Source organism: Aeromicrobium sp. (genome assembly GCF_037719875.1).
Lineage (GTDB): Bacteria > Actinomycetota > Actinomycetes > Propionibacteriales > Nocardioidaceae > Aeromicrobium.
This window is the reverse complement of record NZ_JBBJMJ010000005.1, coordinates 1-112,089: the sequence shown is the minus strand read 5'-3', so window position 1 is coordinate 112,089 and position 112,089 is coordinate 1. Positions and strand designations below refer to the sequence as shown.

Below are 112,089 nucleotides of genomic sequence, written 5' to 3'. Positions count from 1 at the left end.
AGGGGGACGGGGTCGCGGCGTACGCCTGTGGGCCCGGCTCGTCGCGAGGTCGTCACGTGGTGCGACGTAGGAGTCACGCCCGGCTTCGGCGGACGTGTCGTTGGGCTCGGGCATCTTGGATCAACGGCCCACCGCCCGCCCCCCCACGCCGCCGATCTTGGGACGCGTCCGCGAGCGGGCGCTGCTGCGCGAGCTGGCCGGCGTGACTGATCCGGGCGCGCGGGACGTCGTGCTCGTGGGCGGCGACGCAGGCATCGGCAAGACCCGCCTGCTGCGGGAGCTGGGTGCTCGTGCACGCGAGGCCGGCCACCGGGTGCTCGCCGGCCACTGTCTGGACCTCGGCGACAGCGCACCGCCCTATCAACCATTCTCCGAAGCGCTCGCCTCGATCGGCGATGAGGAGCGCGATGGGCTCGCAGCCCGTTTCCCGGCCCTCGGCCCCCTGCTCCCGTGGCCCTCGTCGGCCCCCGGCGACGGGGTCGAGCGTGCCGAGCTGTTCGCCTCGGTCGTTGCCGGACTCGACGCGCTGGCCGAGGACCAACCGCTGCTGCTGGTGATCGAGGACGCCCATTGGGCTGATGCGTCGACCAGGCACCTGATCCGCTACGTCCTGGCCCAGGGGTTCCACGGTCCCGTCCACATCGTCGTGAGCTACCGAGCCGACGACCTGCACCGCCGACATCCCCTCCGGCAGGCGCTGGCCGAGTGGGTCCGGCTTCCGGGCGTGCGACGCATCGAGCTCGACCCGCTCGGCGATGCCGATGTGGTCGACCTGATCCGCGCACATGGCGCAGATGCCCTCGACGGTGACAGCATGCTCGCCGTCGTACGCCGTGCGGCCGGCAACGCGTTCTTTGCCGAGGAGCTCCTCGACGCGGGCCTGGCCGACGTCGACGGCGCGCTTCCCGAGACCCTCGCCGACCTTCTGCTGATGCGCCTGGAGCGGCTCGACGACAACGCCCGCAGGCTCGTGCGGGCCGCGGCCTGCTCCGACGCCCGCCACGACTACAACGTGCTGTCACGGGTCGTCGGCCTGCCGGAGGAGCAGCTCGACGACGCGCTCCGCTCCGCGATCGACCACAAGGTCCTCGCCCGAGTCGGCGAGGACTCCTACTGGTTTCGTCACGCGCTGCTCGCCGAGGCCATCCGCGATGACCTCCTGCCGGGTGAGCGTCGCCGCATACACGCGGCCTATCTCGAGGCCCTGACGTCCGGAGCGCGCCGCGGTCCCGCAGCCGAGATCGCCCTGCACGCCCTCGGGGCCGGCGAGCGTGAGACGGCGTTCGTCTCGAACATCGAGGCTGCCGAGGAGGCGCAGCGCCTGTCCGGCTACGACGAGGCGGCCCAGCACTACGAGCAGGCGCTGACCCTCGCCGACGAGGCGCCGGCCGACCTCGACCTGGTCCGTCTCGTGATCGACGCGGCCACTGCCCTGGTCACCTCGGGCCGGCTGCTCAGGGCTATCGAGTTGCTCCGGGACCATCTCGAACAGCTGCCGGCCGCCGCACCCCCAGAGGATCGTGGCCGACTCCTGGTGGCGATCGGCAACACGGCCTACTACGCGAGCCTCGACATCGAGGCCGAGGAGGCCAGCCTCGAGGCCGCGCGGGTCGTGCCCGACGTGCCGACCGTGCTGCGGGCTGAGGTGTCCGCACTGCTCGCCCGAACTGCCTCAAACCGGCGGCGGCATGCCGAGGCGATCGAGTGGGGGGAGCGGGCGCTGGCGATCGCCGAGCAGATCGGGGCTCCCGACGTCGTGGCCGATGCCAAGGCAACGCTCACCAGGGTCATGGTGCGCACCGGCGATGATCCCGAGAAGGCCAAGCTGGAATTCCTCGACCTGGTGGAGGTCTCGCGCGCCGACGGTCACATCCTCGGCGAGCTTCGCGGGTTGCACCAGCTGGCCTTCCTGCAATACAACGAGGGCGCTCTCGATGCTGCCGAACAGTCCTTCAGGCAGGGGATGACCAGGGCAGCCAAGACCGGGTGGGCCTGGGGGCCCTACGGGTTCGACGGCCGGTTCTTCTCGGCCCTGATCTGCTACATGCGCGGGCGGTGGGATGAGGTTCTGGCACTCCGCGATGTGGGCCCGGACGCTCCGGCCATACCCGATGCGTCGCTTGCGGCGATAGCGCTGATGGTTGCTGCCGGCCGCGGCGAGGTGGACCAGATCGAGCGCACTCTCCCGATGCGATCGTTGTGGCGGCACGAGGTCGCTGCCTCGGTCCACAGCACGTCGGCCCTGATCGACCTGCACGCAAGCGCGGGTGACCTGGCGGCCGCCCGTCGTGCCTTCGACGATCTGCTCGACCTGCAGGTGCGGGCTTGGGACGAGCCGCTCTTTCCCGGAGGCATCCGCCTCGGGGCCCTGTTGATCGGCCAGTACGCCTCGGCGGCGCCATCCCTCGGCCGGGAGGAGCAGGCGCCGCTGCTCGAGCACGCCGCCGAGCTCGTCGACTTCGTCGACCAGGTGACCGGCGCCATCGTCCCGCTGGGTCCGGAGGGCCGGGCTTGGCAGGCGCGGGCGCATGCCGAGCTCTCCCGGCTTCGGTGGTTGTGCGGCGTCGATGCGCCGTCGTACGACGACATGACCGATCTGTGGCGGCGCGCCCATCACGGGTTCGCGGGCATGGACGACCCCTATGAAACGGCGCGTTCAGCGGCGCGCCTCGCGGCCGTGCTGCTGACCGGTGGCGGAGTGGTCGAGGGCAAACAGCTCCTGGCCGCTGCGCGCGCCACGGCTGAGTCCCTCGGAGCTCGTCCACTCCTCCTCGAGCTCGACGGCCTCACCCGTCGACCGGCCCGCTCGGAGGTCGAGCTGACGCCCCGCGAGCGCGAGGTCCTCGAGCAGGTCAGCCTGGGTCGCAGCAACGGCGAGATCGGGACCAGGCTCTTCATCAGCACCAAGACCGTGTCGGTCCACGTCTCCAACATCCTCGCCAAGCTGGGCGCCTCGGGCCGCACGGAGGCCGCCGCGATCGCCCGTCGCCGGGGCCTCCTCGACGCGTGACGCGGCATCACTCGATAGCCTGACGCCGTGCCATTCCATCGCTATGTCGCACTCGGCGACTCGTTCACCGAAGGCGTCGGCGACCCCGACCCTTCCCTCCCCAACGGCGTGCGCGGCTGGGCCGATCGCGTCGCCGCGGTGCTAGCCAACGACGACTTCACGTATGCCAACCTGGCGATCCGCGGTCGCCAGCTGCTCCCCATCCTCACGACGCAGGTCGAGCCCGCACTCGAGATGAAGCCCGACCTGGTGAGCATCTATGCCGGGGCCAACGACGTCCTGCGGCCACGGATCGACATCGACCGACTCGTCTCGGCATATGACGTGGCATTGGGCCGCCTCGCCGATGCCGGGGCCCACCTCCTGGTCTTCACGGCATACGACCCGGGTGGCTCGCCGGTGTTCGGCGCACTGCGGGGACGGTTCGCGATCTACAACGAGCTCGTCCGACAGGTGGCCGAGAGGCACGGTGCGACACTGGTCGACTTCTGGCGACTGCACGACTATCGCGATGATCGCCTGTGGGATGTCGATCGCATGCACATGTCCAGCGCGGGACACCAGCGGATGGCCATCGCGGTCCTCGATGCTCTGGGCGTCTCCCATGACCTGGCGCTCTCCGAGCTGGAGGACCGACCGGTCCTCAACGCCAAGGAGCGCCGCGCCGCCCACGTCGACTGGGCCAGGGCGCACGCGGCGCCGTGGGTCAAGCGCCGTCTGACCGGGGTCTCCTCCGGCGACGACCTCAGCCCGCGCTGGCCCACCCTGACCCCGGTCGAGTGGTGACCTCGATCAGACGCGTCGCAGCGCTGTGATCTGAAGGGCCGCGAACGTCGCCACGACCAACGCCTGCACGATCGTCCAGGCCTGACCCGTGGCGGTGAGGTCGAACCAGCCGAGGGCGACAGCGGCAACCGAGCCGATCGTCCAGGCGATGTTGACCTCGGCGGCGAACGCCGTCCACCCGCGACTGATCGGCCGCCGCGTGGCGATCGCCACCAGCACGGCTGAGCACGCCACAAGAATGGCGCCGATGACCAGCAGGTGGGTGGAGGACGGACCGAGCAGCGAGTCGAGGACCGCGGCACCGGCGAGATAGGCCAAACCGTTGGCGCCGGTCACGGCGGCATCGAGGAGGAGCACGGTCCTGAGGGTGACCGTACCCGTGGTGGCAGTGGTGTTGTCAGCAGTTGTCGTGTTCATGCCACCGAGTCTCTGGCGCCCGGGTAGTCGTTGCAATTACCTCTGAGGTCATGGTCCTGCGACGCCGGATCGGCCAGAGTGATCCCATGGATGCTGCAGTCTCTCCCGTCGGTCCCCTGCTCCGCGACTGGCGACGTCGACGTCACTTCAGTCAGCTCGACCTGTCGATCGAGGCGGGAGTCTCCTCGCGGCATCTCAGCTTCGTGGAGACGGGACGGTCCAGGCCCAGCCGCGCGATGGTCCTGCAGCTCGCCGCGACACTCGACGTGCCCAAGCGGGAGCAGAACCAGCTGCTCGTCGCTGCGGGATTCGCACCGGCGTTCGCCGAACGCCCCCTCGATGATCCTGACCTCGCCGCGTTCCGTATGGGCCTGGACCGGCTGCTCGCTGCATATGAGCCGTTCCCGTGCTTGGTCGTCGACCGCGGCTGGAATTTGGTCATGAGCAATGCCGGCCTTGCTCCCCTGCTGGAGGGTGTGGCGCCACACCTGCTCGAGGCGCCGAACGCCCTGCGCGTCAGCCTGCATCCCGACGGTCTGGCGCCCCGGATCCGCAACCTGCCGCAGTGGCGTTTCCACGTGCTCGGACGCCTCGCGCGCGGGGCGGCGACGAGCGGTTCGGAGGCGCTGCGCGCGCTCCATGAGGAGCTCGTGAGCTATCCGGGCGGTCTTGAGGCGGGCGACGATGCCGGTGGCGTCGCGGTGACGATGACTCTCGACTCGCAGGACGGCGCCATGTCGTTCCTCAGCACCGTCACGACATTCGGCACCGCCCTTGACCTCACCGCAGCCGAGCTCAGCATCGAGGCGTTCCTGCCGGCCGACGAGCACACCGCCCGGGCGATGCGGGCCAGTGCAGGTAAGGGGGGCAGCTAGTGGGGGGTCAGAGCGTCGCGGACCGGTATGAGCTTGGCGTTCGACTCGGCGAGCTCGTCGGCCGGAACCGAGTCGGCGACGATGCCGCACCCGGCGAACAGGCGCACGATCGACCCGTCGCCCTCGACCTGGGCGGCGCGCAACCCGATGCCCCACTCGCCGTCACCCGAGGCGCCGATCCAGCCGACGGGTCCGGCGTAGCGTCCGCGATCGAGCAGCTCGAGCTCGGCGATCAGCCCGACGGCCTCGATCGTCGGGGTGCCTCCCACGGCAGCCGAGGGGTGCAGCGACGCGGCCAGGCTGAGGGCACTGGCGTCGTCCCGGATGACACCGGTGACATCGCTCGCGAGGTGCATGACGTTGGGCAGATGCAGGACGAATGGCGTCTCCGGGACGTTCATGCTGGTGCAGTGGGGCGCGAGAGCGTCGGCCACCGATCGCACGGCGTACTCATGCTCCTCGAGGTCCTTGCTCGAGCGCGCCAGCGAGCCGGCGAGCGCAAGGTCGTGTGTGTCGTCGCCGGTGCGGCGGATCGTGCCGGCGAGCACGCGGGAGGTCACCAGACCCCGCTCGAGCCTGACGAGCATCTCGGGTGTCGACCCGAAGAATCCGTCGACGTGGAACGTCCAGCAGCTCGGATAGTCGGCCGCGAGCCGGGTCAGGGGAGCTCGTACGTCGAGTGGCTCGTCGAGGCTGGCGACCAGATCGCGGGCCAGCACGACCTTGTCGAGCCCCCCGGACTCGATGCGGCGTACGGCCTCGGCGACCAGACCCTGCCACGTGACACTGTCGACCGGGCCGTCGGCGAAGGTCGTGCCGACCGGGTCAGTGGGGGTGCTCGCGGTGAGATCGGGGGCCGAGCTGATGCCGTGCCCGATGACCGTGACCCACACGACGCCGTCCCTGCGGCCGATGACGACCTCGGGGACGACCAAGGTGCTGCCGGGTGCATCGTCGGTGAACGTGAAGGTGCCGAAGGCCAGGAGTCCCGACCCCGGCACATCGACATCGTCGCGGACGACGGCGTGGAAGCACAGCTCCCGCCACCAGGCGGAGGCCTCTTCGAAACGCTGCGGTCCGGCGGTCGTGAGCTCGGCGGCGCGGCCCCATCCGACCAGCCCGTCGGTTCCGTGGACCCACGCGAGAGCGTCGGAGGGGGGCAGGAGTGCGAGCAACGGCCCGGGGTCGTCGATCAGCGACGAGCGTGCCAAAAGCGGGCTGATCGCGGGGGCGACAGCAGGGTTGCTCACACCTACGAGCCTACTCGTGACAAGGTGGGAAGGTGAGCCGAGCCGGTCTGGACAAGCAACCCCGCGACGTCGCGAAGATGTTCGACGGAGTCGCCGAGAAGTACGACCTGACGAATGACGTGCTGTCCCTCGGGCAGGACCGGCGCTGGCGCAGGCGGGTCGTCGACCTGGTCGATCCCCTCCCGGGCGAGATGATCCTGGACCTCGCGGCCGGCACCGGAACCTCGAGCGAACCGTTCGCTGAGGCCGGCGCAACCGTCGTCCCCTGCGACTTCTCGATCGGCATGCTCGAGGTCGGCAAGCGGGCACGGCCGGTGCTGCCCTTCACCGCAGGCGACGGCACCCTGTTGCCGTTCGCAGACGCGACCTTCGACGCGGTCACGATCTCGTTCGGACTGCGCAACATCGTGGACCCGATCCTCGGGCTGAAGGAGATGTTGCGGGTCACCCGGCCCGGTGGGCGCATCGTGGTGTGCGAGTTCAGCACCCCGACGTGGGGCCCGTTCGATGCGATGTACACCAACTACCTCATGCGGGCGCTGCCGCCGATCGCCCGCAAGGTCTCCTCCAACCCCGAGTCGTACGTCTATCTGGCCGAGTCCATCCGCGAGTGGCCCGATCAGAAGGGGCTCGCGCTGCGCATGGTTGAGGCCGGTTGGGGCAAGGTCGACTGGCACAACCTCTCCGGCGGTGTCGTGGCACTGCACCACTCGTTCCGCCCGGCGCCGGTCTAGGACGCGAGTCGGGTCGGGGCCTTGAAGGCCTTGATCGTGCCTGCCACGACGCGGCCCTCGGCAGCGTTCCAGAACCTGTCGGCCCGCACCCAGATGATGCGGCTGAGGGGGGCGAGCCGGCCGGTGTGGGGCGAGTGCGGGTGCGGCCTGGTCGGGCCACAGGCCTCGGACACGATGAGCCTGCCCGAGAGCTGCATGCTGGCTTGTCGTCCGATGACCTCGGCGAGATCCGTGACGATGGCCTGCTCGAGGATCAGGAGCTGTGCAAACTCGCGGCCGAGACCCGACCAGACCTGCGACCAGGGCAGGTGGGCCATGTGGGACTCGCCATACAGGCGATGCTTGGTCTGGGCGACCGAGTGCTCGAGGCGCCGAACCTGCCGGACATACTCCCGAACTCGCCGCTCGCCGTCCGGCAACATCTTGCGGGCGGCGGGCAGGATCACATCGCACACGGCGTAGGCGTGGCGACATGCATGGATCAAGAAGGCGTCGGTCTTCTGCACGACCGCCTGGGAAGTGGCGTGATCATGCACGGCTTCGGCGGCCTCGTCGATCTGGTCTGACAGCTCGCGATGAGACTCATCGATGGTCGTGCGCAGGGGATCGTGCATGACGGACACCTCGTTTGTGAGCGTGTGAATCCTTGGTGTTGATTCGGTACGAAGCGGTGCAGGGATTGGCAAGGCACCAGGAGTTTGCCGAGTGGGGTGGCTTCGAAGTAAGTGTGACCTCAGTTACAGAGTCCGGGGGGCGGGCGTATCGTGAGACCGTGATCACGTTGTGAAGCAATTCACAAGCGCACGAACACACCGTCCTTGACTAGTTCGGAAGTTGCCTGGGAGGCGCCGTGACGGCTTACACGCCGATCCTCGTGCTGGGAGCGATCGCGGCCGCGTTCGCCATTGGCAGCGTCGCCATCGCCCCGCTCACCGGTCCCAAGCGCTACAACCGCGCCAAGCTCGACCGCTACGAGTCGGGCATCGAGCCGAGCCCGTTGCCCGAGGGTGGCGGCAAGGTCTCGATCCGCTACTTCATCATCGCGATGCTGTTCATCGTGTTCGACATCGAGATCATTTTTCTCTACCCGTTCGCCGTGGCGTTCGACGCGCTTGGCTGGTTCGGATTGATCGAGATGTTCTTGTTCATGGCGACGGTGTTCGTCGCCTATGCGTACGTCTGGCGCCGTGGAGGCCTCGAATGGGACTGAGCAGAGCGAAGGACCGACGTGGGAATTGAAGAGAAGCTGCCGAGCGGAGTGCTCCTGTCCACCGTGGAGGGGCTCGCCGGATACATGCGCAAGGCGTCGTTCTGGCCCGCGACCTTCGGGCTCGCGTGTTGCGCGATCGAGATGATGACGTTCGGCGCTCCGCGCTTCGACTCGGCTCGCTTCGGCATGGAGGTCTTCCGACCCTCGCCGCGACAGGCCGACCTGATGATCGTGGCCGGTCGGGTCAGCAACAAGATGGCCCCGGTCCTGCGCCAGATCTACGACCAGATGGCCGGACCCAAGTACGTCCTCGCGATGGGTGTCTGCGCCAGCTCGGGCGGCATGTTCAACAACTACGCGATCGTGCAAGGCGTCGATCACGTCGTGCCGGTCGACATGTATCTCCCGGGCTGCCCGCCTCGCCCCGAGATGCTGATCGACGCGATCCTCAAGCTGCACGACCAGATCCAGCACCAGAAGCTCGGCGCCAACCGGCTCAGCGAGATCAAGCAGGACGAGAAGGTCGCCCTCCTGGCGACGCCGACCTCGGCGATGAAGGGACTCATACGTTGAGCACCACCTCGTCGGGTTCCATCCGCACGGTCGCGCTGCGGGGACGGATCGAGTCAGCCACCACCCGGATGCCGAAGGACGCGCGATGACCGACGCCAAGGGCAACAAGGACGAGCGGGACGCCGGCACCAGGACGCAGGACGGGTCGCACGAGACACGGTCCGAGCTCGTCAAGAGCGATGCCGTCGAGCTGGAGATCGTCGAGGTCAGGGAAGGCGCGTTCGGTGCCCACGGCACGGGGGACACCAGCGGATTCGGCGGTCTGACCCGCCCGGTATTGATGCCCGGAGCGAGCCAGCGCCCATACGGCGGCTGGTACGACGAGGTCGCCGATCAGCTCGCTTCGCTGAGCACGACGGAAGGCTCTGAGCCGGGTGACGCGATCGAGAAGGTCGTCGTCGACCGCGGCGAGATCACGTTCTACATCCGCCGTCAGCGGCTCCTCGAGACCGTCACCCACCTGCGCAACGACCCGGTCCTGCGGTTCGAGTTCTGCTCCAGCGTGAGCGGCGTCCATTTCCCCCACGAGGAGGGAAGAGAGCTGCACGTCGCCTACCACCTGCTCTCGATGACCCACAACCGCCGGATCCGTCTCGAGGTCACCGCGCCCGACGCCGATCCGCACATCCCCAGCGTCGTCAGCATCTATCCGACCGCCGACTGGCAGGAGCGGGAGACCTGGGACTTCTTCGGGATCATCTTCGACGGGCACCCCGGCCTGACTCGCATCCTGATGCCGGACGACTGGCCCGGTCACCCGCAGCGCAAGGATTATCCGTTGGGTGGCATACCCGTCGAGTACAAGGGCGGAACGATTGCCCCTCCGGATCAGAGAAGGAGCTACTCGTGACCAGTGCTGGCACCGGAACGGGCATCAACGATCCCTACGCGGGGACGACCGACTCCAGCGAGGGCCCGGTCTTCACCGTGACGGGCCAGGACTGGGACACCATCGACACCTCTGCGGTCGAGGGTGACCACCTGGTCATCAACATGGGCCCCCAGCACCCGTCGACGCACGGCGTGCTGCGGCTCGTGCTCGAGATCGACGGCGAGACCGTGCGCGATGCCAGGGCCGGCATCGGCTACCTGCACACCGGCATCGAGAAGAACATGGAGTACCGCACCTGGACGCAGGGCGTGACGTTCTGCACCCGCATGGACTACGTGGCGCCGTTCTCCAACGAAGCGGCCTACGTCATGGCGGTCGAGAGGCTTCTCGACATCGAGGTGCCCGACAAGGCGCAGGTCATGCGCATCCTCCTGCTGGAGCTCAACCGCATCTCCTCGCACCTCGTCTGCCTGGCCACAGGCGGCATGGAGATCGGCGCGCTGACGGTCATGACCTGCGGTTTCCGGGACCGTGAGCTGATCCTCGACCTGTTCGAGATGATCACCGGGCTGCGGATGAACCACGCGTTCTTCCGACCTGGCGGCGTCGCGCAGGACCTCCCGAACGGCGCGATCGAAAAGCTTCGCTCGACGGTCAGCCTGCTCAAGAAGCGGCTGCCCGAGTATGCCGCGCTGTGCAACGCCAACCCGATCTTCAAGGGTCGCCTCAAGGGTGTCGGTCACCTCGACCTCGCCGGCTGCCTGGCCCTCGGGCTGACCGGACCGGTCCTGCGCGCCACCGGCTACGACTGGGATCTGCGCAAGAAGCAGCCCTACTGGGGTTACGACACGTACGACTTCGACGTCGTGACACGTGACGAGCCTGATGCCTATGGGCGATTCCGGGTGAGGCTCGATGAGATGTGGGAGTCGATCAAGATCGTCGAGCAGGCCATCGAGCGTCTTGCCGGCATGGGTGGTCAGCCGGTCATGGTCGCCGACAAGAAGATCGCGTGGCCCTCGCAGCTCAGCGTCGGCGCCGACGGCCAGGGCAACTCCGCCGAGCACATCAAGCACATCATGGGCGAGTCGATGGAAGCGCTGATCCACCACTTCAAGATCGTGACGGAGGGCTTCCGCGTACCGACCGGCCAGGCCTACGCCAGCATCGAGGCGCCGCGAGGCGAGATCGGCTGCCATGTCGTGTCGGACGGCGGCACTCGGCCCTACCGTGCGCACTTCCGTGATCCGTCGTTCGTCAACCTGCAGGCCACCTCGGTGATGAGTGAGGGTGGCATGCTGTCGGACGTCATCGTCGCGATCGCCAGCATCGACCCCGTCATGGGTGGGGTGGATCGCTAGTGAGTACGCAGTCGCGAGATCCAAGACCGACCGGGCGAGTGATGGGCCTATGACACTTTCCGATGTGACCGTGAGTGAGTTGCGTGAGCTGGCTGGTCGGTATCCGCAGGCGCGTTCGGGCCTGTTGCCGATGCTTCACCTGATCCAGTCGACCGAGGGTCACGTCACGAACGAGGGCGTGGAGGTCTGCGCCGAGATCCTCGGCATCAGCGCCGCCGAGGTCTCGGGCGTCGCGACGTTTTACACGATGTACAAGCGCCGGCCGATGGGCGAGCACCACGTCGGCGTCTGCACCAACACGCTGTGCGCCGTGATGGGCGGAGACCTGATCTTCGAGCGGCTCAAGGGTCATCTGGACGTCGGCAACGACGAGACGACCGAGGACGGGACGGTGACCCTGGAGCACATCGAGTGCAACGCGGCCTGCGACTTCGCGCCGGTCATGATGGTCAACTGGGAGTTCTTCGACAACCAGACTCCTGAGTCCGCAGTCGAGGTCGTCGACAAGTTGCGGGCTGGCGAGCCGGTCGCGTCCACACGAGGGGCGACCATCACCTCGTGGCGGGGCGCCGAGCGGGTGCTTGCCGGCTTCGAGGACGGGCTGGTCGACGAGGGGCCCGCCGCTGCGGGGCCATCGCTCGTGGGCCTCCAGATCGCCGCCGAGCAGGGTTGGTCCGCGCCGACGCCGGGGCAGGCCAAGAAGTCATCGACGGGCTCGAGCGATGAAGTCGCCGACACCAAGGCCGGCGCGGCCGCGCAGGCCGACACGTCCCGCGCGGAGTCCGAGACCGCGCTGGAGCAGTCGCCCGCACGAACGTCCGAGGAGGGCGACGATGACTGACACCCTCACCCCGGTGCTGAGCGCCGACTGGGGCACGGAGCGCGCCTGGACGCTCGAGGCGTACAAGGACGCAGGCGGCTACTCTGCCCTCGAGACCGCACTCAAGATGGCGCCCGATGACCTCATCGAGCTGGTCAAGGACTCGGGACTTCGCGGCCGCGGCGGGGCTGGATTCCCCACGGGCATGAAGTGGAGCTTCATCCCGCAGGACGTCACGACGCCGGCGGGCGCCAAGCCCAAGTACCTGGTGGTCAACGCCGACGAGTCCGAGCCGGGCACGTGCAAGGACATCCCGCTCATGATGGCGACTCCACACACCTTGATCGAGGGCGTCATCATCGCGGCCCACGCGATCCGGGCCAGGACCGCCTTCATCTACGTACGCGGCGAGGTGCTCCATGTGGTGCGCCGCCTGCGCGCGGCAGCCCGAGAGGCAGCCGAGGCCGGCTACCTCGGCACCGACATCCTGGGCTCGGGCATCGACGTCGAGCTGATCATCCACGCCGGTGCCGGGGCCTACATCTGTGGCGAGGAGACTGCGCTCCTGGACTCGCTGGAGGGTCGCCGGGGACAACCTCGTCTGCGCCCGCCGTTCCCCGCCGTCGAGGGCCTCTACGCCTCGCCGACCGTCGTCAACAACGTCGAGTCGATCGCCTCGGTCCCCTCGATCGTCAAGAACGGTATCGAGTGGTTCGGCTCGATGGGCACCGAGAAGTCCAAGGGCTACACGCTCTACTCCCTGTCGGGGCATGTGCGGCGCCCCGGACAGTACGAAGCCCCGCTCGGCATCACTTTGCGAGAGCTGATCGATCTCGGCGGCGGCCTCCGCGAGGGCAGCGAGCTGAAGTTCTGGACCCCGGGGGGCTCCTCGACCCCGATCCTGACGGCCGAGCACCTTGACGTCCCGCTCGACTACGAGGCCGTCAGCGCGGCCGGCTCGATGCTGGGCACCAAGGCGCTGCAGGTCTTCGACCAGACGACCTCGGTCGTACGCTGCGTGCTCCGCTGGACCGAGTTCTACAAGCACGAGTCGTGCGGCAAGTGCACGCCGTGCCGCGAAGGCACCTACTGGCTGGTCCAGGTGCTCGACCGTCTCGACCAGGGACTCGGACGCGAGGGGGACATCGAGCTGTTGCTCGACCTGTGCGAGAACATCCTCGGCCGTTCGTTCTGCGCCCTCGGCGACGGTGCGACAAGCCCCATCACCTCGGCGATCCAGTACTTCCGCGACGAGTTCGAGTCCGGCATGCACACCCCGTCCAGCGAGCTCTTCCCGCCGGCGGCATCCACGCTCTTCGAGAGCTCGTTGAGCCTGTCGGAAGGATCCTCATGACCGTCGACGAGGTCTCGACAGGCTCGGCCGGCGCAGCACCGGTCGAGCTGATCACGATGACGATCGACGACGTCGAGGTCAGCGTGCCCAAGGGCACTCTCGTGATCCGCGCCGCCGAGCTGATCGGCACCGAGATCCCGCGATTCTGCGACCACCCGCTGCTCGAGCCGGTCGGCGCGTGCCGTCAGTGCCTCGTCGAGATCACCGACGCCGGCAACGGCCGCGGATTCCCCAAGCCGCAGGCGTCCTGCACGATCGAGGTCGCGGCCGGCATGGTCGTCAGGACCCAGGTCGCCTCGCCGATCGCCGAGAAGGCGCAGCGCGGCAACATGGAGTTCCTGCTGATCAACCACCCCCTCGACTGCCCTGTGTGCGACAAGGGTGGCGAGTGCCCACTGCAGAACCAGGCCATGACACACGGCCAGGGTGAGACCCGGTTCGCCGAGACCAAGCGCACCTTCCCCAAGCCGATCAAGGTCTCCGAGCAGGTGCTCCTCGACCGCGAGCGCTGCGTGCTCTGCGCGAGGTGCACGCGTTTCTCCGAGCAGATTGCCGGCGACCCCTTCATCGCGTTGATCGAGCGCGGCTCGCAGCAACAGGTGGGCATCTACGAGGAGGAGCCGTTCAGCTCCTACTTCTCCGGCAACACGATCCAGATCTGCCCCGTCGGTGCACTGACGAGTGCGGACTACCGTTTCCGCTCGCGGCCCTTCGATCTGGTGTCCACCCCGTCGGTCGCCGAGCACGACTCGAGCGGCTCCGCGATCCGCGTCGACCATCGTCGGGGCAAGGTCATGCGCCGACTCGCCGGTGACGATCCCGAGGTCAACGAGGAGTGGATCACCGACAAGGACCGATTCGCGTTCACGTACGCCACAGTGGGCGACCGGATCGGCACTCCACTCGTACGCAACGCCGAGACTCACGAGCTCGAGCCCGTCTCATGGCCCGCCGCCATGGCCGCGGCCGCTGCGGGACTGGCCAGGGCCGAGGGCAAGGTCGGGGTGCTGCCCGGCGGCCGGCTGACTGCCGAGGATGCCTTCGCCTACAGCAAGTTCGCCCGCACCGTCCTGCGTACGAACGACATCGACTTCCGTGCGCGGGCCCACTCCCGGGAGGAGGCGCAGTTCCTCGCCTCGCGGGTCGTGACAACCTCGTTGGACGTCACATTTGCCGACCTGGAGCACGCGTCGACCGTCGTCCTGGTGGGCTTCGAACCAGAGGACGAGGCCGGCAGCGTCTTCCTGCGGCTTCGCAAGGCCTCGCGTCATGGGCTCAAGGTCGTCGCGATCGCGAGCCACGCGACTCGAGGACTCGTCAAGATGTCGGGCGAGCTCGTGCAGACCGTGCCCGGCAACGAGCCGGTCGCCCTGGCCGGCCTCGAGGTCGACGACCGTGCGATCTTCCTGGTGGGGGAGAGACTCGCCTCGGTGCCCGGCGGATTCACCGCCGTCACGGCGGCGGCGCGGCGCACCGGCGCACGCATCGCCTGGATACCACGCCGTGCCGGCGAACGCGGCGCGATCGAGGCCGGCTGCCTGCCGGACCTGCTGCCCGGCGGCCGCCCGCTCGACGACGTCGAGGCCCGCACCGATCTCGCGGCTGCCTGGGGCATCCGCACGATCCCGGCCAGGCGGGGACGCGACACCACAGCGATCTTCGAGGACGCCCGGCTGGGCACCGTCAAGGCGCTCCTCATCGGAGGCGTCGAGATCGACGACCTGCCTGACCCCGCCGCGGCCCGCAGGGCTCTGGCCAAGGTCGACTTCGTGGTCAGCCTCGAGGTCCGCGAGAGCGACGTGACGGCCGTTGCCGACGTCGTCCTGCCGATCGCCCCGGTGGTGGAGAAGCCCGGAACCTTCGTCAACTGGGAGGGTCGCGTCCGTACGTTCGACACCGTCCTCCGCGAGCCCAACTCCCTGACCGACATCCGCGTCCTCGCCGGCATTGCGGAGGAGATGGGCACGCCGCTCGGCTTCCGCACGGTCGGCCAGGCACGTGCCGCCATGACCGAGCTGGGACCGTGGGACGGTCAACGAGCCACGGACCCGGCCGTCGAGCCGGACGAGACCCCCGCTGCGCGACGGACCGTCGCGCTCGACACCTGGCGTCTGATGATCGATGACGGGCGCAGTCAGGACGGTCAGCCGGAGTTCAAGGCGACCGCCCGGCCGGCAGTGCTGCGCGCCAGCGCGGCGACACTCAAGGCGTTCGACGTCGATCCCGGCGGCATCGCGAGCCTGTCGACCGACGCCGGCACCGCAGCGTTCCCGACCGAGGTCGCCGACCTGCCCGACGGCGTCGTGTGGGCCCCGGCCAACTCCGGTGTCAGCCTGCGGGCCGCCCTGGGTGCAGGGTTCGCGGACCGCGTGACGTTGAGTGGCGGGAGCTCATCAGCTCACGTCGCCTCGCCTCGCTTCTCCTCGCTTCGGCCGCAGGCGGCCTCCGTGGCGAACGAGGTGCCCGCGGGCCCACGGTCGGCCTCCCCGGCGAACGACAAGGAGGCAAGCCATGAGTGAGCTGTTCGGCAATGAGCCGCTGTGGGTGGTGGTGCTCAAGGCGGTCCTGATCTTCGTCGTGCTCGTGGTCTACACGCTGTTCAACATCTGGTTCGAGCGCCGCGTCGTCGCCAAGATGCAGCACCGCATCGGTCCCAACGTCAATGGCCCGTTCGGTCTCCTGCAGAGCCTCGCCGACGGCGTCAAGCTCGCGCTCAAGGAAGACATCGTCGTCAAGTCGGCCGACCGAGTGGTCTATGTCCTGGCGCCGATCCTCGCAACCGTTCCTGCGTTCCTCGCCTGGGCCGTCATCCCGTTCGGTCCCGAGGTCAAGATCCCGTTCACCGACACGATCACGCCGCTGCAGCTGACCGACCTGCCGGTGGCGGTCCTCTACATCCTTGCGGTGACCTCGATCGGGGTCTATGGGATCGTCCTGGCCGGCTGGTCCTCGGGCTCGATCTACGCGCTGCTCGGCGGGGTGCGCTCCAGCGCGCAGATGATCTCCTACGAGGTCGCGATGGGCCTGTCGTTCGTGTCGGTGTTCATGTATGCCGGCACGATGTCGACCTCGGAGATCGTCGCCGCCCAGAGCGACATGTGGTTCTTCCTGCCGCTGTTCCCGTCGTTCATCATCTATTGCATCGCGATGGTCGGCGAGACCAACCGTGCGCCGTTCGACCTCCCCGAGGCCGAGGGCGAGCTGGTCGGCGGCTTCCACACCGAGTACTCCTCGCTCAAGTTCGCCCTGTTCTTCCTCGCGGAGTACGTCAACATGGTCACCGTCTCGGCCTTGGCGACCACGCTGTTCCTCGGTGGCTGGCGTGCACCGTTCGGCATCGCCCAGTTCTGGGAAGGTGCCAATGAGGGCTACTGGCCGCTGCTGTGGTTCTTCGGCAAGACCTTGTTCTTCATCTTCATCTTCGTCTGGCTGCGCGGCACCCTTCCGCGCATGCGCTATGACCAGTTCATGACCTTCGGCTGGAAGATCCTGATCCCGGTCTCGCTGGCCTGGATCGTGGCTGTGGCCTTCATCCGCAAGCTCAAGAGCGAGGACATGCTGGGCGGTCAGACCCTCCTCTGGATCGCGGTCGTCACGGGCGTGCTGATCGTGGCCTCGTTCTTCATCCCGGAGGACAAGGATGACGCCGATGACGACGCCGGGTCCGTCCCAGGGTCCGACGACGAGTTCGACGCCTTCGCCGGTGGCTATCCCGTTCCGCCCATGCCCACCAAGGAGTCGACATGAGCAACCCTGTGCGCGAGATGCTCTGGGACCCGATCGCCGGCTTCGGCGTGACGTTCCGGACGATGTTCCGCAAGACCGTCACCGAGCAGTATCCGTTCGAGAAGGTTCCGACGGCACCCCGGTTCCACGGTCGGCACCAGCTCAACCGCTGGCCGGACGGTCTCGAGAAGTGCATCGGCTGCGAGCTGTGTGCGTGGGCCTGTCCCGCCGATGCGATCTATGTGGAGGGCGCCTCCAATGTCGAGGGCGACCGCCACAGCCCCGGCGAGCGCTATGGCCGCGTCTACCAGATCAACTACCTGCGTTGCATCCTGTGCGGGCTCTGCATCGAGGCGTGCCCGACGCGTGCGTTGACGATGACCAACGAGTACGAGCTGGCCGACAACAACCGAGCCGACCTGATCTATGAGAAGAATGACCTGCTCGCCCCGCTGCTGCCCGGCATGGTCGAGCCGCCGCACGAGATGCTGATCAGCGACGATCAGAAGGACTACTACCGCGGCAAGTCCCTGCCGCTCGTGGCGATCGACTCCGCCGCGACCACCGATGCCCATCCGGCCGACGCGCCGGGGGACGACCAGTGACGGCATTTTGGGTCCTCGCCCCGATCATGGTGATCGCCGCGCTGGGACTCGTGTTCGCCCGCAAGGCCGTCCACGCAGCCCTGTGCCTGGCCGTCGTGATGATCAGTCTCGCGGTGCTCTATGCCGCGCAAGGCGCACCGTTCCTCTTCGCGGTGCAGATCATCGTCTACACCGGCGCGATCATGATGCTGTTCCTGTTCGTCCTGATGCTGGTCGGTGTTGAGTCCTCGGAGTCCGTCAAGGAGACCATCGCCGGACAGCGGGTCGCTGCTGCCGCGATCGGGCTGATCTTCGGCATCACGCTGGTCCTGGCGGTCGGCCAGACCGTCTCGGGCGCGGTCACCGGGCTCAAGGCCGCCAACGGTAACGGCAATGTCTACGGCCTCAGCGATCTGCTGTTCGGCAAGTACGTCCTGGCGTTCGAGTTCACGAGTGCCCTGCTGATCACCGCCGCGCTCGGCGCGATGGTGCTGGCCCACAAGGAACGCCTGACGCCACGGCACTCGCAGGCCGACATCGCCGCGCGACGCATGCAGGAGTATGCCGAGTCCGGTCGTCACCCGGGCCCGCTGCCGACACCGGGCGTCTTCGCCCGCCACAACGCGGTCGACACCCCGGCCCTGCTGCCCGACGGCTCCCCGCTCGACAGCTCGATCTCAGCCAGCCTCGTGGCGCGCGGACAGGTCCGCGACGGTTTCGACGACGACATCCACGAGATCGTCGAGCAGCTCGAGGGCGAGGGTGATGACAAGTGAACGAATACATCACCTTGTCGCTGATCCTGTTCACGATCGGCTCGGTGGGCGTCCTGGTCCGCCGCAACGCCATCGTGGTCTTCATGTGCATCGAGCTGATGCTCAACGCCACCAATCTCGCGTTCGTCAGCTTTTCCCGGCAGCACGGCAACCTCGACGGGCAGGTGGCGGCCTTCTTCGTGATGGTCGTCGCGGCCGCAGAGGTCGTCGTCGGACTGTCGATCATCGTGTCCATCTATCGCACGCGTCGTTCGGCCTCGGTCGACGAGGCGAGCCTGCTGAAGTCGTAGGGGTCCACGGTGTTTGATCTCCAATGGCTGCTCATCGCCATTCCACTGGCCAGCGGCGCCGGCCTGCTCGTCTGGGGCAAGGAGGGTGACCGCTTCGGCCACCTGATCGGAACGGCCGCCTCCGCGGCGTCATTCGTCTTCGGTGTCGTGCTGTTCGTCGCGCTGCTGGGCAAGGACGCCGAAGACCGCTCCCAGTCGACCAACCTGTTCACCTGGATCGACGCCGGCTCCTTCCACGTCGACATGGGATTCACCTTCGATCAGCTGTCGGGACTGTTCGTGCTGCTCATCACGGGTGTCGGCACGCTGATCCACATCTACTCGATCGGCTACATGGAGCTCGACGAGCGCCGTCGCCGGTTCTTCGCATTCCTCAACATCTTCATCGCCGCGATGCTGACGCTCGTGCTCGCCTCGGACTATCTCGTGCTGTTTCTCGGCTGGGAGGGTGTCGGCCTGGCGTCCTACCTGCTGATCGGGTTCTGGCAGCACAAGGACTCGGCTTCGGCGGCGGCCAAGAAGGCGTTCGTCGTCAACCGGGTCGGCGACCTCGGCATGGCGATCGGCATCATGTTGATGTTCGCCGAGTTCGGCACCTCGTCGATCTCGGCGGTCAACGGGGCGATCACGGGCGCATCAGGCTCGGTCGCAACGGCCCTCGGCCTGCTCCTGCTCCTGGGCGCGTGCGGCAAGTCCGCCCAGGTGCCGCTGCAGAGCTGGCTCCTGGATGCGATGGAGGGTCCGACCCCGGTCTCGGCCCTGATTCACGCCGCGACGATGGTCACAGCGGGCGTCTATCTCGTCGTCCGTTCCAACGGCATCTTCGATGCCTCCGAGGTCGCTCGTACCGCGGTCATCGTGGTCGGGCTGGTCACGCTGCTCGCCGGTGCCTGGATCGGTTGCGCCAAGGACGACATCAAGAAGGCGCTGGCCGGATCCACGATGAGCCAGATCGGTTACATGATGCTGGCCGCGGGCCTCGGCCCGGCCGGATATGCCTTCGCGATCTTCCACCTCATCACGCACGGATTCTTCAAGGCCAACATGTTCCTTGGCGCCGGCTCGGTCATGCACGGCATGAATGATGACGTCGACATGCGCCACTACGGTGCGTTGCGCAAGGCCATGCCGATCACCTTCGCCACGTTCGGCCTCGGCTATCTCGCGATCATCGGCTTCCCGCTCACTTCTGGCTTCTTCTCCAAGGACAAGATCATCGAGACCGCGTTCGGTGAGAACTTCTGGATCGGTATGGGCGCTCTCCTCGGCGCCGGCGTCACGGCGTTCTACATGACCCGGCTCATGATGATGACGTTCATCACCGGCAAGCGTTGGAAGGACGAGGTCCATCCGCACGAGTCACCGCGAGTCATGACCTATCCGCTCATCGCGCTCGCCGCGCTCTCGCTGCTCGGCGGCCTCCTGCTCCTGGGCGACTGGATCACCGAGTGGCTCGAGCCGGTGGTCGGCCACGCCGAGCACCACGAGCTCGCCATCCCGGCGATCGCACTGACCGGCATCATCACGCTGGTCGCTGCCACCGGAGTGGCCCTCGGCTTCCTGCTCTACGGGAGGCGGCCGGTCGCGGCCGAGAGCCCCTCCGACAACTCGGTCTCGTTCTTCACCCGCGCCGGGCGCCATGAGCTGTTCGGCAATGAGCTCAATGACGCCGTCGCCGTACGCCCGACGCGACACCTCACCCGCTTCCTGGTGTGGTTCGACGGCAAGGGCGTCGATGGGTTCGTGACCGGTCTGGCCGACCGGCTCGGTGAGACCTCGCAATTCCTGCGCAAGCCGCAGACCGGCTATGTCCGTTCCTATGCACTCACGATGTTCGGCGGCGTTGCCGTCCTCGTCCTCGTTCTCCTGGCGGTGACCCTCGCATGATCCTCTCGATCCTCGCCACGACTCCGATCGTGGGAGCGCTGATCCTCGCGCTCCTGCCGCGTGAGTCCGCACCGCATCACCGGGCGAAGTATGTCGCCCTCGGCGTCTCGCTGATCACCCTCGCCCTGTCGCTCGTCGTGATGGCGAAGTTCGACCAGGAGGCCGGCGGCTATCAGCTGACCGAGCAGCACGAGTGGATCAAGGTCTTCGGCGCCTACTACTCGCTCGGGGTCAACGGCATCGGCATCACCTTGATCCTGCTGACCACGATCCTCACCCCGATCGTGATCCTTGCGGCCTTCGGAGACCGGCTGCCCGATCCCAAGAGCACCAACGCCTACTTCGCCTGGATGCTGGCGGTCGAGGGCCTCGCGATCGGCGCCTTCGCCGCGACCGATGTGTTCTTGTTCTACGTCTTGTTCGAGGCGACGCTGATCCCGCTCTACTTCCTGATCGGGTCGTTCGGTGGACCCAACCGGTCCTACGCCGCGGTCAAGTTCCTGATCTACAACCTCGTCGGTGGACTGCTGATGCTGGCCTCGATCATCGGCCTGTATGTCGTCAGCTCCCGTCAGGGTGATGCGTCGTTCCTGCTGAGCGACCTGGAGAACCTCGACTTCAGCACCACCACCGAGCGCTTGCTGTTCCTCGGTTTCATGGCGGCATTCGCGATCAAGGCTCCGCTGTTCCCGCTGCACACGTGGCTGCCGGATGCCGCGGGTCAGGCGACCCCGGGCACCTCGGTCCTGATGGTCAGCGTGATCGACAAGATCGGCACGTTCGGCATGATCCGGTGGTGCCTCGGGGTCTTCCCGGGAGCCTCCGACTGGGCCACCCCTGTCGTGATCGTGCTCGCGGTCATCAGCATCCTGTATGGCGCGCTGCTCGCGATCGGCCAAGATGACATCCGCAGGCTCATCGCGTTCACCTCGGTGTCGCACTTCGGCTTCATCATCCTCGGCATCTTCGCGTTCACGACGACCTCACTGGCCGGTTCGACGCTCTACATGTTCAACCACGGGCTGTCGACCGCCGCGCTGTTCCTCGTCACGGGCATGATGATCGCCCGTCGCGGTTCGGCGCGGATCTCCGACTTCGGCGGGGTGCAGAAGATCGCCCCGATCATGTCCGGCGTCCTGCTGGTTGCCGGCCTGTCGAGCCTGTCACTGCCAGGACTTGCGCCCTTCATCTCGGAGTTCCTGGTGCTCGCCGGCACGTTCACCCGGTCGATACCTGCTGCGGCCGCAGCGACCCTTGGCATCGTCCTGGCTGCGCTCTACATCCTGATCATGTACCAACGCGTCATGACCGGTCCGCTCAAGGAGGGCAACGAAGGCGTGCACGATCTCGATCACCGAGAGATGGCGTCGCTGACGCCCGCGATCATCCTGATCGTCGGGCTGGGCTTCTTCCCGCAGCCGCTGCTCAACGTCATCAACCCGGCGATCGACGAGGTCGTCAGCAATGTCGGCCAAGGTGATCCTGCACCGAGGACACCTGTGCAGATCGATGACTCGGCCTCGTCGGAAGGAGGCCACGAATGATCGCCGGCTTCGCAACCGTGGACGACCTGCCACAGATCTCCGCGCCGGACATCGAGTACGCCCTGCTGGCGCCGCTGTTCATCATCGCCGGGGCTGCCGTGCTCGGAGTGATCGTCGAGGCATTCTGGCCGCGCGGCACCCGCTTCCTCGCCCAGGTGGTCCTCGCCGTCGTCAGCATCGTCGTGGCGCTCGGCGACACGATCTGGGTCTTCCAGGACCTCAAGGCCGTCGAAGGCTCGCGGCTTGCGCGTGGTCAGGTCGCGGCCGAGGGCGCGCTGGCGATCGACGGGCCCGGAGTCTTCACGTGGGGCATCTTGATGATCTTCGGGCTCATGAGCATGCTGATGTTCGCCGAGCGGCGGCTCGAGGGCGGGCTCAGCGCGTTCACGGGTCGGGCCGCAGATGCTCCGGGCTCGGCCGCCGAGACCGAGGCGATCAAGCTCCGGGTCGAGCACACCGAGGTCTTCCCGCTCGCGCTGTTCGCACTGGCGGGAATGATGCTGTTCGCGACCTCCAACGACCTGCTGACGATGTTCGTCGCCCTCGAGGTCCTGAGCCTGCCGCTCTACCTGCTGTGCGGACTCGCTCGCCGTCGCCGGCTCCTGAGCCAGGAGGCCGCGCTCAAGTACTTCCTGCTGGGCGCATTCTCGTCGGTGTTCTTCCTCTATGGGGTCGCGCTGACATACGGCTTCGCTGGCAGCTTCAAGCTGTCGGACATCGATGCGGCGGTCAGCAACCGCACGGACGGCGAGAACATGCTGCTGGCAGCGATCGCCTTGATGGCGGTCGGTCTGCTGTTCAAGGTCGGCGCCGTGCCCTTCCACACCTGGACGCCCGACGTCTATCAGGGCGCGCCGACACCGGTCACCGCATTCATGGCAGCCGGCACCAAGGCCGCGGCCTTCGTGGCCCTGCTGCGGGTGTTCTTCGTCGGATTCGGCGGTTCGTCGTGGGACTGGCGGCCGGCGATCGTCGCGATCGCGGTCATCACGATGTTCCTCGGCGCCGTCGTCTCGATCTCGCAGACCGACGTCAAGCGCATGCTCGCGTACTCGTCGATCGCGCACGCGGGATTCCTGCTGGTCGGCTTCGTCGGGGCATACATCGGCACGGGTGACTCCTCGCGGATCACCTCGGTCTCGAGCATCCTGTTCTACCTGACGGTCTACGGTGTCTCCTCGATCGGCGCGTTCGCGATCGTGACCCTCGTGCGCGACTCAGGCGGTGAGACGACGCACCTGTCCAAGTGGGCCGGGCTGGGCAAGAAGTCCCCGCTCCTCGCGGGCTCCTTCGCGCTGTTCATGCTGTCATTTGCCGGCATCCCGCTGACGGGTGGTTTCATCGGCAAGTGGACCGTCTTCAGCGCGGCATACTCGGGCGGTTTCTGGTGGCTCGTCGTGATCGGTGTCCTGGTGAGCGCCCTTGCGGCCTACTTCTACGTCCGCGTCATCGTGCTGATGTTCTTCACCAACCCGGTGGGTGACGGGCCGACCGTCGCGGTGCCGAGCGTCCTGACTACCGTGGTGATCGCTGTCGCTGTGGTGACCACGTTGGGACTCGGTATCATTCCGGGACCGGTGCTGGATCTTGCGCAGCATGCGGGCGCGTTCGTTCGCTGATCGGATTCCTGAGGAGTGCTGCGTGTCCAGTCTGGGCGTATCGTTCACCGACCCGGCCCTGGAGACGCGCGTCCGGGCGGGGGTCGAACAGGTCGAGGTGCAGCTCGCCGCGGCCGTCGACAGCCCGGAGAAGTTCGTCGCCGAGGCGGCTGCCCACCTGCTGAGTGCGGGAGGCAAGCGCTTCCGCCCGCTCCTGGTGATGCTCAGCGCGGAGTTCGGTGAGGCGGAACATCCCGACGTCGTCCGCTCGGCCGTCGTCGTCGAGCTGACCCACCTCGCAACGCTCTATCACGACGACGTCATGGATGAGGCGGACAAGCGACGGGGTGCGCCCAGTGCCAACGCGCGCTGGGACAACTCGATCGCGATCCTCGTCGGCGACTACCTCTTCGCGCAGGCCTCGGACCTGGTGTCCGACCTCGGCCCCGAAGCCGTGCGCATCCAGGCCCGTACGTTCTCCAGGCTGGTCCGGGGGCAGATCCGCGAGACCCTGGGGCCTGACGCCGGCGACGACGCCCTGGCGCACTATCTCTCGGTGGTCGCCGACAAGACCGGTTCCCTGATCGCCACGGCCGCCCGGTTCGGGGCCAAGATGGCCGGTGTGCCGCTCGACGTGCAGGAGACGCTGACCGAGTTCGGCGAGCGGATCGGCGCGGCCTTCCAGCTGAGCGACGACATCATCGACGTCGCGAGCGAGACCGGCGACTCGGGCAAGACGCCAGGCACGGACCTGCGCGAGGGCGTACCGACCCTGCCCACCCTGATCGCGCTGCGTTCGACCGATCCCGAGAGCGAGCGACTGCGGTCATTGCTGGGCAGGCCGCTCACCGACGACGCCGAGCTCGATGAAGCGCTCGGGCTGCTGCGGGTGCACCCAGCGATGACGGAGGCCCGCTCCTACGTGCAGGCCGAGGCCGACGCCGCCAACGCGCTGCTCGCCAAGCTGCCCGAGCAACCGGCGCGCGAGGCGCTGCAGGCGCTCTGCGACACCGTCGCCACCCGTCTGGGCTGAGGCGCGCGGCTCAGATCGGGACGGGCTCGGTCCGCACGCGCCGCCGGCTGGTGAGCGCGTCTGCCGTGAAGATCGCCAGCGCCAGCCATACGAGCACGAATCCGACCCACCGCGCGGTGCTCATCTGCTCGTCGAAGATCGTGAGCCCGAAGATGAACTGCAGGATCGGGCCGAGGTACTGCAGCAGGCCGATCGTCGTCAGCGACAACCGGGTCGCGGCCGCGCCGAACAGCAGGAGCGGGATCGCGGTCACGACGCCCGTGCCGATCAGCAGCAAGACGTTCGCGGAGCCCTCGTGGCCAAAGCTCAGATCGCCGCGCAGCTGGAGCGCCGCGAGGAAGACCAGCGCGACGGGGGCCAGGATCAGGGTCTCCATGCCGAGGCCCTCGAATGCGCCGAGGTTGGCCTTCTTCTTGAGGAATCCGTAGGTCGCGAACGAGAACGCGACGAGCAGCGCGACCCAGGGCAGGCGCCCGTAGTCGACCGTGAGGACGACCACTGCAAGGGCACCGATCCCGACGGCAATCCATTGCGCAGGCCGCAACGTCTCCTTGAGCACGAAGACGCCGAGCAGCACCGTCACGAGCGGGTTGATGAAGTAGCCGAGAGATGTCTCGATGACGTGACCATTGGTCACGCCGTAGATGAAGCCACCCCAGTTGAGTGCGATCACGATCGACGCCGCGGCCAGGATCAGCATCATTGACCGGTCGCGGGCGATGCTGCCGAACTTGCCCCATCGCCGGGTGATCGAGATCAGCACGAGGACGAACAGGAGCGACCAGATCACCCGGTGCGCGAGGATCTCCAACGAGCCGGCGGGCTCCAACAACGGCCAGTAGAGCGGGAAGAAGCCCCAGCAGACATAGGCACTGGCTCCGAGGGCTACACCGCTCCTGGAGTCGTTCACCAGATGAGACTACGCCGGGGGTTCCGCGTCGATCTGCCGAGCCTGTGGCCGGGACCGAAGATTGGCAGGATTTCGCCGGGACCTGGCCGTCCCGGCACCATGAGGGTATGAACGACAATCCACGCTGGTTCACCGAGACCAAGGACGGGCACTCGCAGTGGTATGTCCGCCGGTTCCGCGCGATGGCTGCTGAGGGGGCCGACCTCGGGGGAGAGGCGCGACTGGTTGACGCGCTGGTCGCCCCGGCGTCGCGCATCCTCGACGCGGGTTGTGGCCCGGGCCGGCTGGGTGCCGTGCTGCACGAGCGCGGACACGTCGTGGTCGGTGTGGATGCGGATCCTGTGCTGATCGCGGCAGCGGTCGAGGACCACCCCGGTCCGTCGTGGGTCGTGGCAGACCTGAGTGAGCTCGACCTCGGCGGTGAGCCGTTCGACCTCGCCGTCGTGGCCGGCAACGTCATGGTGTTCCTCGCAGCAGGGTCGGAGCGGCGAGTCCTCGAGCGGCTGCGTGCCCACGTGCGTACGGATGGGCGGATCGTGGTCGGCTTCGCCCTCGATCGTGACTACACGCTGGCGGCGTTCGATCGCGACGTCGCCGCGGCGGGCCTCGTGCTCGAGCAGCCGTTCGCGACCTGGGACCTCGTGCCCTTCGGTGCGGATGCCGACTTCGCGGTGACCTTCCTGCGGGTGGCATAGCGTTCGAGTTGCGCTGGAGTGCGCTCCAGGTCATACCGTCGAAGCATGACTGATTTCACCGGCAAGACCTGGTTCATCACCGGCACATCCCGCGGATTCGGCCGCGAATGGGCCGAAGCGGCTCTGAAGCGCGGCGACCACGTCGCCGCCACGGCGCGCAACACCGACTCGCTCGACGACCTCGTCGAGACATACGGCGACGCGATCTTTCCGATCGCGCTTGACGTCAACGACCGTGAAGCCGACTTCGCAGCCGTCGCTGCGGCGCACGAGCACTTCGGGCGGCTCGATGTAGTCGTCAACAACGCGGGCTATGGACACTTCGGCTTCATCGAGGAGGTCAGCGAGGACGAGGCGCGGGCGCAGATCGAGACGAACCTCTTCGGTGCGCTGTGGGTGACCCAGGCCGCGCTGCCGTTCCTGCGCGAGCAGGGGTCGGGCCACATCATCCAGGTGTCCTCAATCGGTGGGATCTCGGCGTTTCCGATTGTCGGGCTCTACCACGCATCGAAGTGGGCCCTCGAGGGCTTCTCACAGTCGCTCGCACAGGAAGTCGCGGACTTCGGCATCCACGTCACCCTGGTGGAGCCGGGTGGGTTCACCACCGACTGGAGTGGCGACTCGGCCTCGCACTCCGAGGAGCTCCCGGCCTATGCGGATCTGCGCGAGAAGACCCAGTCGTGGCGTGCCTCCCGCAACGCCACCCCGGGGGACCCGGCCGCCTCGGCCGCCGCGCTCCTCGAGGTCGTCGACGCGGACGAGCCGCCGCTGCGTGTCTTCTTCGGCGCCGCGCCGCTCGACATCGCCAAGGCTGACTACGCCAGTCGCCTCGAGACCTGGGAGAAGTGGAACCACGTGTCCCTCCTCGCCCAAGGCGGCAGCTGATCCGCCCACGGAGGGCCGAATTCGGCTAGCGTCGGCGCATGGTCGCCGCTGCGCGTTTCGAGTCGTACGGGCCGTCACACCTGACGGTCCTGCTGATCTTCGCGATCGGGGTTGCCGTGGTCGTCGTGGCGGGGCGACGGCTGCGGGGGACTCCCGCCGAGCGGCCGGTCAGGCGCACGTTCGCGGTCGCGATCCTCGCGATCACGGTGCCGTTGCAGATCCTGCAGCTCGTCCCCGGGGAGTGGAACCTGCAGACCTCGCTGCCGTTCCAGCTGTGCGACCTCGCGTGGATGTTCGCGGTGTTTGCCTTGTGGACCCGCAGCCGCCTCGCCTCGACGATCACCTACCTGTGGGGCATCACGCTGACGACCCAGGGGATGCTGACACCGGATCTCGCCTCCGACTTCCCCGAGCCGCGCTTCCTGATGTTCTGGGGGATGCACGTCCTGATCGTCTGGGCGTCGTTCTTCCTCGTGCTGGGCCTGCGGATCCTGCCGACCTGGCACACCTATCGCCAGACCGTCGCGATCACTCTCGGCTGGGCGATCAGTGCCTACGTGTTCAACGTCGTGGCCGGCACCAACTACGGATACCTCAACCGGCTCCCCAAGAGCTCCTCGCTGCTTGACTACCTCGGCCCCTGGCCTCTGTTCGTCGTCCTCGAGATTGCGATCGTGGTCACGGTGTGGGCGATGCTGACCTGGCCGTGGTGTCGCAACCGGTCGCGCGAGCCGGCTACCGTCTGACCCGCCGGCACCAGCTGCTGGCGCGGCATCGACGTGATGCGCGTGACTACCGGCACACGAAGTTCCCTAGAGTGTCTCCATGGGCGCCTATCTCGACGACTACACGGCGGTGGGCGTCATCATCGTGGTCGGCATCCTGCTGGCTGCGGCGATGCTCGGGGCCAACCGCCTCATGCGTCCGCAAGTTGCCTCGCGCGAGAAGCAGCTGACGTACGAGTCGGGTGTCGACCCCGTCGGCCAGGGCTGGACCCAGTCGACGGTCCGCTACTACGTCTACGCCTTCCTCTACGTGATCTTCGCGGTCGACGCGGTGTTCCTGTTTCCCTGGGCAGTCGTGCTGGAGGACATCGGCCGTGCCGCAGCCGTCGAGATGGCCATCTTCATCGGCATCCTGGTCGTCGGGCTGGTCTACGCCTGGCGCAAGGGGGTGCTGTCGTGGACGTCGTAGGTGCGGGCGGGGGCCGCGTCGACCTCCCGATGCCCACTGTGGCCGCGCCGACACTCGGGCCCGGCTCCGAGCACGCGCCCAAGGCGGCTCGCTACCTGCTCAACTGGGGTCGCAAGTACTCCCTCTGGGTCTTCAACTTCGGACTGGCCTGCTGCGCGATCGAGTTCATCGCGACGTCGATGTCTCGGCACGACTTCATCCGGCTCGGCGTCATCCCGTTCGCGCCGGGGCCGCGTCAGGCCGACCTGATGGTCGTGTCCGGGACGGTCACCGACAAGATGGCGCCGGCCATCAAGCGGCTCTACGACCAGATGCCCGAGCCCAAGTACGTCATCAGCTTCGGCTCCTGCGCCAACTCCGGTGGCCCCTACTGGGACTCCTACTCCGTCACGAAGGGCGTCGACCAGATCATCCCCGTCGACGTCTACGTGCCGGGGTGTCCACCACGCCCTGAGGCGTTGCTCAACGGCATCGTCACGCTGCAGGACAAGATCGCCGGAGAGAATCTCGCGGATCGCTACAAGCGCCCGGCGACCTCCCTGTTGAGTCCGCGCATCCCGCCACCTGAGGTCACCGCGTGACGCTCAACGACAACGGCTTCGGCCCGCCCCATCGCGTCGTCGAGGCTGCCGAGTGGCACGCCGCCGTCGCGGGGCTGAAGGCCGGCGGATACACCTACTTCGACTGGCTCTCAGCCGTCGACGAGCACCCGGAGGGCTTCCGGCTCGTGCTGCACGTCGCCCGGTTGGCTCCCACGCTCGACCACCTCCTGCTCGCGACATACATCGACCGCGACGTGGCGGCGGTGGCGTCGATCGCCGATGTCTACGCCGGGGCGGGCTGGCACGAGCGGGAGACCCACGAGATGTTCGGCATCGACTTTGGTCTCGCACTGGACCCGTTGCTGCTGCCCGATGGGTTCGAGGGGCATCCGCTCCGCAAGGAGTTCGTGCTCGCATCGCGCGTCGCCAAGCCCTGGCCCGGCGCCAAGGAGCCTGGCGAGGGTGACGCGGGCTCCTCCCACTCACCCGGGCGGCGACGCATCAAACCACCGGGTGTGCCCGACCCCGGAGACTGGGGTCCCCAGGCCGAGGCCCCCGATGAGTGAGCTCCTCGAGGCCGTCCTGCGATGCCTGGTCGTGCTCGGCGCATTCATGACGCTCCCGTTGCTGGTCGGCCAGATGGAGCACAAGGCCATGGCGCACATGCAGAGCCGAGTGGGGCCGATGTCGGCGGGCGGCTTCCACGGCTGGGCGCAGCTCGTTGCCGACGGCGTCAAGTTCGTCCAGAAGGAGAGCATCACCCCGGCCGCAGCCGACCGCAGGGTCTTCGAGCTCGCGCCCGCCGTCGCCCTGGTCCCCTACCTTGTCGCGATGCTCGCGATCCCACTCGGGCCGTTCTTCGGGCAGGCCAACCTGATCGGGCAGGATCTGGACCTCGGACTGTTCTTCGTCCTCGCCGCGATGAGTGTCGGGGTGCTCGGCACGCTGATGGGTGGCCTCGGCAGCGGCAACAAGTACTCATACATCGGCGGCATGCGGGTCGCAGCGCAGCTCATGTCCTACGAGCTGCCGATGGTGCTCGCGGCAGCCAGCGTCGCGATGGCGGCCGGCACGCTCTCGCTGATCCGCATCGCGGATGCGTGGGAGCCGTGGTGGCTGATCGCCCAGCTGCCGGGCCTGGTCGTGTTCTTCGTCGCGGGCCTCGCCGAGCTGCAGCGGCCGCCCTTCGACGCCCCACTGGCCGATGCCGAGCTCGTGATGGGTCCACTCACCGAATACGGCGGGATGCGCTTCGCGATGTTCCTGCTCGCCGAATATGCCGGCATCGTCGTGCTCGCCGCGCTGACGACGATCCTTTTCCTCGGCGGCTGGGCCGGACCGTGGTCCGACCAGATCGGCTGGATCTGGACACTGCTCAAGATCGTGCTGGTCTCGTTCCTCGTCATCTGGGCCCGCGTGGCATACCCCCGGCTCCGCGAAGATCAGGTCAACTCGCTCGCGTGGAAGGTCCTCGTCCCGATCGCGCTCGCCCAGATCACGCTGACGACAGTGCTGGTGGTCGCATGAGCTTCTACGGCAAGGGCCTGCTCCAGGGTCTGGCGGTGACGTGGCGCAACCTGACTCGACGATCCGTCACGGCCCGCTATCCCGACGTGCAGCCCGATCTGCCTCCACGCAGTCGCGGGGTCATCGCGCTGCAGGAGGAGAACTGCACGTCGTGCATGCTGTGCGCTCGGGAGTGCCCGTCGTGGTGCATCACGATCGACTCGCACAAGGAGACGATCCCGGCCACGACTGAGGGCGGCCGCGATCGCAGTCAGAACGTCCTCGACACCTTCGACATCGACTACTCGATCTGCATGTACTGCAGCATCTGCATCGAGGTCTGCCCCTTCGATGCCCTGCACTGGTCGCCGGAGTTCGCGTATGCCGAGGGCGACATCGTCGACCTGACCCACGACATGAACCGGTTGCGGGAATGGATGTGGACCGTCCCACCGCCGCAGGCACTCGACGATGGCGCCGAGCCGTCCAAGGAGCTCGCGGCCCACGAGGCCAAGGCAGCCACGGAGGAACCCGGATGAGCGCGACCGAGCTCGTCTTCTTGCTGTTCGCCGCGCTGGCAGTCGGGTCGGCACTGCTGTCCATGACGGCCAGGCAGCTCGTCCACTCGGCGCTGTGGCTCGTCGTGACGCTCGGCGCGGTCGCCGGTTGCTTCGTCCTGATGACCGCCGAGTTCGTCGCGTGGGTGCAGGTCCTCGTCTATGTCGGCTCGGTCGTCGTGCTCGTGATCTTCGCGCTGATGCTGACGCGGCAGCAGTCGTCCGTCTCGGCCGAGGTCACCGGCAACCGGTGGACCGCCGCGGTGATCGGTCTCGTCGCAGCTGTCGGGCTCGGTGCGACGGTCGTCTCCGGATTCGGTGGCGAGCGGATCGAGGGCCGCCGCATCGGCACGGTGAAGTCGATCGGTGAGGCCCTCTTCAACGACTGGGTGCTGCCCTTCGAGATCCTCAGCGGCGTGCTGCTCGCAGCCCTCGTCGGCGCCATCGTCATCTCGCGGTCAGGGACCGAACGCTGATGCCCCTGCTCTATCCGCTGGTGCTGTCTGCCGTGCTGTTCGGCATCGGGCTCTATGGCGTCCTGGCACGTCGCAATGCGGTCCTGATGCTGCTGGGCGTCGAGCTCATGCTCAACGCGGTCAACCTCAACCTGGTGGCCTTCGACGCGTGGTTCGCCGACCAGCTGCACACGGGTCAGGTGCTGACGCTGTTCACGATCACGCTCGCTGCCGCGGAGATCGGCCTCGGACTGGCGATCGTGCTCGCGCTGTTCCGTGCCCTCCGTACGGTCGACGTCGATCAGGTCGGGGTGGATCGATGAGCGCCCCCTCCGATCGCCTCGCTCCGCCACCCGGCTCCGTGGCCATGGCAACCCGCTGGTCGTACGTCCTGGTGACCGGCGCGCTCGCCGTGGTCGTCGCGGTCTGGGCAGTTCCCCACCTCGATGGTGGATCGTCGACCCACGTGTGGGTCCAGGGCGGCGATCTGCTCGGCGTCTCGCTCGCGACCCACCTCGACCCGCTTGCCGCGCAGGTCCTGCTGCTCGCGGTCGGTGTCGGCCTGCTGGTGCAGATCTATTCGACCGCCTATCTCGACAGGCATCCGCGCTACCGGTCCTACGCGTTGGTCATCATCTTGTTCCTCCTCGGCATGATCGCGGTCGTCGCGGCCGACGACCTGTTCGTCCTGCTGATCGGCTGGGAGGTCATGGGAGTCTGCTCCTATCTGCTGATCGGGCACGAGTGGGAGACGCCGCTCGCGCGATCCGGCGCAGCAAAGGCATTCCTGATGACCCGCGTCGCCGACCTCGGCCTGCTGGTGGGGATCCTGGTGATCGGTCAGACATACGGGACCTATCGCATCAGCGAGGTCCTGGCACAGGAGCCGGAGAATGCCACGGCGATCGGCCTCCTGCTGCTGGTCGCGGTGATCGGCAAGTCGGCCCAGTTCCCGCTGCACACCTGGCTGCCGGACGCGATGCCCGGCCCGACGCCGATCACCGCGCTGATCCATGCCGCGACGATGGTGGCTGCCGGCGTCTATCTCATTGCCCGGCTGCTGCCGATCCTGTCGCCGTCGACCCTGGTCATGACCGTGCTCGCGGTCATCGCAGCGATCACGATGCTGCTCGGGGCGGTCTTCGCGCTCGCCCAGAACGACCTCAAGCGAGCGCTGGCCTGGTCGACAGTCAGCCAGCTCGCGTTGATGTTCGCGGCTCTGGCCGCGGGCGACGGCGAGGCCGGCACGGATCACCTGCTGTCACACGGCGCGTTCAAGGCTCTGCTCTTCCTGGGTTGCGGGTGCCTGATGCACGCCGCCGGATCGAGCGCCCTCGCGGCGATGGGCGGGCTGCGCCTGCGGCTGCCGGTGACCTTCTGGACCATGACGGTCGGCTTCGCAGCGCTCGCCGGCGTGGTCCCCACCGCAGGATTCTTTACCAAGGACAGCGTCCTCGAGGCACTGCACCACGCAGGTGAGGGCGATGGCCCACTGTCGGCTGGCTGGGCATACGCGGTGCTCATCGTCGCACTCGTGACCTCGCTCCTCACCGCGATGTATGCCACGCGGCTCTGGCTCACGGTCTTCTTCGGTGAGCCGGTCAAGGGACACGAGGCGCCGCGAGCCATGATCCTGCCGATCGTGCTGCTCGCGCTGGCGACGCTCGCCCTCTCGATCGGACAACCGCTCCATCTCGGCATCGGGCTCCTGTCGACGGCAATCACCGCCGCCGGCATCGGGCTCGTGATCTGGTGGTGGCGGGCCCGCGGCAGCGCCGATGTGCTCGGACCGCTGCTCCCCCTCGAGCGCCGCCTCGACATCCCGTATGCCCGCTGGCTCCCCGCCGCGATGGGATCGACCTCCCGCGCCGTCGTCGATCTCGATCGCGATGGCGTCGACGTCTATTCTCGCGAGTCAGCCACCTTCGCGGGCCTCGCCTCGCGGGTGCTCGCACTCGTGCAGTCCGGCAACGTGCAGCGCTATGCGACCGTCATCGCCGCCGGCGTCATCGTCATCACCGCCGCGGCGGTGATCTGGTCGTGATCACCACCGCGCTCACCATCCCGTTCGTGCTCGGCCTCGCGCTGCTGCTGCTTCGCAAGCGGATCTCAGGCCCTGCGGCCGCCCGGCTCGGGGCCGTCGCGATGACCGCGACCCTGACGCTGCTCGCGCTGGTCTGGGAAGGGTCTGACCGGATCTCCGGTGAGGTCGACGTGGCCTGGATCGAGCCGCTCGGCGCTCGACTGCACCTCGGCGTCACCCACCTCTCGTGGCCGTTCGTGTTGATGACCGCGCTCATCGGACTGTTGTGCTGCGTGTGGCTCATCGCCGGCGACACGTCACCAGCACTCGTGGGGCTCGTCCTGGTCATCAGCGCCTCATCTCTTGGCGTGTTCGCCTCGCTCGACCTGTTGCTGTTCTTCGTCTTCTTCGAGCTCGCGCTGATCCCGATGTGGTTCGTCATCGCATGGTGGGGGAGTTCCAACGTCGGTTCGTCGGGTCATCTCGACGACGGGTCGGGTCACAAGAACGTTCCAGCGGATGAGACGGCCAGGGTCGCAGCGACCCGGTTCCTGCTGTTCACCGTGACCGGATCCGCGTTGCTCCTGGTCGGCATCGTGCTCGTCGCCCGCGACAACCAGTCGTTGCAGCTCACCGAGATCGACGGCGGACCGCTCGTCGCGGCTGTCCTGATCGTTCTCGGATTCGCGATCAAGACGCCCGTCGTTCCCCTGCACACGTGGCTCCCCGATGCGCACAGCAAGGCTCCGACCGTCGGCTCGGTCCTGCTCGCCGCAGTGTTCCTCAAGCTCGGCACCTATGGACTCGTGATCGGCGCGGTCGTGCTGCCGGAGTCGTTCGCCGAGGTCGCGCCCTATCTGGGCGGCGCCGGCGTCATCGGCATCGTCTGGTCGGCACTGGCCTGCTATGCCCAAGACGACCTCAAGCGGATGATCGCCTTCTCGAGCATCGGGCACATGGGGTTCGTCGTCCTGGCGATCTCGACGATGAGTGACGTCGGGATCGCGGCCGCGGTTTTCGGGTCGGTGGCGCACGGCCTGATCACGGGCCTGCTGTTCTTCTTGTCAGGGTCGCTCAAGGACCGTTTCGGCACGGCCTCGATGCGGGCGATCGGTCGCGGGCTCTATGCGCGTACGCCGTGGATCGCGGTCACCTTCGTGTTCGCGGCGATCGCCAGTCTCGGGTTGCCGGGCCTCGCCGGGTTCTGGGGAGAGCTGCTGTCGCTGCGGGCGGCATACGAGGTCGGTGACGTGCTGAGCAAGCCATTCGCGTGGACCGCGCTCGCCCTCGCGGTGCTCGGCGTCGCGCTGACCACCGCCTACTTCCTGCGCGCCATCCGGCTCGTCGCCCAGGGCGAACCGTCCGCACGCGAGGTCGCCCGGGACCTGGACGCACGCGAGGCAGCCGTGAGCGGAGTGCTCGTCGTGTTGATCGTCGTGCTGGGCCTGGCGCCCGGCCTGGTCGTCGGGCTGTATGACTCCGGCGTCGCCATCGGGCAGGCGGCGCCATGAACATACCCATCGACTGGACCGTGGTCGGTCCCGCCGTCATCGTGCTGGTCGGGGCGTTGTTGGCGCTGTTGGTTGATGCGTTCTACTCCCGCCGCACGTGGCTCGGCTCGGGGTTGCCGGCCGGTGTCGCCCTCGTGGTCGCGGCCCTCGAGCTGTTCCACGGCGACATGGCCAGCCATCCGTTTGCCCTCTCGCTGATTGTGCTGGGGGGCACGTTGTTCGTCGTGGTGGCGTCGAACGTCATGAACTTCGAGAACGCGATGCCGCCGGGGGAGTATCACTTCCTGATCCTGAGTGCCGCCGCGGGCGCTCTGATGATGGTCGCCGCGGTCGACCTGGTGACGCTGATCATCGCCCTTGAGCTGCTGTCGTTGCCGTCCATCGCACTGGTCGGGCTGCGGCAGGGCGACCGCCGCGCGGTGCGATCGGCGTGGACGTTCTTCCTTGCTTCGGTGGTGTCGACCGCGATCACCCTGATGGGCATCTCGCTGCTCTACGGCGTGGCCGGCACGCTCGACTATGCGGGCCTGCGGGCCGGTCTGAGCGAGACCGACCTGCCGGACGAGGTCGTCGCCGTGGCCGTCGTGCTGACGATCGTCGGTCTGCTGTTCAAGCTCGGAGCGGTGCCGTTCCACGTCTGGATCCCCGACACCTACGCGGGGGCCCCGGTCATGGTCGCCGGATTCCTGTCGTCGGTCTCCAAGGCGGCCTCGCTCGGTGCAGTCCTCGTGCTGCTGGCACAAGCGCTGCCGCCCGCATACGACACGTGGCAGCCGCTCATGGCCATCGTCGCGGCGGTGACGATGACGGTCGGCAACCTCGGGGCGCTGCGCCAGACCAATGCTGTCGGGATGCTTGCCTGGTCGTCGATCGCGCAGGCCGGGTTCCTGATCGCCCCGGCGGCGGCGCTGCTCACCCGCGATGGGTTGAGCGCCCCGGTGCAATATCTCGCGGTGTATGCCCTCGCCAATCTCGTCGCCTTCGCCGCGCTCGCGGTCGTGATGCGGTTGCGCGGCAGCACCGACTACGCAGACCTCAGGGGACTGGCTCGCACGGATCCGCCGACCGGCGTGCCGCTGGTCATGGCGGTGCTGACCCTGGCGGGATTCCCGCCTGCGGTCATCGGACTGGTGACCAAGTACGTCGTGATCCGGCCTGTCGTCGATGGCGACCACGTCTGGCTCGCGGTCGTCATGGCGATCAACGTGATGCTCGGCCTGGCCTACTACCTGCGGTTCGTCGCCGTGATCGTCGACCGGCCTGCTGTCGACGATCCCTATCGCAGCCCGTCGCCGCCGGTCTCGATCAGGATCGCCAAGACCGCCGTGCTCCTCGGCACTGCCGGACTCGTCGCTCTGAGCGTGTGGCCTGACCTGCTTCTGTCCAACCTGCCCTGAGGGTTCAGCGGTAGTTGACGAACTGCACCGCGAAGTCGAGATCGGCGCCCTTGATCAACGCGATGACTTCCTGCAGGTCGTCACGCTTCTTGCTGCTGACGCGGAGCTCGTCGCCCTGGATCTGGACCTTGACGCCCTTGGGGCCCTCATCGCGGATCAGCTTGGAGACCTTCTTGGCCTGCTCCTGGTTGATGCCCTCGCTGATCGTCGAGGTCAGGCGGACCTCTTTGCCGGACTGGCGTGGCTCGCCGTCCTCGAGGGTCTTGAGCGAGATGCCGCGCTTGATGAGCTTGTCCTTGAACACGTCGAGGATCGCGAGCGCCCGCTCGTCGGCATTGGCCTTGATCTCGATCCCGAACTCACCGCTCCAGTCGATCGCCGCGCCGGTGTTCTTGAAGTCATACCGGGTCGCGATCTCCTTTGCGGCCTGGTTGAGCGCGTTGTCGACCTCTTGACGGTCGATCTTGTTGACGATGTCGAAGGACGAGTCGGCCATGAGTGCTCCTGGAATTGCGGCGCGGTGGATCTGATTTCTCTCAGCCTAATCGGCTGCGATAGTCTTGCTTGTCGTTGCCCCGGCAACACCCCGGCAGGTTGCCCGAGTGGCCAAAGGGATCTGACTGTAAATCAGACGGCTCAGCCTACGCAGGTTCGAACCCTGCACCTGCCACGGGAATCACTAAGGGCCTCTGACCTGCGGAAACGTGGGTCAGGGGCCCCTCGTTATCCCTGCAAATGCTGTCGCCTCAATGGTGGATACATTGCTATCAGACGGCATTCGCTGCGCCAGCCAACCATCGCGGTCGTTGATCTCGCGAACGAACTGCAATTGCAAGGGCTCGGGAATTGATCGTTGTGACGCCTCACCGCTCGATGTCCGGTTGATCACGGCTGTCTGTGGGCTATCTGTGGGCAAATGGTCGACGCGGGTCGCGGTCAAGTAACCGCGAACGGACCGAGCCGTCATCTCTCAGTCGCGGAAGCCCGTCGTCGTCTTCGTCGTTTGCTTGGCGAACCTGCGCATGTACCAGCAGCATTCTACCCAGAATGACGCAGCCGGTCGCCCAGCGACGTGTTGGGTCACGTCGGGTTCGCTCATTCGAGAAGTGGTAGCTCGAGGTCGTAGGCCAAGACCACGGCCTGCGCGAGTTGCACCTCTTGTTCGGCGCTGAGGGACCCGATGGTGCGACCAAGCAGATTCACCGGAACGGTGATGACGTTGTCGAGGGCGACCACGCAGTCGTGATCCAACCCATTGCCTGTTCCGACCCGGACCTCGCTGGACAAGCCCTTGATGGTGGTGGTGATGGGAGCCACGGTCACTTTCGTCATCGAAGCCCGCGCAACTTCGCGGGTCAGGACGAGCGCTGGCCGGGTCTTGTCGAGACGAACCAGGCAGATCTCGCGCACCAATCAGTCCTCGAGCTCGAGGTGGGTGCTGCTCCACTGCACGAGGGCGTCCAAGTCGTCGGCGGCACCTTCCTGACGAAGTACCTGGGCGTCTTGTTCGGCGGCCTGTCGACGCATCTCCCGTTCCACCGCCGCCGCGACGAGCGCTGCGCGGCTGGGCGCCTTACCGATTGCCACGGTGCGGTCCAGGAAGGCGACCATCTCGTCGGGGAGGCGGACCGCAATTTGAGTGCTCATACGCCGATCATACACTGAGTGCATCCCGGATTGGGATGCACTCACACTCGGCGTTTTGAGCGGATTGGGTGTGGGTCTTTTCGCCGCGATCGATGGCGCCAGCCCTAGGCTGACTCCCCGCCGGCCGCTGTGTGGAAGGGTGTGGAGATGGGAGCGCCTGCGTACTCGGTAGTTGGGTCTCTCGAGCGCGTCGACGCACGGAGCTCAAGCCGCCTGCCGTTTGAGCCCAAAGGTTGGCTTCTCGACTACCGGACGGAACTTCGAACGTCGTTGCGAGCGATGAGGACGACCGATGCAGGCGTCCTCCTCGCCGAATACGCGACGCCGGATGAGGACTTCGCCGATCTGGAGAATGTGCTGCTGTACAACGTCGGGAGTGGCTCGTACTCACACCTCACCCGTCGCGGAATGATCTGCCGCCGAGTTAAGAGTGCGGACGAGTTCCATCGCGTCAGCTACACCGTCACGGACCGTACCGAGTGGCCGGAGTTCAGTGGCAGGCTGCTCGCAACGGCCAGCCTCGAGGAGCCTGCACGTGGGCAAACTCCACTGACCTGGTGGTTCGCCTTGCGCCAACGCTTCCAGGCCCAATCAGACTTGCTGCATCAAGGGCAGTTCGCAATCACCGTCGAGGTGGGCGTGGGCTGGCACGGGGGTCAACTGTCTTCGATGCTCAAGCCCTTCCTCGACGGGCTGATTTCCGCACTGCATGTTCACGATGGGTCGAGTCGTGAACGGATCACGACCGCACTTGGAGGAGCAGGAGCCGGCGGGCGACTTTGGAACCTTCTGAATGACCCAGCGATCGCGATCTTGAGTCCGCGTCGCTTGGTTCGCCCCCACGGGTCGGGAATCGCATGGAACCCCGCCGACGAACTCTGCGGGTCATTCAGGGTGATCCGCAGCCAGCGTGAAGAGGCCGTCGCCGTGGCAGTGCACGCGATCGAGGACGACATCGTCCCATCGACCCGAAGAGATGAGTCGCAAGTGGGATAGCGGAGGCATAGGACCGGCGGGCGGGTGAGTCATTCCGCCGCGACTGGGCCACGCGGGGGAGTGCGATCCCCACGAGGCGGATTGAGCGAGCAAGCTATCGCTTGCTGAGGGGACTCTGTCGACGGGACCGACTCGAGCCTCTCCGATCAGCTGGGTGCTCGTGCGGGTGGACGTTGGGGGCTGCCCCCCGGTTTGGTCGACACCAGTGGGTGACAGTTTTCAAGTCCCGTCAGCGCCCATGTAGATGGTCTTAAACTCGACTTCGCAGAATCGAACGCGGAACAGAGCCATAGCGTGATTTGCTATAGTTCCTGGTATGACGATTCGAGGAGAGATGCTGAGGCGCGTGATGTCGGAGAATGGCATCTCGCAGTCTGAGTTGTCCCGGATCAGTGGGGTGCGCCAGCCGAGCATCAGCCAGTTCGTGTCCGGCAAGGTCGATCTCAGTGATGAGCAGCTCGATCGGTTGTTGTCGTGCATGGGATTTCGGCTTGAGGTGGTTCGTCGGCCGGTAGAGCCGGTATTGAATCGCTCGGAGCGTCGGTCTTGGGAGCTGCATCGCCGGCTGTCATCTCATCTGACGCGGTCAACGTTCGAGCAGTGGCGGCCCACCATCAAGGGCAACATCCGTAGCCTCCGTAGCCGGGTCACGGGGCAACCACACACCCGGAACCTTGATCGCTGGAAGGAACTGGTCGATACCTACGACGTGTTAGGAATCCAGCGCGTGCTGACCGGCCTGGATCGGGAGTCGATCGAGATGCGAGAAGTGTCGCCGATGGGTGGGCTGCTCCCGCAGGACGAACGCGCGGCTGTGCTGGCCGGAGCTGTTTGATGCGTCGCGACCAGCTTGAGCACGCGATCCGTACTGCGTGTCAGATCATCGAGCGGCCGGAGGTGATCGTGGTCGGTTCGCAGTCGATCCTTGGCACGTTCTCTGAGGAGGAGCTGCCGGCGGACGCCACGATGTCGGTCGAGGTCGACATCCTTCCCATCGCCGACGACAACAAAGAGACCGCTCGGCTCGCCAACGTGATCGCAGGCGTGGCGGGCGAGTTCTCACCATTCGAGGAGCTCCACGGCTACAGCATCGACGGCGTCGACCTGGAAACCTCGGTGCTCCCACCCGGCTGGCGGGATCGTCTGGTTAAGGTGCAGAACGTCAACACGGCCGCGCTGTCGGGAGATCCGCAGTTCACCGGCTGGTGCCTGAACGTCGAAGACCTGTGTGTCGCCAAGCTCTGCGCGTTGCGCGAGAAGGACCAAAATTTCGTAGCGGCACTGCTCAACGCCGGGCTCGTCGACCCCAAGATCATTGCCTCGCGGCTTGCCGCTGTCTCACCTCCGCGACCTGGTGCGGTGGAGCGTGCTCTGGACTGGTTGGGCACCTGGGCCTGACCCACGTCAGACACAAAACTGCTTGAGCGATGTCCGACCAGCGTCGACGGGAGACGACTGGAACCGAGGATCTGTGGGTTATCCGTGGGCAAATGGCGATCACCAGCGAATCGCCGCAGATCAGAGGGCTAATGGTGCCAGACTGTAAATCAGACGGCTCAGCCTACGCAGGTTCGAACCCTGCACTTGCCACAACACGAAAAGTAGCCCCCACCAGCGCAGACGTTGGTGGGGGCTCTTCGAACCCGGCCGCTCGTCTCCGCAAACCCGCCTCGTTCGAACGCGAACCTAGAGCGGTGAGTAGAGCCCGATCGGGAAGTGCACGCCCTTGACCATCACTTCCCCGCGAGGCTCGCACGCAATGGTGTCTTGACCAGATGCCAGCTCGTGTTGGAGAGCAGGATCCCGCCGGGGGGTGCTTCGGCCTGCACCCGCGCCGCGATATTGGTCTGCAGCCCGATGCCGGTGTAGGTGGCGCGAATCTTGGAACCGAAGGTGCCCACTGAGACGGTGCCGCTGTTGATACCGACGCGAGCTCGTCGGGGGCGCCGAAAATTGCCATGACGCCGTCGCCGGCAAACTCGTTGAGGGTTCCGCCATGACGCTCGATCAGCTCGGACAGCTCGCCGAGATAGTCGTTGACGATGTCCGCCAGCGCTTCTGGGTCGACTCGATCGGCAAGTGCTGTGAAGCCGACAACGTCCGAGAAGAACACTGTGACCTTGCGGCGCTGCGGTTGGTCGACCGTGGTGTCGCCCAGCTCGATTCGAGACACGACCGAGCTCGGGGCGTAGCGGCGAATGAGCGTGCGCTGGCGGGCTATGGTCTTCTCGCCGAGGAACCGGGCGCGCAGGTCACGCTCGTTGGCGAACGACATCGCCGGCCCAATGAGGAGCGTTGAGATGAGGGTCAGGATCACGGCGAGGACGAGGGATTCTCGAGTGGTGTCGCTGCCCTCGGCTGCCAGAAGCGTTCCCAGTACTCCCGCGGAGGTGACAACCACCGCGATTGCTGCTGTGTGTCGGAACGGCAGCTGAACCACAGGGGCCAGGAGCCCGTAGAAGGTGGCCGCCAAGGCGTACATGGTCGGATCGAGACGTGAGAGCGTGGGCAGGATCAGTGCCATGGTGTCGAGAGCGGTCAGCAGCACCATTGCCGTGCCCACGGCGACCGCCCACCTCGGCTCGGGCCGTCGCAGATAGAACACGCCAACGACCAGTGCCGAGATGTTGATCCCCCAGCACACGATGTACGCGTTCGAGGACGAGCGGGTCTGAGACGAACCGCCTGCCGCGCGAGTGAGATGCTCTCTCGCCCGGCAGGCCGTTCCTCACCCGGGTCTCATCGGTCGGTGACCGTCTTGACGGGTACCTGCAGCTAAGACGCGTGCGTGCCGCCGGTGTGCACGAGGTGTCGCCCTTGGGCCGCGCAGACGGGATCGCACGGCACCTTCACGGCAAGGGCACTGGGAGGCAACGGCTATTTCTGCCAGTGATCCTTCAGCTTCCCCGCAGCCTCCTTGACCTTGTCTCCGTAGCCGCCGGAGAGCGCCTTGGCGCGGATGTCGTTGCGCATCGCCTTGCGGTCCTTCTTGTCGGCTGCCTTCAGCTCCTTGAGGTCTGCCTGCAGCTCATCAGGCAGCAGGGCGAGCACGGCCGCCCGGTGGTCCGCCCGACGATCGAGCTTCTTTTGCACCTTGTTCCCGTACTTGCCCGCCTTGGCATCCGCGCGGATCTCCTTGATGGCGTCCCTGCGGGCCCCTCGTTCCAGCTCGCGAGCCGCTTTGAGGTCCTGGCGCATCTCGGCGCGGTCCCCGGCGGCGAGGGAGGAGTCGAGGGTGGATGCGGTCTGTGCAACGGACGCATCGGCGGGAGCCCGCGCTGATGTCAGCCACAGGGCGCTGGCAAGTCCGACGGCGATCGCGAGCCCGAAGCCGGCGACGCCGAGGCGACGGCCGAGGTCGGTCTTCACGGAGAGGTGTGGCATGCGCTTTTCCTTCGAAGTCAGGGCCGGGGCGTTCCGGACGAGTTCCATGTTGGCCGCGGCAGGCAAGCAGCTGGTTTGGCGAACGTACGAGGAACGTAAGGATCAACAGCGAAGGGCGCTCGGTGGCCCGGCATCCTGTTTCATGGTCAGGTGAGCACTCCGGGCAAGGGGCTGGTCCTCGTCGTCGAGGATGATCGCTCGATCGCGGAGATCCTGCGGCTCTATCTCGCCCGCGCCGGCTACGGAGTGCATGTCGAGCACGACGGGCCGCGCGGGTTGGCGCAGGTGGGCGTGCTCCGGCCCGCACTGGTGCTCCTCGACGTGGGTCTGCCGGACCTCGACGGCGTCGAGGTGTGTCGCCAGATGCGCGCTCGGGATGACTGGACACCGGTGATCTTCGTGACGGCGCGCGACGACGAGGTCGATCGGGTGCTGGGGCTCGAGCTGGGGGCCGACGACTATGTCACCAAGCCGTTCTCGCCGCGGGAGCTGGTCTCCCGGGTCGGCGCGGTCCTACGCCGCAGCTCGGGCGGCACCGATGCGTCCTCCCTCGAGCTCGGACCCGTACGCCTCGAGCCGGGCACCCGACAGGTCACGGTCAAGGGGACTCCCGTCGACCTCACCGCGACGGAGTTCGACCTGCTCGCCGCCCTCATGCGTCGACCAGGCCTGGTGTTCACCCGCGAACAGCTGCTGTCGACGGTCTGGGGCAATGCCGCATACGGACAGAGCCGGACAGTCGACGTCCATGTCGCCCAGCTGCGCGCCAAGCTCGGCAAGGAGTCCCCGATCCGTACGCACCGGGGTGTCGGCTACTCCGTGGTGCGCCCGTGAGGACCTCGCCGCTGTCCCGACGTATCCTCATCGTGACATTGGCCGGCGGCGTGGTCGTGGCGCTGGTGGCGCTCGTGCTGACCGTCCCGGTGGTGCAGGGCGCGGCGAGGGACCAGGCCCGCCAGCAGCTCGTGCGCTCGGTCGACAGCCTCGCGGCCAGGCCGGCGGCCGCGGCCCGGTTGATCGCGCAGGAGCAGAAGGTGCTCGATCCCGATGACCGGCGCTATGCGATCGTGCGGCGCGGAGGGTCGGTGACTGGGGCAGCCGGCGAGCTGCTGACCGCCGACCAGGTGACCGAGCTGCTCTCCTCCGGGACGTTGTCGTCGACGTCCACCATCGACGGCGAGACCGTGCTGATTGAGGGTCGCGCGACCAAACGCGGCTTTTCCGCGGTGGCTGTGCAGCCGATCGCCGGCGTGGACGAGGCAACCGATGCGCTCCGCCGCCGGCTGCTGCTGGCGCTGCTCCTCGGCCTCGCGGCAGCGGGCACTCTCGGTGTGGTGCTGTCCCGGACCCTCACCCGCTCGGTCGCCGCGGCGGCGGGGGCCGCCCGCCGGCTCGCGGCCGGCGAGCGTGGCGTACCGATCGAGACCTCGTCCGTCCGCGAATTCGATGACATGGGTCGTGCAGTGGCTCTGCTCGACGAGGCGCTGACGACCAGTGAGAGTCGACAGCGCGAGTTCCTGCTCTCGGTCTCGCACGAGATCCGCACGCCCCTGACAGCCCTGCGCGGGTATGCCGAGGCGTTGGCCGATGGAGCGATCGAACCGGACGACCTCCGAGCGATCGGGGAGACACTCGTGGGCGAGACCGTGCGCCTCGACCGGTTCGTGGCCGACCTGCTCGCCCTCGCCCGGCTGGAGGCCGACGACTTCACGATCATGGCGCACGAGGTCTCGGTCGCGGCCCTGCTGTCCGACCTGGCCATCGCATGGCAGGCCACGTGCGCGCGCGAGGGGATCACCCTGCATGTGGCGTCGGGGGTCGGCACGGTTCGGGCTGATCCGATGCGGCTGCGCCAGCTGCTGGACGGGCTTGTCGAGAATGCCGTCCGCGCAACGCCGACTGGCGGAGTGGTCGTGGTCAGTGCGGCGGGGATGGGGTCGTCCGTCGTCGTGATCGAGGTCGAGGACTCGGGACCGGGGCTCGAACCTGCCGATCTGGCGTCGACATTCGAGCGCGGCGCCCTGCACGCGAAGTACCGCGAGCTACGTGCCGTCGGGACGGGGCTCGGACTGTCGATCGCGCACCGCCTGGCGATGCGGATGGACATGCGGCTCGAGGTCCGGTCGGGCCCAGATGGCGGGGCGGTGTTCGCGGTCGTGGTGCCGATACGCTGACGCCGTGGTCTATCGCGCCTTCTTCGACACCGTTTTCAGCTCGATGGATCCCGAGAAGGCCCACGAGCGTGGCTTCGCCGCGATTCGGGCCGGCCGGTTCGGCACCCGCCTCGTCTTCGCCCAGACGAATACGCCACGGACCGTGATGGGCATCGATTTCCCGCATGCGTTCGGGCTGGCCGCAGGCTTCGACAAGAACGCCAAGGCGGTCCTCGGGTTGCTGGCGCTGGGTTTCGGCCACATCGAGATCGGCACGGTCACGGCCCGGGCGCAGCCGGGCAACCCGCGGCCACGGTTGTTCCGCCTCGTCGACGATCAGGCGGTCATCAACCGCATGGGGTTCAACAACGACGGGGCCGCGGAGGTTGCGTCCCGGCTGCACCGCCTGCGCGGCACCAGAGCAGGCCGCGATGCCGTGATCGGGGTCAACATCGGCAAGACCAAGGCCGTCGATCCGGCGCACGCCGTCGAGGACTACGTCGAGAGCGCGCGGCTGCTGGCTCCCTACGCCAGCTATCTGGTCGTCAACGTGTCGTCGCCCAACACGCCCGGCCTGCGTGACCTGCAGGCCGTGGACGAGCTCCGTCCGCTGCTCAGGGCGGTCAAGGAGGTCGCTGACCGCGCTCCTGGTGGTTCGGTCCCGCTGCTGGTCAAGATCGCTCCTGACCTCGCTGACTCCGACGTCGATGCTGTGGCCGACCTTGCGCTCGAGGTGGGCCTGGCCGGCATCAGTGCGACCAACACGACGATCTCCAGGCCCGGCTCCCTCGCCTCGCCCCGCACGCTGATCGACGCCGCCGGACCCGGTGGTCTGTCCGGCCCGGTTCTGGCCGAGCGGGCGACTGAGGTGCTCGTACGTCTGAGGTCCCGGGTCGGGGATCGGCTCGCGATCATCTCGGTCGGCGGTGTGTCGACACCCGACGACGTACGGGTGCGGCTGGCCGCCGGAGCCGACCTCGTGCAGGGCTATACGGGATTCATCTATGGGGGTCCCGGGTGGCCTTCGAGACTTGCGGCCGCTGCAACCTGAGGCGCCGCCGGCCCCGATTTCGCCCCGGGACCGATCACCCTGTATCTTTGGCTGTCGGCTTGCCCCCTTAGCTCAGTCGGTAGAGCGCTTCCATGGTAAGGAAGAGGTCTTCGGTTCGATTCCGTAAGGGGGCTCTGGGCAGCGGGGCGACTCGTGGCTCGTGGCGGGGTAGCTCAGGTGGTTAGAGCACACGGCTCATAATCGTGGTGTCGCGGGTTCGAGTCCCGCCCCCGCTACCGAAAAACTGCACACGTACGACCTTCAGCATCATCGATCAAGAAGAGGCACCCTCGTGGCCAGCAAGAGCTCAGACGTTCGTCCCAAGATCACCTTGGCCTGCACCGAGTGCAAGGAACGCAACTACATCACCAAGAAGAACCGTCGCAACGACCCCGATCGTCTCGACCTCAAGAAGTTCTGCCCGCGCTGCAAGGCCCACCAGGTCCACCGCGAGACTCGCTGACCCCAGTGCTCTGCGCGACGGCTTCCACTGCTTCGGCAGGTGGGAGCCGTTCGTCATTCTCGGGGGTGGGGGCGGCTGCTAGCGTCGCGGCCATGGACCTCGCCGAGCTGACGACGCTGCGCCTGGGCGGTCCCGCACGATCGGTGATCGACGCGACGTCAGAGGAGCAGCTGCTCGCCGCCGTCCGGGTCGCAGACGAGGCCGGCGACCCGATGCTCCTGGTTGCCGGTGGGAGCAACTTGGTGGTCGCCGACGACGGCTTCGACGGCACCGTCATCCGGGTGCTGACCCGCGGCATGACGGTCAGCTCCGACGCCTGCAGCGGGGCCATGGTCACGGTCGCTGCGGGGGAGCCGTGGGACGGCGTCGTCGCTCGCGCGGTCGAGGAGGGCTGGGTCGGGGTGGAGGCGCTCTCCGGCATCCCCGGCTCGACCGGAGCCACCCCGATCCAGAACGTCGGCGCCTATGGCCAGGAGGTCGCGCAGACGATCGCAACCGTACGGGCCTATGACCGGTTCGAGGGCAAGGTGCGCACGATCCACGCCGTCGACTGCGGCTTCGGCTACCGCCACAGCCGGTTCAAGGCCGAGCCCCAGCGGTGGCTCGTGCTGTCGGTGGCGTATCAGTTCCGGCTCGGGGACCTGGGCGCCCCGGTCGCGTATGCCGAGCTGGCTCGTGCCCTGGGCATCGAGATCGGGCAGCGCGCTCCCTCAGCTGAGGTGCGCGAAGCCGTGCTGGCGCTGCGCCGTGGCAAGGGGATGGTGCTCGACCCCGCCGACCACGACACGTGGAGTGCGGGTTCGTTCTTCACCAATCCGCTGCTGACGGCCGACCAGGCCGACGTCCTCCCGGCAGGTGCGCCACGCTTCACGCAGCCGGACGGGACGGTCAAGACCAGCGCCGCCTGGCTGATCGACCATGCTGGCTTCGCCAAGGGCCACGGTTCCGATCATGCTTCCCTGTCGACCAAGCACGTCCTGGCGCTCACCAATCGAGGCGGCGCGTCGACCTCTGAGCTGCTCGGCCTCGCGCGGGAGATCCGCGACGGGGTCCGCACGACGTACGGCATCACCTTGGTCAACGAGCCCGTGCTGGTCGGCTGCGTCCTCTGACCCGGCCGGGTCCTCAGCGGGACAGAGACTGGAGCAGCCGGCCGATGGTGTCGTAGGTGTAGCCGTCTTCGGACGTGCCGTCCCAGAATCCGTCGATCGTGATCGACAGGACGATCAGCACGATGATGCCGGCGAGCGCGAGTCCCAGCAACACGGTGCCGATGATCCCGAGGACCATGCCGGTCTGGGCCTCGCCGCTCATCCGAAGAGACTGCCGATGAAGAACTCAGAACTGTCCTCATCGAACGCCTCGGGCACGCTGACCGCCACGATGATGAGCACGATGACGGCGAGGAGTGCGAGGGCGAGCAGGCAGGTGCCGATGATGCCCATGATCTTGCCCGCGTTGGCCTCGGTCCGGCCGCCGTATGCCGCTGGGTTGGCGTCGATCGCCTTGACCGCCTTGGCGCCGATGACCCACGCGAACGGGGCGAGCGCGCTGCACAGGACCAGCCCGACGATCCCCAGGATCATCGCCGTGGTGGCCTGCGGGTGCTTCGGCTGGATCGCACCGTACTGAGGCGGTCCCTGGCCCGGGGGAGGGGGCTGCTGGGGATAGGCGTTGCCCCAGTTGGGCTGGTGCTGGCCCGGGGGAGTCGGATCGGGGGGTGGGGGCTGATCATTGCTCATGGGGACAGCCTTCCACACACCGCGCGTCAGGTGCCGTAGCCGGAGTCGTAACGCAGGGCGAGCAGCGAGAGGGCCGCCGTCACGGACACCAACAGCAGGAACAGCCCCAGGAGGGCCGTGCCGATCATGCCGAGGATCATGCCGGCCCTGCCCTCGCCTCCGCCGCGCCAGCGATCCGGTTCGCGCTCTGCCTCGCGCTGGGCGACGGCACCGTAGTACCAGGCGAGCGGGCAGAGGACGAGGGGCACGAGCAGCACGAAGGACCCGACCACCCCGACGAGTCCCAGCACGAGTGACGGGGTGGCCCTCGGGTGCAGTGGGAGCTGGGGCCTCGGAGCGGGATGAGGGTACGAGTACGGATACGAGTAGGGGGAGGGCGCCGACATCGACACTCAGCTCCCTTCGTCAGGCGTGGCGGACAGCCACCGGTCGATGCGCGAGAGGCTCGCGCCCATCACGTCAGATGGAGCGTACGACCTGCGGACCGACATTCGGGCGAGTTCGGCCAGCTCGGCGTCGTCGAAGTCCTGCGCAGCCCGCAGCACGGCGTACTGTCCGGCCAGCCGTGAGCCGAACAGGAGCGGGTCATCCGAGCCGAGGGCGACGTCGATGCCGGCATGCATGAGCTGGCGGACCGGCACCTCTTCCAGCGTGCTGAAGACTCCGAGCGACACGTTCGAGGTCGGGCACACCTCGAGGGCCACGCCGTCGTCGGCGAGCCGGTCGAGCACGGCGGCGCTCTCGGCGGAGCGCACTCCGTGCCCCAGCCGGCTGGGGTGCAGGTGGTCGAGACACTGCGTGATGTGCTCGGGACCGCGCAGCTCACCCCCGTGCGGCAGGAGCGCCAGTCCGGCCCGATCGGCGATGGCGAAGGCCGGCCCGAAGGCCGAGGTGTCGCCGCGGCGCTCGTCGTTGGACAACCCGAAGCCGATCACCCCCCGTCCGGCGTACTGGGCCGCGAGCCGGGCGAGCGTACGCGCGTCCATCGGGTGGCGGGTGCGGTTGGCCGCCACGACGAGGCCCATGCCGATCCCCACGCGCTGGGAGGCATCACGCACCGCATCGATGACCAGGTCCGTGAAGGCTGTGATCCCGCCGAATCGCGCGGCGTAGCCCGAGGGGTCGACCTGGATCTCGGTCCAGACCGAGCCATCCGCGGCATCGTCCTGCGCGGCCTCGACCACGAGTCGGCGCACGTCGTCCTCGGTTCGAAGAACTGATCGTGCGACGTCGTAGAGGCGTTGGAACCGGAACCAGCCCTTTTCGTCGGCTGTGCTCAGCTCGGGCGGCCAGTCCTCGGTCAGCGATGCGGGCAGACTGATGTTGTCCCGCTCCGCGAGCTCCAGCAACGTCCCGTGCCGCATCGATCCGGTGAAGTGCAGGTGCAGGTGGGCCTTGGGCAAGGCCTCGAGCGATCTGCGCTCACCACGACCGATCGACACAGGCGTCATCCTGCCACCCGGGCCCAGCCCGCACGGGCCTTGGCCCGACCGCCCTGTCGACGTCATGGCCCGGCTGACTCGGTTCGACGGGGGCAGTCAGCAACCCGTACACTTGACGGACCGGTGAATTCTCACTCTAGATCGTCATGCCCGAAGCAGGGTGGGGCGGTGAGCGGGATTGACTGAGGGCAGTAGCTCAACTGGCAGAGCATCGGTCTCCAAAACCGAAGGTTGGGGGTTCAAGTCCCTCCTGCCCTGCGAGACATGACAACGAAGAACGAAGGAGTACCGTGAGCGACCGTCACGAGCTGGCCGGCACATCCGGCAAACGCACGTCGCCGATCACGTTCTACCGACAGGTGATCGCCGAGCTCCGCAAGGTGGTCTGGCCGACCCGCCCGCAGGTCGTCAACTACTTCTGGGTCGTTCTCGTGTTCGTGCTCGTCATGATGGCCATCGTCGCCGGACTCGATTACGGGTTCGGCAAGGCCGCTTTCTGGATCTTCGCGTAGCAACCAAAGGAACACTGTGACTCAAGGTATCGACCCCTCGACCAGCTCTGAGACCACCGAGGTCTCCGAGCTCGATTCGGCGACCGCTCCGGCCGACGAATCGGTCGCCCCGGCGGCGACCCCCGACGCACCCGTCGAGGATGCGGTCGGCGACGAGTCGGCCGATGGTGGCGTCCCCGAGGACGCGCCGGTCGACGAGGCTGAGGCCGAGCCGGTCGCGGATGCCCTCCAGGAGTTCAAGGCTCGCCTCTACAGCCAGTTCGGCGACTGGTATGTCGTCCACACCTACTCGGGCATGGAGAAGCGGGTGAAGTCCAACCTGGAGAACCGGGTGACCTCGCTCAACGCCGAGGACTACATCTTCGAGGTCGTCGTGCCCACCGAAGAGGTCGCCGAGATCAAGAACGGCCAGCGCAAGCTCGTCAAGCGCACCGTGCTCCCCGGCTACGTCCTGGTCCGCATGGACCTCACCGACGAGTCGTGGGGCGTCGTCCGCCACACGCCGTCCGTCACCGGGTTCGTGGGCAACTCCCACCAGCCCGTACCCCTCAGTCTTGCCGAGGTCGAGAGCATGCTCGCCCCGGCAGTGGAGGCAGAGGTCGCAACTGCGGCCGACGCCCCCGATCAGCAGCAGGCGAAGGCCTCCAAGGTCGAGTTCACCGACTTCGTCGTCAGCGACTCCGTCATGGTCGTCGACGGACCGTTCGCCACGCTGCACGCGACCATCACGGAGATCAACATCGACGCACAGAGGGTCAAGGCCCTTGTGGAGATCTTCGGCCGCGAAACCCCGGTCGAGCTCAGCTTCACCCAGATCCAGAAGGTCTGAGCCAACCGGTTCACGCACACCGCACCAACACCCCGCACAAACAATTCAGCAGTCAAGGACCCGAGAAATGCCTCCCAAGAAGAAAGTCGCAGCCATCGTCAAGGTGCAGCTGCAGGCCGGTATGGCCAACCCGGCGCCGCCCGTCGGCACCGCGCTCGGCCCCCACGGCGTCAACATCATGGAGTTCTGCAAGGCCTACAACGCGGCCACAGAAGCCATGCGTGGCAACGTCGTCCCGGTCGAGATCACGATCTATGAAGACCGCACCTTCACCTTCATCACCAAGACGCCTCCGGCGGCTGAGCTGATCAAGAAGGCTGCGGGCCTCAAGAAGGGCTCGCCCGTCCCGCACAAGGACAAGGTCGGCAAGATCTCCAAGGACCAGATCCGCGAGATCGCCACGACCAAGCTGCCCGATCTCAACGCGACCGATATCGATTCGGCCATGAAGATCGTCGAGGGCACTGCGCGCTCGATGGGCGTCACGACCGACTGACAACACCCCACCCCAGCAGACGTGGCAGGGCCCGCTGGGCCCGTTCAGACCACAACTGGTTCACACAGAAGGAAGACCAGACATGGCACAGCACAGCAAGGCGTACCGAGCGGTCGCCGACAAGATCGACAAAGACAGCCTCTACACACCTCTCCAGGCCACCACGCTGGCCAAGGAGTCGGGGAGCAAGAAGTACGACTCGACCGTGGACGTCTCCATGCGTCTTGGCGTCGACCCCCGCAAGGCCGACCAGATGGTGCGCGGCACCGTCAACCTCCCCCACGGCACGGGCAAGACCTCACGGGTCCTGGTCTTCGCCACCGGCGCCAACGCCGAGGCCGCACGTGAGGCCGGTGCTGACTTCGTCGGCGCCGACGAGCTGGTCGACAAGGTCAACGAAGGTTGGCTCGACTTCGACGCCGTCGTCGCCACGCCAGACATGATGGGCAAGGTCGGTCGCCTCGGCCGCGTGCTCGGACCGCGCAACCTGATGCCCAACCCCAAGACGGGCACCGTCACGACCAATGTGGCCAAGGCCGTCTCGGACATCCAGGGCGGCAAGATCGAGTTCCGTGTCGATCGCCATGCCAACCTGCACTTCGTGATCGGCAAGGCGTCGTTCACCGCCGAGCAGCTCGCCGACAACTACGGCGCTGCGCTCGACGAGGTCCTGCGCCTCAAGCCTTCCAGCTCCAAGGGCCGCTACGTCAAGAAGATCACGGTCTCCACGACCAATGGTCCGGGCGTCCCGGTCGACCCGAGCCGCACCAAGGCTTACACCGTCGACGAGGCCTGAGCCGCCGCACGACTCCTGCTGGCCCTACGCTGACGTGACTCACGTCAGCGTAGGGCCGGTGTCGTCTCCGGGAGGTTCGGCGTGTCCCTTCGTATGGTGGCCGGCGTCCTCGGCCTCCTGCTGCTCACCAGTGCGGTGGTGGCGACGACCACCTGCTCGCCGGATGGAATTTCGGGTCGACAGCGCAGTCGGTCGGGTCGACCTGACCGACTTCGGCAGGCAGTTCGAGATCCAGGAGCCACAGGACATCGATGTCGTGCGCGAGCCGGCGCTCACCGGTGGCACCTGATCCGCACCTGGCCTTTCGGACACGTTGTCGGTCTTCTATGCTGATCCCATGAAGCTCTCGCGCACGTCCTCCATGCTGACCGCCGCCCTCCTGGTGGCGGGCCTGGCCCTGTCGGCCTGTGGCGACAAGGAAGACAAGGCCTCTGGTGACTCCAAAGGGTCGTCGGCATCGAGTTCGGCCAGCAACGAGCTGACGAAGGCCAACTTCGCCGAGGTCGTGACCGCGGCTCAGGCCGAGGCCAAGACCAGCCACGTCGTGATGGACGTCGGCATCGGGGGCCAGAGCATCAAGGGCGAAGGCGACGTCGAGGTCGGCTCCGACGCCGCCAGCACCTCGATGGCGTTGGTGATGGACATGGGCGCGGCAGGCGCTGGCAAGTTCGACATGCGTCTGGTCGACGAGACCCTCTATCTCAGCCTCGGCGAGGCGACGAAGGGCAAGTTCGCCAAGATCGACCTGACCGACGAGAGCAACCCGATCGCCAAGCAGTACGGAAAGCTCGCCGAGCAGATGGACCCGTCCAAGCAGCTGGGGCAGTTCGCCGAGGCCGTCAAGTCCTTCGACAAGAAGGGCAGTCCGCAAAAGCTGGACGGGGTCGACGCCCAGCCGTACGAGATCGTCGTCGAGACAGCCAAGATTCCCGGAATGGCCGACCTCCCTCAGGGTGGTAGCACCGCGATCCCCAAGACGCTGACCTACACGTTGTTCGTCGGGTCCGACGACCTGCCGCGGCGCATCGTGACCGCCGTGGCCGGCTCAAAGGTCACGGTCGACTATTCCAAGTGGGGCGAGCCGGTCGACATCGAGGCCCCGGCGCCCGACGAGATCTCCGACCAAGACATCTCGAAGCTGCTGAGCGGCGCCACCGGCGCCTGAAGCCTGCGCTGCCCTGCGCCGACGATTTGGTCGGCGCGGAGCGGTGCCCTATTCTGGACCTACCGAAGACCGCTGGTCGGTGACTCCTCGGAGTCGCACGAAGCGCCCGGAAGGGCGACCCGCGCAGGTTGCGAATGTTGGTTCCACTCAACGTCCCGCGCCTTGTGCCGGGACGTTTTTTCGTGTCGGGCCCGTGTACGCACATGGGGTCGCAGTCTTCGTACGACCCATGTGCTGGAAGGAGACCCATGGCAAACCCGGACAAGACAGCCGCCGTTGCCGAGCTCGCAGACAACTTTCGCGAGTCGAACGGTGCTGTTCTCACCGAGTACCGCGGTCTCACCGTGAAGCAGCTGCAGGAACTGCGGCAGACCCTCGGTGCGAACGTAAGCTATGCCGTCGCCAAGAACACGTTGACCAAGATCGCCGCCAAGGACGCAGGAGTGGAGCTCGACACCGACCTCCTCACCGGTCCGACCGCCATTGCCTTCATCAAGGGCGATGCGGTTGAGGCGGCCAAGGGTCTGCGTGACTTTGCGAAGGCCAACACGCCGCTCATCATCAAGGGGGGCTTCCTCGACGGGAAGATCCTCACTGCTGAGGAGATCAACAAGCTGGCCGACCTCGAGTCGCGCGAGGTCCTCCTCGCCAAGCTCGCAGGTGGCATGAAGGCCAGCCTCACGAACGCCGCATCGCTGTTCAACGCCCCGCTGTCGCAGGCTGCCCGAGTTCTCGGTGCACTGCAGGCGAAGGCCGAGAGCGATCCGTCGGTTCTGGCAGCAGGCCCCGCGCCCGCCGCCCCTGTCGAGGAGGCCCCCGCGGCCGAGTCGGCAGAAGCAGAAACTCCGGCCGAGGCACCCGCCGACGCCGCCCCTGTCGAGGCGTCTGCCGACGCCGAGACGACCGAGGGCTGAAAGCCCGATTCACATCGGGACCCCCTCGGGGTCTCATAACGGAAGGACGCCACCATGGCGAAGCTCAGCACCGGCGATCTGCTGGATGCATTCAAGGAAATGACCCTCATCGAGCTCTCCGAGTTCGTCAAGGAGTTCGAGGACACGTTCGACGTCACCGCTGCCGCTCCGGTTGCCGCGGCTGCCGCTCCCGCTGCTGGTGGCGCTGCTGCCGGCGAGGAAGCTGCTGAGCAGGACGAGTTCGACGTCATCCTCGAAGGTGCCGGCGAGAAGAAGATCCAGGTCATCAAGGAAGTCCGTACGATCACCGGACTCGGTCTCAAGGAGGCCAAGGACCTCGTCGAAGGCGCTCCGAAGCCTGTCCTGGAGAAGGCCAACAAGGAAGCAGCCGAAAAGGCCAAGGACGCCCTCGAGGCTGCCGGCGCCAGCGTCACGGTCAAGTGACACCTCGCTGAATCCCTTTTCAAGGGCGCCCTTCCTTCGGGAGGGGCGCCTTTGTCAGTTTCGAGTGGCGCACATCACGTTTGTCACTCAGAGTTACCTAAGGTATGTTGCACCGGATCCCCGGTTGTTACCTGTGAGTCACTAGGCGTCGCAAATCCGTAACTTGAGTTACTGATTTTCGTTAGTCTCTGTGTTCGCGGTCACACAGACCTAGGATGAGGGAGTTCTGTCGGAAGTCGCCGGCAGACCGCGGAGAGCAAGGAGGGGCGTCCGTGGGCGTTGAAGTTGTCGTCGAAAACCTGACCAAGAGTTTCGGTAGTTCGCTGATCTGGAAGGACGTCTCGCTGACGTTGCCTGCCGGTGAGATCTCGGTGATGCTCGGGCCTTCGGGAACGGGCAAGTCCGTCTTCCTCAAGACCCTGATCGGTCTGCTCAAGCCCAACGAGGGCCACGTGTGGATTGAGGGCACCGACATCGCCAACTGCAAGGAGAAGGATCTCTACGAGATCCGCAAGCTGTTCGGCGTCCTGTTCCAGGACGGTGCGATGTTCGGCTCGATGGACCTGTTCGACAATGTCGCCTTCCCCCTGCGCGAGCACACGGACAAAAAAGAGTCCGAGATCCGAACCATCGTGATGGACAAGATGGAGCTGACCGGACTCGTCGGCGCTGAGAACAAGCTGCCCGGTGAGATCTCCGGCGGTATGCGCAAGCGCGCTGGCCTGGCTCGCGCCCTCGTGCTCGACCCCGAGATCCTGCTGATCGACGAGCCCGACTCCGGTCTCGACCCGGTCCGCACCTCATACATCAACCAGCTGTTCATCGACCTGAACGCCCAGATCGACGCGACGTTCCTCATCGTGACCCACGATGTCAACACCGCCCGCACCGTGCCGGACAACATCGGGCTGCTCTATCACAAGCACCTCGCGATGTTCGGGCCGCGCGAGATGCTGTTGACCTCCGATGAGCCGGTCGTGGCGCAGTTCCTGAATGCGCAGACCGTGGGTCCGATCGGCATGTCCGAGGAGAAGGACGCCGACGAGCTGGCCAGCGAGGAGGGCATCGAGATGCCTCCGCTGCCGCCGGTCCCGATGCAGCTCGAGCCGTCAGACGGTCGCCCCCGCCGGGCGCAGCGCGAGGCTGGAGCCTGGTGCGAACAGAACGGCGTGACCGCCCCCGAGGGTTCGTTCGGGAAGAAGATGCCGTTGGCTGCTGGCGGTGCTGCGTGACCTGGCGCCAGCAAGGCGTCTCCCCACCCTCTCCGCGAGCCGGGAGGTAGTGGCGTGAGCGCAACCGTCGTCGCCGGACCTGCAAGAGTTGCCGGCAATCTGTTCGCCTTCATGCTGGACGTGTTGATGGCTTTGTTCCGTCGTCCGTTCCAGCTCAAGGAGTTTCTGCTCCAGGCGTGGTTCATCGTCAAGGTGACGATCGTCCCGACTGCATTCGTCTCGATCCCGTTCGGCGCAGTCATCGCGCTGCAGGTCGGTGGCCTGATCAAGCAGTTCGGCGCGCAATCATTCACCGGCTCGGCCGCGGTCCTCGCCGTCGTACGCGAGGCCGGCCCCATCGCGTGTGCGCTCCTGATCGCCGGCGCGGCCGGATCGGCCATCGCGGCCGACTTCGGCGCCCGCCGCATCCGTGAAGAGCTCGACGCCATGATGGTGCTGGGCATCGACCCGATCCAGCGCCTCGTGGTCCCGCGCGTCCTGGCCTGCATGCTGGTCGCAGTGTTCCTCAACGGCATCGTCACGGTGGTCGGGGTGGCCGGTGGCTACGTCTTCAACGTCGTGCTCCAGGACGGCACCCCCGGGGCCTATCTGGCGTCCTTCACCGCGCTCGCGCAGCTGCCAGACATGTATCAAGGCATGGTCAAGGCCCTGATATTCGGATTCCTCGCCGCGATCGTCGCCTCCTACAAGGGCATGAACGCCAAGGGCGGACCCAAGGGCGTCGGTGACGCCGTCAACGAGGCAGTGGTCATCACGTTCACCCTGCTGTTCATCGTCAACTTCTTCATCTCAGCCATCTACATCCAGCTCGTGCCACCGAAGGGGATGTGACGATGGCCGACAAGACAGCTCTGTCCGCAGTCAGCGCGCTGCCCGGCAAGGCCAGTGGCGCGATCGACGGCCTCGGCCGCCAGATGCTCTTCTACATCCGGGTCTTCGCGTCAGTCCCACGCACGATCAAGAACTACGGCAAGGAGATCGTGCGTCTCCTCGCCGAGGTCACGCTGGGTTCCGGCTCGCTCGCGGTCATCGGCGGCACGGTCGGCGTCATCACCGCAATGTGCTTCTTCACCGGCACCGAGGTCGGCATCCAGGGCTACGCGGCCCTCGACCAGCTCGGCACCGCCGCGCTGACCGGTTTCGTCTCGGCCTACTTCAACACTCGCGAGATCGCGCCGATCGTTGCGGGCATCGCGCTTGCCGCGACCGTTGGCTGCGGCTTCACCGCGCAGCTGGGCGCCATGCGCATCAGCGAAGAGGTCGACGCCCTCGAGGTCATGGCGATCCCGTCGCTGCCCTTCCTCGTGACGACCCGGGTCATCGCCGGGCTGATCGCCGTCGTCCCGCTCTACATCGTGGGCCTGCTGTCCTCCTACTTCGCCACGAGGCTGACCATCACGCAGATCAACGGGCAAAGTCCGGGCACATACGATCACTACTTCACGACCTTCCTGCCACCCGGCGATGTGCTGTGGTCATTCGCCAAGGTGCTCATCTTCGCGATCGTCGTGATCTTGATCCACTGCTACTACGGCTACTACGCGAGCGGTGGACCCGCAGGCGTCGGCGTCGCCGTCGGCCTCGCGGTGCGTACGTCCATCGTGGCCATCAACGTGGTCGACCTGCTCGCCTCGATGGCGATCTGGGGCACCAACGTGACTGTCAGATTGGCGGGTTGACCCATGCCCCGCACAGCTGTGCTCGAGCGCTCGAGCTCTCTCAAGCTCCTCGGCGCCGCGTTCATCGCGATGCTCATCTTCTTCATCTGGGTCACCTACGCGTTCTTCACCAAGGCGTTCGTCGACTATGACGCGGTGACCCTCAAGACCGACACGGTCGGAGTCAACCTGCCTCAGAACGCCGACATCAAGTTGCGCGGCATGATCGTCGGTGAGGTTCGCAAGGTCGAGCCGGACGGTGAGGGTGTCAAGCTGCTGCTCGCAATGAACCCCAAGATGATCAAGGACGTGCCCAAGGGCGTCAGCGCTCAGCTCATCCCCAAGACACTGTTCGGTGAGAAGTACGTCGCGCTCATCCCGCCGGCGGTCGACACCGGTGAGTCGCTGCAGGCCGGCGACACGATCACCAAGGCCGATGTGCCGATCGAGGTCGAGACTCTCCTCAACGACCTCTATCCCCTGCTCGACGCGGTCGACCCCGCCAACCTTTCCTACACTCTGAGCGCGGTGTCGAGTGCCCTCGAGGGTCGCGGCACGCAGCTCGGGGAGACGCTGGTCCAGACCAACAGCTATCTGCAGAAGACCAACCCCGATGTCCCACAGCTGGTCGACGACCTCGTCAAGCTCGGCACCGTGGCCGACGGTTATGCCAATGCGATACCTGACCTCGGTCGCCTGCTGCGCAACTCCGTCGTCACGGGCAACACAATCGTCGCCAAGAAGTCCCAGCTGGCCGCATTCTTCGACGAAGGAACCCGGTTGTCCAACACCCTGACCGAGTTCACCAAGGACAACGGCGAGAACTTCGTGACGCTGGCCAAGGACGGCCGGCCGGTCCTGGAGACCATCGGTGAATACTCCTCGACCTTCCCGTGCTTCCTCGGCGCGATGCGCAACATCATCCCCCGGCTCGACAGCGCCTTCCGTGGTGGTCGCCTGCACATCAATGTCGAGGTCATCCCCCAGCCGGACGCCTACGCACCCAATGAGAAGCTCGTCGTGACGCAGGACAAGTTCGACGCAGCGACCCGGGGCGCGGCGCCCAAGTCCGGTGATGACATCCGCGCCAACAACGCCGCTCAACCGACCTGCCTCGATCTCAACAAGATCAACAAGAGCGCAGCGGCTGAGAAGAAGTTCTCTTCTCAGGAGAATCCGTTCTCGATCCCGGCCGATGTCTACAAGCTGATCGGGATCAAGACGGACCACGCCAAGTTCGGCACGCCGCAGGACTTCGCCAACCGCCCGGCCGCGTCGAGCGCCTCCCTCCAGGGCGTCGTGCAGCCGAGTGTCGATGGCATCGACTCCGCGAGCGAGCGCTCTGAGCTCAACGTCCTGCTGGGGTCGACCCTCGGCATGTCACCCTCCAGCGTTCCCGACATCGGGCCGTTGCTGGTCAGCTCGATGCTCCGCGGATCGGCGGTGGAGCTCAAATGAAGCAGATCGACCGCGAATCCATCGGCGCCCTGGTCAAGCTGGGAATCTTCTTCGCCTTCACCGGACTGTCCACGCTGGTCCTCGCCCTGACGCTGAGCAACGGCTCCATCGGCAGCGACCGCAAGGAATACAAAGCGGTGTTCGGTGACGTCACAGGCATGGCCAAGGGCGACGACGTCCGCATCGCGGGTGTCGCAGTCGGCTCGGTCAAGAAGGTCGAGATCATCAAGCGCGACAAGGCCCTGGTGACATTCGGCGTCAACTCTGATGTCCCGCTGACCAACAACACCAATGCGACGATCAAGTTCCGCAACTTGGTCGGTCAGCGCTACGTCGCCCTGAGCCAGGGCGCTGACGGCGCCAAGGCAACCCTCAAGGCTGGCTCGACGATCCCGCAGAGCCGCACTCAGGATGCGCTGGACCTCAACGTGCTGCTCAACGGCTTCAAGCCGGTGTTCCAGGCACTCTCGCCCGGCGACACCAACAAGTTCGCCTACGAGATCGTGCAGACCCTGCAGGGTGAGAGCGGCAATGTCGAGAACCTGCTGGCGCGCACGTCTTCACTGACCAACACCCTGGCCGGACGTGACCAGCTGATCGGCGATGTCATCAGCAACCTCAGTGAGGTCCTGGACACAGTCGGCAGCCGCGACCAGGAGCTGACCGAGACGATCGACACGCTCCAACAGTTCGTGACCGGTCTCAAGACCGACCGCAATGCGATCCTCGACTCGGTCGATGCCATCTCGGACCTGACCGACGAGACCTCGGACCTATTGGTGCAGGGCCGGCCGGCGCTGACCGAGGACATCAAGCAGCTCAGAGGGCTGACCCGGAACCTGTCGTCGAAAAAGAACCTCTCAACACTTGAGAGCTCGATCAAGATCCTGCCGATCAAGCTCCAGAAGATCGGCAACCTGGCCTCGTCGGGCAGTGAGTTCAACTTCTTCCTCTGCAACCTGAAGGGCAGCGTCACCATTCCGGAGATCAAGATCGGCGGCGTCGTGGTGCTCCCGGAGACTCCGCTCGACCTGGCTGACGTCAACGCCGGCGAGGGCGTCCCACGGTGTGACCAGCCGGCCTATCCGGGAGTCGCATAATGAAACCCTTCCGCGAACGCAATCCGGTGATCATCGGTGTCATCGGCATCTCGGTGATTGCCCTGATGATGTTGGGCGCCTTCCGTGCCGATCAGCTGCCGATCATCGGCAGTGGCGACACCTATCACGCCGACTTCGCCGAGATCGGTGCGCTCAAGTCCGGCAACGAGGTCCGGGTGGCCGGTGTGTCGATCGGCAAGGTCCAGGGCATCGAGCTCAAGGGTGCCAAGGTGCGAGTGACGTTCAAGATCGACAAGGGTACGGAGTTCGGCACCGAGTCCGGTGCTGACATCCGCGTTCGTACGTTGCTGGGTGCGCAGTTCCTCGCGATCACACCCAAGGGGCCGGGCCAGCTGCCCAAGGGCAGTGTCATCCCGCTGGAGCGCACGATCGCGCCCTATGACGTCGTGGAGGCATTCTCCGAGCTCAGCAAGACCACCGATGCACTCGACGTGCCACAGCTCTCTGCAGCGCTCGACACGCTGGCGGATGTCTCGGCCAGCACCCCCGAAGAGTTTCGGGGGGCCATCGAGGGCGTCTCGAACCTGTCGCGCAACCTGGCTGTCCGTGACGATGAGATCAATACGCTGCTGGTCAGCCTCAAGAAGGTCTCCGGTGTGCTCAACTCGCGCAACGACGAGCTGGTGACCCTGTTCAAGGACTCCGATGTCCTGTTCCGGGCGATCAGCGAGCGTCGCGACTCGATCCACCGCCTGCTGGTCTCGACCCAGTCGATCTCGACCCAGCTGCGGGGGCTCGTCAAGGACACCCGCTCCAACCTCAAGCCGGCTCTCGATCAGCTCGATGTCGTGACGACGTTGCTGCGTCGCAACGAGGCCAGTCTCGATGAGGCGCTTCGCACCTACCCGACATTCACCCGGGTGTTCTCCAACGCCCTGGGCACCGGACCCTGGTTCGACAACTACCTCGGAGGAACGACGAACGTCTCGGCAGGACTTGCCCAGCAACTGCGAGACGCGCTGAACGGGGGAACCCCATGAGTTCGTCAGGATTCGCCCAACGGTTCGCCGGCATCTCCAAGGTGGCAACAGTGCTGGTCGTGCTCGCTCTGGTCGCCGCGGTGGCCCTGGTGGTCACCAGCGGGGACGACAAGCGCTACATCACGATCGACTTCGAGCAGACCAACTCGGTCTACGAGGGATCGGACGTCAAGGTGCTCGGCGTGCCCGTCGGCCGAGTGGAGAGCCTGACCCCCCGCGGCGATGTCGTACGTGCCAAGGTCTCCTACGACGGCAAGCACCGCCTGCCCAACGACGTCAAGGCCGTCGTGGTCTCACCGTCGATCGTCGGCGATCGGTTCATCCAGCTCGCTCCCGCCTACGACGGCAATGGAGCGGTGCTCAAGGACGACGCGTTCCTGCCGGTGGACCGCACGGCAGTCCCGATCGAGCTCGACCAGGTCTACAAGTCGCTCGACGACCTCTCGGTCGCACTCGGACCCGAGGGGGCCAACAAGGAGGGCTCGCTGAGCAAGCTCATCGACGGTACGGCCGCCCAGCTCGACGGCCAGGGTGCTCAGCTCAACGAGACGATCCAGAACTTCGGCAAGCTCAGCACGACGCTGTCCAACAACAAGGAAGAGCTGTTCGGCAGCCTGCGTGAGGTCGAGGAGTTCGTGAGCCTGCTCAAGACCAACGACTCCGCCGTACGGTCGTTCAACGACAGCACGGCGCAGGTGTCGACGGTGCTGGCCGGCGAGCGGGACGACCTCGAGGCGACCCTCAAGGCGCTCAGTCTCGCGCTGGTCGACGTCAACTCCCTCGTCAAGGAGAACCGTGGCAAGCTCCGGAGCAACATCGACAACATCGCCTCGCTCGCTGCGTTGCTGGCCAAGCACAAGGACGATCTCGAGGAGATCACCGTCGCCGCGCCCACAGCTCTGACCAACGTGTCCCTGGCGTACAACGGTCTCGAGAGCCCCCAGGGCAACATCCCCGGCACGCTGGACACCAGGGCCGACTTCGCCGACTTGTTCGGTGGCATCGCCACCAATCCCGAAGGTCTGGTCTGCAACCTGCTCGGGGAGACTGTGGACGGCAACGGGCTGTGCACGTCCCTGACCGACATTCTCGGGGGCGGCGCTCCCGCTGTGCCCGAGCTGCCCGGCCTTCCTCGGACCGCACCCTCGTCCTCATCGGCGGCCCCCGCCCCCGAGCTGGTCAATGACTCGCTCGCCGACATGCTGGCGGTGAACTGACATGAACATCAGATTCCTTCGTGCCGGGGCGGTCACAGCGGCGGCGGCCCTCGCGCTCAGCGGCTGCGGTTTCTCGCCCTACAAGCTGCCCCTGCCTGGTGGCGCCAACCTCGGCGACAAGCCCTACTCCGTCAAGGTCCAGTTCCGTGACGTGCTCGACCTCGTGCCGCAAAGTGCGGTCCGGGTCGACGACATCGCGGTCGGCAAGGTCACCGACATCAAGCTCAATGGCTGGACCGCGGTCGTCACGATCGAGGTCAACAAGGACGCCATCCTGCCCGACAACGCGGAGGCGACGATCCGCCAGACCAGCCTGCTGGGCGAGAAGTTCGTCTCGCTCGCACCGCCGGAAGTGGCTCCCGTCGGCCAGCTCGGGAACGGCGACACGATCCCGCTCGACCGCTCGGGTCGCAACCCCGAGCTCGAGGAAGTCCTCGGCGCGGCATCGCTGCTGTTCAACGGTGGTGGGCTCGAGAAGACCAACACCATCGTCAAGGAGCTCAACAATGCTCTGGGCGGCAACGAGCCCGAGGTCAAGCAGCTCCTCCGGTCGACCTCCTCGTTCATCGGCCAGCTCGATGACAACAAGGCTGCGTTGCTCACGTCGTTGGAGAAGGTCAATCGCCTCGCGATCGCAACGAACGGTCAGAAGGCAGCCATCACCGGCGCGCTGGACGACCTGCCCGACGCGCTCCGGGTCATCAACGACCAGCGGGACGACCTGGTCAAGCTCCTGCAGTCGTTGGAGCGGCTGAGCAATGTCGCCACCAGCGTGATTCGCGACTCCAAGGCCGACACAGTCGCCAACCTCCGCGCCCTCGTCCCCACCTTGACCAACCTGACCAAGGCGGGGGACGACCTGGCCTTCGGAACCAAGGCACTGCTGACCTATCCGTTCACCGACGGATTCGTGGGCAACTCCTTTGCCAAGGCCTCGGGCAAGTGTCAGAACGGCCCCGGCGGCGGCGTCAAGCAAGGTGCGTGCTTCGGCGACTTCGCCAACTTGTCGATCCGCCTCGACATCAGTGCCGCCCAGCTGGCGAATCTGCTGGGTGGGTTCGAGCTTCCTGCAGGCGCGAATGCCCCGGCGGCCGAAGCGGCGCCGGGTCAGGACCTGGTCGACCTCGTCACCGGTCTGGTGCCTCAAGCAGGCGGCCTCGAGCTGCCCGGCGTGACGCCCGGATCGGGCTCCTCCAGCACGCCGAAGCCCAAGCCGACCACCACGTCACAGGCCCCCGGCGGAGTCTGCTCCCTGCTCGGCAATTGCCGTGTCGCGGTCGCTGACACTGCGCCGAGCGACTTCGAACGACTGCTCGTTGAACCGGCGGTGGCACCATGATTTCAAGATTCACCAAGATCCAGCTGGTGATCTTCGCGATCATCACGGTGTTGGGTGGTGCGTTCGTCGGTGGCCGCTACGCCCAGATCGATCGACTCGTGGTCGACCGCAGCTTCCCGGTCTCGGCCCAGTTCAAGGACTCCGGCGGGATCTTCGCCGGAGCCCAGGTGACCTACCGAGGGATTCCGGTCGGCAAGGTCAAGCGGTTGAACTTCAAGGACAGCGGTGTTCAGGCAACTCTCGACATCGAGAACAGCGCACCCAAGATCCCGTCCGACGTCCTGGCGGTCGTGGCCAACAAGTCGGCCATCGGTGAGCAGTTCGTCGACCTGCAGCCGCGCGCCAACTCGGGGCCATACCTCAAGAGCGGTTCTTCGATCTCGATGGCCGACACCCGCATCCCGATCGACACCACGACCCTGCTGGTCGACATCGACAAGCTGGTTTCCTCGGTCAACACCGACAGCCTGCGCACGGTCGTCGAAGAGCTCGGACAGGCATTTGAGGGCACAGGCCCGGACCTGGCCACGATCCTCGACACCTCGTCGGAGTTCATCCAGGCAGCGGACGACAACATCGACGTGACCCGCGCCCTGATCAATGACTCGTCCTCGGTCCTGCAGACCCAGATCGACAAGCAGGGTCAGCTCGGAACCTTCTCCAGGAACCTCGCGCTGCTGTCGGACAGCCTGGTGGACGCCGACCCGGATCTGCGCCGCCTGTTCGACAAGGGCAGCGTGAGCGCCAGGACCTTGCGGCAGGTTGTCGATGAGAACTCGGTCGACCTCGGCAACGCTGTCAGGGATCTGGTCATAGCCAACAAGCCGTTGTCCAAGAACGTCCTCGGACTGCAGACAACCTTCATCCTCTATCCCTATCTGCTGGAGGGGTCGTTCTCGGTCGTAGACCCGGTGGTCAAGGACGGGAAGGTGACCAAGGACTACAACGCGACCTTCGGTCTCGTGCTCACCGACACCACGAAGCTGTGCACCTACGCCCAGACCGGTGGGGCAGCCTCGGGCTACCGCGAGCGTCGCGAGGAGTCGGACATCGAGGACCGAGCGCTCGATACGGACGTGGACTGTAAAGTTCCCAACAACAACATCGATCGGCAGGTTTCCAAGACTGTCCTGGAGCGAACGGCCGTCACCAACGGCGCCGGTCCTTCGGTGTCGGATGCCCCCACGCCCACCGGAAAGGACTCCTGGAAGTGGCTTCTGCTCGACCCGGTCCAAAAGTGACCGTCAGGTCCAGCCGCGCTCGAGTCATCGCTCTCCTGGTAGTCGCCACGGCTGTCGGCGTGGTGCTCTGTGTGATCGGTGGCGTCCTGCTGCTCCAAGATTCTGCAAAGGGTGGTGGGGACGACAACGACCGCAACGAGGTGACGTCCCGGGCGACCGATTTTGCGGTGGCATACAACACCTATGACGTGGCACGCCTGGACGAATATCAAAAGCGCGTCAAAGGGCTGCTGACACCGGCATACTCCAAACAGTTCGTCGAGGTCACGGACGCCATCTTCAAGGCGTTGGAGACCAAGAAGCAGACCAGCGACGGAGCCAACGTGCTGGGCGTCGCGATCGACAGCATCGACAAGGACTCGGCCGAGGCGATCATCGCGGTCGACGCCAAGATCTCCAACACCGACAACGAGGCAGCCGTGCTGCGGCATTTCCGCTGGAAGGTGTCGTTCACCAAGACCAAGAGCAAGTGGCTCGTGGCGAAGTTCGAGAGTGTGGCACCGGTGGACGCGCAGGCCACACCCGTGCCGTCGACGACGACCCCCAGCCCCCAGGGTGGTGACAACTGATGAGCGACTCCAACGGACCCGTCCGTCGGCGCAGGATCGCCGGCGAGAGCAAGCCGGCTGCGCCGGCCAAAAAGGCGCCGGCCAAGAGGCCCGCAGTCAAGAAGGCCCCGGTCAAGAAGTCCGGAGCGAAGCAGGCGCCCACCGAGCAGGCTCCGGTCACGAAGGCCGGCGCCAGGCAGACCCGCGCGAAGCAGGCGCCCACCGAGCAGGCTCCGGTCACGAAGACCGGCGCCAGGCAGACCCGCGCGAAGCAGGCGCCAGCGACCAGGACCCCGGCCAAGAAGTCGGGTGCCAAGAGGGCCAACCCGCCCGAGGCTCCGGTCAAGGACGCGGTTGCCACTCCGACGTCGGCCACGCAGGACTCCGCGGCGAGATCTACGACGACTGCCAAGGTCGTTCGACCTCCGAGGCCAACTCCCAAGACTCCGGTCGCACGACCGTCCACCGACTCGTCGGACGGCTCCGGCACCGGAACCCGTCGCGATCTGAGACTGCTCATCCCGGCTTTTCTGGTGGCGCTCGCCGCGATCGTCGCCGGCGTGCTGCTGACCGTCAACGGGGTGTCTCATGTGCGCGACGGCGGCGGCGGCGGGGGACAGGGCATCACCACATCGCAGGAGCAGGCGTCCTCGGCCGCGGGCTCGGCAGCGGAGACGATCTTCTCGTTCCGTTTTGACGAGCTCGATGAGCACCTCTCGTCCTCCAAGGCCCTCATGACCCCGAGGTTCGCGAAGGAGTTCGACAAGATCGCGCCGGCGTTGACCGAGCTCGCGCCTCAGCGAAAGATCGTCGTCCAGGCGGTGACCCGCAACGCCGCGGTGCTGGGATGCGGTGACGAATGTTCAGCGACCAAGGCCAACGTGCTGGTATTCGTCGACCAGGCACGGCTCGTCGGCGGGTCGAAACAGCCGACGGTCTTCGCCAATCGGATCTCGGTCTCGATGGTCAAGACCGACGACGGCTGGCTCGTCAACAACATCCGGGCGCTGTAGGTCGCTCAGTCGGGTCCACGGCCTGCCGGGCCTTGCGGGCTCGGCGCCATTCCGCGGCGGGTTCCCTGGGTGTCGGTCGCCAGTGGTGAGAAAAGCCAAATAGACTCCCTCACGCGGATGGCTTTGTCAAGACCCCGCCCTTGCTTCGCTGTGCCCCGCGGGTTACACTGAACTTTCGCGCTCGCTCCGACCTGCCCTCGTCCCCCTTGACCGGGGTCGTTTGGCGTGCGCGCAGCACGATCTCCGAGCCACCCGCCTGCGAGCCCTTGGAAGGACCCCTCTTGGCCGCCTCGCGCACCTCCGCAACTGTTCAGCCCCGCCGTATCTCTTTCGCGAAGATCGCAGAACCCCTCGAGGTCCCAGAGCTTCTTGCTCTGCAGACCGACAGCTTTGCCTGGTTGATCGGCGACGACTCCTGGAAGGCCGGTGTCGAGGAAGCTCTCGCCGGCGGCCGGACCGACGTCTCGACCAAGTCCGGACTGGAGGAGATCTTCGAGGAGATCTCCCCGATCGAGGACTTCTCCGAGACGATGAGCCTGTCGTTCCGCGATCACCGTTTCGAGCCGCCGAAGTACTCCGTCGAGGACTGCAAGGATCGCGACGTCACCTATGCAGCTCCGCTGTTCGTGACAGCTGAGTTCATGAACAACGAGACCGGCGAGATCAAGAGCCAGACCGTCTTCATGGGCGACTTCCCGCTCATGACGGACAAGGGCACCTTCATCATCAACGGCACGGAGCGTGTCGTCGTCTCGCAGCTCGTCCGTTCGCCGGGCGTCTACTTCGAGCGCGTCCCGGACAAGACGTCCGACAAGGACATCTACACGGCCAAGGTCATCCCGTCGCGCGGCGCATGGCTCGAGTTCGAGATCGACAAGCGTGACCTGGTCGGCGTACGCCTGGACCGCAAGCGCAAGCAGAGCGTCACCGTGCTGCTCAAGGCGCTCGGCTGGTCCGAGGCGCAGATCCTCGAGGAGTTCGGCCAGTACGAGTCGATCCGCCTGACGCTGGAGAAGGACAACACCACGACCCAGGACGAGGCGCTGCTCGACATCTACCGCAAGCTGCGTCCGGGCGAACCGCCGAGCCGCGAAGCCGCGCAGACGTTGCTGGACAACTACTACTTCAACCCCAAGCGCTACGACACCGCCAAGGTTGGTCGCTACAAGATCAACAAGAAGCTCGGTGGCGAAGAGGCCTTCGACCAGCAGACGCTGACGATCGACGACATCGTGTCCACGATCAAGTACATCGTCGCCCTGCACGCCGGTGAGGCCGAGCTGGCCACGCCGGCCGGTCAGACCATCGTCGAGGCCGATGACATCGATCACTTCGGCAACCGCCGCATGCGTACAGTCGGCGAGCTGATCCAGAATCAGCTCCGCACGGGCCTGGCCCGTATGGAGCGTGTCGTCCGTGAGCGCATGACGACCCAGGATGTCGAGGCCATCACGCCGCAGACCCTGATCAACATCCGCCCGGTCGTCGCGGCGCTGAAGGAGTTCTTCGGCACCTCGCAGCTGAGCCAGTTCATGGACCAGAACAACCCCCTGGCCGGGCTGACGCACAAGCGGCGTCTGTCCGCCCTCGGACCTGGTGGTCTGTCCCGTGAGCGCGCCGGTTATGAAGTTCGAGACGTGCACCCGTCCCACTACGGCCGCATGTGCCCGATCGAGACCCCCGAAGGGCCCAACATCGGCCTGATCGGCTCGCTCGCCTCCTACGGCCGCATCAACTCGTTCGGCTTCGTCGAGACGCCTTATCGCAAGGTCGTCAAGAACAAGGTCACCGAGCAGATCGACTACCTGACCGCGACCGATGAGGACCGCTTCATCATCGCCCAGGCCAACTCGATCCTGACCGACAAGGGCAACTTCGCCGAGGACATGGTCCTCGTGCGTCAAAAGGGTGGCGAGGCCGAGCTTCGTCCCGCCGCTGACGTCGACTACATGGACGTCTCACCGCGTCAGATGGTGTCGGTCGCGACGGCCCTGATCCCGTTCCTCGAGCACGACGATGCCAACCGCGCCCTGATGGGCTCGAACATGCAGCGCCAGGCCGTCCCGCTGATCCGCAACGACGCCCCGCTCGTCGGCACCGGCATGGAGTTCCGTGCCGCGGTCGACGCCGGAGACGTCACGGTGGCCAAGGTCGCCGGCGTGGTCAACGAGGTGTCTGCGGACGCGATCGAGATCATGCAGGACGACGGCTCCTACTTCACCTATCGTCTGGCGAAGTTCCGTCGCTCCAACCAGGGCACCTGCACCAACCAGCGCCCGCTGGTCGAGCAGGGTCAACGCGTCGAGGTCGGCACCCCGCTGGCCGACGGCCCGTGCACCGACGAGGGCGAGATGGCGCTCGGGACGAACCTGCTCGTGGCATTCATGCCGTGGCAGGGTCACAACTACGAGGACGCGATCATCCTCTCGCAGCGAGTCGTCCAGGACGACCTGCTGACCTCGATCCACATCGAGGAGCACGAGGTCGATGCGCGCGACACCAAGCTCGGCCCCGAGGAGATCACGCGGGACATCCCGAACGTCTCCGAGGAGATGCTGGCTGACCTCGACGAGCGCGGAATCATCCGCATCGGCGCCGAGGTCGGCAACGGTGACGTCCTGGTCGGCAAGGTCACGCCCAAGGGCGAGACGGAGCTGACCCCCGAGGAGCGCCTGCTCCGCGCGATCTTCGGCGAGAAGGCGCGCGAGGTGCGCGACACATCGCTCAAGGTTCCGCACGGGGAGTCCGGCACCGTCATCGGCGTCCGGGTCTTCGACTCGGCCGAGGGTGACGAGCTCTCTCCGGGTGTCAACCAGCTCGTACGTGTCTACGTCGCCCAGAAGCGCAAGATTTCCAACGGCGACAAGCTCGCAGGCCGTCACGGCAACAAGGGCGTCATCTCCAAGATCCTCCCGGTCGAGGACATGCCCTTCCTGGAAGACGGCACACCCGTCGACATCGTGCTCAACCCGCTCGGTGTTCCCGGCCGAATGAATGTCGGGCAGGTGCTGGAGACCCACCTCGGTTGGGTCGCCAAGACCGGCTGGCAGATCCCCGAGGATGAGAAGGACGAGTGGGCGCAGACCCTGCGCAAGATCAAGGCCGACAAGGCTGAGCCGTCCACCAACATCGCTACGCCGGTGTTCGACGGCGCCCGTGAGGACGAGATCCAGGGCCTGCTGGCCTCGACTCTGCCCAACCGGGACGGCGAGCGCATGGTCAAGCGTGACGGCAAGGCGGTGCTGTTCGACGGTCGTTCCGGCGAGAAGTTCCCCGACCCCGTCTCGGTCGGCTACATGTACCTGCTCAAGCTGCACCACCTCGTCGACGACAAGATCCACGCACGTTCCACGGGTCCTTACTCGATGATCACGCAGCAGCCGCTCGGCGGAAAGGCGCAGTTCGGTGGACAGCGCTTCGGCGAGATGGAGGTGTGGGCCCTCGAGGCCTACGGAGCGGCGTACGCGCTGCAGGAGCTCCTGACCATCAAGTCCGACGACATCCTCGGACGCGTCAAGGTCTATGAAGCGATCGTCAAGGGCGAGAACGTCCCCGAACCCGGCATCCCGGAGTCGTTCAAGGTTCTCGTCAAGGAGATGCAGTCCTTGTGTCTCAACGTTGAAGTGCTCTCCAGCGATGGAACGGCCGTCGAGATGCGCGACGCGGAAGAGGATCTCTTCCGTGCCGCCGAAGAACTCGGCATCGACCTGTCCCGGCGTGAGCCTTCCAGCGTGGAGGAGGTCTGATCCCCACGGATCGGACCCTCCCCACACCTTCGTAAAAAGCAACGGAAAGTAGAGTCCAAAGTGCTGGACGTGAACTTCTTCGATCAAATCCGGATCGGTCTTGCGACCGCCGACGACATCCGCGGATGGTCGTTCGGCGAGGTCAAGAAGCCCGAGACGATCAACTACCGCACGCTCAAGCCCGAGCGCGACGGCCTCTTCTGCGAGAAGATCTTCGGTCCCACCCGGGACTGGGAGTGCTATTGCGGCAAGTACAAGCGCGTGCGCTTCAAGGGCATCATCTGCGAGCGCTGCGGCGTCGAGGTCACGCGGTCCAAGGTGCGCCGTGAGCGCATGGGCCACATCGAGCTCGCTGCGCCGGTCACGCACATCTGGTACTTCAAGGGTGTGCCCAGCCGGCTCGGATACCTGCTCGACCTGGCACCCAAGGACCTCGAGAAGGTCATCTACTTCGCGGCCTACATGATCACCAAGGTCGACGAGGACTCCCGTCACAAGGATCTCTCGAGCCTGGAGACCAAGATCGACCTCGAGCGCAAGCAGCTTGAGAGCCGTCGTGACAACGAGGTCAACGAGCGCATGCAGAAGCTCGAGGAAGACCTCAAGGCACTCGAGGACGAGGGCGCAAAGGCCGACGCCAAGCGCAAGGTCAAGGACGCCGCCGAGCGCGAGGCCAAGCAGCGTCGCGACCGTACGCAGCGAGAGATCGATCGCCTCGACGAGGTCTGGACCCGCTTCAAGAACCTCAAGGTCCAGGACCTCGAGGGCGACGAGCTGCTCTACCGCGAGATGAAGAACTGGTTCGGCAAGTACTTCGAGGGCCACATGGGCGCGACCGCGATCCAGAAGCGCCTCGAGACCTTCGACATCGAGGGCGAGGTGGAGTCGCTGCGCGAGACCATCGACACCGGCAAGGGCCAGCGCAAGGTGCGCGCGCTCAAGCGACTCAAGGTCGTCGACGCTTTCCGCAAGACCAACAACAGCCCGCTGGGCATGGTCCTCGACGCCGTCCCGGTGATCCCGCCCGACCTGCGGCCGATGGTGCAGCTCGACGGTGGTCGGTTCGCGACCTCGGACCTCAACGACCTCTACCGGCGCGTGATCAACCGCAACAACCGCCTCAAGCGGCTGCTGGACCTGGGCGCACCGGAGATCATCGTCAACAACGAGAAGCGGATGCTGCAGGAGGCCGTCGACGCGCTGTTCGACAACGGCCGCCGCGGCCGGCCCGTCACGGGCCCGGGCAACCGGCCCCTGAAGTCGCTCTCGGACATGCTCAAGGGCAAGCAGGGCCGGTTCCGCCAGAACCTGCTCGGCAAGCGCGTCGACTACTCGGGCCGTTCGGTCATCGTGGTCGGCCCGCAGCTCAAGCTGCACCAGTGCGGTCTGCCCAAGCAGATGGCGCTCGAGCTGTTCAAGCCCTTCGTCATGAAGCGGCTCGTCGACCTCAACCATGCTCAGAACATCAAGAGCGCCAAGCGCATGGTCGAGCGGGCACGCCCGGTCGTCTGGGACGTGCTCGAAGAGGTCATCACCGAGCACCCCGTGCTGCTCAACCGTGCACCCACCCTGCACCGGCTGGGCATCCAGGCGTTCGAGCCTCAGCTCATCGAGGGCAAGGCCATCCAGATCCACCCGCTCGTCTGCTCGGCCTTCAACGCCGACTTCGACGGTGACCAGATGGCCGTCCACCTCCCGCTGAGCGCGGAGGCGCAGGCCGAGGCTCGCGTCCTGATGCTGTCGACCAACAACATCCTGAAGCCGTCCGACGGCCGACCGGTGACGATGCCGACCCAGGACATGATCATCGGCCTCTACTTCCTGACGCTGGAGCGTTCCGGCCACGCAGGGGAGGGGCGCGCATTCAGCTCGGTCTCCGAGGCCCTCATGGCGTTCGAGCGCCACGAGATCTCGCTCCAGAGCCACATCAAGATCCGCATCGGCGGCGAGACGAACGAGACGACCCTGGGTCGCGCGATCTTCAACGAGGCGCTCCCGGACGACTACCCGTACGTCAACCACCAGGTCGGCAAGAAGGAGCTGGGTGTGATCGTCAACGATCTCGCCGAGCGCTATTCCAAGGTCGATGTCGCCAACGCGCTCGACAACCTCAAGGACACCGGATTTCACTGGGGCACCCGCTCAGGTGTGACGGTCTCGATCGAGGACGTCGTGACGCCTCCGCGCAAGCAGGAGATCCTCTCGTCGTACGAGACGCAGGCCGCCAAGGTGCAGACGCAGTTCGACCGCGGCCTGATCACCGAGGACGAGCGTCGTCAGGAGCTCATCGAGATCTGGACGCAGGCCACTGCAGATGTCACCGAGGAGATGCTGAAGGGCTTCAAGGAGGACAACCCGATCTGGATGATGGTCGACTCCGGTGCTCGCGGCAACATGATGCAGGTCCGTCAGATCGCCGGCATGCGTGGACTGGTCGCCAACCCCAAGGGTGAGATCATCCCGCGCCCGATCAAGGCCAACTTCCGCGAGGGACTGTCGGTGGTCGAGTACTTCATCGCCACCCACGGTGCACGCAAGGGACTGGCCGACACCGCGCTGCGTACGGCCGACTCGGGCTATCTGACCCGTCGACTCGTCGATGTCAGCCAGGACGTCATCATCCGTGAGGACGACTGTGGCACCGAGCGGGGTCTGCGTCAGGTCATCGCGACCAAGAATGACGAGGGCAGGCCTGTCGCGGACGAGAACGTCGAGACCTCGGCCTACTCGCGCACGGCAGCCGCTGACGTCTCTGACGACAAGGGCACGGTGCTCGCCGCGGCGGGCAGCGAGCTCGGCGACGTCGAGATCGGTCGCCTCATCGCGGCCGGTATCGAGGAGATCAAGGTCCGTACGGTCCTGACGTGTGAGGCCAAGGCCGGCACGTGTGCCAAGTGCTACGGCCGTTCGCTCGCGACCGGCAAGCTCGTCGACATCGGTGAAGCGGTCGGCACCATCGCCGCCCAGTCGATCGGTGAGCCCGGCACGCAGCTGACGATGCGTACCTTCCACACCGGCGGTGTGGCCGGCGACGACATCACGCACGGTCTGCCGCGCGTCGTGGAGCTCTTCGAGGCCCGCCAGCCCAAGGGTCGTGCGCCGATCACCGAGTCTGCCGGACGGGTCGTCATCGACGACTCGGACAAGACCCGCAAGCTCGTGGTGACACCGGACGACGGCTCGGAGGTGCTGGAGTACCCCGTGACCAAGCGTTCGCGTCTGCTCATCGCCGACGGCGACCACGTCGAGGTCGGCCAGCAGCTCACGCACGGCACCCCGGATCCGCAGGAGGTCCTGCGCATCCTCGGTGTCCGCCGGGCACAGGAGCACCTCGTGGACGAGGTCCAGGAGGTCTACCGCTCGCAGGGTGTGGCCATCCACGACAAGCACATCGAGATCATCGTGCGCCAGATGCTCCGTCGTGTGACGGTCATCGAGCAGGGTGCGTCGAACCTCATCCCGGGTGACTTGGTCGATCGGGCCAAGTTCGAGGAGGAGAACCGCCGCGTCGTAGCCGAGGGTGGCTCGCCGGCTTCGGGCCGACCGGTGCTGATGGGCATCACGAAGGCCTCGCTGGCCGTCGAGTCGTGGCTGTCGGCCGCCTCCTTCCAGGAGACGACTCGCGTCCTCACCGACGCCGCGATCCACGGCAAGTCCGATGCGCTGCGTGGGCTCAAGGAGAACATCATCATCGGCAAGCTCATCCCGGCTGGTACCGGTCTCGACCGTTACAAGAACATCCGGGTCGAGCCGACCGAAGAGGCCCGTCAGGCCGCCTACGCCGTCACCGGCTACGGCGACTACGACTATGGCTTCGGCGCTCCGGACTCCGCTCCGGTGCAGCTGGATGACTTCGACTTCACGTCGTACGACAAGTAGTCACGCAGGCGCAGCAGCAACCGCACCAACTACGAAGCCCCCGGCCCCGGCCGGGGGCTTCCTAGTTCGTCAGAGGCCGCCACGACGTACGACCTTCGCCATGTGTCGGCCAGTCGACTGGGCGTGCGCCGGAGTCTCGTAGAAGTGTCGGTGAGTGGCCGAGAGCGGGCCCACATAGCCTCCCGGCAACCGGTCACAGATCTCGTCGCCCTCCGCACAGAAGGTGATGGCAGAGTTCCGCAACGAGGGCCCGAGGGCTGGCCCCGGCCCGAGTGTCCCGGGGCCCGGTGAAGCCGTCCCGTATGTCCACGACGCGATCGTGTCGGCGGGATTGCGACGGGGGTCGGCGATCATGGCCACGAGCACGACCCGACCGGACAAACCGGCGGGCAGCTGGACCGCGAGCTCGTGGGCGGCCTGGGCGCCTTGGCTGAACCCGACGATGCCGAACCGCGCTCGGGGGCAGGAGCCGGCCATCTCGGAGAGCCGCGCGCCAGCCTTCCGCCGGCCGTCATCGACGCTGGCCTGGTAGTCGGCGCTGATGGCCGCGCTCTCCGCGCGATACGGGATGCCCTCGAGCCGGACGGTCGTGCCGGAGTCGCGACGCAACTGGGCTGACATTGCCTCGACCGATGCCAGGACTTCGCGACCGGCGCCGCGGTTGCCCGTGGCTGACTGCAATGACCCACGCAGGCCCAGCACGACGAGGTCGGCGCACGGGGTGTCGACAAGCAGCGGCCGGTCGGCCCGTGCGTCCGCTCGCCCGGCGCTCGAGCCTGAGCAGGCGGTGGTGAGCATGAGGGCGATCGTGGCGGCCAGGTGAGCGCTGCGCGGACGGGTCATGTGGCCCCGGACCTGCGTTCGGCAGGCTGCTCGGGCGCAGGGGTCGGGGGTGAGGGAACCTTGAACAACCAGGTCAACCGAGGTTCGAACACGGGCCGGAAGAGCATGGCGACGGGCTTGGTCATCAGGAGGTTGGCCACGCACACCGCGACCAGGCTGCTCCCGATGACCGCTCCGACACCGAACCGGTCGATGCGGGTGAACACCTCGAACTCCAGCTGGAGCAGCACGATGATGTAGCCGTGGAGCAGGTAGCAGTAGAACGTGCGCCCGCCGAGCGCCGTCGTCCACGAGCGCTGACGCGGGACGAGTGACAATGCCGCGAAAGTCAGGATGAAGCCGACAGCCAGGAGCTCGGCGCGTTGGGTCATGCCCTCGATCGCGGTCGCTCCGAGTGGTTCCTCGTCGTAGCGCTGCTTCCACAGCAGCCAGTCAGTCTCCCAGTTCTTGGAGTAGACGTAGCAGATCAGCAGGGCGGAGCCGAGCAGTCCGACCGACGCCGCCCGGATGCGTGGCGACGCCAGCCGCTCGAACCGCTCGCGACTCATGTGCAGGCCGACCACGTAGAACGGCAGGAACCCCAAGATCTTGGGCAGCGCCAGGACGTTGGGCACCTCGATCAGGCCGACCAGGAGAGAGATGACGATCGAGGTCGCGATGGGGTACTTCAGTGCCCGCCAGATCGGCGTCGTGAGGCGCCAGACGAACAGGGCTGCCATGAACCACGCGAGCCATTGGGGGGACAGGATCATGAGGGGGTCTGGCTTGTCGGTGTAGTGCCGGCTGATGAGCTGCATCGACGTCTCGATGATGAGGTAGGGCACCACCAACGTGCTGACGATCCGGCGCACCTGGCGCGGCTCGCCCATGTAGTGCCGCGCCGTGTAGCCCGAGATGAGGATGAAGAACGGCATGTGGAACGAGTAGATCCACACATAGACGCCGCGGGCCGAATCCATGTCGGTGAACGAGGTCAGCGAGTGCCCGATCACGACCAGGAGCATGACCCAGTAGCGGGCGTTGTCGAGGTAGGCCACCCGCTCCTTGGGCGGTGGCGGCGTGACGGGCAACGGTTCGGGGGCACTCATTGTGCTTGACTCTATAAGCACCCTCCGAAGGTGCGCCGTCCGAATCAGGTGTGGAGGATCAGTGGTCGAACCGTCCCGCACCCAGCGGCTGGGTGCCTATGCCGTCGTGGTGGATGAGGGCCGGCTGCTGCTGACCAGGATCTCGTCGATCGGATTTCCCGCCGGTACCTGGACGCTGCCCGGCGGTGGCGTCGACCACGGGGAGTCGCCGCACGCCACCGTGCGTCGGGAGCTCTGGGAAGAGGCGGGTCTGGAGGCCATCGACGCGCGGCTCATCGACGTCCACGACATCCACATCGTGGACCTGGGTCGCGCCGATGCGTACGAGGACTACCACGGGGTGCACCTGCTCTACGCGGTCACGGTCGACCCCACGGTGGAGCCGCGGGTCATCGATGTGGGCGGCACGACCGATCTCGTTCGCTGGGTGCCGATCGACGAGATCGGCTCAGCATCCGGACCGGTGTTGCCGATGGTGACCCATGCGATCGAGAATCTGGATCAGTTCGTCGCCGGATAGTCGAACAGAGCGGTGTAGTTGCCGCGAGCGGACAGGACGAAGACCGCGCGGGACGTTCCGCCGTCCTTGGTCTGGGTCGTGTAGGTCGTGGAGACCTCGTTGAGGTCCTCCACGACATCCTTCCTCACGGCCCCGCCCTCGCCTGCCTGATCGTCGATGTATCCCTCGGCGACCAGGTCCGCCTGGATCGCACGCGCCGTGGTGACGTTGACGAAGCCGGGGCGATACCCGCTGAGCAGGATCGTGGCCGTCGAGGGAGCGGTCCATCCGTTCAACAGCTCGGCCGTGCGCGGTGCATCCTCGTCCATCTTGGGCCAGATCAGGTCTGACTTCTCGGGGACCTCCTCGATGTCCTCGACCTCTTCGAGCGATCCGGTGTCGTCGGCGAGCTGACCCTCGCGGGGCTCGCCGACATACTCCACCAACAGCGTCATGACCGGCCGGGTCAGGTCGGAGGGGCCGGATGTGCGGGTAGCGAGGTCGCCGGGATCGACCGTCATCGTGACCCGGACATCGCGGTCACCTGCGATCATGCCGCGAAGCGACAGGCGGCACGACGTGATCCGGCGACCTGACGAGCTGCAGTACCTCGACAGGTCATTGGTGACGACGCTGGAGGCGGGCAGAAGCGCGTCGATCTGGGCCAGCATGCGTCGGACGACCTCGGTCGGCTTGCCGTCGACGCGCATCAGCGAGACGGTCGAGTCGGGCCGGGGCGGATCCTCGAGCAGCTTGAAGGAGTCGTCGCTGGGCCGCGTGTCCTCAGGAGTCGGTGCGGGCGGAGCAGGCGGGGTCCCGTCGGTGGCCTCCTCGGCGGCCTTGTCGCGCGCCTCGGCATCCCGCTGGGCCTGCGCCGTCTCGAGCTCAGGTGTGTAGGCGTCGATCAGGCGGGTGCTGCGGTAACGGATGAGCGGACCGAGCTGCGTCGCGCCGGGGGGGACCTGCAGGCCGTACATGATGGGGCTCTCCGGTCCGGACTCGTAGTCCTGGACGTCGGGTGCCTCGGTCGTGCTGGTGGCGGGCGCAGGGGTCGGGTCCCCTCCAGAGCCCTGCTCGCAGGCCGCAATCAGGCTCAGGGTGGCCAGACAGAGCATCGCCCGGAAACGGCGAGATTTCATGCGATCCCCTTGTCGGAGTCCGGAGGAGAAGGTCAGGCGGGCGTCGGACCTATCGCCGTCGCGACGAGATCACGTGCACCAGGAACACACGATATCGTTCCGGCCCAAGGGGCAGGTGCGGATGGTCCCGCATCTGCGGAGGAGGCGACGATGGCTGCGCGGGCCACCACGACGGATCGGGTTTTCGCCTCGCTGCGTGAATCCATCCTCGCCGGGGAGTTCCCGGCCGGCTCGCTCCACTCGATCTACCGGCTCGCCGACCTGATGGAGGTCTCCCGGACCCCGGTCCGTGAGGCCGTGCTGCGGCTTGCTGACGTCGGCCTCGTGACGATCGAGCGCAACAGGGGCGTGCGGATCCGCGGGGTGTCGGTCGAGGACGTGCGCTCGGTGTTCGAGCTGCGGCTCATGATCGAAGTGCCGACCGCTGCATATGCCGCGGCGCACGCCGGTGCCGACGACGTACGGGCACTGGAGGCCGAGCTGGCGGGTATGCGTACCAGCGCCGGATCGCTCGACGAGCCGCGATTCACCGGCCACGATCGCGCACTCCACGGTGCGATCGGTGCGATCCTCGGCAACGAGCGGGCGCAGCAGGAGGTGGCCGGACTCCGGGACTCGATCCAGACGCGAGGCGCTTCGACCCTGCATCGTTCGCGCGGCATGCCCGAGATCCTCGACGAGCACGTCCCGATCGTCGAGGCCATCGCGACCGGTGATCCGCAGGCCGCGGCCACCCGCATGGAAGGGCACCTGCTCAACACCGCGATGCTCCTGATGGTGCAGGCATCCACGCCTGAGGACCCCGCGCCCGACTCCGGCTGGGCCGACGGTCTCCGCAACCACCTGTACGTCCCCGGCCGCGCCTCCGGTCCCGTTCAGTAGCATGCTAGTGTCGCACGCACCGTCCGAAGGAGTAGCGCCGTGTCGAGCTTTCACCCCACCCACCCCGAGACGGTGTTCACCTATGGCGCGCCGGGGCTCAAGTTCGGCGTCGGCGCGCGACACGAGCTGAGTCATGACCTCGCACAGTTCGATGCCAAGCGCGTCCTGATCGTCACCGATCCCGGCGTCGCGGCCACCGGCTCGCCCGGGGAGATCGCGGACTCGCTGCGTGCGGCCTCGATCGAGGCTGTCGTGTTCGACCGATCGCGCGTCGAGCCGACCGACGGCAGCCTGATCGAGGCGATCGAGTTCGCGAGGGCGGAGGGGCCGTTCGATGTCATCGTCGCGGTCGGTGGTGGCAGCAGCATCGACACCGCCAAGGCCGTCAACTTGCTGACGACCAACGAGGGCGAGCTGATGGACTATGTCAATGCCCCGGTGGGCAAGGCCCGCGCACCGCGGAATCAGCTCCTGCCGCTCATCGCGATCCCGACCACGACCGGCACGGGCAGCGAGAGCACCACGATCTGCGTCCTGGACGTGGTCAGCCAGCACGTCAAGACCGGCATCTCGCACGCCCGACTACGCCCGACGCTCGCGGTCGTCGATCCCGAGCTGACCCTCACCCAGCCGGCCGGAGTCACGGCGGCGTCGGGGCTCGACATCTTGTGCCATGCCCTCGAGAGCTATACGGCTCGCCCCTACGAGTCCTACGAGCGCAAGCAGGCGGCCGACCGGGTGCCCTACTGCGGCGCCAACCCCATCGCCGACATGTGGTCCGAGAAGGCGCTCAGCCTGATGGCCTCGTCGTTCCGGAGGGCCGTGCGGGACGGCGACGATCTTGCGGCTCGAACGGAAGTGGCGATGGCGGCCACGTTCGCCGGGCTCGGATTCGGCAACGCCGGTGTGCACATCCCGCATGCCAACGCCTACCCGATCGCCGGGCAGGTACGTGACTTCCATCCGGCCGGCTACGACGCGGATCATGCGATGGTTCCGCACGGCATGGCCGTCTCGCTGACCGCCCCAGCCGCCTTCGGCTACACCTTCCGGGCGTCGCCGGATCGGCACGTGCGTGCGGCGGAGCTGCTCGCTCCGGGCGCCGAACGGCCTGATGACGCCGCCCAGTTCCTGCCCCAGGTGCTGGCGGAGATCATGCGTGACGTCGGGATACCTGCCGGGCTCGGCGCTGTCGGCTTCGGCACGGGTGACATCGACTCGCTCGTCGAGGGGACTATGAAGCAGCAGAGGCTCCTGGCGACAGCGCCGCTCGACGTCACCGAGGGTGATGTGGCGATGATCCTCGACAAGTCGATCGAGCTCTGGTGACACCCGTGACACCCTCCTTCGACCCCCGCAAGCGGGAGGTGCCCCCAGCGCTCGGTCGCGGCTTCGCCGCTGCACGGTTGTCGACCTTCGGCCGATCATGGTAGCGGCGGACGTCGTCGCCGCCCTCCGTGCGAACGGCGTGACCGATGTTGATGACTCGACCCTGACCCGCGCGCTCTACAGCACTGACGCGTCGCTCTATCGCGTCGTGCCGCAGGTCGTCGTACGTCCGCGGGACGTCGACGAGGTGCTGGCCACGATCGATTCCTGCCGCCAGACCGCGACCCCGGTGACATCGAGGGGCGCCGGCACCTCGATCGCGGGCAACGCCGTCGGCACGGGCGTCGTGATCGACTTCGCGCGCCACCTCAACCGCGTCCGGGACATCGATGTCGAGGCGCGCACGGCGCGGGTCGATCCCGGGACGGTGCACGCCGTCCTGCAGCGGGCCGCGGCGCCGCTGGGTCTGCGCTTCGGCCCCGACCCGTCGACCCATACCCGATGCACGGTCGGCGGGATGATCGGCAACAACGCATGCGGCTCGCGCGCCCTTGCCTACGGCCGTACGGCGGACAACATCGTCGGCCTGGACGTCGTCACGATGGCCGGCGAGCAGATCTCGGTCGCGGCCGGGGGAGCGAGCACCTCGCCGACGCTCGACCGGTTGCAGGAAGTCATCGGTGGGGGGCTCGGCACGATCAGGACCGAGTTCGGCACCTTCGGCCGGCAGGTCTCGGGATACAGCCTCGAGCACCTGCTGCCCGAGCGTGGATTCGACGTCGCGACGTTCCTGGCGGGCACGGAGGGGACCCTCGCGACGATGACAGCCGCGACCGTGCGGCTCGTGCAGGATCCCTCGCATCGCCAGATCCTGGTGCTCGGCTATGCGTCGATGGCCGATGCTGCCGATGACGTGCCGTCGCTCCTGCCGTTCGCCCCGACGGCGTGCGAAGGCCTCGACTCACGCATCGTCGACGTGTTCCGTAGGCACAAAGGTGCAGTCCCTGAGCTCCCACGTGGCCAGGGTTGGCTGTTCGTCGAGATCTCGGGCGAGGACCCCGGTGAGATTGCCGACACGATCCGGCAGGCGCGGGCTGCGGCCTCGGCGGTCGCCAGCCGTGTGGTCGACGATCCTGCGGAGCAGGCGGTCCTGTGGCGCATCCGCGAGGAGGGCGCGGGCCTGGCCACGCGCACGTTGCCGGGCAAGGCGCTGTCCGGTTGGGAGGATGCCGCGGTGCCGCCTGCGAGGCTCGGGACATACCTGCGCGAGTTCGATGCACTTCTCGCCGCCAGCGGCCTGGACGGCGTGCCCTACGGTCACTTCGGCGACGGCTGCATCCACGTCCGCATCGACTTCCCGCTCGACGAGATCGGCGGCCACTCCGTGTTCCGCTCGTTCCTGCACGACGCCGCGACCCTCGTGGCGTCACACGGGGGATCGCTGTCCGGCGAGCACGGCGACGGTCGGGCCCGGTCGGAGCTGCTCCCGCTGATGTACTCCTCGGACGCGATCGACCTGTTCGGGCAGGTCAAGGCGGCGTTCGACCCCGACGACCTGCTCAATCCCGGCGTGCTCGTCAGGCCGCGCCCGGTCGACGCCGACCTGCGCGGCCCGGAGTCATCGAGCCCCCGATTCGCTGCGCTCATGGGGGGACCTCCAGGCCGGCTGGACGGCCGGCTGGGCCTGCGCCTGCTGCACGACAGCGGCGACCTGGGCAAGGCGGTCCACCGCTGCACAGGGGTGGGCAAGTGCATCGCCGACAACCAAGGGTCGAACGGGGTGATGTGCCCGTCATTCCAGGCCACCCGCGACGAGAAGGACTCGACCCGTGGGCGCGCCAGGGTTCTGCAGGAGATGATCGACGGCCGACTCGTGACCGGCGGATTCCGCGCCCCCGAAGTGCATGAGGCGCTAGACCTGTGCCTGTCGTGCAAAGGCTGCGCCAGCGACTGCCCGACCGGCACCGACATGGCGACCTACAAGTCCGAGGTGCTCCACCAGGCATACCGGGGACGCGTCCGACCTCGCAGCCACTACATCTTGGGGCGGCTACCGTTCTGGGCCCGGCTCACGTCGCCGATCGCACGGGTCGCCAACCTCGGTCTGCGCACGCCCGGTGTGCGCTGGGTGGCGCGGTGGGCGGCCGGCGTGGATCAGCGACGCAGCCTGCCCGCGTTCGCACGGATGAGCTTCAGCCGGTGGAACCGGCGGCGTGACTCCGGCACCGGGGGACGCGCTGGAGGTCGGGTCCTCCTGTGGTCCGACTCGTTCACCGAGTTCTTCTCGACCGAGGGCGGCAAGGCAGCGGTACGGGTGCTCGAGGGTGCGGGCTATGACGTCGAGATTCTGGCACGTCCGGCCTGCTGCGGGCTGACCTGGATCACGACGGGCCAGCTCGACAAGGCCCGGTCGATCGTCGGCGACACAGTCGCGCCGCTCCACCCGTACGTCGCCGCGGGCGTGCCGATCGTCGGCCTCGAGCCGTCCTGCCTCGCGGTGCTGCGCGCTGACGCGGTGGAGCTGCTCGACGATCCCCGCGCCCTCGACGTCGCTGGGGGAGTGTTCACCCTCTCGGAGCTGCTGCAGCGCACGGAGGGCTGGCGGGCTCCGGATCTGACGGGGACGACCCTCATCGTGCAGCCGCACTGCCACCAGGCATCGGTGTTGGGGTTCGAGGCCGACCTCGCCGTGATGCGGTCGACGGGGGCCGAGATCGAGCGACTGTCGGGGTGCTGCGGCCTGGCGGGCAACTTCGGCGTCGAGAAGGGGCACTACGAGGTGTCCGTCGCGATCGCCGAGCTGCAGCTCTTGCCGGCGGTGCGGAACGCGGGGGACGGGGCGATCGTGGTCGCCGACGGGTTCTCCTGCCGAACCCAGCTGGACGACCTCGCTTCCGTCGAGGCTCTGCACCTCGCGCAGGTCCTCGACCGCTGAGGGCGTCCACGACAACGAGACTCCGCAGGCGACGCGATGGCCGACGTCGTCGACGGACGCCGGGCAGCTATCGGACCCTCGACACCCTGCTGGCGGGAACCTTGACCGTCTCCCCCGGTGACAGGGTCAGCGATGCCGGGGGCTGGCTCGGTTCGCTCGGGTGAAGGAGTGATGATGGGACGCATGCGAGTTGTGGTGGTCATGATGATGGTCGGCAGCCTGTTCGGTTGTGGGGGCTCCGAGGAGCCCAACCCGGACGTGTACAAGAGGGCCGACGCCACCAAGTCTGCGGCGGCCGAGGTGTTCCCCCTGATCGGCGAAGCCGTCAAGGCGTCGAGCTACACCAGTTCGGGCGGCGGCCGGTGGGATATCTGTGGCATGGAGCCCAGCCCCACCGGCGCTGAGTACGTCGCGGAGGTGGCTGTGACCGATAGCAACACTGTTGCGTCGGAGCAGGCCGACCTCATTGCGTCTGCTCTGACGTCTGTCGGTTGGAAGGTCGAGCCACCGACGAGCGAGCTGGTCGAGGCCTCCAAGGACGGCCTGCAGTTCGCGGCACGATATGGCGATCTTGCTATCAACTTGTCGATCAGGAGCGGGTGCGTCGACTCGTCCGCGAACTCGTCGCGCAAGCTCAGCGACAAGCGTATCGAAGACCTCGGCCTGCCCCTGTCGGCTGAGTAGCTTAGTCGGTTGGCGCCTGAACGGCTCGACTTCGGCGGTGTCGACGGGCGGATACTGTTCGCCATCCCGACGACATCGTGACTCGGGTGGAGGCCGCACGTCTCGGTTTGGAAGTTGCCGCGCCTCCCCGGTAGTATGAGGCGCTGTGCCTGAACTCATCAGGCCGTTGCACGCATCCCGCCGGATTGCTCGGTGGTGAGTGCATCACGACTCATGGCTCACACCAGTCAGAAGAAGGAAGTTTGTAGTGCCCACGATTAACCAGCTGGTCCGCAAGGGCCGTCAGCGCAAGGTCGTCAAGACGACGACTCCCGCGCTCAAGGGTTCACCTCAGCGCCGCGGTGTCTGCACCCGCGTCTACACCACCACTCCGAAGAAGCCGAACTCCGCGCTCCGCAAGGTCGCCCGCGTGAAGCTCTCGAGTGGCACCGAGGTCACTGCATACATCCCGGGCGAAGGCCACAACCTGCAGGAGCACTCGATCGTGCTCGTGCGCGGTGGTCGAGTCAAGGACCTTCCCGGTGTCCGCTACAAGATCGTCCGCGGCGCCCTCGACACGCAGGCCGTCAAGGGTCGCAAGCAGGCTCGCAGCCGTTACGGCGCGAAGAAGGAGAAGCGCTAATGCCTCGTAAAGGTCCGGCGCCGAAGCGCGTCGTCGAGACTGACCCCGTCTACGGGAGCCAGCTCGTCACCTCACTCATCAACAAGGTCCTGGTCGACGGCAAGAAGCAGGTCGCCCAGCGCATCGTCTACACCGCCCTGGAGGGCTCCCGCGAGAAGTCCGGCACCGATCCGGTCATCACGCTCAAGCGCGCCCTCGACAACGTCAAGCCGTCGATCGAGGTCAAGAGCCGCCGCGTGGGTGGCGCGACCTACCAGGTCCCGATCGAGGTTCGCGCCTCGCGTCAGAACACCCTGGCCCTGCGCTGGCTCGTCAGCTATGCCGGAGCACGCCGTGAGAAGACCATGGCCGAGCGCCTCATGAACGAGCTGCTCGACGCCTCCAACGGTCTCGGCGGCGCCGTCAAGAAGCGGGAAGACACGCACAAGATGGCTGAAGCCAACAAGGCGTTCGCCCACTACCGCTGGTAATCGCTCGTTCCTCGAGGCGCTCACCCTCCTCCACCAGCGAACACATCAGCTCACCACTCGTACCAAGGAAGTAGTAGAGACTCGTGGCTACAGACATCACGACCGACCTCAACCGGGTCCGCAACATCGGCATCATGGCGCACATCGATGCCGGCAAGACCACGACGACCGAACGCATCCTCTTCTACACCGGCATCAACTACAAGATCGGTGAAGTTCACGACGGTGGCGCCACGATGGACTGGATGGAGCAGGAGCAGGAGCGCGGCATCACGATCACGTCCGCCGCGACGACCTGCTGGTGGAAAGACAACCAGATCAACATCATCGACACCCCCGGTCACGTCGACTTCACGGTCGAGGTCGAGCGCAACCTGCGCGTCCTCGACGGTGCGGTCGCCGTGTTCGACGGTGTCGCCGGCGTCGAGCCGCAGTCCGAGACCGTGTGGCGTCAGGCCGACAAGTATGGCGTCCCGCGCATGTGCTTCATCAACAAGCTCGACCGCACCGGCGCGAGCTTCGACTACTGCGTCAAGACGATCCGTGAGCGCCTCGGCGCCACGGCCCTCGTCCTGCAGGTCCCGATCGGTGCCGAGGGCGACTTCATCGGCATCGTCGACCTGATCGGCAACCGCGCGCTGGTCTGGCGCGGCGAGACCGAGATCGGTGAGGACTACACCGTCGAGGAGATCCCCGCGGATCTGGTCGACACCGCCGCCGAGGCCCGCAACGAGATGATCGAGACCCTCGCCGACCACGACGACGAGTTCGCCGAGGCCTATCTCGACGGTGCAGACATCACCCCCGAGCTGCTCAAGTCCTCGATCCGTCGCGCGACCCTGGCCGCCAAGCTCAACCCGATCCTGTGCGGCACCGCGTTCAAGAACAAGGGCGTCCAGCCTCTGCTCGACGCGGTCATCGACTTCCTTCCCTCACCCCTGGACGTCGGCGCCATCACGGGCCTCGACCCGCGCGACGACACCAAGACCGACACCCGTGAGCCCAACGAGAGCGAGCCGTTCGCGGCCCTCGCCTTCAAGATCGCCTCTGACCCGCACCTCGGCAAGCTGACCTACCTGCGCGTCTACTCCGGTCGCCTCGAGTCCGGCAGCACCGTGATCAACGTGACCAAGGGTCGCAAGGAGCGGATCGGCAAGATCTACCAGATGCACGCCAACAAGCGTGCGGAGATCGCATCGGTCGGCGCCGGCCAGATCGTCGCCGTCATGGGACTCAAGGACACCACGACCGGTGAGACCCTCGCCGATCCGCAGAAGCAGATCGTCCTGGAGTCGATGACGTTCCCCGCGCCGGTCATCCAGGTCGCGATCGAGCCCAAGACCAAGAGCGACCAGGAGAAGCTCGGCACCGCGATCCAGCGGCTGGCCGAGGAGGACCCGACGTTCCAGGTCCACACTGACGAAGAGACCGGTCAGACCATCATCGCCGGCATGGGCGAGCTGCACCTCGACATCCTCGTCGACCGCATGAAGCGCGAGTTCAACGTCGAGGCCAACGTCGGCAAGCCGCAGGTTGCCTATCGCGAGACAATCAAGCGCAAGGTCGCGAACGTCAGCTACACCCACAAGAAGCAGACGGGTGGCTCCGGCCAGTTCGCCAAGGTCATCATCAGCATCGAGCCCACGGGCCCGCTGGCCGGTGGCGAGGGTGGCTACGAGTTCGACAACGCCGTCTCCGGTGGCCGAGTGCCCCGTGAGTACATCCCCTCGGTCGACCAGGGTGCGCAGGACGCCATGCAGTTCGGTGTCCTCGCCGGCTACCAGATGGTCGACGTCAAGGTGACCCTCGAGGACGGCGCCTACCACGACGTCGACTCCTCGGAGCTCGCATTCAAGCTGGCTGGCTCGATGGCTTTCAAGGAAGCCGCGCGCAAGGCCGATCCGGTGATCCTCGAGCCCGTCTTCGCGGTCGAGGTCACCACACCCGATGACTACATGGGTGATGTGATCGGCGACCTCAACTCTCGCCGTGGCCAGGTACAGGCCATGGAGGAAGGGATGGGCGGCGTCAAGATCATCCAGGCGATCGTCCCCCTGTCCGAGATGTTCGGGTACGTCGGCGACCTGAGGTCCAAGACCTCGGGCCGTGCGTCATACTCGATGCAGTTCGACTCCTACGCGGAGGTTCCCAAGAACGTCGCGGAAGAGATCATCAAAAAGGCCCGCGGCGAGTAGCAGCGGACCATCTCATAAGATGGCTTGAGGCTCTCGTGAAGCGGGACCCAACGGCGTTCAACAGCAACCAATTCTAAGAAGGAGCCCCAAGTGGCTAAGGCGAAGTTCGAGCGGACCAAGCCGCACATGAACATCGGCACCATCGGTCACATCGACCACGGTAAGACGACTCTTACTGCGGCGATCACCAAGGTGTTGCACGACAAGTACCCGGATCTGAACGACGACTACGCGTTCGACCAGATCGACAAGGCGCCCGAAGAGAAGCAGCGCGGCATCACGATCTCGATCGCGCACGTGGAGTACCAGACGGAGAACCGTCACTACGCCCACGTCGACTGCCCGGGACACGCGGACTACGTCAAGAACATGATCACCGGTGCGGCTCAGATGGACGGCGCGATCCTCGTGGTCGCCGCCACCGACGGCCCCATGCCCCAGACTCGCGAGCACGTCCTGCTCGCGCGCCAGGTCGGCGTGCCGGCGATGGTCGTCGCACTCAACAAGTGCGACATGGTCGATGACGAAGAGATCCTCGAGCTCGTCGAGCTCGAGGTCCGTGAGCTCCTGAGCGATCAGGAGTTCGACGGTGACAACGTTCCCGTCGTCAAGGTCGCCGCTCACCCGGCGCTCCAGGGTGACGCCAAGTGGGGCGAGTCGATCCTCGAGCTGATGCAGGCTGTCGACGACTACATCCCGATGCCTCCTCGCGAGACCGAGAAGCCGTTCCTCATGCCCGTCGAAGATGTGTTCACGATCACCGGTCGTGGAACCGTCATCACCGGCCGCATCGAGCGTGGCGTCGTCAAGGTCAACGAGACCGTCGACATCGTCGGCATCCGTGAGACCAAGCAGACCACCACGGTCACCGGCATCGAGATGTTCCGCAAGCTGCTCGACACCGGCGAGGCCGGCGAGAACGTCGGACTGCTGCTTCGCGGCACCAAGCGCGAAGACGTCGAGCGCGGCATGGTTGTCATCGCACCGGGTTCCACGACTCCTCACACGGAGTTCGAGGGCCAGGTCTACATCCTGTCGAAGGAGGAGGGCGGCCGTCACACGCCGTTCTTCAACAACTACCGTCCGCAGTTCTACTTCCGCACCACGGACGTCACCGGCGTCGTCACGCTGCCCGAGGGCACCGAGATGGTCATGCCCGGCGACAACACCGAGATGTCGGTCGCGCTGATCCAGCCGATCGCCATGGAGGACGGCCTGCGTTTCGCCATCCGTGAGGGTGGACGTACGGTCGGCGCCGGACGCGTCACCAAGATCAACAAGTAGTCCTGCTCTCACGAAGCCCCTCGAGCCGCACAGGCTCGGGGGGCTTCGTCGCGCGCGGGGGTAGAACGGTTGACGGGATTGCGGTCGCGGTGCAAACTAAGCACGCTCGAATGCCAGAAGGGACATTGTCATGCGCACTCCTCTCACCGTCGCGGCGGTCGGCCTCGGTCTGGTCGTCTCGTCCCTGCTCGTCACCCCTTCCGCCCAGGCCGGAGCCAGCGGATGCGACACGGGCGTGCCGTCGGACTTCAACGGCGACGGGTTCTCCGACGTCGCGGTCGCCAACTCGACGGCCAGCGAGGCAGGGCAGACGAGCGCAGGACGGGTGACTGTGCGGTACGGCGACGCCGACAACCGGGTGGGCGAGGGCGTAGCGACGAACGTCCGTGCCGACACCGGCAACGACCCCGGCGGCATCGTGCAGACGGGGGCCCGCTGGGGCTTCTCGCTGGTGACCGCCGACCTTGACTGCGACGGGTTCACCGACCTGGTCGTCGGGGCACCCCTGTTCGACAACATCGGTGCCGTCGACTCCGGCACCGTCACCGTGTTGTATGGCGAGGCGGCGGGCTTCGTGTCGACCTCGCGCCAAGACGTGATGATCAGCGACGACTTCGGCCGCACCCGCGCCACCGGCGACCGATTCGGATACTCGGTCGACGCCGTGGAGGACCTCGGCCAAGGTGGGACCCCCGATCCGGACGCCTACGGCATCATCATCGGGGTCCCGTACCGCGACACGTCAGGGTTCACGAACAGCGGGGCCGTGGCCGTGCGCACCGCGCTCGACGGCGGAAACATCGGCACCTGGATCGACGAGACGACCCCAGGCGTCGGCGGCGGAGCCGAGGCCGGAGACCTGTTCGGTTTCTCGGTGGCTTTCGGCTTCTTCGACGACAACTCCACCGTGGACGCGCTGGTGGGTGTGCCCTCCGAGGACGTCGGCAGCATCGACGACGCCGGTAGCGTCGTGCGCCTGGACAACGTGTACGGCGACGAACTCGATGGCGGGACCGCCATCACCCAGAACTCCAGCGGCGTTCCCGACTCGGCCGAGGCGAGTGATCAGTTCGGTCGCGTCGTCGACGCCTGGACGTCCGCGACCGGTGCCAACTCGCGGGCCGTCGCGTCGGCTCCCTACGAGAACATCGGCAGCGCCGTCAACGCCGGCCTGGTCCAGCTGTTCGACAAGCCCTCGGGCGGCTCACTGGGGCCCGGCATCGCGCTGAGCCAGAACACCTCCGGGGTCGGCGGCACGGCCCAGACGAACGACTACTTCGGCAGCGACGTCGCGATCGGACCCGGATATCTGACCGCGATCGGCGTCCCCGGCCAGAATGGCTCCGAGGTAGACAGCGGGCTGATCCAGCTGGTGCCGCTGGCCAACGTGGCTGACGACACCTCGTACACGCAGGCGAGCTCCGGCGTGCCGGGGACTGCTAACGCAGGCGAGAAGCTGGGATCGGCGGTTGGCATCATCGACGGGGCGAGCGAGGACGTGGCCCTCGCCGGCGTGCCGGCAGACGTCGAGAATGCCGACGGCTTGGTCAATGTCTTCCCGTTCCCCGCAGGCGTCCCGCGCAGCTGGTTGCCCACCGGTGTCGGCGGTGGCTTCGGCGACGCCTTCGGCGGTCAGGGACGCTGACCGGAGCAGGTGCGGTGGACGTCCTGTCGATGACACGTGATCGGCTTTCGGCGACGTCGCCGTAGCCTTGCCCCCATGGGTCATTCGCACGCGCACGGCGGCGCGCACGGCACGGGCGTTCAGTACCGCCGGCGCCTCACCGTCGTGCTGGCCCTGACGCTTACGGTGCTCGTGGTCGAGGCCGTCGTCGCCGCCCTCACCGGCAGCCTCGCGCTGCTGGCTGATGCGGGCCATCTCCTGGGCGACTCGTTCGGCATCGTCATGGCCCTCGCCGCGATCACCGTCGCCCAGCGCGGCGGCGCCCCCGGCTCACGGCGTTCGTTCGGGTACCACCGCACCGAGGTGCTCGCCGCCGGCGCCAACGGGCTGATCCTGTTGGGGCTGGCCGCGTGGGTGGCCGTCAGCGCGATCCGACGTTTCGGGGACGCGCCGGAGCTCGACGGGGGACTGATCCTGCTGGCCGGCGGCATCGGCCTGGCCGTCAACGTCGTGGGCCTGCTGCTGCTGCGCGGCGGTGCCGAGGAGAGCCTCAACGTCCGCGGCGCCTACCTCGAGGTGCTCGGCGATGCGCTCGGGTCCGTCGCGGTGATCGTCTCGGCGAGCGTCGTGCTGGTCACTGAGTGGTATCCCGCCGATGCGGTCGCCTCGCTGGTCATCGCGGCCATGATCGTGCCGCGCGCGGTCTCCCTGCTCCGCGAGGTCCTGGAGGTGCTGCTGGAGTCGACTCCCCGTGACGTCGACCTCGCCGAGCTGCGATTGCACATCCTCGAGATGGAGGGGGTCGAGGACGTCCACGACCTGCACGTCTGGACCATCACGTCGGGCATGCCGGTCATGAGCGCCCACGTCGTGGTCGACGACTCCGTGACGGACATGGCAGGCGCCCATGCCGTGCTGGACCGGCTGCGTGGGTGCCTGGCCGAGCACTTCGACGTCGAGCACTCGACCTTCCAGATCGAGCCGTCCGGCCACGCGGACTCCGAGCCCAACGTCCATCACTAGCACCTGCGGTCCTCGATTTGTGTTTACCGCAGCGGGTCTGTCAGAATAGTTCGGTTGCTCCGGCTCGATCGCTGGGGCGCCGAACGTCCGGCCTCTCACGCCGATCACGACGACGGTGCCGAACCTGAGATCGAGCTTGTCCCGCTGATGCGGGTCCAACCACCTAACTCGACAAGTGTGTGACGTATGCCCCCATGTGGGCGCGACACGCCCGACCTCGGGGGTCGGCGGGAGGGAGGAGCCTTTCTCCCTCGATCCGGGGCGAGACTGCGAAGCGAACGAACGTAAAGGACTAACGAGAGCATGGCGGGACAGAAAATCCGTATCCGGCTCAAGGCCTACGACCACGAGGTCATTGACTCCTCGGCGCGCAAGATCGTCGACACGGTGACGCGTACGGGCGCCAAGGTCGCAGGACCGGTGCCGTTGCCCACTGAGAAGAACGTGTTCTGCGTGATCCGTTCGCCGCACAAGTACAAGGACAGCCGCGAGCACTTCGAGATGCGCACCCACAAGCGCCTCATCGACATCATTGACCCGACGCCCAAGACAGTCGACTCGCTCATGCGACTCGACCTGCCGGCCGGCGTCGACATCGAGATCAAGCTCTGAGGGGGACAGCGACATGACTCAGCCATCGAGCCCCTCCCGGGGCGGCAGCAGCACTGCCACCACGCGCGGCCTCCTCGGCCGCAAGCTCGGCATGACCCAGGTATGGGATGCCGACAACAAGATCGTTCCCGTCACCGTGATCGCTGCCGACACCAACGTCGTCACCCAGATCCGCACGCGTGAGACCGACGGCTACTCGGCCGTCCAGCTCGGCTTCGGCGAGATCGCCGGTCGCAAGGTCAACAAGCCGGTCTCGGGCCACTTTGACAAGGCCGGCGTCACACCTCGCCGCCACATCGTCGAGATCCGCACCGAGGCCGTCTCGGACTTCACGCTGGGCCAGGAGGTCTCCCCGGAGATCTTCGCCGCGGGTGATGTCGTCGACGTCACCGCGACCAGCAAGGGCAAAGGCTTCGCCGGCGTCATGAAGCGCCACGGCTTCCACGGCGTGGGCGCTTCGCACGGTGCGCACCGCAACCACCGCAAGCCAGGCTCGATCGGTGGCTGCGCCACCCCGGGTCGTGTCTTCAAGGGTCTGCGCATGGCCGGCCACATGGGCGCCGAGCAGGTGACGACGCAGAACCTCAAGGTTCACGCCGTCGACGCCGGCAAGGGCGTCATCCTCATCAAGGGCGCCGTACCCGGCCCCAAGGGCGCGCTCGTCGTCATCCGCTCCGCCGTGAAGGGAGCCTGATCATGGCACTCACACTTCCCAAGGGCAGCATCGATGCTCAGCTGCCCGTCGACATCTTCGACGTGCAGGTCAACATCCCGCTGATCCACCAGGTCGTCGTTGCGCAGCTCGCCGCAGCGCGCCAGGGCACGCACAGCACCAAGTCGCGTGGCGAGGTGTCCGGCGGTGGCAAGAAGCCCTACCGCCAGAAGGGCACCGGTCGCGCCCGCCAGGGCTCGATCCGCGCACCCCAGTACAACGGTGGTGGCATCGTGCACGGCCCGACGCCGCGGTCGTACGACCAGCGCACACCCAAGAAGATGAAGGCTGCCGCTCTGCGCGGTGCCCTCTCGGACCGGGCTCGTTCGGGTCGCCTGCACGTGGTCGACAGCATCGTCTCCGGCGACAAGCCGTCGACGCGGCTCGCGCTGGCCACGCTGCGTGACCTGACGCCTCGCCCCCGCGTGCTGATCGTGGTTGACCGTGCCGACACGTTGACGGCCATCAGCCTGCGCAACGTCGGCGAGCTCGTGATCCTGACGTTCGACCAGCTCAACACCTACGACGTCCTGCTCAGCGACGACATCGTGTTCACCCAGCAGGCGTTCGACGCATTCGTCGCCGCGCGCTCGGCCGAGGGTGCCAAGACGATCGCCCTGAGCGCGGCCGCGACCGAGGTCGACGCTCGTGACAGCGCCAAGCCGGCCAAGAAGGCGCCGGCCAAGAAGACCGCTGCCAAGAAGGCTGCGGCTCCTGCTGCCGCCAAGGTCGTCGAGGCTCCGGCCGACGACGAGGCTTCGGCCGAGTCCGCTGCTACGAAGACCCAGCCATACGGTCCCGGATCGAAGGCGCCCCTCAAGAGCGGCAACCCTCCCAAGGGACACGAGATCAAGGGCAACGAGGACTCGATGAAGTACCACGAGCCGGATGGCCAGTGGTACGAGCAGACCGATGCCGAGGTCTGGTTCGACTCCGCCGAGACGGCTGAGGCTGCCGGCTTCACGAAGGCAGGAGACGCCTGATGAGCACGATTCACAAGGACCACCGCGACGTCTTGATCGCTCCGGTCGTCAGCGAGAAGAGCTACGGCCTGCTCGATGACAACAAGTACACCTTCGTGGTGCACCCGGACGCCAACAAGACAGAGATCAAGATCGCCGTCGAGAAGATCTTCGGCGTCAAGGTCACCGCGGTCAACACGCTCAACCGCAAGGGCAAGACCCGTCGTACGAAGTCGGGTCTGGGCAAGCGCAAGGACACCAAGCGAGCAATCGTGAGTGTCGCGCCCGGTCAGAGCATCGACATCTTCTCGACGCCGAGCGCCTGAGGACTGAGGACATATGGCTATTCGCAAATACAAGCCGACAACGCCGGGCCGTCGTGGCTCGAGCGTCGCCGACTTCGCCGAGATCACCCGCACGACGTCGGAGAAGTCCCTGACAGAGCCGCTGCCCAAGAAGGGCGGCCGCAACAACCAGGGCCGGATCACGACTCGTCACCAGGGTGGTGGACACAAGCGCGCTTACCGCATCATCGACTTCCGTCGCTATGACAAGGACGGCGTGCCGGCCAAGGTCGCTCACATCGAGTACGACCCCAACCGCACGGCGCGCATCGCGCTGCTGCACTATGCCGACGGCGAGAAGCGTTACATCATCGCGCCCGAGGGCCTCAAGCAGGGCATGTCGGTCGAGTCCGGTGTCGGTTCCGACATCAAGGTCGGCAACAACCTGCCCCTGCGCAACATCCCGGTTGGCACACTGATCAACGGCATCGAGCTTCGTCCCGGCGGTGGCGCCAAGATGGGCCGCTCCGCCGGCACCAAGGTCCAGCTCGTCGCCAAGGAAGGCAACAAGGCGCAGCTGCGCCTGCCCTCCGGCGAGATGCGCTATGTCGACGTTCGCTGCCGCGCCACGATCGGTGAGGTCGGCAACGCCGAGCAGTCCAACATCAACTGGGGCAAGGCCGGACGCAGCCGCTGGAAGGGCAAGCGCCCGACCGTTCGCGGTGTCGCGATGAACCCGGTCGACCACCCGCACGGTGGTGGCGAGGGCAAGACGTCCGGTGGACGTCACCCCGTCTCGCCGTGGGGCAAGCCGGAAGGCCGCACGCGCAAGCGCAAGGCCAGCGACCAGATGATCGTCCGCCGCCGCAAGTCCGGCCGCTGAGCCAGGAGAGAATTCATATGCCACGCAGTTTGAAGAAGGGTCCGTTCGTTGACGGGCACCTCGAGAAGAAGGTCGACGCGCAGAACACCGCCGAGACCCACACCGTGATCAAGACCTGGTCGCGTCGCTCGATGATCCTGCCGTCCTTCATCGGACACACGATCGCCGTGCACGACGGCCGCAAGCACGTCCCGGTGTTCATCACGGACTCGATGGTGGGCCACAAGCTGGGCGAGTTCGCCCCGACCCGCACGTTCCGTGGACACGAGAAGGACGACCGGAAGGCGAAGAGGCGATGAGTGCAGCTACCCGTGAGAGCGTGAGCGCTCGTCGCGAGCGCCTGCTGGGTGATGAGCCCGGTGCGTTCGCAGTTGCTCGCTTCGTCCGCGTCACCGCGCAGAAGTCGCGACGCATCGCGGACCTGATCCGCGGCGAGTCGGTCGAGAACGCCCTGGCCACCCTGCAGTTCGCGCCGCAGGCCGTTGCCGAGAACTTCTACAAGCTCGTCGACAGTGCTGCATCCAATGCAGAGACCACTGAAGGCCTCGACCGCTCCTCGCTGATCATCACCGTGGTGCAGGTCGACGAGGGTCCGACGATGAAGCGCTGGCGCCCCCGCGCCAAGGGTGCGGCCAACCGCATCCTCAAGCGCAGCAGCCACCTGACCGTGGTCGTGCAGCCCGCCGAGGTCGTTCAGGCCCGGCTGGATGCGGCCAACATCAAGAACTCCAAGAAGAAGGGCGGGAACCGATAGTGGGACAGAAGATCAACCCGCACGGGTTCCGACTCGGCATCTCGACGGATCACAAGAGCCGTTGGTACGCGGACAAGCTCTACAAGAGCTATGTCGGCGAGGATGTCCAGATCCGCAAGATGCTCACCAAGGGCATGGACCGTGCCGGCATCAGCCGCGTCGAGATCGAGCGCACGCGTGACCGCGTTCGCGTCGACATCCACACGGCTCGTCCGGGCATCGTCATCGGCCGCCGCGGCGCCGAGGCCGACCGCATCCGCGGCGACCTCGAGAAGCTGACCGGCAAGCAGGTGCAGCTCAACATCCTCGAGGTCAAGAACCCCGAGATGGATGCGCAGCTCGTCGCCCAGGGTGTTGCCGAGCAGCTGTCGGGTCGTGTTCAGTTCCGTCGTGCCATGCGCAAGGCGATGCAGACCACGATGCGCAGCGGTGCCAAGGGCATCCGCATCCAGTGCGGCGGTCGGCTCGGTGGCGCCGAGATGTCGCGCTCGGAGTTCTACCGCGAGGGCCGGGTGCCCCTGCACACCCTGCGCGCCGACGTCGACTACGGCTTCTACGAGGCCAAGACGACCTTCGGCCGGATCGGCGTGAAGGTCTGGATCTACAAGGGCGAGGTCGCGGGCACCCGCGCCGAGCGCGAGGCCGAAGCGGCCAAGCGTGCGGCCGCTCCCGGCAGCAACCGTCGCCCCGCCACCCGTGGCGGAGCAGCCGGTGGCGCGCGTCGCCCCGAGCGTCCGGCCCGCGAAGATGCGGCACCCGCCGCTGAGGCCGCTGCTTCGGCGCCGGCCACCGAGGCTCCCGCAACCGTTGCAGCGCCCGCCGCTGCCGCCGCCGAAGGAGGGGAGAGCTGATGTTGATGCCCCGCAGGGTCAAGTACCGCAAGCAGCACCACCCCACGCGCCGAGGCGCGGCCAAGGGTGGCACGGAGCTGGCGTTCGGTGACTTTGGCATTCAGTGCGTGACCCCCGCCTACGTGACGAACCGTCAGATCGAGTCCGCTCGTATCGCCATGACGCGTCACATCAAGCGTGGCGGCAAGGTCTGGATCAACATCTACCCGGACCGTCCGCTGACCAAGAAGCCCGCCGAGACCCGCATGGGTTCAGGCAAGGGCTCGCCGGAGTGGTGGGTCGCCAACGTCAAGCCCGGACGCGTCATGTTCGAGCTGTCCGGCGTCGACGAGACGACGGCCCGCGAGGCGATGCGCCGCGCGATCCACAAGCTCCCCATGAAGGCCCGATTCATCACGCGAGAGACAGGTGAGCTGTGATGGCAGCAGTGACCACAGCCGCAGAGCTTCGTGCTCTCGAGGCAGACAAGCTCGCCGAGCTCCTGGGCGAGTCCAAGGAAGAGCTGTTCAACCTGCGCTTCCAGAACGCCACGGGCCAGCTCGACAACACCGCACGCCTCCGGGCCGTGCGCAAGGACATCGCGCGCATCTACACCGTCATGCGGGAGCGCGAGCTTGGCATCGTCGAGTCCCTGTCCGATGAGGGGGCCACGGCATGACCGACAAGTTCCAGACCAGCCACATTAAGGGCGAAGCAGTGACCGAACGCAGCACGCGCAAGACCCGTGAGGGTCTTGTCGTCAGCGACAAGATGGACAAGACCGTTGTGGTCAACGTCGAGGATCGCGTCAAGCACGCGCTCTACGGCAAGGTCCTGCGTCGCAACATCAAGCTCAAGGCTCACGACGAGGCGAACGCTGCCGGCATCGGTGACCGTGTCCTGATCATGGAGACACGTCCACTGTCCGCCACCAAGCGTTGGCGCATCGTCGAGATCCTCGAGAAGGCCAAGTAGGAGACGACAGATGATTCAGCAGGAGTCGCGACTCAAGGTCGCCGACAACACAGGTGCCAAGGAGATCCTTTGCATCCGTGTCCTCGGTGGCTCGGGTCGGCGTTATGCCGGCATCGGTGACACCATCGTCGCCACCGTCAAGGACGCCATCCCCGGCGGAAACGTCAAGAAGGGTGATGTCGTCAAGGCTGTCGTCGTGCGCACCGTCAAGGAGCGCCGTCGTCCGGATGGCTCGTACATCAAGTTCGACGAGAACGCAGCCGTCATTCTCAAGGCCGATGGCGATCCGCGCGGTACGCGCATCTTCGGTCCCGTCGGGCGTGAGCTTCGCGACAAGAAGTTCATGCGCATCATTTCGCTCGCACCGGAGGTGCTCTGAGATGGCCCGCAAAGGCACCATCAGCATTCGCAAGGGTGACCAGGTCAAGGTCATCGCTGGCAAGGACAAGGGCGTGACCGGATCGGTGATCGAGGTGATCGCCGAGCAGGATCGCGTCATCGTCGAGGGCGTCAACCGCGTCAAGCGCCACACCAAGGCCAACCAGGCCGGTGGCGCAGGCTCAGGCGGCATCATCACCAGCGAGGCCCCGATCCACATCTCGAACGTGATGCTCCTCGCGGACAAGGAGCCGACCCGCGTCGGCTACCGCCGTGACGAGGTCACCAAGAGCCGTCCCGCCGGATCGACATACACCGCGCACCGCAGCGTGCGCATCGCCAAGAAGACCGGAAAGGAGATCTGAGCATGAGTACCGAAACCTCCACCCCCACGGACGAGGCCACTGCGGCGGCCCCCCGCCTCAAGACGCGCTACCGCGAGGAGATCCTGCCGGCTCTGCGCGAGCAGTTCGACTTCCAGAACGTCATGCAGGTGCCCGGCCTGACCAAGATCGTCGTCAACATGGGTGTCGGCGAGGCTGCCCGCGACGGCAAGCTGATCGAGGGCGCACTCCGCGACCTCACCGCGATCACCGGCCAGAAGCCGCAGGTCACCAAGGCACGCAAGTCCATCGCGCAGTTCAAGCTGCGTGAGGGCATGCCGATCGGCGCGCACGTCACACTGCGTGGAGACCGCATGTGGGAGTTCCTCGATCGTCTGCTGACGCTCGCGCTTCCCCGCATTCGCGACTTCCGTGGGCTCTCGCCCCGGCAGTTCGACGGTCGCGGCAACTACACCTTCGGTCTGACCGAGCAGGTCATGTTCCACGAGATCGATCAGGACAAGATCGACCGCTCGCGTGGCATGGACATCACGATCGTCACCACGGCCACCAACGACGACGAGGGTCGCGCGCTGCTCAAGCTGCTCGGCTTCCCTTACAAGGAGAACTGACATGGCGAAGACTGGACTGAAGGTCAAGGCCGCTCGCAAGCCCAAGTTCGCGGTCCGCGGCTACACCCGTTGCCAGCGTTGTGGCCGACCCCGGTCGGTCTACAAGAAGTTCGGCCTCTGCCGCATCTGCCTTCGCGAGATGGCGCACAGGGGCGAACTGCCCGGTATCACCAAGAGCTCCTGGTAATTTCTCACCCCTCACAGGCCGAAGGTCCCTCCGCACCCGAGCTGACAAGCCCGAGCTGGAATGGAAACCACGGCAGGAATGGAACACACCAACTATGACAATGACCGATCCGATCGCTGACATGCTGACGCGTGTCCGCAACGGCAATCAGGCATACCACGACAGCGTGACGATGCCCTACTCCAAGCTCAAGGCCGGCGTAGCCGAGATCCTCAAGCAGGAGGGCTACATCACCAGCATCGACGTGGCCGACCCCAAGGAGGGCGAGGTGAGCAAGTCGCTCACGATCACCCTCAAGTACGGTCCGCATCGTGAGCGCTCGATCGCCGGCATCCGCCGCATCAGCAAGCCGGGTCTTCGCGTCTACGCGAAGTCGACCGGCCTGCCCAAGGTGCTCGGTGGACTCGGCGTGGCGATCATCTCGACGAGCCAGGGTCTGCTCACGGACCGTCAGGCCAACCAGAAGGGCGTAGGCGGAGAAGTCCTCGCCTACGTCTGGTGAGAGGGGTCTGAACACATGTCACGCATTGGCAAGATTCCCGTCACGATCCCGTCCGGTGTCGAGGTCTCGATCGAGGGCCAGGACGTACGCGTCAAGGGCCCCAAGGGCGAGCTGTCCCACACTGTCGCGGAGCCCATCACGGTCTCCAAGGGCGACGATGGCACGCTCGCGGTCGAGCGTCCCGACGACGAGCGCCGCAGCAAGGCTCTTCACGGTCTCTCCCGCACCCTGATCAGCAACATGGTCGTCGGTGTCACCGAGGGCTACGAGAAGAAGCTCGAGATCGTCGGCGTCGGTTACCGCGTCCAGGCCAAGGGCCCGGCTGCCCTCGAGTTCGCGCTCGGCTTCAGCCACCCGGTCCCGGTCCAGGCTCCCGAGGGCATCACGTTCTCGGTCGAGTCGCCCACCAAGTTCGCTGTGCACGGCATCGACAAGCAGACCGTCGGTGAGGTCGCCGCGAACATCCGCAAGATCCGCAAGCCCGAGCCTTACAAGGGCAAGGGCGTCCGCTACGCCGGCGAGCACGTCCGCCGCAAGGTCGGAAAGGCTGGTAAGTAGTCATGGCTATCTCGATCAAGCACGCCAAGCACACGTCGCCCCGCACGGCTTCGCGTCTGCGCCGTCAGGTGCGAGGACGCAAGAAGCTCGAGGGATCGGCCGAGCGTCCGCGTCTCGTCATCACCCGCTCGAGCAAGCACATGGTCGCTCAGATCGTCAACGACCTCGAGGGCCGCACGCTGGTCTCCGCGTCGACGATGGAGGCCGACCTGCGCTCGTCCGATGAGGACAAGACCGCCAAGGCCCGCAAGGTCGGCGAGCTCGTTGCCGACCGCGCCAAGGCTGCCGGTGTCGACAGCGTCGTCTTCGACCGCGCGGGCAACAAGTACGCCGGCCGGGTCGCAGCTCTGGCTGACGGCGCCCGCGAGGGCGGACTGGAGTTCTGATGACCAACACTGAAATGTCTTCAAACACGGAGGTAACCGCATGAGCGGGCAGCAGCGCCGCGGAGGCGGAGGCGGACGGGGTCGTGGAAACGACCGCGGAGCCGAGAAGTCGCAGTACATCGAAAAGGTCGTCACGATCAACCGTGTCGCCAAGGTCGTGAAGGGTGGTCGTCGCTTCAGCTTCACCGCCCTGGTGATCGTCGGCGACGGTGACGGTCAGGTCGGCATCGGCTACGGCAAGGCCAAGGAAGTCCCGACAGCGATCGCGAAGGGCGTCGAAGAGGCCAAGAAGTCCTTCTTCCGCGTTCCCCGCATCCAGGGCACGATCCCGCACCCGGTGCAGGGCGAGAAGGCGGCTGGCGTCGTCTTCCTGCGTCCCGCATCGCCCGGTACCGGCGTCATCGCCGGCGGCCCGGTGCGCGCCGTGCTCGAGGCGGCAGGCGTCCACGACGTCCTGTCCAAGTCGCTCGGTTCGTCCAACGCGATCAACATCGTCCACGCGACCGTGGCGGCCCTCCGGTTGCTCGAGTCGCCGGAGATGGTGGCGGCGCGTCGTGGCCTGACGGTCGAGCAGGTCGCTCCGGCGGCTCTGCTGCGGGCCGGCAAGGAAGGCATCGCCGAGGCCAAGGCCAAGGCTGACGCCGGAGCGGGTGCCTGATGGCCAAGATTCAGGTCACCCAGGTCAAGTCCGGCATCGGTCGCAAGCCCAACCAGCGGCAGACCCTGCGGACGCTGGGCCTCAAGCGCATCGGCGATGTCGTCGTCAAGGAAGATCGTCCCGAGATCCGCGGCATGGCCGAGTCCATCCCGCATCTCGTGGACATCAAGAATTTGTCTGAAAGCGATGGTGACTGACAATGGCGCTCAAACTGCATCACCTGCGTCCCGCCCCGGGAGCCAAGACCGCCAAGACCCGCGTGGGTCGAGGCGAGGGCTCCAAGGGCAAGACCGCCGGTCGCGGCACCAAGGGCACCCAGGCTCGATACCAGGTGCCGGTGGGCTTCGAGGGCGGACAGGTCCCGATCCACATGCGCCTGCCCAAGCTGAAGGGCTTCAAGAACCCCTTCCGCGAGGAGTACCAGGTCGTCAACCTCGATCGTCTCGAGGAGCTCTACCCCAAGGGCGGTGACATCGACATCGCGTCGCTCGTCGCCAACGGAGCAGTCCGCAAGGGCCGCCCCGTCAAGGTCCTCGGACAAGGCGACATCTCGGTCAAGGTCCAGATCACGGCGAACAAGTTCTCCGGATCGGCCAAGACCAAGATCGAAGCTGCCGGCGGCAGCGTCACCATTCTCGGTTGATGCGGTCCGGGGCAGGACGAATGTCCTGCCCCGGCCGTTTCGCTGACTGTTATAGTCACTGTTCGGGCGCAATCCCGCTTTCGTCCGTCATACCGAAACACTCATGTGCACGATGAGGATCGCGGTGCTCAGCGCCTTCGTCCATGCGTTCAGGACACCAGACCTGCGGAAGAAGATCCTCTTCGTCCTGTTCGTCATCGTGCTGTTCCGACTGGGCTCGACCATGCCGGCTCCCGGCATCGATGTCGCCAACGTCCAACAGTGCTTCGACAACGCGGCGACCGGCGACAACAGCAGCCTCTTCGCGCTCATCAACGTCTTCTCCGGTGGCGCACTGCTCCAGCTGACGGTCTTCGCGCTCGGCATCATGCCGTACATCACCGCGAGCATCATCTTGCAGCTTCTTGTCGTCGTGATCCCCCGTCTGGAGGCCCTCAAGAAGGAGGGTCAGGCCGGACAGACCAAGATCACGCAGTACACCCGCTACCTCACGCTGGGCCTCGCAATCCTGCAGGCGACCGGCATCGTGGCGCTGGCGCGTAGCGGCAACCTCTTCGGCGGCTCCTGCAACCTCGATCTGCTCTACAACCAGGACAGCATCCTGTCCTTCCTGCTGATCGTCCTGACGATGGTCGCGGGCACCGCCGTCATCATGTGGCTCGGCGAGCTCATCACCGACCGGGGCATCGGCAACGGCATGTCGATCCTGATCTTCACGCAGGTCGTCGCGACATTCCCCGGCGCGATGTGGCTCATCAGGCAGCAGCAGGGCTGGACGACGTTCGTCATCGTGGTGCTGATCGGCCTGGTGATCGTAGCGGCGGTGATCTTCATCGAACAGGCACAGCGGCGCATCCCGGTGCAGTACGCCAAGCGCATGGTCGGCCGTCTCATGTTCGGTGGCTCCTCGACCTACATCCCGCTCAAGGTCAACCAGGCCGGCATCATCCCGGTGATCTTCGCCTCGAGCCTGATGTACCTGCCGGCGCTGATGGCGCAGTTCAACTCCGGTGCCCCGTGGGCCACCTGGATCAACGACAACTTCGTCCGCGGTGACCACCCGCTCTACATGGCTACCTTCTTCACGCTGATCGTCTTCTTCACGTACTTCTACGTGTCGATCACGTTCAACCCTGAAGAGGTCGCCGACAACATGAAGAAGTACGGCGGGTTCATCCCGGGCATCCGGGCCGGCCGGCCGACGCAGGACTACTTGGGATACGTCCTGAGCCGCATCACGGCTCCCGGTGCTCTCTACCTGGGCCTGATCGCGTTGATCCCGATGGTCGCGATCGCACTGATCGGTGCCAGCCAGAACTTCCCGTTCGGTGGCACCACGATCTTGATCATCGTCGGCGTCGGTCTCGACACCGTCAAGCAGATCGAGAGCCAGCTGCAGCAGCGAAACTATGAAGGGTTCCTCAAGTAATGCGCCTGCTGATCATGGGTCCGCCGGGCGCCGGCAAGGGAACCCAGGCCGTCGCACTGGCCAAGCGCATCGGCGGCGCGCACATCTCGACCGGTGACATCTTCCGCGCCAATGTGCAGCAGCAGACCGATCTGGGCAAGAAGGCGCAGCGCTACATGGACGCCGGCGAGTATGTCCCCGACGAGGTCACCAACGCCATGGTCGAGGATCGACTGGCGCAGGAGGACGCGCTCGAGGCTTTCATCCTCGACGGCTATCCGCGCACGGTCGACCAGGTCGACACCCTCGACCGCATCCTCAAGGGACTGGGAAACCAGCTCGATGGTGTGCTGGCGCTCGTGGTTGACCCCGAGGAGCTCATCCAGCGGTTGCTCAAGCGGGCCGAGACCAGCGGCCGAGCCGATGACACCGAAGCGGTCATCCGGCATCGCCAGGAGGTCTACACCGCCGAGACGGCCCCGCTGCTCGAGGTCTATGGCGGCCGCGGGCTGGTCATCGAGGTCGACGGCATGGGTGAGGTCGACGAGATCACCCGCCGAATCGACGCCGCACTGCCGTCTTGAGGAATGACTCGTAGCGATGTTTGAACGCGGCATCGAGATCAAGACACCGGCCCAGATCGAGACGATGCGATCGGCCGGTCTGGTGGTGGCCAAGACTCTGGAGCGGTTGCGTTCGTCCGCAGCCGATGGGATCACCACGGGCGAGCTGGACGCGATCGCCCACGATCACATCCGCTCGCTGGGCGCGACCTCCAACTTCTTGGGCTACCACGGTTTCACGGGGGTCATCTGCACCTCGGTCAATGACGAGGTCGTGCACGGGATACCCGGCACCCGGGTGCTTCGTGACGGTGACATCATCTCGATCGACTGTGGTGCGATCGTCGACGGATGGCACGGTGACGCGGCCACGACCATCGCGATAGGTGACGTGCCGCCGGAGGTCTCCAAGCTGATGGACGTGACGGAGGAAGCGCTCTGGCATGGCATCGCGGCTGCTGCCCTCGGCGGACGAGTCTCTGACATCAGCCATGCGGTCGAGACGACAGTCGGAGCGGCGGGGGACTACGGGATCGTCGAGGGATACACCGGGCACGGCATCGGATCGGCGATGCACCAGCCGCCCAATGTCCCCAACTACGGTCGACCGGGGCGCGGAGCCAAGCTGGTCAAGGGTCTGGCGCTCGCCGTCGAGCCGATGGTCACGCTCGGCACGGCTGAGACACGTACGCTCGCCGATGACTGGACCGTCGTCACGTCGGACGGGTCATGGGCGGCGCACTACGAGCACACGTTCACGCTGACCGACACCGGTGCGTGGGTCCTCACCGCGATCGACGGGGGAGCGGCCCGACTCGCCGAGCTGGGTGTGCCCTACGGGGGAAGCTAGGGGATGAGGCCGACCGTCCCGGCTGACCGCCGCGTCATTGGCGGAGGTGGCCTGGTGTGTCGCGGGGCAGGAGCGCAGGCGGTAGCGATCGGTAGGTGTGTCCGGTGGGGGTCTGCCAGGTCGTGGCTTTGCCTTGGCTTGTGACTGTCCAGCCTGGGAGTGACTTGATGGTGTGGGAGCGTCTGCAGAGGCCTTGGCCGTTGCCGATCGTGCTTTGACCACCGCCGGCGTAGGGGCGGATGTGGTCGTGGTCGCGGATCTTCAGATCGCAACCGGGCTGGCGGCATCGGCGGTCCCTGGTCGTGATGTGCCTGGCTGATGCGGCGTCGAAGTGGCGGCGGCGGGACTCGCGAATCTGCAACGTCCCGTCGACCGGATCGACCAGCACCGCCGGATCGACGCTGCGGGTGCCAGACCGATCAGGTCGTCGGCGACGGCCGGGCTGACGGGTCCGAACCCGATCAGGTCGACCGGTTCGTCGCCGTGGCCGAGCATGGTGGGTGCGTCCATGACCAGCTGCACCTCCACATGGATGTCATCGGCGTGGGTCAGACCGGTGACCCGCTCGACCAGGGTCTGACACATCACGTGGCCCAAGGTACGAGGATCACCCGCGGCTCTGAGACCACGGCCGGTTGCCTCCAGCGCCTGGTGGGCGGCGAGAATCTGCTCGGCAGGTCCCCGGATCTGCAGGATCGCGACACCGTCGGTGTCGGGGAACATGCTGACCCGTTGATCGGCTCGGTTACGTTCGGCTCTGGTCCGCGCGGCGTCGGCGTCGATGCGGATCACCGCCCGAGCGGCGGCCTGGCCGGCCTTGCGGGCGGTCAGGCCCGGCAACAGGGGTCCGATCTCACCGTCGAGCACCACCACGTCATCGGCCCGCAGTGCGGTGGACTCCTTGACCACGGCCCGCAGCACGGGCTCTGGCACCACACCGGATGCGAACAGCTCACTCAGCGACGGCATCCGATCCACGGCCAACGCCGTCCCGACCTGGGTGCCCGCCGCGGCGGGGCCGATGTTGCGGGCCATCGCGACCTCGCCGATCACCGACAACGTCGGATCTCCGTCGCCGACCCGCATCAGGCTCGAACGCTCACGATGCAAAGCCGCGATCTGCGCCAGCTGCTCGGCCTGCGCCGCCGCGATGGCCCGATCCAACGCGGTGATCGCGTCAATTCTGTTGGCGCCGAACTCGTGAACCGGGTCAGAGCCGAAGTCATGCGCACGCACCTCGTTGAGGAGATCTGCGGTGTCGACGACTTCGAACATACCTCCACACTAGAGGCGACCACCGACACCGTTTCACTGCGATGAGAGCGGGAAAATGGGCCTCGGCTCACCCGCGTGTCCTCGCACACCTGCTCCCGCGGACTCACTGTCGATGAGGGCGCTGCTGGCGAACCTAACCGGTCGGCGGCGATCCATTGGCTCCAGTGCTCGTCCGTTGCGGCTCGAGGTGGAACGACATGCACTCGCTGCAGGTCTGCAGGTGGGCGTGCACACGCACCTGGTCACGCTCTGACAGTGTCCTGCGTAGGAGGGCAGGCAGCTGCGCACGGGTCTCCTGACAGGGGTTGCCGCTGGTCGGGGCATCGCGCTTGGCGCGTTGCTGGACATAGTCCAGGCGCAGCGCTGTCCGGACGCGATAGATCGATGCCGAGACCTCGTTGAGCGGAAGGTCGAGCTCCCCTGCCAGATCCTGCGGTGTCTCCCCTTCGACGTCGAGACGCCACAGGACGACGCGCCAGTGCCTCGGCAGCGACCGGTAGGCCGCGAGGACCGCTGAGCCCCCGAGGGAGTCGCCAACGAGTCGGCCGAACGGGGCGATGACGCTCCGAGCGTCGTCCTCGGCGGCGAGGGCCAGACGTCGGGTCGCCCGACGTTGCGACTCCTGACGGATCGTTGCGAGGAGGTGGGCGCGGAACGACGTGTCTGACTCTGAACCGCTTCGCATGAGCTCCAGGGTGCGCGCGAAGGCCTCGGTGACGACCTCGTTGGCCTCGTCCCGCGTGCCCAGGTAGGTGGCCAGCCGGCGGGCCACGTAGGCATGACGGCCGTACAGCGTGGCGTAGGCATCAGACCCTCCGTTGTGCAGGAGCTCGACGAGCCTCGGGTCATCGAGCTCCTGGGCGGCAGGCGTCTCGACGGCCTCACCGGCCGTGCTCTTCTCGGTCACGTTGTCCCCTGGGAGTGTGCGCACACGACCTCCGAGGAGATCGTGTGCGCCCCTCGGCGTCGTTGATCGTTGCGTTGGGGATGAGACGGCCCGGGAGCGGTTTCGTGACGCGAGTATGCGCGGGATCCATCCCGAGGGCACGCCCTAGCGGATCGTGACCTTCTTGCTGTAGGTCGCTGAGGTGACGGTAGATGTGCCACCGAACCTGAAGCGATAGGTGCGCAGACCGGTGGCCTGCCCGGTCAGGGTCAGACTCGCCCTGCCGTCGCGGACGGTGACCGTGCGGCGCTGGTCACCCGCGTATCGGACGGTCACCGTGCCGCTCGGTGCGGCGACGCCGGCCGCTGACACCCTGATCGTGAAGGTGGCCTTGCGCGTACCTGGAGCCGCCGAGGCCCTCATCGCCGAGGTGGCCTTCGCCGGCCCGACCGGGGCCGTCGTGACGGTGCGGGAGGTGTAGCCCGGAGCGGAGTAGGTCACCCGCGTCGACAGCTTGTGGCCGAGATCGCCGGTGATGACCCGACGGGTGCTCCCGGTGGCGCCCCTACGCACAGATCCGTCGCGCAACCACTGGTATCGCCTCGTGGCGTTGGCAGGGGTGTACGCCCCGGGCGAGACCGACAGGAGCGACCCGAGCCGCGGTGATCCGGTGATCCGGGGAGCCGTCGAGAAGGTGAACGTGCCCCGAGCGACCTCGATGGTGCCCGCCGACACCGCCGTGGTGGCGGCGTATCCGGGGCGTGTGCCGGTCACGTGCACCGTGACCGGCAGACCGAGGTCGGCGGCCCTGGGCACGAAGATGGGATCGTTCGCACCGCTGACCGCACTGCCGCCGACGAACCACTGGTGAGCGTATGTCAGGCCCGATCTGGACCAGGTCCCCGGCGAGGCAGAGAGCTGCGATCCGACCCGGGCCGCGCCGGTGATCGATGGCTGCGTCGTCGCGGTCAGCAGACCTGGAGCCAGAGCGTCGGTCGGTGCCGAGCTGGCGGTGCTCTCGTTGTATCCGGCTCTGGCGGCGGTCACCTGTACGGTCACGCGGCCGGCAACGTTGTCAGGGCCGGGGGTGAATGTCGACTGCGAGGCGCCGGGCACGAGCACGTCGTCGACGAACCACTGATAGGCATACGTCGACCCTCCCGGTGCCCAGGTCCCGGTGGAGGCGGTCAGTGTCTCGTCGACCCGAGCGGTCCCGGTGATCGCCGGTGCGGTCGCGGGACTCAAGGTCCCGGGCGCGACCTTCTTCGCCGGAGAGGTGGCCGTGGCCGCCGGATAGCTCGGTCGCGTGGCGGTCACCCTGACGGAGAGCGATTGTGCGAGCTGCGCGGCCGTGGGAGTGAAGGTCTTGCCGGTGGCACCGGAGATCGATGTGCCCCCGGCGAGCCACCGGTAGGAGTACGTGTTGCCCTGAGGGCTCCATTCGCCCACGGCCGCGGTCAGGCTCGTGCCGACCTTGACGGTGCCGCGGATCGCCGGCTTGGCGGTGTTGACGATCTTGCGATCGGCGAAGTGGATGAAGCCGTCCGGCCAACCTGATCCGGACTTGGTGATCTTGCGCCAGTCGAAGGCGCCGCTCCAGTTGGACTCCGAGACCCAGATCTCGGTCGAGGACACGACCTTTTCGACATACGCCACGTGGTTCCCGGTCCGGCCCCACCAGGCGACCGAGCCGACGGTCGGCGTCCCGTTGGTGATCGAGGACATCGCGGTGCCCCAGTCGCGGGCATTTCCGACGCTCGACTTGGGTCGGACGTTCGGCATCCCATTGGTCGTGACGAGCCGGTAGGCGACGTAGTTGGTGCAGTTGGTCCCGGTGTACATGCGCCAGTAGCTCGTCGACTGTTTCGTCGCATACCCAGCGTGCGAGTAGCCCTTGCTGCTGCACGATGAGTAGCCCGAGCACAGCACGGAGGAGGCCGCACTCGCGGTGCTGGCTGGCACGACGAGGGCGGCGAAAAGTAGCACAACGAGGACTATCCGAGACCGCGACACGCCGTCACCCTACGTTACTGGTGTGGCTGGTGGGAATGGATTGACTCGAATAGTGCTCCTTTGCGCCTGCCTGCCACCGAACAGAGCTAGCGGTGGAGCTCCATCGTGCAGCACTTCACGCTGCCGCCGGACTTCATGTACTCGCTGAGGTCGACCGGAACCGGGGTGTAACCGCGCAACGTGAGCGCTTCGGCGAGGCCAACCGCCGCCGACGGGAGCACGACGTGGTGGCCGTCGCTGACCGCATTGAGCCCGAGCACCAGGGCGTCGGCCTCGGAGCAGATGATCGCGTCGGGGAACAGGTCGCGCAGGGTGCGCTGGCTGTGACGGCTGAACGCCCCGGGGTAGTAGGCGATCTCGGCCGGCGCCGAGCCGTTGCCGTCGTCAAGCACCGCGATCGCGACATCGAGGTGATAGAACCGCGGATCGACCAGCTCGAGCGACACGACCGGTCGGTCGACGGCTTCGGCCGCCTCGATGTGGGCGGCGAGCGACGTCCGGAAACCCGTGCCCGCCAGGATCATGGAGCCGAGTGCCAGGAAGTCGCCTTCACCCTCGTTGGTGTGGGCAGGTGTGACGACGGCGATGCCGGACCGCTCGAGCCACGAGGAGTAGGCCGCGCCCTCGGCGGCACGCTCAGGGAATCGGAACTTCGCGCCATACGCTCGCCCGCCGACGACGAGTCCGCCGTTGGCAGCGAAGACCATGTCCGGTTGGCTGGGTGCGGGTTCGATGAGGTCGACCCGGTGGCCGAGGCTCAGATAGGTGTTGCGCAGGACTTCCCACTGCAGGCGAGCCCGCTCGGCATCGACCGGATTGGCGGTGTCCATCCACGGGTTGATCGCGTAGGTCACCTCGAAGTGCAGCGGTGCGCACATCAGGTAGTGACGCGTTCGGGACATTCGGGGGGGTGGTGCAGCGTGATGGACGACGGTACGAGTGTCGAGAACGGTCAACGTGGGGCCTCCGGAGTGAGCTGCTGCGCAATGAATCAATGCTAGAGCCCCGCCGACCGGCGCAGCGAATCGGAAACCGTCGATTGCCCCGGCGATTTCTTGCGTGGTAGGCGATCATGTGAAGGTTTCTTGCAATACTGGTGCGATGGATGATCTGGACCGCAGGCTGATCGGCTGTCTCCTCGAGGACGGCCGGGCGGGATACGCGGCCATCGGCGACCGCATCGGCCTGTCCGCGCCGGCCGTCAAGCGGCGGATGGACCGCCTGGTGGCCGACGGCGTGATCAGTGGCTTCACCGCGGTGCTCGATCCGGACCTGGTCGGTTGGAGCACCGAGGCGTATGTCGAGGTGCACTGCAAGGGCAAGATCTCCCCGGATGAGCTGCGGGCTGCCTTCAGCCGGGTGCCCGAGGTCCACGCGGCAGCGACGGTCTCCGGTGCGGCGGACGCGATCCTGCACATCGTGGCCAAGGACGTACGCGACCTGGAGCGGGCCCTCGAACGCGTACGGATCGAGACCGACAACATCGACCACACCGAGACGGCGATCGTCCTGTCCCGCCTGATCGAGCGCTACGGCCCGGGTCAGACCGAGTTCAGCCCCCCGCCTGAGCCCGGGGCCCCAGGGGCTGCTTCGGCGATCACCGCGATTTGAGTCTGCCGCCTGTGTGGGCGTAGAATCGGGAGTCGGCCTTTTCAGGTCCGCATTCCCATGTCTTGGCTTCCGCTCAGGCGGTGTGTCAGGGGTGCGCCAGAACGGTCCGATCGGCCAACCAGCCGCATCATGAAGCAGTGCGACACAAAGAAGAGGTTATGGCGAAAAAAGAAGGCGTCATCGAGATGGAAGGCGCCGTAGTCGAGGCACTTCCCAACGCGATGTTCCGTGTGGAGCTGGCCAATGGCCACAAGGTCCTCGCGCACATCAGCGGCAAGATGCGCCAGCACTACATCCGCATCCTCCCCGAGGATCGCGTTGTGGTGGAGCTCTCGCCGTACGACCTCTCCCGCGGTCGCATCGTCTACCGCTACAAGTAAACACACGCAAACACGCCTCGATCCCAAAGAGAGAATCTCGATGAAGGTCAACCCGAGCGTGAAGAAGATCTGTGACAAGTGCAAGGTGATCCGTCGCCACGGCAACGTCATGGTGATCTGCGAAAACCCGCGTCACAAGCAGCGTCAGGGCTAAGCAAGCTCCACTTCTTCACAGCAGCAGACAGCACAGCAACACGAAACATCTGATCGCTCCCGCCACATGCCAGCTCCCGAGCCGGCCCGTGGCGGGTCACCCCCGGAAGCGTAGGCCGGGGCCCGACTCAGGATCATCGAAGATCCTGGAGGCAGTCGGGACGCATCAGGTGGCCAAACCTCGCCGAACGGAAGGAAATGCCTAGATGGCACGCCTCGTAGGAGTCGACCTCCCGCGCGAAAAGCGCATCGAGATCGCACTCACATATGTATTCGGGATCGGCCGCACCCGTGCGGAACAGACCCTCGCAGCAACCGGCATCAGCCCGGACAAGCGCGTCCACGAGCTCGACGACAACGACCTCGTCGCACTGCGCGATCACATCGAAGCGAACTACCAGACCGAGGGCGACCTGCGTCGTACGGTCACCGGTGACATTCGCCGCAAGATGGAGATCGGCAGCTACCAGGGCCGACGTCACCGTGCGCACCTGCCCGTTCGTGGCCAGCGCACCAAGACCAACGCGCGCACCCGCAAGGGCCCCAAGCGCACCGTCGCCGGAAAGAAGAAGTGATAGCGCATGCCTCCTAAGACAGCTGGCAAGAAGGTTCGCCGCAAGGAGAAGAAGAACGTCGCTCAGGGCGAGGCCCACATCAAGAGCACGTTCAACAACACCCACGTCACGATCACGGATCCTTCGGGCGCCGTGATTGCCTGGGCCTCCGGCGGAACCGTCGGATTCAAGGGCTCGCGCAAGTCGACGCCGTTCGCAGCCGGTATGGCTGCCGAGTCGGCGGGTCGTCAGGCGATGGAGCACGGGATGAAGAAGGTCGACGTCTTCGTGAAGGGCCCCGGTTCGGGCCGCGAGACGGCGATCCGGTCGCTGAGCGGAGTCGGCCTCGAGGTCGGCACCATCTCCGACGTGACACCCAGCCCCCACAACGGCTGCCGTCCGCCCAAGCACCGTCGTCTCTGACACCCACACCTTCCTAGGAGTTATCACTCATGGCCCGTTACACCGGACCTCTCACCAAGAAGTCGCGCCGCCTCGGCATCGACCTCGTCGGTGGTGACGCTGCATTCGAAAAGCGTCCTTACCCTCCCGGCCAGCACGGTCGCGCGCGCGTCAAGGAGTCGGAGTACCGCAACCAGCTGCTCGAGAAGCAGAAGGCGCGTTACACCTACGGAGTGCTCGAGAAGCAGTTCCGCAAGTACTACGAGCTCGCCTCGCGTCGACCCGGCAAGACCGGCGACAACCTCCTGCAGATCCTCGAGTCGCGCCTCGACAACGTCGTCTACCGTGCCGGGTTCGCCCGCACGCGTCGTCACGCCCGCCAGCTCGTCAACCACGGACACTTCGTGGTCAACGGCGTCAAGACCGACATCCCGTCGTTCCAGGTGAGCAAGCACGACATCATCGACGTCAAGACCAAGTCGCTGGAGACCACGCCGTTCATCGTCGCGCGTGAGACCTACGACCGCGACACGGTTCCGGCCTGGCTCGACGTCTCGTCGGATCGCGGTCGCATCCTCGTCCACGGCCAGCCCGTGCGCGAGCAGATCACGGTTCCGATCAACGAACAGCTGATCGTGGAGTTCTACTCCAAGATCTGATCGGTTCGCGCTCACCACCACAGAAAAACAACCCGGACCTTCAAATAGAGGTTGGTTCGGAAAGGAAGAAACAATGCTCATCGCCCAGCGCCCCGCCCTGTCCGAAGAGGTCGTCGACGAGTTCCGTTCGCGGTTCGTCATCGAACCCCTCGAGCCCGGCTTCGGCTACACCCTCGGCAACTCGCTGCGTCGTACGCTGCTGTCGTCGATCCCGGGTGCGGCCGTCACGTCGATCAAGATCGACGGAGTCCTCCACGAGTTCTCGACCGTCCCCGGCGTGACCGAGGACGTCACCGAGATCATCCTGAACCTCAAGGACCTCGTCGTCTCCTCGGAGAACGACGAGCCGGTCGTCATGTACGTCCGCAAGGACGGTGCCGGCGTGGTCACTGCTGCTGACATCCAGCCCCCGGCGGGTGTGGAGGTCCACAACCCGGACCTGCACATCGCGACGCTCAACGCCAAGGGCAAGATCGAGATCGAGCTCGTCGTCGAGCGTGGCCGCGGCTACGTCTCGGCCGTGCAGAACAAGTCCGGCGACGAAGAGATCGGCCGTATGCCGGTCGACTCGATCTACTCGCCTGTCCTCAAGGTGACGTACAAGGTCGAGGCCACCCGCGTCGAGCAGCGCACCGACT

General features: G+C 66.5%; 123 protein-coding genes, 4 tRNA genes and 2 pseudogenes (1 of these 129 only partly in view). 109 read left to right on the top strand and 20 right to left on the bottom strand.

Features of this window, described 5'->3' with window-relative positions; all coding sequences use genetic code 11:
- The 3 genes from WKF39_RS07250 to WKF39_RS07240 all read left to right on the top strand — a co-directional run.
- Positions 1-2: a 2-nt sliver of an aldehyde dehydrogenase family protein gene (locus tag WKF39_RS07250; RefSeq protein WP_340386847.1), read on the top strand. 1,513 nt of this gene lie to the left of the window's left edge; only 2 of the gene's 1,515 nt are visible here; its start codon lies beyond the left edge, outside the window; only part of the stop codon is in view: it crosses the left edge, with 2 bases visible at positions 1-2.
- A gap of 155 nt (positions 3-157) precedes the next feature.
- The gene (locus WKF39_RS07245) at positions 158-3,010 is read left to right on the top strand and encodes an AAA family ATPase (protein WP_340386845.1); all 2,853 of its coding nucleotides are present in this window, start codon (positions 158-160) and stop codon (positions 3,008-3,010) included.
- 27 nt (positions 3,011-3,037) lie between these two features.
- On the top strand, positions 3,038-3,796 hold the full coding sequence (locus tag WKF39_RS07240; protein WP_340386843.1) for an SGNH/GDSL hydrolase family protein: 759 nt from the start codon (positions 3,038-3,040) through the stop codon (positions 3,794-3,796).
- Between the two features lie 6 nt (positions 3,797-3,802).
- Here WKF39_RS07240 and WKF39_RS07235 read toward each other — a convergent pair whose 3' ends face one another.
- Positions 3,803-4,213: a hypothetical protein gene (locus WKF39_RS07235; RefSeq protein ID WP_340386841.1), complete on the bottom strand. Its 411-nt coding sequence runs from the start codon at positions 4,211-4,213 to the stop codon at positions 3,803-3,805.
- A gap of 86 nt (positions 4,214-4,299) precedes the next feature.
- Between WKF39_RS07235 and WKF39_RS07230 the strand changes: the two genes are divergently transcribed.
- Positions 4,300-5,088, top strand: coding sequence for a helix-turn-helix transcriptional regulator (locus tag WKF39_RS07230; RefSeq protein WP_340386839.1), 789 nt, complete (start codon positions 4,300-4,302; stop codon positions 5,086-5,088).
- On the opposite strand, the gene WKF39_RS07225 is transcribed toward WKF39_RS07230, so the two are convergent.
- Positions 5,085-6,338, bottom strand: coding sequence for an isochorismate synthase (locus WKF39_RS07225; RefSeq protein WP_340386837.1), 1,254 nt, complete (start codon positions 6,336-6,338; stop codon positions 5,085-5,087). The two genes, WKF39_RS07230 and WKF39_RS07225, sit on opposite strands and share 4 nt — an antisense overlap.
- A 32-nt stretch (positions 6,339-6,370) precedes the next feature.
- Here WKF39_RS07225 and WKF39_RS07220 point away from each other — a divergent pair, with 32 nt between their 5' ends.
- Positions 6,371-7,072, top strand: coding sequence for a demethylmenaquinone methyltransferase (locus tag WKF39_RS07220; RefSeq protein ID WP_340386835.1), 702 nt, complete (start codon positions 6,371-6,373; stop codon positions 7,070-7,072).
- Here WKF39_RS07220 and WKF39_RS07215 read toward each other — a convergent pair.
- Positions 7,069-7,686, bottom strand: a complete 618-nt coding sequence (locus WKF39_RS07215) for a hypothetical protein (protein WP_340386834.1) — start codon at positions 7,684-7,686, stop codon at positions 7,069-7,071. The two genes, WKF39_RS07220 and WKF39_RS07215, sit on opposite strands and share 4 nt — an antisense overlap.
- A gap of 236 nt (positions 7,687-7,922) precedes the next feature.
- Here WKF39_RS07215 and WKF39_RS07210 point away from each other — a divergent pair, with 236 nt between their 5' ends.
- The 15 genes from WKF39_RS07210 to WKF39_RS07140 all read left to right on the top strand — a co-directional run bounded on the left by WKF39_RS07210 (position 7,923) and on the right by WKF39_RS07140 (position 24,660).
- Positions 7,923-8,282 (top strand): NADH-quinone oxidoreductase subunit A, encoded by a 360-nt coding sequence (locus tag WKF39_RS07210; protein ID WP_340386832.1) that lies wholly within the window; start codon positions 7,923-7,925, stop codon positions 8,280-8,282.
- An 18-nt stretch (positions 8,283-8,300) separates the two neighbouring features.
- The gene (locus tag WKF39_RS07205; protein WP_340386830.1) at positions 8,301-8,855 is read left to right on the top strand and encodes an NADH-quinone oxidoreductase subunit B family protein; all 555 of its coding nucleotides are present in this window, start codon (positions 8,301-8,303) and stop codon (positions 8,853-8,855) included.
- An 85-nt stretch (positions 8,856-8,940) separates the two neighbouring features.
- The gene (locus WKF39_RS07200) at positions 8,941-9,705 is read left to right on the top strand and encodes an NADH-quinone oxidoreductase subunit C (protein WP_340386829.1); all 765 of its coding nucleotides are present in this window, start codon (positions 8,941-8,943) and stop codon (positions 9,703-9,705) included.
- Complete coding sequence (locus WKF39_RS07195; RefSeq protein WP_340386827.1) at positions 9,702-11,048, top strand: NADH-quinone oxidoreductase subunit D; 1,347 nt, start codon at positions 9,702-9,704, stop codon at positions 11,046-11,048. Before WKF39_RS07200 ends, WKF39_RS07195 begins: the two co-directional genes overlap by 4 nt.
- A gap of 49 nt (positions 11,049-11,097) precedes the next feature.
- Positions 11,098-11,889 carry an NADH-quinone oxidoreductase subunit NuoE gene (nuoE, locus tag WKF39_RS07190; protein ID WP_340386825.1) on the top strand — a complete coding sequence of 264 codons (792 nt, stop codon included), beginning with the start codon at positions 11,098-11,100 and terminating at the stop codon, positions 11,887-11,889.
- Complete coding sequence (gene nuoF, locus WKF39_RS07185) at positions 11,882-13,222, top strand: NADH-quinone oxidoreductase subunit NuoF (protein ID WP_340386823.1); 1,341 nt, start codon at positions 11,882-11,884, stop codon at positions 13,220-13,222. The genes nuoE and nuoF overlap by 8 nt, the downstream gene beginning before the upstream one ends.
- Positions 13,219-15,741 (top strand): NADH-quinone oxidoreductase subunit G, encoded by a 2,523-nt coding sequence (locus WKF39_RS07180; RefSeq protein WP_340386821.1) that lies wholly within the window; start codon positions 13,219-13,221, stop codon positions 15,739-15,741. The genes nuoF and WKF39_RS07180 overlap by 4 nt, the downstream gene beginning before the upstream one ends.
- Positions 15,734-16,969, top strand: coding sequence for an NADH-quinone oxidoreductase subunit NuoH (gene nuoH / locus WKF39_RS07175; RefSeq protein WP_340386819.1), 1,236 nt, complete (start codon positions 15,734-15,736; stop codon positions 16,967-16,969). Before WKF39_RS07180 ends, nuoH begins: the two co-directional genes overlap by 8 nt.
- Complete coding sequence (gene nuoI / locus WKF39_RS07170; protein ID WP_340386817.1) at positions 16,966-17,553, top strand: NADH-quinone oxidoreductase subunit NuoI; 588 nt, start codon at positions 16,966-16,968, stop codon at positions 17,551-17,553. The genes nuoH and nuoI overlap by 4 nt, the downstream gene beginning before the upstream one ends.
- On the top strand, positions 17,550-18,308 hold the full coding sequence (locus WKF39_RS07165; RefSeq protein WP_340386815.1) for an NADH-quinone oxidoreductase subunit J: 759 nt from the start codon (positions 17,550-17,552) through the stop codon (positions 18,306-18,308). Before nuoI ends, WKF39_RS07165 begins: the two co-directional genes overlap by 4 nt.
- Positions 18,305-18,598 (top strand): NADH-quinone oxidoreductase subunit NuoK, encoded by a 294-nt coding sequence (gene nuoK, locus WKF39_RS07160; protein WP_332661829.1) that lies wholly within the window; start codon positions 18,305-18,307, stop codon positions 18,596-18,598. Before WKF39_RS07165 ends, nuoK (WKF39_RS07160) begins: the two co-directional genes overlap by 4 nt.
- A 9-nt stretch (positions 18,599-18,607) precedes the next feature.
- Entirely contained in the window at positions 18,608-20,485 is a 1,878-nt protein-coding gene (gene nuoL / locus WKF39_RS07155; protein WP_340386809.1) for an NADH-quinone oxidoreductase subunit L, read from the top strand.
- Positions 20,482-22,029 (top strand): NADH-quinone oxidoreductase subunit M, encoded by a 1,548-nt coding sequence (locus tag WKF39_RS07150; protein ID WP_340386807.1) that lies wholly within the window; start codon positions 20,482-20,484, stop codon positions 22,027-22,029. The genes nuoL and WKF39_RS07150 overlap by 4 nt, the downstream gene beginning before the upstream one ends.
- Positions 22,026-23,648, top strand: coding sequence for an NADH-quinone oxidoreductase subunit NuoN (nuoN, locus tag WKF39_RS07145; protein ID WP_340386805.1), 1,623 nt, complete (start codon positions 22,026-22,028; stop codon positions 23,646-23,648). The genes WKF39_RS07150 and nuoN overlap by 4 nt, the downstream gene beginning before the upstream one ends.
- 22 nt (positions 23,649-23,670) lie before the next feature.
- Positions 23,671-24,660 carry a polyprenyl synthetase family protein gene (locus tag WKF39_RS07140; protein WP_340386803.1) on the top strand — a complete coding sequence of 330 codons (990 nt, stop codon included), beginning with the start codon at positions 23,671-23,673 and terminating at the stop codon, positions 24,658-24,660.
- A 10-nt stretch (positions 24,661-24,670) separates the two neighbouring features.
- Here the strand turns inward: WKF39_RS07140 and rarD are convergent, their stop codons facing one another.
- The gene (gene rarD / locus WKF39_RS07135) at positions 24,671-25,570 is read right to left on the bottom strand and encodes an EamA family transporter RarD (protein ID WP_340386801.1); all 900 of its coding nucleotides are present in this window, start codon (positions 25,568-25,570) and stop codon (positions 24,671-24,673) included.
- A gap of 107 nt (positions 25,571-25,677) precedes the next feature.
- Here rarD and WKF39_RS07130 point away from each other — a divergent pair, with 107 nt between their 5' ends.
- From WKF39_RS07130 to WKF39_RS07070, 13 genes and pseudogenes are all read left to right on the top strand, one after another.
- Positions 25,678-26,265, top strand: a complete 588-nt coding sequence (locus tag WKF39_RS07130; RefSeq protein WP_340386799.1) for a class I SAM-dependent methyltransferase — start codon at positions 25,678-25,680, stop codon at positions 26,263-26,265.
- A gap of 45 nt (positions 26,266-26,310) precedes the next feature.
- Positions 26,311-27,150 (top strand): SDR family oxidoreductase, encoded by an 840-nt coding sequence (locus tag WKF39_RS07125; protein WP_340386797.1) that lies wholly within the window; start codon positions 26,311-26,313, stop codon positions 27,148-27,150.
- 38 nt (positions 27,151-27,188) lie between these two features.
- On the top strand, positions 27,189-27,896 hold the full coding sequence (locus tag WKF39_RS07120; RefSeq protein ID WP_340386795.1) for a TIGR02206 family membrane protein: 708 nt from the start codon (positions 27,189-27,191) through the stop codon (positions 27,894-27,896).
- Between the two features lie 79 nt (positions 27,897-27,975).
- The gene (gene ndhC / locus WKF39_RS07115) at positions 27,976-28,344 is read left to right on the top strand and encodes an NADH-quinone oxidoreductase subunit A (protein WP_340386793.1); all 369 of its coding nucleotides are present in this window, start codon (positions 27,976-27,978) and stop codon (positions 28,342-28,344) included.
- A complete protein-coding gene (locus WKF39_RS07110; RefSeq protein ID WP_340386791.1) occupies positions 28,332-28,925 on the top strand; it encodes an NADH-quinone oxidoreductase subunit B family protein in 594 nt (197 codons plus the stop codon). The genes ndhC and WKF39_RS07110 overlap by 13 nt, the downstream gene beginning before the upstream one ends.
- Positions 28,922-29,452 carry an NADH-quinone oxidoreductase subunit C gene (locus WKF39_RS07105; protein WP_340386789.1) on the top strand — a complete coding sequence of 177 codons (531 nt, stop codon included), beginning with the start codon at positions 28,922-28,924 and terminating at the stop codon, positions 29,450-29,452. The genes WKF39_RS07110 and WKF39_RS07105 overlap by 4 nt, the downstream gene beginning before the upstream one ends.
- Entirely contained in the window at positions 29,445-30,413 is a 969-nt protein-coding gene (locus tag WKF39_RS07100) for a complex I subunit 1 family protein (protein ID WP_340386787.1), read from the top strand. Before WKF39_RS07105 ends, WKF39_RS07100 begins: the two co-directional genes overlap by 8 nt.
- A gap of 122 nt (positions 30,414-30,535) precedes the next feature.
- Positions 30,536-30,766 (top strand): annotated as a pseudogene (locus WKF39_RS07095) (4Fe-4S binding protein); the annotation flags it as partial.
- Between the two features lie 161 nt (positions 30,767-30,927).
- A complete protein-coding gene (locus WKF39_RS07090; protein WP_340386785.1) occupies positions 30,928-31,425 on the top strand; it encodes an NADH-quinone oxidoreductase subunit J in 498 nt (165 codons plus the stop codon).
- Positions 31,422-31,727: an NADH-quinone oxidoreductase subunit NuoK gene (gene nuoK, locus WKF39_RS07085; RefSeq protein ID WP_340386968.1), complete on the top strand. Its 306-nt coding sequence runs from the start codon at positions 31,422-31,424 to the stop codon at positions 31,725-31,727. Before WKF39_RS07090 ends, nuoK (WKF39_RS07085) begins: the two co-directional genes overlap by 4 nt.
- Positions 31,724-33,448 (top strand): proton-conducting transporter membrane subunit, encoded by a 1,725-nt coding sequence (locus WKF39_RS07080; protein ID WP_340386783.1) that lies wholly within the window; start codon positions 31,724-31,726, stop codon positions 33,446-33,448. Before nuoK (WKF39_RS07085) ends, WKF39_RS07080 begins: the two co-directional genes overlap by 4 nt.
- Positions 33,445-34,938 (top strand): NADH-quinone oxidoreductase subunit M, encoded by a 1,494-nt coding sequence (locus WKF39_RS07075; RefSeq protein ID WP_340386781.1) that lies wholly within the window; start codon positions 33,445-33,447, stop codon positions 34,936-34,938. Before WKF39_RS07080 ends, WKF39_RS07075 begins: the two co-directional genes overlap by 4 nt.
- Positions 34,935-36,335 carry an NADH-quinone oxidoreductase subunit N gene (locus WKF39_RS07070; RefSeq protein ID WP_340386779.1) on the top strand — a complete coding sequence of 467 codons (1,401 nt, stop codon included), beginning with the start codon at positions 34,935-34,937 and terminating at the stop codon, positions 36,333-36,335. Before WKF39_RS07075 ends, WKF39_RS07070 begins: the two co-directional genes overlap by 4 nt.
- A 4-nt stretch (positions 36,336-36,339) precedes the next feature.
- On the opposite strand, the gene WKF39_RS07065 is transcribed toward WKF39_RS07070, so the two are convergent.
- Positions 36,340-36,831, bottom strand: coding sequence for a YajQ family cyclic di-GMP-binding protein (locus WKF39_RS07065; protein ID WP_340386777.1), 492 nt, complete (start codon positions 36,829-36,831; stop codon positions 36,340-36,342).
- Positions 36,832-36,923: 92 nt separating this feature from the next.
- Between WKF39_RS07065 and WKF39_RS07060 the strand changes: the two genes are divergently transcribed.
- Positions 36,924-37,005 (top strand) — tRNA-Tyr (locus WKF39_RS07060).
- Positions 37,006-37,430: 425 nt separating this feature from the next.
- Here WKF39_RS07060 and WKF39_RS07055 read toward each other — a convergent pair.
- Positions 37,431-37,745, bottom strand: a complete 315-nt coding sequence (locus WKF39_RS07055) for a type II toxin-antitoxin system PemK/MazF family toxin (RefSeq protein WP_340386775.1) — start codon at positions 37,743-37,745, stop codon at positions 37,431-37,433.
- Between the two features lie 3 nt (positions 37,746-37,748).
- Positions 37,749-37,982, bottom strand: coding sequence for a YlcI/YnfO family protein (locus WKF39_RS07050; RefSeq protein ID WP_340386773.1), 234 nt, complete (start codon positions 37,980-37,982; stop codon positions 37,749-37,751).
- A 279-nt stretch (positions 37,983-38,261) separates the two neighbouring features.
- Between WKF39_RS07050 and WKF39_RS07045 the strand changes: the two genes are divergently transcribed.
- From WKF39_RS07045 to WKF39_RS07035, 3 genes are all read left to right on the top strand, one after another.
- The gene (locus WKF39_RS07045) at positions 38,262-38,978 is read left to right on the top strand and encodes a hypothetical protein (RefSeq protein ID WP_340386771.1); all 717 of its coding nucleotides are present in this window, start codon (positions 38,262-38,264) and stop codon (positions 38,976-38,978) included.
- Between the two features lie 316 nt (positions 38,979-39,294).
- Entirely contained in the window at positions 39,295-39,813 is a 519-nt protein-coding gene (locus WKF39_RS07040; RefSeq protein WP_340386770.1) for a helix-turn-helix transcriptional regulator, read from the top strand.
- Positions 39,813-40,376, top strand: a complete 564-nt coding sequence (locus WKF39_RS07035; protein WP_340386768.1) for a DUF6036 family nucleotidyltransferase — start codon at positions 39,813-39,815, stop codon at positions 40,374-40,376. The genes WKF39_RS07040 and WKF39_RS07035 overlap by 1 nt, the downstream gene beginning before the upstream one ends.
- A gap of 335 nt (positions 40,377-40,711) precedes the next feature.
- On the opposite strand, the pseudogene WKF39_RS07030 reads toward WKF39_RS07035, so the two are convergent.
- Positions 40,712-41,091 (bottom strand): annotated as a pseudogene (locus WKF39_RS07030) (adenylate/guanylate cyclase domain-containing protein).
- Between WKF39_RS07030 and WKF39_RS07025 the strand changes: the two are divergent.
- Complete coding sequence (locus WKF39_RS07025; RefSeq protein WP_340386981.1) at positions 40,975-41,277, top strand: hypothetical protein; 303 nt, start codon at positions 40,975-40,977, stop codon at positions 41,275-41,277. The pseudogene WKF39_RS07030 and the gene WKF39_RS07025 overlap by 117 nt on opposite strands.
- Before the next feature lie 578 nt (positions 41,278-41,855).
- On the opposite strand, the gene WKF39_RS07020 is transcribed toward WKF39_RS07025, so the two are convergent.
- Entirely contained in the window at positions 41,856-42,362 is a 507-nt protein-coding gene (locus tag WKF39_RS07020; RefSeq protein WP_340386766.1) for a hypothetical protein, read from the bottom strand.
- A 150-nt stretch (positions 42,363-42,512) separates the two neighbouring features.
- Here WKF39_RS07020 and WKF39_RS07015 point away from each other — a divergent pair, with 150 nt between their 5' ends.
- From WKF39_RS07015 to WKF39_RS06985, 7 genes are all read left to right on the top strand, one after another.
- Positions 42,513-43,196, top strand: a complete 684-nt coding sequence (locus tag WKF39_RS07015) for a response regulator transcription factor (protein ID WP_340386764.1) — start codon at positions 42,513-42,515, stop codon at positions 43,194-43,196.
- The gene (locus tag WKF39_RS07010) at positions 43,193-44,536 is read left to right on the top strand and encodes a HAMP domain-containing sensor histidine kinase (RefSeq protein ID WP_340386762.1); all 1,344 of its coding nucleotides are present in this window, start codon (positions 43,193-43,195) and stop codon (positions 44,534-44,536) included. The genes WKF39_RS07015 and WKF39_RS07010 overlap by 4 nt, the downstream gene beginning before the upstream one ends.
- 4 nt (positions 44,537-44,540) lie before the next feature.
- Positions 44,541-45,566, top strand: a complete 1,026-nt coding sequence (locus tag WKF39_RS07005) for a quinone-dependent dihydroorotate dehydrogenase (protein ID WP_340386760.1) — start codon at positions 44,541-44,543, stop codon at positions 45,564-45,566.
- A 61-nt stretch (positions 45,567-45,627) separates the two neighbouring features.
- A tRNA-Thr gene (locus WKF39_RS07000) sits at positions 45,628-45,700 on the top strand.
- A 28-nt stretch (positions 45,701-45,728) separates the two neighbouring features.
- Positions 45,729-45,802, top strand: a tRNA-Met gene (locus WKF39_RS06995).
- Positions 45,803-45,858: 56 nt separating this feature from the next.
- Complete coding sequence (gene rpmG, locus WKF39_RS06990; protein WP_056399328.1) at positions 45,859-46,029, top strand: 50S ribosomal protein L33; 171 nt, start codon at positions 45,859-45,861, stop codon at positions 46,027-46,029.
- Positions 46,030-46,094: 65 nt separating this feature from the next.
- Positions 46,095-47,141, top strand: coding sequence for a UDP-N-acetylmuramate dehydrogenase (locus WKF39_RS06985; RefSeq protein WP_340386756.1), 1,047 nt, complete (start codon positions 46,095-46,097; stop codon positions 47,139-47,141).
- Between the two features lie 13 nt (positions 47,142-47,154).
- Here WKF39_RS06985 and WKF39_RS06980 read toward each other — a convergent pair whose 3' ends face one another.
- From WKF39_RS06980 to WKF39_RS06965, 4 genes are all read right to left on the bottom strand, one after another.
- Positions 47,155-47,343, bottom strand: a complete 189-nt coding sequence (locus tag WKF39_RS06980; protein WP_340386754.1) for a hypothetical protein — start codon at positions 47,341-47,343, stop codon at positions 47,155-47,157.
- On the bottom strand, positions 47,340-47,771 hold the full coding sequence (locus WKF39_RS06975; protein ID WP_340386752.1) for a DUF4190 domain-containing protein: 432 nt from the start codon (positions 47,769-47,771) through the stop codon (positions 47,340-47,342). The genes WKF39_RS06980 and WKF39_RS06975 overlap by 4 nt, the downstream gene beginning before the upstream one ends.
- A gap of 26 nt (positions 47,772-47,797) precedes the next feature.
- Positions 47,798-48,061, bottom strand: a complete 264-nt coding sequence (locus tag WKF39_RS06970) for a hypothetical protein (protein ID WP_340386750.1) — start codon at positions 48,059-48,061, stop codon at positions 47,798-47,800.
- A gap of 102 nt (positions 48,062-48,163) precedes the next feature.
- On the bottom strand, positions 48,164-49,213 hold the full coding sequence (locus WKF39_RS06965; RefSeq protein ID WP_340386748.1) for an adenosine deaminase: 1,050 nt from the start codon (positions 49,211-49,213) through the stop codon (positions 48,164-48,166).
- A gap of 185 nt (positions 49,214-49,398) precedes the next feature.
- Here WKF39_RS06965 and WKF39_RS06960 point away from each other — a divergent pair.
- The 22 genes from WKF39_RS06960 (at position 49,399) to WKF39_RS06855 (ending at position 73,801) form a co-directional block, all read left to right on the top strand.
- Positions 49,399-49,471: transfer RNA gene (locus WKF39_RS06960), tRNA-Trp, on the top strand.
- A gap of 32 nt (positions 49,472-49,503) precedes the next feature.
- Positions 49,504-49,725, top strand: a complete 222-nt coding sequence (gene secE, locus WKF39_RS06955) for a preprotein translocase subunit SecE (protein WP_118394296.1) — start codon at positions 49,504-49,506, stop codon at positions 49,723-49,725.
- Positions 49,726-49,741: 16 nt separating this feature from the next.
- Positions 49,742-50,554: a transcription termination/antitermination protein NusG gene (nusG, locus tag WKF39_RS06950; RefSeq protein ID WP_340386745.1), complete on the top strand. Its 813-nt coding sequence runs from the start codon at positions 49,742-49,744 to the stop codon at positions 50,552-50,554.
- Between the two features lie 67 nt (positions 50,555-50,621).
- A complete protein-coding gene (rplK, locus tag WKF39_RS06945) occupies positions 50,622-51,050 on the top strand; it encodes a 50S ribosomal protein L11 (RefSeq protein WP_340386743.1) in 429 nt (142 codons plus the stop codon).
- Positions 51,051-51,132: 82 nt separating this feature from the next.
- On the top strand, positions 51,133-51,846 hold the full coding sequence (rplA, locus tag WKF39_RS06940) for a 50S ribosomal protein L1 (RefSeq protein WP_340386741.1): 714 nt from the start codon (positions 51,133-51,135) through the stop codon (positions 51,844-51,846).
- Between the two features lie 163 nt (positions 51,847-52,009).
- Positions 52,010-52,135: a hypothetical protein gene (locus WKF39_RS06935; protein WP_340386739.1), complete on the top strand. Its 126-nt coding sequence runs from the start codon at positions 52,010-52,012 to the stop codon at positions 52,133-52,135.
- Positions 52,136-52,183: 48 nt separating this feature from the next.
- Entirely contained in the window at positions 52,184-53,011 is an 828-nt protein-coding gene (locus WKF39_RS06930; RefSeq protein ID WP_340386738.1) for a hypothetical protein, read from the top strand.
- Positions 53,012-53,259: 248 nt separating this feature from the next.
- The gene (rplJ, locus tag WKF39_RS06925) at positions 53,260-53,925 is read left to right on the top strand and encodes a 50S ribosomal protein L10 (RefSeq protein ID WP_340386736.1); all 666 of its coding nucleotides are present in this window, start codon (positions 53,260-53,262) and stop codon (positions 53,923-53,925) included.
- 54 nt (positions 53,926-53,979) lie between these two features.
- Positions 53,980-54,369, top strand: a complete 390-nt coding sequence (rplL, locus tag WKF39_RS06920; protein ID WP_340386734.1) for a 50S ribosomal protein L7/L12 — start codon at positions 53,980-53,982, stop codon at positions 54,367-54,369.
- A gap of 272 nt (positions 54,370-54,641) precedes the next feature.
- On the top strand, positions 54,642-55,601 hold the full coding sequence (locus tag WKF39_RS06915; RefSeq protein ID WP_340386732.1) for an ABC transporter ATP-binding protein: 960 nt from the start codon (positions 54,642-54,644) through the stop codon (positions 55,599-55,601).
- A gap of 111 nt (positions 55,602-55,712) precedes the next feature.
- Complete coding sequence (locus WKF39_RS06910) at positions 55,713-56,432, top strand: ABC transporter permease (RefSeq protein WP_340386966.1); 720 nt, start codon at positions 55,713-55,715, stop codon at positions 56,430-56,432.
- 2 nt (positions 56,433-56,434) lie between these two features.
- Positions 56,435-57,280 carry an ABC transporter permease gene (locus WKF39_RS06905; RefSeq protein ID WP_340386730.1) on the top strand — a complete coding sequence of 282 codons (846 nt, stop codon included), beginning with the start codon at positions 56,435-56,437 and terminating at the stop codon, positions 57,278-57,280.
- Between the two features lie 3 nt (positions 57,281-57,283).
- The gene (locus WKF39_RS06900; protein ID WP_340386728.1) at positions 57,284-58,717 is read left to right on the top strand and encodes an MCE family protein; all 1,434 of its coding nucleotides are present in this window, start codon (positions 57,284-57,286) and stop codon (positions 58,715-58,717) included.
- On the top strand, positions 58,714-59,817 hold the full coding sequence (locus WKF39_RS06895) for an MCE family protein (RefSeq protein ID WP_340386726.1): 1,104 nt from the start codon (positions 58,714-58,716) through the stop codon (positions 59,815-59,817). The genes WKF39_RS06900 and WKF39_RS06895 overlap by 4 nt, the downstream gene beginning before the upstream one ends.
- Complete coding sequence (locus WKF39_RS06890; RefSeq protein ID WP_340386724.1) at positions 59,817-60,818, top strand: MCE family protein; 1,002 nt, start codon at positions 59,817-59,819, stop codon at positions 60,816-60,818. Before WKF39_RS06895 ends, WKF39_RS06890 begins: the two co-directional genes overlap by 1 nt.
- Positions 60,815-62,035: an MCE family protein gene (locus WKF39_RS06885; RefSeq protein WP_340386722.1), complete on the top strand. Its 1,221-nt coding sequence runs from the start codon at positions 60,815-60,817 to the stop codon at positions 62,033-62,035. Before WKF39_RS06890 ends, WKF39_RS06885 begins: the two co-directional genes overlap by 4 nt.
- Position 62,036: 1 nt before the next feature.
- Positions 62,037-63,374, top strand: a complete 1,338-nt coding sequence (locus tag WKF39_RS06880) for an MCE family protein (protein WP_340386720.1) — start codon at positions 62,037-62,039, stop codon at positions 63,372-63,374.
- Positions 63,371-64,615, top strand: coding sequence for an MlaD family protein (locus tag WKF39_RS06875; protein WP_340386719.1), 1,245 nt, complete (start codon positions 63,371-63,373; stop codon positions 64,613-64,615). The genes WKF39_RS06880 and WKF39_RS06875 overlap by 4 nt, the downstream gene beginning before the upstream one ends.
- 59 nt (positions 64,616-64,674) lie before the next feature.
- Positions 64,675-65,184 carry a hypothetical protein gene (locus WKF39_RS06870; RefSeq protein WP_340386717.1) on the top strand — a complete coding sequence of 170 codons (510 nt, stop codon included), beginning with the start codon at positions 64,675-64,677 and terminating at the stop codon, positions 65,182-65,184.
- Positions 65,184-66,176 carry a hypothetical protein gene (locus WKF39_RS06865; RefSeq protein ID WP_340386715.1) on the top strand — a complete coding sequence of 331 codons (993 nt, stop codon included), beginning with the start codon at positions 65,184-65,186 and terminating at the stop codon, positions 66,174-66,176. Before WKF39_RS06870 ends, WKF39_RS06865 begins: the two co-directional genes overlap by 1 nt.
- Before the next feature lie 281 nt (positions 66,177-66,457).
- Positions 66,458-69,922, top strand: coding sequence for a DNA-directed RNA polymerase subunit beta (rpoB, locus tag WKF39_RS06860; protein ID WP_340386713.1), 3,465 nt, complete (start codon positions 66,458-66,460; stop codon positions 69,920-69,922).
- A gap of 60 nt (positions 69,923-69,982) precedes the next feature.
- Positions 69,983-73,801 carry a DNA-directed RNA polymerase subunit beta' gene (locus WKF39_RS06855; protein ID WP_340386711.1) on the top strand — a complete coding sequence of 1,273 codons (3,819 nt, stop codon included), beginning with the start codon at positions 69,983-69,985 and terminating at the stop codon, positions 73,799-73,801.
- A gap of 69 nt (positions 73,802-73,870) precedes the next feature.
- On the opposite strand, the gene WKF39_RS06850 is transcribed toward WKF39_RS06855, so the two are convergent.
- Both WKF39_RS06850 and WKF39_RS06845 read right to left on the bottom strand, forming a co-directional pair.
- On the bottom strand, positions 73,871-74,644 hold the full coding sequence (locus WKF39_RS06850) for a cutinase family protein (RefSeq protein ID WP_340386709.1): 774 nt from the start codon (positions 74,642-74,644) through the stop codon (positions 73,871-73,873).
- Complete coding sequence (locus tag WKF39_RS06845) at positions 74,641-75,732, bottom strand: acyltransferase family protein (protein WP_340386708.1); 1,092 nt, start codon at positions 75,730-75,732, stop codon at positions 74,641-74,643. The genes WKF39_RS06850 and WKF39_RS06845 overlap by 4 nt, the downstream gene beginning before the upstream one ends.
- Positions 75,733-75,793: 61 nt before the next feature.
- Here WKF39_RS06845 and WKF39_RS06840 point away from each other — a divergent pair, with 61 nt between their 5' ends.
- On the top strand, positions 75,794-76,252 hold the full coding sequence (locus WKF39_RS06840) for an NUDIX domain-containing protein (protein ID WP_340386706.1): 459 nt from the start codon (positions 75,794-75,796) through the stop codon (positions 76,250-76,252).
- Here the strand turns inward: WKF39_RS06840 and WKF39_RS06835 are convergent.
- Entirely contained in the window at positions 76,234-77,370 is a 1,137-nt protein-coding gene (locus WKF39_RS06835) for a hypothetical protein (RefSeq protein WP_340386704.1), read from the bottom strand. The genes WKF39_RS06840 and WKF39_RS06835 overlap by 19 nt on opposite strands.
- Positions 77,371-77,520: 150 nt before the next feature.
- Here WKF39_RS06835 and WKF39_RS06830 point away from each other — a divergent pair, with 150 nt between their 5' ends.
- The 34 genes from WKF39_RS06830 to map all read left to right on the top strand — a co-directional run bounded on the left by WKF39_RS06830 (position 77,521) and on the right by map (position 103,518).
- Positions 77,521-78,252, top strand: coding sequence for a GntR family transcriptional regulator (locus WKF39_RS06830; RefSeq protein ID WP_340386701.1), 732 nt, complete (start codon positions 77,521-77,523; stop codon positions 78,250-78,252).
- A 39-nt stretch (positions 78,253-78,291) separates the two neighbouring features.
- The gene (locus WKF39_RS06825) at positions 78,292-79,581 is read left to right on the top strand and encodes a hydroxyacid-oxoacid transhydrogenase (protein WP_340386699.1); all 1,290 of its coding nucleotides are present in this window, start codon (positions 78,292-78,294) and stop codon (positions 79,579-79,581) included.
- 97 nt (positions 79,582-79,678) lie between these two features.
- Positions 79,679-82,516 carry an FAD-linked oxidase C-terminal domain-containing protein gene (locus tag WKF39_RS06820; protein ID WP_340386696.1) on the top strand — a complete coding sequence of 946 codons (2,838 nt, stop codon included), beginning with the start codon at positions 79,679-79,681 and terminating at the stop codon, positions 82,514-82,516.
- 183 nt (positions 82,517-82,699) lie between these two features.
- Entirely contained in the window at positions 82,700-83,200 is a 501-nt protein-coding gene (locus tag WKF39_RS06815) for a hypothetical protein (RefSeq protein ID WP_340386694.1), read from the top strand.
- Between the two features lie 247 nt (positions 83,201-83,447).
- On the top strand, positions 83,448-83,822 hold the full coding sequence (gene rpsL, locus WKF39_RS06810; RefSeq protein ID WP_340386692.1) for a 30S ribosomal protein S12: 375 nt from the start codon (positions 83,448-83,450) through the stop codon (positions 83,820-83,822).
- On the top strand, positions 83,822-84,292 hold the full coding sequence (gene rpsG / locus WKF39_RS06805) for a 30S ribosomal protein S7 (protein WP_340386691.1): 471 nt from the start codon (positions 83,822-83,824) through the stop codon (positions 84,290-84,292). Before rpsL ends, rpsG begins: the two co-directional genes overlap by 1 nt.
- 83 nt (positions 84,293-84,375) lie before the next feature.
- Positions 84,376-86,487 carry an elongation factor G gene (gene fusA / locus WKF39_RS06800; RefSeq protein ID WP_340386689.1) on the top strand — a complete coding sequence of 704 codons (2,112 nt, stop codon included), beginning with the start codon at positions 84,376-84,378 and terminating at the stop codon, positions 86,485-86,487.
- 90 nt (positions 86,488-86,577) lie between these two features.
- The gene (gene tuf, locus WKF39_RS06795; protein WP_340386687.1) at positions 86,578-87,771 is read left to right on the top strand and encodes an elongation factor Tu; all 1,194 of its coding nucleotides are present in this window, start codon (positions 86,578-86,580) and stop codon (positions 87,769-87,771) included.
- A 130-nt stretch (positions 87,772-87,901) separates the two neighbouring features.
- Positions 87,902-89,416: a VCBS repeat-containing protein gene (locus WKF39_RS06790; protein WP_340386685.1), complete on the top strand. Its 1,515-nt coding sequence runs from the start codon at positions 87,902-87,904 to the stop codon at positions 89,414-89,416.
- A gap of 75 nt (positions 89,417-89,491) precedes the next feature.
- Positions 89,492-90,418, top strand: a complete 927-nt coding sequence (locus WKF39_RS06785) for a cation diffusion facilitator family transporter (protein ID WP_340386683.1) — start codon at positions 89,492-89,494, stop codon at positions 90,416-90,418.
- Positions 90,419-90,721: 303 nt separating this feature from the next.
- Positions 90,722-91,030, top strand: coding sequence for a 30S ribosomal protein S10 (gene rpsJ, locus WKF39_RS06780; protein ID WP_012923688.1), 309 nt, complete (start codon positions 90,722-90,724; stop codon positions 91,028-91,030).
- A 13-nt stretch (positions 91,031-91,043) separates the two neighbouring features.
- Positions 91,044-91,724 carry a 50S ribosomal protein L3 gene (gene rplC, locus WKF39_RS06775; RefSeq protein WP_340386637.1) on the top strand — a complete coding sequence of 227 codons (681 nt, stop codon included), beginning with the start codon at positions 91,044-91,046 and terminating at the stop codon, positions 91,722-91,724.
- 2 nt (positions 91,725-91,726) lie between these two features.
- Entirely contained in the window at positions 91,727-92,725 is a 999-nt protein-coding gene (rplD, locus tag WKF39_RS06770) for a 50S ribosomal protein L4 (RefSeq protein WP_340386635.1), read from the top strand.
- Positions 92,725-93,030, top strand: coding sequence for a 50S ribosomal protein L23 (gene rplW, locus WKF39_RS06765; protein ID WP_340386633.1), 306 nt, complete (start codon positions 92,725-92,727; stop codon positions 93,028-93,030). The genes rplD and rplW overlap by 1 nt, the downstream gene beginning before the upstream one ends.
- 13 nt (positions 93,031-93,043) lie before the next feature.
- On the top strand, positions 93,044-93,871 hold the full coding sequence (gene rplB, locus WKF39_RS06760) for a 50S ribosomal protein L2 (RefSeq protein WP_340386631.1): 828 nt from the start codon (positions 93,044-93,046) through the stop codon (positions 93,869-93,871).
- Positions 93,872-93,888: 17 nt separating this feature from the next.
- Entirely contained in the window at positions 93,889-94,170 is a 282-nt protein-coding gene (gene rpsS, locus WKF39_RS06755) for a 30S ribosomal protein S19 (protein WP_118394343.1), read from the top strand.
- Positions 94,167-94,625, top strand: coding sequence for a 50S ribosomal protein L22 (rplV, locus tag WKF39_RS06750; RefSeq protein WP_340386628.1), 459 nt, complete (start codon positions 94,167-94,169; stop codon positions 94,623-94,625). Before rpsS ends, rplV begins: the two co-directional genes overlap by 4 nt.
- Positions 94,625-95,476, top strand: a complete 852-nt coding sequence (gene rpsC, locus WKF39_RS06745; RefSeq protein WP_340386626.1) for a 30S ribosomal protein S3 — start codon at positions 94,625-94,627, stop codon at positions 95,474-95,476. The genes rplV and rpsC overlap by 1 nt, the downstream gene beginning before the upstream one ends.
- A complete protein-coding gene (gene rplP, locus WKF39_RS06740; protein WP_340386624.1) occupies positions 95,476-95,895 on the top strand; it encodes a 50S ribosomal protein L16 in 420 nt (139 codons plus the stop codon). Before rpsC ends, rplP begins: the two co-directional genes overlap by 1 nt.
- Positions 95,895-96,134, top strand: a complete 240-nt coding sequence (gene rpmC, locus WKF39_RS06735) for a 50S ribosomal protein L29 (protein ID WP_340386622.1) — start codon at positions 95,895-95,897, stop codon at positions 96,132-96,134. The genes rplP and rpmC overlap by 1 nt, the downstream gene beginning before the upstream one ends.
- A complete protein-coding gene (gene rpsQ, locus WKF39_RS06730) occupies positions 96,131-96,430 on the top strand; it encodes a 30S ribosomal protein S17 (protein ID WP_340386620.1) in 300 nt (99 codons plus the stop codon). The genes rpmC and rpsQ overlap by 4 nt, the downstream gene beginning before the upstream one ends.
- Positions 96,431-96,440: 10 nt before the next feature.
- Positions 96,441-96,809 (top strand): 50S ribosomal protein L14, encoded by a 369-nt coding sequence (rplN, locus tag WKF39_RS06725; protein WP_056209423.1) that lies wholly within the window; start codon positions 96,441-96,443, stop codon positions 96,807-96,809.
- 1 nt (position 96,810) lies between these two features.
- Entirely contained in the window at positions 96,811-97,173 is a 363-nt protein-coding gene (gene rplX / locus WKF39_RS06720; RefSeq protein ID WP_340386617.1) for a 50S ribosomal protein L24, read from the top strand.
- A gap of 2 nt (positions 97,174-97,175) precedes the next feature.
- Positions 97,176-97,763 carry a 50S ribosomal protein L5 gene (gene rplE / locus WKF39_RS06715; RefSeq protein ID WP_340386615.1) on the top strand — a complete coding sequence of 196 codons (588 nt, stop codon included), beginning with the start codon at positions 97,176-97,178 and terminating at the stop codon, positions 97,761-97,763.
- 1 nt (position 97,764) lies between these two features.
- Positions 97,765-97,950, top strand: coding sequence for a type Z 30S ribosomal protein S14 (locus WKF39_RS06710; RefSeq protein WP_056209415.1), 186 nt, complete (start codon positions 97,765-97,767; stop codon positions 97,948-97,950).
- A gap of 94 nt (positions 97,951-98,044) precedes the next feature.
- Positions 98,045-98,452 carry a 30S ribosomal protein S8 gene (gene rpsH, locus WKF39_RS06705; RefSeq protein ID WP_340386611.1) on the top strand — a complete coding sequence of 136 codons (408 nt, stop codon included), beginning with the start codon at positions 98,045-98,047 and terminating at the stop codon, positions 98,450-98,452.
- Positions 98,453-98,467: 15 nt separating this feature from the next.
- Entirely contained in the window at positions 98,468-99,010 is a 543-nt protein-coding gene (gene rplF, locus WKF39_RS06700) for a 50S ribosomal protein L6 (RefSeq protein WP_340386609.1), read from the top strand.
- Positions 99,011-99,012: 2 nt separating this feature from the next.
- A complete protein-coding gene (gene rplR / locus WKF39_RS06695) occupies positions 99,013-99,396 on the top strand; it encodes a 50S ribosomal protein L18 (protein ID WP_340386607.1) in 384 nt (127 codons plus the stop codon).
- A gap of 40 nt (positions 99,397-99,436) precedes the next feature.
- Positions 99,437-100,054 carry a 30S ribosomal protein S5 gene (rpsE, locus tag WKF39_RS06690; RefSeq protein WP_340386605.1) on the top strand — a complete coding sequence of 206 codons (618 nt, stop codon included), beginning with the start codon at positions 99,437-99,439 and terminating at the stop codon, positions 100,052-100,054.
- Positions 100,054-100,251, top strand: coding sequence for a 50S ribosomal protein L30 (gene rpmD, locus WKF39_RS06685; protein WP_340386603.1), 198 nt, complete (start codon positions 100,054-100,056; stop codon positions 100,249-100,251). Before rpsE ends, rpmD begins: the two co-directional genes overlap by 1 nt.
- Before the next feature lie 2 nt (positions 100,252-100,253).
- On the top strand, positions 100,254-100,697 hold the full coding sequence (rplO, locus tag WKF39_RS06680; protein WP_340386601.1) for a 50S ribosomal protein L15: 444 nt from the start codon (positions 100,254-100,256) through the stop codon (positions 100,695-100,697).
- Between the two features lie 124 nt (positions 100,698-100,821).
- Positions 100,822-102,126, top strand: coding sequence for a preprotein translocase subunit SecY (secY, locus tag WKF39_RS06675; RefSeq protein WP_340386964.1), 1,305 nt, complete (start codon positions 100,822-100,824; stop codon positions 102,124-102,126).
- Positions 102,126-102,689, top strand: coding sequence for an adenylate kinase (locus tag WKF39_RS06670; RefSeq protein ID WP_340386599.1), 564 nt, complete (start codon positions 102,126-102,128; stop codon positions 102,687-102,689). The genes secY and WKF39_RS06670 overlap by 1 nt, the downstream gene beginning before the upstream one ends.
- A 16-nt stretch (positions 102,690-102,705) precedes the next feature.
- Entirely contained in the window at positions 102,706-103,518 is an 813-nt protein-coding gene (map, locus tag WKF39_RS06665) for a type I methionyl aminopeptidase (RefSeq protein ID WP_340386597.1), read from the top strand.
- A gap of 261 nt (positions 103,519-103,779) precedes the next feature.
- Here the strand turns inward: map and WKF39_RS06660 are convergent, their stop codons facing one another.
- The 4 genes from WKF39_RS06660 to ddaH form a co-directional block, all read right to left on the bottom strand.
- A complete protein-coding gene (locus WKF39_RS06660) occupies positions 103,780-104,793 on the bottom strand; it encodes an HNH endonuclease (protein ID WP_340386595.1) in 1,014 nt (337 codons plus the stop codon).
- A gap of 133 nt (positions 104,794-104,926) precedes the next feature.
- Positions 104,927-105,700, bottom strand: a complete 774-nt coding sequence (locus WKF39_RS06655) for a zf-HC2 domain-containing protein (protein WP_340386593.1) — start codon at positions 105,698-105,700, stop codon at positions 104,927-104,929.
- A 144-nt stretch (positions 105,701-105,844) separates the two neighbouring features.
- Positions 105,845-107,692: a CHAP domain-containing protein gene (locus WKF39_RS06650; RefSeq protein WP_340386591.1), complete on the bottom strand. Its 1,848-nt coding sequence runs from the start codon at positions 107,690-107,692 to the stop codon at positions 105,845-105,847.
- Between the two features lie 86 nt (positions 107,693-107,778).
- On the bottom strand, positions 107,779-108,648 hold the full coding sequence (ddaH, locus tag WKF39_RS06645) for a dimethylargininase (protein ID WP_340386589.1): 870 nt from the start codon (positions 108,646-108,648) through the stop codon (positions 107,779-107,781).
- A gap of 145 nt (positions 108,649-108,793) precedes the next feature.
- Between ddaH and WKF39_RS06640 the strand changes: the two genes are divergently transcribed.
- The 7 genes from WKF39_RS06640 to rpoA all read left to right on the top strand — a co-directional run.
- Complete coding sequence (locus WKF39_RS06640) at positions 108,794-109,303, top strand: Lrp/AsnC family transcriptional regulator (protein WP_340386587.1); 510 nt, start codon at positions 108,794-108,796, stop codon at positions 109,301-109,303.
- A gap of 158 nt (positions 109,304-109,461) precedes the next feature.
- Positions 109,462-109,683 carry a translation initiation factor IF-1 gene (gene infA / locus WKF39_RS06635; RefSeq protein WP_007078610.1) on the top strand — a complete coding sequence of 74 codons (222 nt, stop codon included), beginning with the start codon at positions 109,462-109,464 and terminating at the stop codon, positions 109,681-109,683.
- A gap of 40 nt (positions 109,684-109,723) precedes the next feature.
- Positions 109,724-109,837 (top strand): 50S ribosomal protein L36, encoded by a 114-nt coding sequence (rpmJ, locus tag WKF39_RS06630; protein ID WP_007540807.1) that lies wholly within the window; start codon positions 109,724-109,726, stop codon positions 109,835-109,837.
- 205 nt (positions 109,838-110,042) lie between these two features.
- Positions 110,043-110,411 carry a 30S ribosomal protein S13 gene (gene rpsM, locus WKF39_RS06625; protein ID WP_340386555.1) on the top strand — a complete coding sequence of 123 codons (369 nt, stop codon included), beginning with the start codon at positions 110,043-110,045 and terminating at the stop codon, positions 110,409-110,411.
- 6 nt (positions 110,412-110,417) lie between these two features.
- A complete protein-coding gene (rpsK, locus tag WKF39_RS06620; RefSeq protein WP_056209373.1) occupies positions 110,418-110,813 on the top strand; it encodes a 30S ribosomal protein S11 in 396 nt (131 codons plus the stop codon).
- A 29-nt stretch (positions 110,814-110,842) separates the two neighbouring features.
- Positions 110,843-111,451, top strand: coding sequence for a 30S ribosomal protein S4 (rpsD, locus tag WKF39_RS06615; protein WP_340386552.1), 609 nt, complete (start codon positions 110,843-110,845; stop codon positions 111,449-111,451).
- 73 nt (positions 111,452-111,524) lie between these two features.
- The coding region (gene rpoA, locus WKF39_RS06610) for a DNA-directed RNA polymerase subunit alpha (protein ID WP_340386550.1) at positions 111,525-112,089 on the top strand (565 nt) is incomplete at its 3' end.

Excerpts from the sequence above, each read along its gene's own strand:
- WKF39_RS07235 (WP_340386841.1), bottom strand. The coding sequence starts at position 4,213 with ATGAACACGACAACTGCTGACAACACCACTGCCACCACGGGTACGGTC.
- WKF39_RS07230 (WP_340386839.1), top strand. The coding sequence starts at position 4,300 with ATGGATGCTGCAGTCTCTCCCGTCGGTCCCCTGCTCCGCGACTGGCGA.
- WKF39_RS07215 (WP_340386834.1), bottom strand. The coding sequence starts at position 7,686 with ATGCACGATCCCCTGCGCACGACCATCGATGAGTCTCATCGCGAGCTG.
- WKF39_RS07200 (WP_340386829.1), top strand. The coding sequence starts at position 8,941 with ATGACCGACGCCAAGGGCAACAAGGACGAGCGGGACGCCGGCACCAGG.
- nuoE (WP_340386825.1), top strand. The coding sequence starts at position 11,098 with ATGACACTTTCCGATGTGACCGTGAGTGAGTTGCGTGAGCTGGCTGGT.
- nuoF (WP_340386823.1), top strand. The coding sequence starts at position 11,882 with ATGACTGACACCCTCACCCCGGTGCTGAGCGCCGACTGGGGCACGGAG.
- WKF39_RS07180 (WP_340386821.1), top strand. The coding sequence starts at position 13,219 with ATGACCGTCGACGAGGTCTCGACAGGCTCGGCCGGCGCAGCACCGGTC.
- nuoH (WP_340386819.1), top strand. The coding sequence starts at position 15,734 with ATGAGTGAGCTGTTCGGCAATGAGCCGCTGTGGGTGGTGGTGCTCAAG.
- nuoI (WP_340386817.1), top strand. The coding sequence starts at position 16,966 with ATGAGCAACCCTGTGCGCGAGATGCTCTGGGACCCGATCGCCGGCTTC.
- WKF39_RS07150 (WP_340386807.1), top strand. The coding sequence starts at position 20,482 with ATGATCCTCTCGATCCTCGCCACGACTCCGATCGTGGGAGCGCTGATC.
- nuoN (WP_340386805.1), top strand. The coding sequence starts at position 22,026 with ATGATCGCCGGCTTCGCAACCGTGGACGACCTGCCACAGATCTCCGCG.
- WKF39_RS07130 (WP_340386799.1), top strand. The coding sequence starts at position 25,678 with ATGAACGACAATCCACGCTGGTTCACCGAGACCAAGGACGGGCACTCG.
- WKF39_RS07125 (WP_340386797.1), top strand. The coding sequence starts at position 26,311 with ATGACTGATTTCACCGGCAAGACCTGGTTCATCACCGGCACATCCCGC.
- WKF39_RS07120 (WP_340386795.1), top strand. The coding sequence starts at position 27,189 with ATGGTCGCCGCTGCGCGTTTCGAGTCGTACGGGCCGTCACACCTGACG.
- ndhC (WP_340386793.1), top strand. The coding sequence starts at position 27,976 with ATGGGCGCCTATCTCGACGACTACACGGCGGTGGGCGTCATCATCGTG.
- WKF39_RS07100 (WP_340386787.1), top strand. The coding sequence starts at position 29,445 with ATGAGTGAGCTCCTCGAGGCCGTCCTGCGATGCCTGGTCGTGCTCGGC.
- WKF39_RS07090 (WP_340386785.1), top strand. The coding sequence starts at position 30,928 with ATGAGCGCGACCGAGCTCGTCTTCTTGCTGTTCGCCGCGCTGGCAGTC.
- WKF39_RS07080 (WP_340386783.1), top strand. The coding sequence starts at position 31,724 with ATGAGCGCCCCCTCCGATCGCCTCGCTCCGCCACCCGGCTCCGTGGCC.
- WKF39_RS07070 (WP_340386779.1), top strand. The coding sequence starts at position 34,935 with ATGAACATACCCATCGACTGGACCGTGGTCGGTCCCGCCGTCATCGTG.
- WKF39_RS07065 (WP_340386777.1), bottom strand. The coding sequence starts at position 36,831 with ATGGCCGACTCGTCCTTCGACATCGTCAACAAGATCGACCGTCAAGAG.
- WKF39_RS07050 (WP_340386773.1), bottom strand. The coding sequence starts at position 37,982 with ATGAGCACTCAAATTGCGGTCCGCCTCCCCGACGAGATGGTCGCCTTC.
- WKF39_RS07045 (WP_340386771.1), top strand. The coding sequence starts at position 38,262 with ATGAGGACGACCGATGCAGGCGTCCTCCTCGCCGAATACGCGACGCCG.
- WKF39_RS07040 (WP_340386770.1), top strand. The coding sequence starts at position 39,295 with ATGACGATTCGAGGAGAGATGCTGAGGCGCGTGATGTCGGAGAATGGC.
- WKF39_RS07035 (WP_340386768.1), top strand. The coding sequence starts at position 39,813 with ATGCGTCGCGACCAGCTTGAGCACGCGATCCGTACTGCGTGTCAGATC.
- WKF39_RS07025 (WP_340386981.1), top strand. The coding sequence starts at position 40,975 with ATGACGCTCGATCAGCTCGGACAGCTCGCCGAGATAGTCGTTGACGAT.
- WKF39_RS07020 (WP_340386766.1), bottom strand. The coding sequence starts at position 42,362 with ATGCCACACCTCTCCGTGAAGACCGACCTCGGCCGTCGCCTCGGCGTC.
- WKF39_RS06980 (WP_340386754.1), bottom strand. The coding sequence starts at position 47,343 with ATGAGCGGCGAGGCCCAGACCGGCATGGTCCTCGGGATCATCGGCACC.
- WKF39_RS06975 (WP_340386752.1), bottom strand. The coding sequence starts at position 47,771 with ATGAGCAATGATCAGCCCCCACCCCCCGATCCGACTCCCCCGGGCCAG.
- rplK (WP_340386743.1), top strand. The coding sequence starts at position 50,622 with ATGCCTCCCAAGAAGAAAGTCGCAGCCATCGTCAAGGTGCAGCTGCAG.
- rplA (WP_340386741.1), top strand. The coding sequence starts at position 51,133 with ATGGCACAGCACAGCAAGGCGTACCGAGCGGTCGCCGACAAGATCGAC.
- WKF39_RS06935 (WP_340386739.1), top strand. The coding sequence starts at position 52,010 with ATGGAATTTCGGGTCGACAGCGCAGTCGGTCGGGTCGACCTGACCGAC.
- WKF39_RS06930 (WP_340386738.1), top strand. The coding sequence starts at position 52,184 with ATGAAGCTCTCGCGCACGTCCTCCATGCTGACCGCCGCCCTCCTGGTG.
- rplJ (WP_340386736.1), top strand. The coding sequence starts at position 53,260 with ATGGCAAACCCGGACAAGACAGCCGCCGTTGCCGAGCTCGCAGACAAC.
- rplL (WP_340386734.1), top strand. The coding sequence starts at position 53,980 with ATGGCGAAGCTCAGCACCGGCGATCTGCTGGATGCATTCAAGGAAATG.
- WKF39_RS06910 (WP_340386966.1), top strand. The coding sequence starts at position 55,713 with ATGCTGGACGTGTTGATGGCTTTGTTCCGTCGTCCGTTCCAGCTCAAG.
- WKF39_RS06905 (WP_340386730.1), top strand. The coding sequence starts at position 56,435 with ATGGCCGACAAGACAGCTCTGTCCGCAGTCAGCGCGCTGCCCGGCAAG.
- WKF39_RS06900 (WP_340386728.1), top strand. The coding sequence starts at position 57,284 with ATGCCCCGCACAGCTGTGCTCGAGCGCTCGAGCTCTCTCAAGCTCCTC.
- WKF39_RS06895 (WP_340386726.1), top strand. The coding sequence starts at position 58,714 with ATGAAGCAGATCGACCGCGAATCCATCGGCGCCCTGGTCAAGCTGGGA.
- WKF39_RS06890 (WP_340386724.1), top strand. The coding sequence starts at position 59,817 with ATGAAACCCTTCCGCGAACGCAATCCGGTGATCATCGGTGTCATCGGC.
- WKF39_RS06885 (WP_340386722.1), top strand. The coding sequence starts at position 60,815 with ATGAGTTCGTCAGGATTCGCCCAACGGTTCGCCGGCATCTCCAAGGTG.
- WKF39_RS06880 (WP_340386720.1), top strand. The coding sequence starts at position 62,037 with ATGAACATCAGATTCCTTCGTGCCGGGGCGGTCACAGCGGCGGCGGCC.
- WKF39_RS06875 (WP_340386719.1), top strand. The coding sequence starts at position 63,371 with ATGATTTCAAGATTCACCAAGATCCAGCTGGTGATCTTCGCGATCATC.
- WKF39_RS06865 (WP_340386715.1), top strand. The coding sequence starts at position 65,184 with ATGAGCGACTCCAACGGACCCGTCCGTCGGCGCAGGATCGCCGGCGAG.
- WKF39_RS06850 (WP_340386709.1), bottom strand. The coding sequence starts at position 74,644 with ATGACCCGTCCGCGCAGCGCTCACCTGGCCGCCACGATCGCCCTCATG.
- WKF39_RS06845 (WP_340386708.1), bottom strand. The coding sequence starts at position 75,732 with ATGAGTGCCCCCGAACCGTTGCCCGTCACGCCGCCACCGCCCAAGGAG.
- WKF39_RS06835 (WP_340386704.1), bottom strand. The coding sequence starts at position 77,370 with ATGAAATCTCGCCGTTTCCGGGCGATGCTCTGTCTGGCCACCCTGAGC.
- WKF39_RS06830 (WP_340386701.1), top strand. The coding sequence starts at position 77,521 with ATGGCTGCGCGGGCCACCACGACGGATCGGGTTTTCGCCTCGCTGCGT.
- WKF39_RS06820 (WP_340386696.1), top strand. The coding sequence starts at position 79,679 with ATGGTAGCGGCGGACGTCGTCGCCGCCCTCCGTGCGAACGGCGTGACC.
- WKF39_RS06815 (WP_340386694.1), top strand. The coding sequence starts at position 82,700 with ATGCGAGTTGTGGTGGTCATGATGATGGTCGGCAGCCTGTTCGGTTGT.
- rpsG (WP_340386691.1), top strand. The coding sequence starts at position 83,822 with ATGCCTCGTAAAGGTCCGGCGCCGAAGCGCGTCGTCGAGACTGACCCC.
- WKF39_RS06790 (WP_340386685.1), top strand. The coding sequence starts at position 87,902 with ATGCGCACTCCTCTCACCGTCGCGGCGGTCGGCCTCGGTCTGGTCGTC.
- WKF39_RS06785 (WP_340386683.1), top strand. The coding sequence starts at position 89,492 with ATGGGTCATTCGCACGCGCACGGCGGCGCGCACGGCACGGGCGTTCAG.
- rpsJ (WP_012923688.1), top strand. The coding sequence starts at position 90,722 with ATGGCGGGACAGAAAATCCGTATCCGGCTCAAGGCCTACGACCACGAG.
- rplC (WP_340386637.1), top strand. The coding sequence starts at position 91,044 with ATGACTCAGCCATCGAGCCCCTCCCGGGGCGGCAGCAGCACTGCCACC.
- rplD (WP_340386635.1), top strand. The coding sequence starts at position 91,727 with ATGGCACTCACACTTCCCAAGGGCAGCATCGATGCTCAGCTGCCCGTC.
- rplW (WP_340386633.1), top strand. The coding sequence starts at position 92,725 with ATGAGCACGATTCACAAGGACCACCGCGACGTCTTGATCGCTCCGGTC.
- rplB (WP_340386631.1), top strand. The coding sequence starts at position 93,044 with ATGGCTATTCGCAAATACAAGCCGACAACGCCGGGCCGTCGTGGCTCG.
- rpsS (WP_118394343.1), top strand. The coding sequence starts at position 93,889 with ATGCCACGCAGTTTGAAGAAGGGTCCGTTCGTTGACGGGCACCTCGAG.
- rplV (WP_340386628.1), top strand. The coding sequence starts at position 94,167 with ATGAGTGCAGCTACCCGTGAGAGCGTGAGCGCTCGTCGCGAGCGCCTG.
- rplP (WP_340386624.1), top strand. The coding sequence starts at position 95,476 with ATGTTGATGCCCCGCAGGGTCAAGTACCGCAAGCAGCACCACCCCACG.
- rpmC (WP_340386622.1), top strand. The coding sequence starts at position 95,895 with ATGGCAGCAGTGACCACAGCCGCAGAGCTTCGTGCTCTCGAGGCAGAC.
- rpsQ (WP_340386620.1), top strand. The coding sequence starts at position 96,131 with ATGACCGACAAGTTCCAGACCAGCCACATTAAGGGCGAAGCAGTGACC.
- rplN (WP_056209423.1), top strand. The coding sequence starts at position 96,441 with ATGATTCAGCAGGAGTCGCGACTCAAGGTCGCCGACAACACAGGTGCC.
- rplX (WP_340386617.1), top strand. The coding sequence starts at position 96,811 with ATGGCCCGCAAAGGCACCATCAGCATTCGCAAGGGTGACCAGGTCAAG.
- rplE (WP_340386615.1), top strand. The coding sequence starts at position 97,176 with ATGAGTACCGAAACCTCCACCCCCACGGACGAGGCCACTGCGGCGGCC.
- WKF39_RS06710 (WP_056209415.1), top strand. The coding sequence starts at position 97,765 with ATGGCGAAGACTGGACTGAAGGTCAAGGCCGCTCGCAAGCCCAAGTTC.
- rpsH (WP_340386611.1), top strand. The coding sequence starts at position 98,045 with ATGACAATGACCGATCCGATCGCTGACATGCTGACGCGTGTCCGCAAC.
- rplF (WP_340386609.1), top strand. The coding sequence starts at position 98,468 with ATGTCACGCATTGGCAAGATTCCCGTCACGATCCCGTCCGGTGTCGAG.
- rplR (WP_340386607.1), top strand. The coding sequence starts at position 99,013 with ATGGCTATCTCGATCAAGCACGCCAAGCACACGTCGCCCCGCACGGCT.
- rpsE (WP_340386605.1), top strand. The coding sequence starts at position 99,437 with ATGAGCGGGCAGCAGCGCCGCGGAGGCGGAGGCGGACGGGGTCGTGGA.
- rpmD (WP_340386603.1), top strand. The coding sequence starts at position 100,054 with ATGGCCAAGATTCAGGTCACCCAGGTCAAGTCCGGCATCGGTCGCAAG.
- rplO (WP_340386601.1), top strand. The coding sequence starts at position 100,254 with ATGGCGCTCAAACTGCATCACCTGCGTCCCGCCCCGGGAGCCAAGACC.
- WKF39_RS06670 (WP_340386599.1), top strand. The coding sequence starts at position 102,126 with ATGCGCCTGCTGATCATGGGTCCGCCGGGCGCCGGCAAGGGAACCCAG.
- map (WP_340386597.1), top strand. The coding sequence starts at position 102,706 with ATGTTTGAACGCGGCATCGAGATCAAGACACCGGCCCAGATCGAGACG.
- WKF39_RS06660 (WP_340386595.1), bottom strand. The coding sequence starts at position 104,793 with ATGTTCGAAGTCGTCGACACCGCAGATCTCCTCAACGAGGTGCGTGCG.
- WKF39_RS06640 (WP_340386587.1), top strand. The coding sequence starts at position 108,794 with ATGGATGATCTGGACCGCAGGCTGATCGGCTGTCTCCTCGAGGACGGC.
- infA (WP_007078610.1), top strand. The coding sequence starts at position 109,462 with ATGGCGAAAAAAGAAGGCGTCATCGAGATGGAAGGCGCCGTAGTCGAG.
- rpmJ (WP_007540807.1), top strand. The coding sequence starts at position 109,724 with ATGAAGGTCAACCCGAGCGTGAAGAAGATCTGTGACAAGTGCAAGGTG.
- rpsM (WP_340386555.1), top strand. The coding sequence starts at position 110,043 with ATGGCACGCCTCGTAGGAGTCGACCTCCCGCGCGAAAAGCGCATCGAG.
- rpsK (WP_056209373.1), top strand. The coding sequence starts at position 110,418 with ATGCCTCCTAAGACAGCTGGCAAGAAGGTTCGCCGCAAGGAGAAGAAG.
- rpsD (WP_340386552.1), top strand. The coding sequence starts at position 110,843 with ATGGCCCGTTACACCGGACCTCTCACCAAGAAGTCGCGCCGCCTCGGC.